Source organism: Tessaracoccus pujii (assembly GCF_054483895.1).
Genome location: NZ_CM137012.1, coordinates 2,768,939 through 2,884,281, shown reverse-complemented (window position 1 = coordinate 2,884,281; position 115,343 = coordinate 2,768,939). Strand labels below are relative to the sequence as shown.

Genomic DNA, 115,343 nt, shown 5'->3' with positions numbered 1-115,343 from the left:
GCGCCCTTCGCTCAACGGGAAGGTCAGGAAGGGCAGGAAGACGTCCGGGCCGACGGGGTGGGCGCGGTACTCGAGTTCCGTGACGACCCCCAGGTCCCAGCCGCCGCCGCGGAGCGCCCAGAACAGCTCCGGGTGCTCGTCGGGGCTCGCATGGACCAGCCGTCCGTCGGCCGTGACCACATGGGCACCGAGGACGTTGTCGCAGCTCAGGCCGTGCTTGCGGCGCATCCATCCGTACCCGCCGGCGAGGGTTAGCCCCGCCACGCCCGTCTCCGACACCACGCCGAGCGGGACCGCGAGACCGTGCACCTGGGTCGCGGCGTCGACATCCCCGATCTGAGCGCCTCCCTCGGCGCGCACAGTCCTGGTGTCAGGGTCGACGGTGACGCCGCGCAGGGGCGCGAGGTCGATCACGAGGCCACCGTCGATCACGGAGAGGCCGGCGACATGATGCCCGCCGCTGCGGACGGACACGCCGAGTCCGTGCGTCCTGGCGAACAGGACCGCCTGCACCACGTCGTCGGGTCCGGCGCACGCGACGACGAGTGCCGGCGACCTGTCGATCGCACCGTTCCATACCTGGCGCGCGGCGTCATATCCGGTATCCGCGGGGGAGGTCACCGTTCCGTGGATCCCGGAGGCGAGCCTGGCCAGTGCCGCCGTGTCCATGCCCGGATTGTGCTCCGAACCCGACCGCGATCCCAGCGTTCGTCGGCCGTGGCGGGCGGAACGTCCGTGACCAGCGGCGATCCATCCGGCTTCGACTCACCGCGCGTCAAAACAGCGCGCCGGGCTAGCACTGAGCGACGAGATTGTATAAGCTTTGTTCAAGGTTACATTCGGGCCTGCCACTCAGAGGAATGAGCTTCATGCGACACAACGATCGACTCCGCCAGATCGTCATCACCGCCGGCGCGGTTTTCATGATCGTCGGCACGCTCTTCGGCATCGGCGTCATCGGGACCCGGGTCGAGGAGAGCGCCGGCGGCAGCCTGTCCGCCACCGCGACCCTCGTGGCCCCGGCCGGCACCGCCTTCTCCATCTGGTCGGTGATCTACACCGGCCTCATCGCCTACGTGATCTGGCAATGGCTGCCGGCCAACACGGCGAGCCGTCTCGCGCGATCGATCGGATGGCCGGCTGCCGCGTCGATGGTGCTCAATGCCTCCTGGCTCCTCGTGACGCAGGTGGGGTGGCTGTGGGCCAGTGTCGCGGTGATCGTGGCGCTGGCTCTCGTGCTCGGGCTGCTGGTCCGGCGCCTCACCGAGATCCCCGCCGACGCCGACGGCGCGGCCACGACGTGGGCCGAGCGCCTCGTCGTCGACGGCACCTTCGGCCTGTACCTCGGCTGGGTCTCGGTGGCCACCGTCGCCAACATCACCGCGACCCTGGTGGACTCGGGCGTGGACCCCGCGCCCCCCGTCTCGGAGTACCTGGCCGTGGCGGCGCTCGCGGTCGCGGCCGCGCTGGGCGGCGTGCTCGCACGGGCGTTCGGCGGGCGGTTCGCGGTCGCCGCGGCCATGGCGTGGGGTCTGGGCTGGATCTCGGTGGGGCGCCTGACCGACGCGCCTGAATCCACCATCACCGGTGTCGCGGCGGCCTTGGCTGCGGCCGCGGTGGTGGCCTCAGCGCTCGCCGTTCGCCTCCGCCACTCGTCCGTGAGCACGACGACGGCGCACGCCCGCGCCTGAGGCCGATCACAGTGGGGGATCCTGGACGAATGACCGTCCAGGATCCCCCACTGCGTTTGGGGTGCAAGAGGTCAGCCCTCGAGCCGTCGCAGATCGGCCACCGCCGGACCCTCGAGGAGGGCGCCGTCGGCGGCGAACCGCGACCCGTGCAGCGGGCAGTCCCACGACCTCTCCGCGTCGTTCCACCGCAGGACGCCACCCAGGTGCGTGCAGACCCCGGACACGCGGCAGGTCACTCCGTCCACCGTCGACACCGCCTCGGGGGAGCCGCTCTCCCCGCGACCGACGACGCCCTTGCCTTCGGCAGGCGACTCGGTCGGTAAAGCGGTGAGCTTGGCCTGGACCCAGTCCTGCGCGAGGGTCGCGGCAACCTTGACGTTTGGCGCGACGGCGCTGATGACCGCTTTGGGCTTGGGCCGCCGCGACCGGAGCGTCTCCGCCCACGGCATCGACCCCTCGAGGATCTGCGCGCTGAGACTCAGCGCCGCCGCGACGCCGTTGGTCATGCCCCACTTGTTGTAGCCCGTGGCGACGAAGATCTTCCCCCCACCGCGGGGCATGGGCCCGACGAACGGCACACGGTCAACAGACCGGTAGTCCTGCGCGGACCAGGCGTGCAGGGGTTCGGCGCCGGGGAAGTTCTCCTGTGCCCACCGTCGCAGGTCCCCGACCGCCTCGGCCTCGGAGTCGGTGCGCCCCACCACGTGCCCGTTCCCGCCCACCATGAGCAGCTCGCCGTCGTCGACCGGGACCGTGCGCAGCGATCTCGACGGGCTGTCCGCACTCAGGTACATCCCCTGCGGGATGTCGCCGGGCACGCGGTAGGTGGTGGCGTAGGAACGCATCGGCGCGAGCTTGGCGAAGTAGCCGCCGCGGTCCAGGATGGGGCTGCCGGTGGCGAGGATGAGCCGGTCTGCGGTGAGCGCGCCGCGCGTGGTGGTGATCGTCACGGTGTCGCCTGAGTCCGCATCGGTGACCCGCGCGTCCTCGACGAGCACGCCACCGTGCGCGGCAAGCTCGGCCAGCAGGACGTCGAGGACCAGCAGCGGGTGGATCTGCACCTGGTCCGCGAGGGCGATGGCTCCGGCCACCTTGAACGGCAGTTCGGTGTCGACGGTCCACTCGGCCTCGAGACCCGCCGTGCGGCAGGCGTCCAGCTCGGCGCGCAGGCCCATGACGGCGGCGTCGCCCGCCACGTAGGTGTAGGCGGTCCTGCGCTGGTACGCCACGCCGCGATCCTCCAGCAGCCGCACCAGCCAGGCCTGCGCCTCGCGGTTGCCCTCGACATAGGCGCGGAGCACGTCGTCGGACTGGTGGGACCTGAGGTCTGAGAGGATCGTGCCCTGCAGCAACGACACCTTCGCGGTGGTGTGTCCGGTGGCGACGGCGCCAACGGATCGCGCCTCGACGACCGCGACACGCTGCCCGGATCTGGCCAGCAGCGCCGCGACGGTGAGTCCCGTGATCCCGGCACCGGCGACGGCGGTGTCCAGGTGGGCGCCCTCAGGGAACGTTCCCGACGGCTCGCTGAGCGAGGGACGGGTGGCGAACCAGACTGACTTCATGGGTTCCATGTCTCATCATGCTCCAACATCCCGGTGGTGTTGAGCGGTCGGCGAGATCCACCTTCTCCCCATGGCCAACGCCGCGTGCTTAGCGGGCGAGCTAGGCGAGCATGCCGGGGAGAGGTCGCGGAACCGGCTCAGGCTGCGAGCAACCTGACCAACACCCGCCGGTAGCCGAACTGAAGCGCCCTCGCCGCCATCGGCTGCAGGAAGCCGGGCAGCCAGGGGAGGTGGACGCTCTGCTCCCATCGCACCAGGCTCCCCGTCGGCGACGGCGTGGCCCGGACCCGGACGTCGCCGCGGATAACGCGACCCTGCTTGCTGATCCGCGCCTCCGCGTCGGGCAGGAAGGACAGCTCCTCGATGCGCATCGGATCGTCGAACCCCACCGGGCCGACGGCGGTGCGCCCCACGAACCGCGACCCCACCCCCAGCTCGCCGGCGGACAGCGCGGGGGTGACTGTGGTGAGTGGGATGAGCCGGCTGTGGGCACGGAGGTCGAGCACTCGCCGGAGCGCCTCCGCCGGAGCGCAATCCGCCGGTACCTCGACGACGAACCAGGCTCTCGCATGCATTCGCCCATGCTATGTCCCTGGCGTTTGGGACCTCCCGGAGTGGGTACGGGGAGAAAAGGAGGGCCCGCCCCGGGCCATTCCACGGGAGGAGAAGAACGATGCATCTCGAGATGCTGCGAACCCATCCGATCACCACCCCGGAGCCCGCGGAGCTCGGAGACCTGCTGGCGGCGCTGTCGGAGTGCGCCCAGGTGTGCGGGTTGTGCGCCGACGCGTGCCTGGCGGAGGACATGGTGGCCGACCTGCGCGGTTGCATCCGGCTGAATCAGGACTGCGCCGACGTGTGCGCGGCGGCCGAGCGCGTGCTGGCCCGTCGTGTCGACCCGGACCCGGCCGTCGTGGATGCCGTCCTGGCGGCCTGCGTCGCCGCGTGTGGGGCGTGTGCCACCGAATGCGAGCGCCACGCGGACATGCATGAGCACTGCCGGATCTGCGCTGAAGCGTGCCGTCGCTGCGAAGACCTGTGCACGGCCTACCGCGGACGGCCCGCCTGATCACGGGGGACCCATGAGCAGGCCGGTCGACCTGACACACGAGCCGCGCGGCCGGATCCTGTCCCCCAGCTGAGGAGCCGGGCGTCTACCGCGGTCGCGGAATCCGGCGTCGCACGTCGGGCACCGTGGCCGGGCCCGGCTCCCACGCCGCGACCCACGGCAGGTCGTCGGCGACGTGCAGGACCCCGTCCTCCAAGCCCGCATAGTGCCCGTCGAGCACGCGGCGGGCCAGGTGACGGTCGCTGCGGTCCGAGTTGTGCCACAGCGCACCGAACAGCGCATCCACCCGCACCCTGGCCTGCTCGCAGAACGCCGCTGCGAGCTCCACGCCCTCGGGGTGGGAATCCCGCTCGGCCGTGGCCCGCACGCAGGAGGCCGACATGGCGAAGAGTTCGGCGCCGATGTCGACGATCCGGCCCAGGTAGGCCTGTCGATGCTCCAACCGGCCCTGCCAGCGCGCCATCCCGGCGAAGATAGCCCGGGCGAGCCGCCTGGCCGCGCGCTCCACGTAGCGGAGATGCTCCGCCAGTGGCCCGTGCTCCCGGTAAGCCCCGGGCACGGTGCCTGCGCCGACCGCCAGCATCGGCAGCCACCTGGCATAGAAGGCCGACGCCCGCGCCAGGGCCTCGGCCCGGGCGCGCGTCGTCGCTTCGGGATCGATGATCTCGCCGGCCACCTCGAGGTGGACGTCGACGGCCTCGCGCGCGATGAGGAGGTGCATGATCTCGCTGGATCCCTCGAAGATCCGGTTGATCCGCACGTCGCGCATGAGCTGCTCGACCTCGGCAGGGCGCTCCCCACGTGCCGCCAGCGACTCGGCCGTCTCGTAGCCGCGGCCGCCGCGGATCTGGACGAGGTCGTCGATGATCCGCCACGCCATCTCGGAGGCGTAGAGCTTGACGAGGGCCGCCTCGATGCGGATGTCGTTGGCGTCGTCGTCGGCCAGCATGCTGGCGAGGTCCAGCGTCGACTCCAAGCCGTAGGTGGTGGCCGCGATGAAGGCGATCCGGGTGGCGATGGCCTCATGGTCCCCCACGCGCCGGCCCCACTGGACGCGCTCCCCCGCCCACCCGCGCGCCACATGCAGCGACCACTTCGCGGCGCCCACGCACATGGCGGGCAGCGACAGCCGGCCGGTGTTGAGGGTGGCCAGGGCGATCTTCAGGCCCTTGCCGACGCTGCCCAGCACGTCGGCCGCGGGGACCCGCACCTGGTGGAACCGGATGAGCGCGTTCTCGATCCCGCGGAGGCCGACGAAGGCGTTGCGTCTCTCGACGGTGATCCCGGGCGAGTCCGCCTCCACGATGAACGCCGTGATGCCGCCCCGGCTGCCCGGGGTGGCCGGGACGCGCGCGAGCACGACGAACAGGCTGGCGATGGTGCCGTTGGTGGCCCACAGCTTCAGCCCGTCGAGGACGTAGTCGTCGCCGTCGGGCGTGGCCGTGGTGGCGAGCCGGGCGGGATCCGATCCGACGTCGGGCTCCGTCAGCAGGAACGCCGACACCTCACCGGCGGCCACGCGCGGGAGGTAGCGCTCCTGCTGGGCGGCGGTGCCGAACATCTTGACGGGTTGCGGGACGCCGATGGACTGGTGGGCCGACAGCGTGGCGGCAACAGCGGGGTTGGCCGAGCCGATCAGCGTGAGCGCCTTGTTGAAGTAGTACTGCGTGAGACCCTGGCCGCCGTGGGACTCGGGGATCTTCATCCCGAAGGCCCCGAGTTCGGCGAGTTCGGCGAAGGTCTCGTCGGGGATCCTCGCCTCGCGTTCGATGCGGGCGCCGTCGATGCGCCGGCACGCGTCCTCGACGCGCGTGAGGTAGCTCTCGCCCTTGGCCCTGGCCGCCGGGCTGGGCGTGGGCCAGGGCTCGATGAGATCCAGTCGCAGTCTGCCGAGGAACAGCTCCTTGCCGAAGCTGGGCTTCGTCCACTCGGTCTGTCGTGCCGCCTCCGCCACTGTGCGGGCCTCGCGTGCGCTGGGACCTTGGGTGGGCGCGGTTGTGGGGTGAGTCGTTGTGCTCATGATGCCCTCCAGGAACGCCTTCCACGATACTCCTGGGCGGTCGCTCCCGCGGCGACTGCTGATGCACCGCCGATGGTTCCGGCGGTCCGCGTGAGAAGAGCTGCCCTTCGCCGACGGAGCCCCGAAAGATCGCCCGGAGAGATTCTTTGCCCAGGTTGGCTTCCCGGGCCCCGGATGTGGGCTGCGTGGTGTTAGAATAGTACGCGTGAGCGATTCGATGCTGGACCTGGGGCAGCGGTACATCGCCGCGCTGTGGGGTGTCGCGGGGTCGTTGGGTTCGGGTGTCGCGGCGGTGGCACGGCTGGGTGGGTTGGTGGAGGTGGTCGCTGAGGCGGAGGCCCAGTTGGCGGGGTTGCGGCTGCACCTGTTGCATGAGGCTAGGGTCTCTGCGGCGGAGGCGGTGGTGGAGGAGGTCCGCCAGTCGGTGCGCAGCACCCCAGCGCAGGCGGCTGCCGCGCTGCGGCTCGCCTCCGATCTGGGGGAACGGTTCGGGTTGATCGGTGCAGCGTTGAACGACGGCGTGGTGTCGCTGGCGCAGGCCGAAGCGATCGTGGGCGGGTTGCGGAAGCTGCCCGAGCACTTGACGCGGGCCCAGCTGATCGAGTGCCAGGAACTGATCCTGGCCCACGTCGACACCCTCGGCCCGGCAGAGCTACGCGTGCTGGCGGCCCGGCTGGTCGAGGTGGTCGGCCCGGACCAGTCGGATGCCGACGACGCGAAACGCCTGGCCCGTGAAGAGGCCGCGGCACGCCGGGATCGGTTCCTGCGTCTGGCGCCGGACTTCCACGGGTCGATGCGGATCACCGGGCAGGTCCCGGTCGCCGACGCGGCCCTCCTGTCGGCGCAGTTGGATGCGTTGATGCCACCGTCGACGGCGTATGAGCACACCGGCGAGGCCCCGGGCAGGGACACCAGACGCGCTGATGCCCTGGTCCTGCTCGTCCAGCACGCGGCAGGCAGCGGCGGGTTACCCAGGCACGGGGTGGACCGGCCCCAGGTCCACATCACCCTCGATCTGGAGACGCTGACCACTGGTCTCGGGACGGTCGCCCTCCTCGACACCGGCGGGGCGGGCGGGGCGGAAGGGCTATCAGCCGCGGAGGCCCGCCGCCTGGCCTGCGACGCCGGGCTGATCCCCATCGTCCTCGGCACGGCATCGCGGCCGCTGGATGTCGGCCGGACCCATCGCCTGTTCACCCCCGCGATCCGTGCGGCGCTGCTGCAGCGGGACCAGGGCTGCGTGTTCCCCGGCTGTACCGCGGCACCGGCCGCCTGCGAGGCGCATCACATTCGTCCGTGGTGGGCCGGCGGCTCGTCGTGCCTAGCCAACGGCGTCTTGCTGTGTCCCTATCATCATCGGCTCGTCGAACCAGACCCCCAGCAATCGACCGAGTCCCAATGGCAGGTCCACCTCGACCCCGCCACCGGGATGCCGTGGTTCACCCCACCAAGACACATCGACCCCGCCCGTCGGCCCAGGCAGCACCAGCGCCACCGGCTGCAGCAACTCGAACCCCACGCCGCGGCACCACCATGCCCCCACGACCCCGGGGCAGACCTCGACGAACTCATCCGCCGCAGCGCCACGATCTGGGCCAACGCCGGCTAGACGAAGCCCTCCGGGCTCCCACCTCCCGTCGCTCGATCACGTGCTCGTGTGCGCGATCGAGCACTACCATCGGGCCCTCACATCGATGAGCGAGCTGATCCGCCGCGACTTCCGCCTCTCCGCGGAGATCCTCACCGCTTTCGGCGAGATCAGCGGGCAGACTGCCATGAAGGCACGAGGGGCCGTCGAAGATCTCCTCGCCCAGGCCCGACGACGACGTGCAAAGGAACCCTCGTGACCCACCGGAACCTCACCCCAGTCCTGCCCGGATTCTGGTCCGACCCCACGGTCTGTCGCACGCCCGACGGCTTTGCCCTGGCACACTCGAGCTTCGAGTACTTCCCGGGCGCGCCCGTGCATCTGAGCCCCGACCTCGTCGACTGGCGCCAGGTCGGCAACGTGATCGACCGCCCCGGGCAGACGGACCTCACCGCCGGCGGCGCGTCGTCGGGCATCTACGGCTCGACGCTGCGCCACCACGACGGCCGCTACTGGTTCATCACCACCAACATGAACCAGGTGCGGGAGGGCCAGTTGCTCTTCACGGCCGAGGAGCCGGCCGGCCCGTGGTCCGACCCGGTCAGGATCCCCGTGGTCGGCATCGACCCGGACATCGCCTGGGACGAGGACGGCACCTGCCTGGTCACGTGGTGCGGCTTCCCCCAGGGCATCCAGCAGGTCACGGTGGACCCGGCCACCGGCGAGGTGCTCGGTGAGCGCCGCCAGCTGTGGAACGGCACCGGCATGCGCAACCCGGAGGGGCCCCACCTCTACAAGGTGGGCGACTGGTGGTACCTGCTCATCGCCGAGGGCGGCACCGACCGCGGCCACAGCGTCAGCGTCGCCCGCGGCCGCTCCGCGATGGGCCCCTTCGAGGGCAACCCCGCCAACCCCGTCCTCACCCACCGCAGCACCGATCACCCGGTGCAGAGCACCGGTCACGCCGACCTCGTCGAGGGGCCCGACGCCCAGTGGTTCGCCGTCTACCACGGCACCCGTCCGCACGGCGGGTTCCCCGAGTTCCACGTCCTCGGCCGCGAGACCTTCCTCAGCCCCGTCGAGTGGGAGGACGGCTGGCCGGTTTTCGCGGACCCCGCCGAGGACTACTCCCCCCGAGACAACCGCGTCGAGGATTCGTTCACGGACGGACTGGACCCACGCTGGGTCTCCCCGTCGGGCGACCTGCGGGGCGTCTCGACGGCGGTCGACGGGCTGACCCTGACCGCCGTCGACGGGGCGCGCCCGCTGATGGTCAGGGTGATGGACCACGACTGGCGGGCCACCGTCGAGGTAGAGGGCAGCGCCCGCCTGCTGCTCTATCTCGACGACGCCCACTGGTACGGCGTGGAGACCTCGGCCGACGAGGTGTCCGCGGTGGCCCAGATCGGACCGGTGCGGCAGGTGCTCGGCTCCTGTCCCCGCCCGGCCACGCCGTCGGTGTCGCTGCGGCTCTCGGCCAGGATCCCCGAGCCGGTGGGAGGATGGCCCGCCAGCCAGCCCGACCTCGTCACGCTGTCCGTCCTCACCGACGACGGCTGGCAGGCCCTCGCAGAGGTAGACGGCCGCTACGTCTCCACCGAGGTGGCGGGCGGGTTCACCGGGCGCATGGTCGGCATCGCCGCCGTCGAGGGAACTTCGAGGTGCCGTCGCTTCACCTATGGCATGGGGTGGTCGGTGTAAAGCGACAGGCTGGCGCGGACGCACGCGACGAGGTCGATGCTGTCGGGGTCCAGAAGCCACTGCGGGTCCAGGCCTTCGCGCAGGCCCGCGATCTGAGCTGCCGCGTCGGGGGCGCCGGCCGAACCGCCTACGTCTACACCGCCCCACCCTTGGCCGCCCCTGAGCCCACGGCGAGCGGCTCGGAGCCGTGCGGGAATCGTTCCTCCAGAACGGTCGCCGCGCCCCTGACGCGTCCGAAGCGCTGCCTGGGGGAACGCCTGCCGCAGGCCCGGGCGTCGACTAATCCTCGGAGGTCCAGCGCACCTCGACGCCGCGCTCGCCTGCCATCCGTTCGATGAGGTGGCTGATCTTCTGGTCGGCATAGCGGTCGTGGGCATCGCGGACCCCCGTCCGCCTGCCGAACAGCGCGTCGGCCTCGTCGAACAGCAACACCGCGCCGTCGCGCTCCGCCGCGTCGAACACCGCGGCAAGGTTCTTCTCCGTCTCCCCGATGTAGCGCGACACGACCTGCCCCAGGTCGACGGTGCGCAGATTCGCCGACGCGGGGTCGGGGCGCGTGAGGATCCGCCCGGCGAGGGCATCACCGACCGGCGGGTCCCCGGCCGCGACCTGGGTCTGCAGACTCAGGCGGTGGACGTCGAACTCGGCGGGCCTCACCGTCGCGACGAAGAGCTCGAGGATCAGGTGACCCGCCTCGACGTCAGCCTGAGTCATCGTCTCACCCAGTCCGCACCGCACGCCGTACGCATGCTCCGGCTTGGCGCCCTGCAACGCGCCCCGGCGCCAGAGGTCGACCAGAAAGTTCTCGACCATCGTCCTCACCCGCACCCACAGGGCTGCGTCATTGCGCTCGAACACGGTGAACCTCAGCCCCGCGGCCACGGAGCCGAGGACGTGGTCGGTGAGGCGACGGACCGAGAGGTACCGCTTCGCCGGTTCGGTGCTCTCCGCGCCGGCGAGGGTGCGGGCACCCCACACCAGCCGGCCGCGACCCGGGAACTGGCGCAGGGCGTTCACGCCGTCCTGGGCGAGCAGGTCGCTCGCCGCGCCGTCGAGGGCTTCGGTGAGTCCGTCGATGCCGTGCAGAGCGACGTTGGCGGGCGCCTTCCACACTCCGCGCTCGGCGTCGGTGCGTGCGATGGCCCCGGCCACGGCGCCCGACGGCGGCACCGCCACCCCGCCCACCACGAGCCACGGATGGTAGGCAGCGGCCCGCTCGCGGTGCGGGCCCGCCTGCTGCACCCCGGACCTGGTTTCGGAGTCGAACGGGCCGGCGGGCAGGTCGAGCAGCATCACGGCGCGGCGTGCCGCGCAGAGCGCGAGTGCGGCGCTCACCTGCGGCTGATGGGCGGCCGTCAGACCGGGAATCGCGAGGACCGTCACATCGCTGTCATCGAGGGCGTGAATGCCCCCCGCGCCGTCGGTGGGGACCAGCTGCTCAGGGGCAGGGCCTGCGGCCCGGACCACGATCGCACTGCTGCCGCCGTTGGCGAAGAACAGGTCGACGGCGTGACCCAGCGGCTGGTCGACGCCCAGGCTCGGCCCGAAGAGGGCGTGATACTCGCCCGGGCTGGTGACCGTGACCGGGGTGTCCACCGGACCGTCGCCGCAGGCCCCGACGAAACCCGTCACCGAGGTGGGCAGCGGCGGAATCGCCGTCGGGGCGGGGATCTCCTCGATGTAGGGCATCGTCTCAACCTCCGGGAGTCGGCGAGGGCGAGGCGGAGCCGACGCTGCCCCGCGCCAGGGCGCAGTCGTTGTCGGTGAGGGTGGGCGCGGCGGTGTCGGTGACCACGATCCCGAACTCCACGTCGGTGCAGGTCGCTCCCGCGATCGCCCCCGTCGAGGTGCCGCCGGCGATGATCGCCGCCCGCTTCGCCCCGGAGACGCGGGCACCCTCGACGATGGGCGCGGCGGACCCATCGATCTGGAGGCCGACCTCGCCCCCGCTGATGGTCGCGTCCAGCAGGGTGGGGCGCGCGGACTCGGCGACGGCGACGCCGATCCCGTTGCCATCGAACGTGGCATCAGTGACCGAGCCGTCGGACTCCCCCAGGAAGCAGAGGCCGCATTCGCCGTTGTCGGTGAACGTCGCGTTGACCACGCTCACCCGGTGGGCGCCGGCGACCGCGAGACCCGCCCACCCGTTGTCGCGGAAGGCGACGTTGGTGGCCTCGAACGTGGTGTGCCGGTTCGCGTCGTCGTCGCCGCCCACCAGCATGACGCCGGCTCCCCCACCGGTCTCGTCGGGCCGACCGCCCGAGAACTCGACGTCGCGAAGAATAACGGTGGCCGCCCCGCCGGCGACGAGCCCGGAGCCGGGGGCGGACGTGTCTCGGGCGACCGTCATCGAGCTGAGTCCGATGGTCTCGGCGGTGGCGACGAGGATCGCGGCTTCGTCGGCGCTGGAGGTCAGGCGGGTCTCGTCGATCCCCTTGCCCTCGAGCATGACCCCGCTGAGCAGGACCAGCGGCTCGGTCAGGTCCCAGGTGCCCTCGCTGAGGAGCAGGGTTGAGCCCGAGGGTGCTTCGGCGAGCGCCTCGGCGAGGTCGTCGTCGGGGTAGAGCGCACGCCGGACGAGTTGCTCGGGGATGCGTCCGTCGAGGCCGGCGACGAGCCGCGCGCGCACCGCCTCCGCCAGCGGCGTCTCTGCGCGGACCTCGTCGATGCTCGCGTCCACGTCGTCGCGCATCTGGGCGGCCTCGCAGTAGCGCTTCTCGACGGCCTCGCGCACCTCCGCGAGGGTGTCCTGGATTGCGTCGGCGTCGGCGTCGGCGCTGGGGGTGGGCGTGGAGGTCGCGACGGGTGACGCGGTGCTCTGCGGACCCGTGGGCTGCTCGTAGGAGTCGACGACGCGCTGGAGGGCGGCGCCGACCATGATGGCGAGGTCGCGGCAGTGGGCGACCGGCCAGACCGACGACGACGCCGACGGGGTGCCCGACGGGGTGGGCGAGGGCTCGGGGGCCGCGGTGCAGGCAATGAGCAGAGCGGACGCGAGGATCGACGTCGCCAGTCCCACTACGGCCTTCATGCGCTCACGCTACACGCAGTGAGGCAGCGGTTCGTCCATCCGCTTTGATGCGTTTGCGATGGTCTCCTGAGAGGAGCGACAGGTGCGACGTCTACTTCTTGCGCGGCTTGGTCGGCGCGGGAGCGGGCTCGGTCGGCGCCGGCTCGACGGGGTCGGTGGGCACAGGATCCGACGGCGCCGGCTCAACCGGGTCGGTGGGCACAGGATCCGACGGCGCCGGCTCAACCGGGTCGGTGGGCACAGGCTCCGTCGGGATCGGCTCAGACGCAGCGGGTTCAGTCAGCGTGGCGGCGGTCGCGCTGAGGGCATCGGGCGGGGTGTATCCGTCGGTGCGGATCCGGACCGAGTCGTAGGAGGCCGACCCCGCATCGACGATCAGGCCCACGCGGCCGTCGGCCAAGGCCGAGTTGTACGAGCGCGAGCGGATGAACTCGCCGTTGAGCACGAGCGACACCGACGCCCCCTTGATCGTCACGAGCATCGTGTAGGGCTGGCCGGCCACCAGGGTGCGGGCGACGACCTCGTCCGCGTACCACTGGCCCTCGGTGACGTGGCCGAACACGATGCGCTGCGCCGCCACGTCGAGGACGATGAACTTGTACTCGTCCATGCTGTAGAAGTCGTAGACGAGGCCGGCCACGGCGCCGGCGCCGAGGGTGAACGTCGCGGTGATCTCGAGGTAGGAGTTGGCCTCAAGCGTGTCGCCGAGGTCCAGAAGCGTCACGGCAGGGGTTGTCGTCGTCCCGGTCGACCCGAGCGAGCCACCCGACGCCGTCCAGGTGCCCTGCTCGACGTCCGCGGCCAGGCCGGCACCGTCGTCGAAGTTCTCGGTGACGTCCAGCGTGATCTGCGGCGGCAGGACAGCCACGGAGATGTTGTCGAACTTGCCGCGCGCCTGGTTGGACCCGACGCCGACGAAGCCCTTGTTCAGGCCCACCGCCACGCCGTCGATGATCCGAGGCGCGAAGGTGTACGTGAACGCCACGGTCCCGCCCAGCAGCACGGTCACGGTGGTGCCGTTGACCGCCACCAGCATGGTGTACCAGGTGTTGTACTTCACGCCGCCCGAGATGGAGCTCTGCACGTCGACGAACCAGCCGGCCGCTGTACGTCGACCCATGACCAGCTTGTTGGTGGACTGGTCGACGCCGGCGAACTTGAAGTCCGTGGGGCTGAAGTAGTCGAAGATGACGTAGGCGTTGGCCTTCCAGCCCGCCGTGGGCTTGGTCAGGAACACCTGTGCGTGGATCTCGTAGTAGATCGGCAGGTACTGGTCGATGTACCACACCGCCACCGCGTCGCCGGAGGTCGACGTCGCGGTCACGTTGAGCGTGCCGCCCTGAGCGACGAAGGTGCCGGAGTCCGCGAAGAACGCCTGGGCGCCGGAGTTGAAGTCGGCCGCGCGGAGGACGTCGCGCTTGCCGCCGGGCACGTTGCCGGGCTGCGGGTCGCGCGGACCACCGGTCTGCTCCTGCCAGAACTCGTCCTGCTGGACGATGAGGCCGATCTCGCCGAACGGCTCGCCGTTGCGGTCCTCAGTCATCGGGCCGGCCAGCTGAGCCACGGTGAAGTCCGCGCCCTGTGCCTCCGAGAGGTCGTAGAGGAAGTCGTAGAGACCCGGGGGCACCTGGCGGCTGACCGTGCCGAGGCCGAACGGCGCGAACGGCACGAGGTAGCTGTTGAACTCGCCCACCCAGTCGATGAGGCGGTCGCCGCCGGTGTTGCCGATGAGGATGTCGAGCCCGGCGCCACCGATGGCGCGATCCTCGTAGGTGGAGTGGGTGTCGGGCTGGTCGTTGAGTCCGCCGTTGGTGGTGAGATCGTCGTCGGCGTTGAGCAGGTCGTTGCCCCAGCCGCCCCACAGGGTGTCGCGGCCGGTGCCGCCGACGAGCCAGTCGTTGCCGTGGTCGCCGAAGATGACGTCGTCGCCGTCGGTGAAGACACCGCCGACTGGGCGCCCGTCGAGGTGCGAGAAGTTGAGGAACCACTCGCCACCGCCGAGCATGATCTTCTTCATCGGCGCGTACTCGTCGTAGAGCGGGAACATGCCGGTGGTCGGGTCGAAGCCGAGGAGGCTCCCGTCGTTGAACGGCACAGTGAAGTCGCTGCGGACGCCGCCCACTCCGTAGCCCTCGACAAGCGCCTCGGCGCCGGAGATGGCGTCGTCGCCGGAGCCGCCGTGGATGAAGTCGTCGTCCCAGCCGCCGAAGATGACGTCGTTGGCGTAGGCGATCGGGTTGAGCGGGTTGCTCCAGGCGCCGTCGGCGGCGAACGGGGTGAGGTCGACGGTCTTGTTGAGCTTGTCCGTCGGGTACAGGATCGCGGTCTGGACCTTGCCCGGCGTGTAGATGGTGCGCTGGGTGGTGGCTGCGATGCCGTTGAGAGGCTCCGCGGTGCCGTTGCGGGCGGTGAAGATGCGGCCGTCGTCGCCGAGGATGCCGTCGATGCCGGTGCCGCCGGAGATCCAGTCGTGTCCCCAGCCGCCGATGAGGTCGTCGTCGCCGGCGTCGCCGAAGATGACGTCGTTGCCGGCGCCGGTGTAGACGGTGTCGTCGCCGGCCTCGCCGTGCACCTCGTCGTCGCCGTAGATGTTGCCGGTGAGCGCCGCGGGCAGGAAGTCCGGACCGCCAGGCGTGTAGTCGAGCAGGTCGACGGCGCGCGGGATCAGGCGCTCGTTGGCGGGGCCGCCGTAGTTGTCGTAGTTGAACGCGAGGTAGCCGGCGCCGGCCGTGCCGTTGATGCCGACGAGCCGGAAGATGTTGCCGTTGTCGCCGACGATGGTGTCCGAGTCGCGGCCGTGACCGGCCGTGTCGTCGTTGCGACCGATGTCGGTGCCCGCGCCACCAAAGATGAAGTCGGCAGCATCGGAGCGCAGGTCGGACGTGATCAGCGAGAAGAGGCTGGAGTTGCCGCCGATGATGTCGTCGCGGCCGAGGTTGCCGAAGATCGTGTCGGCGCCGCCGCCGCCCTCGATGTAGTCGTCGCCGTCGGTGGTTGCCTCGAACGACGGGTTGAGCACCAGAAGGCCGTTGGCGTCGCGGGCCGCGGAGACGTCCTGGCCGCCGGTCAGTGCGGTGTCGATGGAGCCGTCGCCCTGGATGACGTCGTCGCCCAGCTGGCCGAAGATGACGTCGTCATGTGCGCCGCCGGCGATGTAGTCGTTGCCGTAGAGGTTTGTTGCGGTCGTCGAGGTGTGGTCGAGCAGGGTGATCCGGAAGTCGCTCCAGGGGGTCGCCCCGGCGGGGTCGTTCTGCCACGCGCCGGTGATTTGTGCGGTGCCCGCTGCGTTTCCGCCTGCCGTCGAGTAGATCTGCGTGCCGCCCAGGACGCGGAAGCGAGGGTTGGTGTGGTTGCCGAGTGTCGTGCGGCGGTCGAGAAGCACGTTGTCGCCGAAGATGAGGTCGCGACCGTCGCCGCCGTCGATGCGGTCGTTGCCGGTTCCGCCTATGAGGACGTCCTCGCCGCCCAGCCCTCGGATCGTGTCGGCTCCACCGAGGTAGTTGTCGCGGACAGTGACGACGGTGGAGGGACGGATGACGCCGTCGGTGAAGTCGTCCACGCCGCCATTGCCGGACTGCGCCACCAGCACGGGGGTGGCCCCGGAGACGTCGTGCCACTGCACCACGCCGCGGTCGCCGAAGATGACGTCGGCACCCTGGCCGCCGCGCAGATCGTCGTTGCCGTACCCGCCGAAGATGATGAGGGGGAGAGTGGAGGCGGTGCCGACCACGGTGTCGTCGTCGGTCAGGCCCACGGGCAGGATTGCACCGGTGGCAGGCACCTGGAAGGTCTGTGTGGCCGAGCGGGTGACCTCGACCACGACGTGAGCGGCCGAACCGTCGCGCTGGTTGGGCGCGGCGAAGGTGAGGGTGCTGCCGGTCAGCGTGATCTCGTTCGCGGCGAGCAGGCGGCCGTTGACCCACACGCGGTAGCCCACGAGGCCCGCCGTCGTCCCGAGTGCGAACGAGCCGACGCTCTGGACCGTCCACGACGTCAGGTGCAGCGTCACGACGACGGAGTCGCCGGGCACCAGCGAGTCGAACAGGCCGATGAGGGCGAGGCGCGAGCTCACGGTGTAGCGGCTCAGCGGGATGGTGGTGGTGCCGTTGACCACGACCGAGATGACGCGGTCGGCCGCGGCCGGCTCGTCCCCGTCGTCGAGATCCGCGTTCAGGTCGAGGAGGTTATCGAATGCACCCTGCGTGTTGAGGACGAAGAACCCGTCCTGGCCGGCCGTGAGGTTGACGGTGACGTGGTCGTTGCCGAGGCCGGTGTTGAGCCACGTGGTGGTGCGGACGTCGCTGCGCTCATGGGTGCCGTCGATGACGATGCGGTCGTCGAACCCGGAGGTCCAGATCCGGATGCCGTCGGCGAAGTTGCCACCGGTGGTCGCCGCTCGCCACGAGATGCCGGCGGGGGCGAGTCCGACGACGAAGATCTCGCCGGTGAGGGCCAGCGCGGCGTCACGTGCCCGGGCCGCGGCGGCAACGTCGGTGATCAGGACGTTGGTGTCGCCGGCGCCCGCGTCCTCGTCGCTCAGCAGCAGGGTGTGGCGGCCGGCGCCGAGGTCGAGGTTGAGGGTGCCCTCGATGAGGTCGAGGTGTCCGGCCAGGAACTGCGGCTTCTCGGTCAGGCCGACGTCGGCGCGCGAGGAGATGTAGACGCGGTCGTCGCCGATGCCGAACGAGACGTTGGTGATGGGCAGCGTGCCGCGGATGTTGAGCACGTCGTTGCCGGAGCCGAGCTGCAGGTTGAGCGTCTCGAGACCGAGGTAGCGGATGCCCGCGCGGGAATCGGTATCGACGGCGGCCGCCCCGGCGCCGAGCGCCGTGAGCTGGATGGTGACCGGCAGGGTGGTGGACTCGTTGACCTCGCCGCGGAAGCCGATGAGGTAGGTACCGCCGACGAGCCAGACGTACACGCTGGCCGCGCACCGAGTGTCGCCCGTCAGTCCGCAGCTCATCGAGACGCCCTCGTCGGCCCCTGTGGTGGTGGGGTACAGCAGCTTCTGCAGGGCGATCCGGACTGCCTCTGCGGCGGTGCCCACCGCGAAGGTCACCGCACCGATGCCGCTGGCCACGCCGCCCACGACCTGCGACAGCATGATCGTGAAGTGGGTGGCCCCGGCTTGGGGGGTGACGGAGTAGAGGCGGTCGAGCGGGCGGCCCAGCTCGTCGAGGGAGGCGCGCGGGGTCATGTCCAGCCCGGTGACGGTGTCCTGGGTCAGCCAGCCGAGGTTGTGGTTGTCGTCGCCGAAGTCACGCAGGGTGGCCACGTCGGTGCCGACGCCGCCCTCGAGGACCAGCAGCGCGCGCAGCAGGTCGAGAAGGCCCGTCGCGGTGCCGACGATGAAGCGGTCGTTGTCGGGGCGGCCGAGGCCGAGCGCGTCGGGGCCGCCGATGATCCTGGTGTGCCCGTCGACGGTGAGTACCGTGATCGTGTCGTTGCCGAGGCCGGCGTTGATCGTCGTGGTGCCCGCGTGGGTGCTCTCGACGGTGAAGGTGTCGTCGCCGTAGCCGAGCAGGATCTGCAGATCCTCGAAGTCGGAGTAGCGGATGCCGCCGAGCACCGGGCGGCCGGCCAGCGCGTAGTCGGTGGCCATGCCGAGGCCCGTGATGCGGGTGCTGGTCAGCACGCCGGTGTCGTTGGCCGGGGAATCCTCGTTGTGCACGATGAGGGTGTCGACCTGTGCCGACTCGATGGCGCGCCCGGTGCTGGCCGTCACCGGCTGCGGCTCGGTGGACGTCTCGCCCGGCATCGCGATCGGCAGGTAGCCGTCCAGCGAGAGTTGCACCGGCGGATGCGGGTCGTCGCCACCGGAGACGTACAGCGGGCCTTGGATCAGGTGGGTGCGGCGGGCCGAGTCGGCGAACTCCTGCACGAGGCCACCGTCGACGTACGTGTCGTCGATTGCGCGGATCGTGACGGTCTGGGTCTTGAACCAGTTGGTGGGCTTGAACGTGAGAACCAGATTGCCGTCGCCGTCGAGGCTCTGGCCGGAGCCCAGGACGAACTCGAGCTGGATCTCGTAGCAGCCATCGGAGGTGGAGCAGTCGCCGCCGTACGTGTACGAGCGGATGGCCTGGATCGTGACCGTCACATCGGCTGTGGGGGCGGTGCTGAGACGCACGGTGTACTGGCCGGTGGCGCCGAACTGGCTACCGGTGGCGCCCTCGACGAGCCGGATGTCGCCGCCGACGGGCGCGATGACGACGCCCGGGGTGTCGCCGTCGTGCACCAGCACCGTGGCCCTGGGCACGATGGCACCGAGCAGCTCCGCCACGTAGACCTGGCTGACGCCGAGAGTGAAGGTGTCGGATGCCCAGGCGTCGATGACGGTGATGGTCGTGGCCGTGTTGGAGGCGATGGTGCGGTACGTCGCGGTTCCGTTGGCCCCCACGAGCCGCAGGAGCGCCCCGGCCAGGCCGCCGTTGACGGTGGGCAGCGTGACGCCGCTGAGTGTGACGGTGCGGTGGTCGCCGGAGATGGCTGTCACGGTCCCGACGATCTGCGTGCTCGTCGCGGGCGCGGTGTAACCGAGGATGGTGAACGTGTCTCCCGTGCCGGGCGCCACGTCCCATTCGCCCTCGATCTCGATGGTGGTGGCCGTGTTCCGCCAGATGCGCCGGACCTGGCCCGCGCCATCGCCGCTGGTGAGCACGATCAGGTATCCCTTGAGCACGCCGTCGGCCAGGCCGGAGGCGAAGGCGAACTCGTTCGGCACCGCACCCAGGCCCGTCACTGCGCCGGAGATGGCGTCGCCGGAGGTGACGGTTGCGGTGATGGCGGCAACCTGCTGGCCCTCGACGGCGGTGTCGTCCACGGCGCGCACACGGACCGTCTGCGCCGTGTCCCAGTTGGCCGTGGTGAAGGTGAGCGTCAGGGTCTCAGACCAGCCCGAACCGGTGAGCGACAACTGCAGCCCGTCGGGCGCGCTGACCAGGACGGTGACGGTGGCCAGGGGCCGCTGGGTCAGCCGGACCTCGTAGGTGGCGGTGGTGCCGCCGATGCCGCCAGTGGGTTCGACCACGCTGAGCCCACCGTCGGGCTCGACCACGGCCGCCTCGGGAGCGTCGTCGTCGAGCACGCGGACGAAGGTCGTCGCGACGAGGGCGCCGTCGTAGCCACCACCGGTGACGATGGCGTCGATCGGGTGCATGCGCTCGCCCTCGGCCGCCAGATCCTGCGTCGCGCGGACTCTGACCTCCTGCTGCGCGGTCCCTGTGAACGTGAGCGTGATGGACGTCTCCCACGTGCTGCCGTTCCAGAATTCGAGGGCGCGGGAGCGGCTCTGCGACAGCGGGTTCACCGCAGGCCCAACCAGGGTGACCAGGACGTTCGACGTCGGCGTGAAGGCGAGACGCACCAGGAGCACGCCCTCCTCGCCCTCGACAAGCACGAGTTGGCCACCGGCCGGCGCCACCACGACGGTGGGCTCGTCGTTGTCCATGATCTCGGCGGCGATGCCGTCGACGGGGATGCCGGTCCACGCGCTCACGGTGCTCTCCACCGAGTGCCTGATCAGGCCGGTGTGCCCGAGGAGGTCGTCGGCCTGGACAGCCACGCCCTGGCCGCCGATCTCGATCCGGTCGGATCCGAGTCCGCCGTAGATCGACAGCTCGACGGCCGGGTTCGTCGACAGCACGTGGAACACGTCGTCGCCCTCCATGCCGTAGATCGCGACGCGCTCGACATTGACGTAGCGCACCACGCGGCCGGCGCCGTACACACCGTCCGCCGTGATGACGAAGACGTCGTTGAACTCGGTGCCGATGAGGACCACCAGGTCGAAGCCGGAGCCGCCGTCGATGTTGACCGGCGCGTTGGAGGCGTACTGGATGAAGTTGCGGCCCTCGCCGGCGTCGAGCGCCGTGAGTTCTGATTCGTGGACGAAGCTCCGGATGATGAACGTGTCGTCCCCGGCCTCGCCGTAGAGGTTCAGGGTGGCGACGTTGCGGAACACCTCGAACACGTCGTCGCCCGAGCCGCCGTACACGTGCGCGGTGAAGGACACGCCGTTGGTGAGCCAGCCTCGGGTGGAGGCGAAGAAGTGCTCGGTGAAGTAGGCGGGGTCTGCCGTCGCGGATGTCGGGAGGGAGAAGTCGCCGAAGCCCAGGTGCGCCTGCACGGTACCGGGTGTGGGGGCGGTGATCGCATAGCCCGTGTAGAGCTGGCCGAAGCGGAACACGTCGTTGCCGGAGCCACCGGTCACGGTGAGGACCGACGAGGTGTCGTCGAAGGCGAAGGCGTCGTCGCCCGCCAGACCGTCCACGAGCACGCCGCCAGTGATGGTGGCGCCATACGTGACGATCTCGGCGTCGATGAACCAGTTGCCCGAGGCGCGGTTGGACAGCTGCGCGATCATCCCGCGGCGGAACAGGAACGTGTCGTCCAGACTGGACCCGTTGACGGCCAGGACATTGGTGCCGCCGTCTGCCACGTCGATGACGTCGATCCGGCTGTTCCCCACACCGAACAGGTCGATCAGGTAGTTGTCGGAGTTGGCCCCGCCGTCGAGGGTCAGGCGCTGGCCGTTCATCGGATTGCTGCCGACGGGGCCGGGGACTGCGTTGACGAGCAGCCAGTCGTTGCCGGCCTGGCCCTCGATGACGGTGGTGCCGGACAGGGACTCGATGTTGACGCGGTCGTCGCCGGGGCCGGCGTGCACCTTCGTGAGACCGGCGTGGGTGCTGTCGACGTTGAGGACGTCGCTGCCGGAGCCCAGGGTGAGGTCGAGGGTCTCGAACAGCGAGTAGTCCACTCGGCCGTCGGTCATCCGCAGGACGCTGGGCGCCACGGTGGCGGGAAGCAGCGGGTAGCCCGTCACGGGGACGACGGTGAGCGTGTGGCCCCATCCTGCGGTGTCGGCGAGGGTGCCGGTCCACTGGACGGTCCAGCGCCCGCCGGCCTTGGTGACCCGGACGTTGTTCTGGCCGACGAGGTTGCCGAGCAGTTCCTGCATGCGGGCGGCGGAGGTGTCGAAGGCCAGCTGGCCGGTGGTGCCGACACCCGCGACGTTGAGGGCGAAGCGGCCGTCGACGGCGCCGAGGACGCTGACGACCTGGACCAGGCTCGGCTTCGGGGAGCCGCCGGTCATGCCGAGGCCGGAGACGCTGGTGCCGGTGAGGACGCCGATGCGGTCGAGGACGGTGCCGGCGTCGTCGAGGTAGAGGGTGTCGGTGCCGAGGCCGCCGGTGATCGTCAGGGGTGCGGTGATGCCGACCAGGTCGCCGCCGACGCCGGTGAGCGTCGAGGAGATGCGCACGATGTCGTCGTCGTCGCCGGTGTGGACCGTGGTGATGCCGGCCACGCTGCGCACGACGACCAGGTCGGCGCCGTTGCGGGTGGTGAGAGCGGTGCTGCCGGCGTGGGTGCTGTGGATGGTGAAGGTGTCTCCGCCGGAGCCGAGGTCGATGGTGAGGAACTCGACGCCGCTGTAGGTGATGCCGACGGCCATCCCGAGGCCTGTGATCAGCGTGGAGGTCAGGTCGCCGGTGTTGGCCGTGGTGTCGCCGGTGTCGTCGACGGCGAGGAGGTCGTTGCCGGTGATGGCACCGGGGCCGGTGCCGCCGATGACGGTGAGCTTGGCGTCGACGGCGTCGACGGTGCCGCCGGTGTTGGTCCACACGCTGCCCGTGGTGCCCGCGCCGGCCGCGTTCGAGCCGACCGCGATGGTATCGGTGTGCTCGCCGGTGTTGAGGAGGGTCTCCACCTGGAGGGCGCGGATCGCGATCCGGTCGCCGCCGGTGAGCGTGTTGATCTCGACCAGTTCGACGCCGCCGTAGGTGATGGTGCCGATGGTGCTCATGGTGCCGGTGGCGAAGGAAACGCGCCGGATCCGGTTGGCGTGCGTATCGGTGGGCGGGCTGCTGACCACGTCGAGGATGAGGTCGTCGGGCGCGGTGGTCCCCTGAACGACGACGCGGTCGGTGCCGGCGGAGCCCTGGACGTGGACGGCGAGGCCGGTGGAGCCGGTGAGCTCGATGCGGACGAGGTCGTTGCCGAGCCCGGGGTCGAGGAACGCGGTGCGGGTCCACGGGTCTACCTCGTAGGTCAGCGTGCCGACCTTGACGCGGCCGTCGACGTCGCCGACGAGGATGGTGGTGGCGCGGTCGCCGGTCGAGGTGAGCCGCACGAAGGCGAACTGGTCGTCCAGGGCCTCGACGACGGCGCCCGCCGCGAAATCGAGGCCAGCGACGATGCCGACGATGAACACGTCGTCGTAGAGCCCGAAGTCCACGCCCTCGAAGGACTCGACGAGCGTGTTGGTGCCGCCCTCGTCGTCGAAGGTGTCCCGGCCCAGGCCGCCGGTCACGGTGTCGTTGCCGCCGCCGAGGAAGAACACGTCGTCGAACCGCGAGCCGATCAGCACGTCGTTGCCGTCACCGACGGTCCCGACGGTCGAGTCGTCGTCGCCGTCGAGGATGAGCGCCAGCTGGTCGACGGTCACGGCGGAGGCGTCGATGGTGTCGTTGCCGGCCATGCCGCGGACGACGAGCCGGTCGCCCTGAGAGCGCACGCCACCGGCGATGTAGACGGTGTAGCCGATAGAGCCGGCCAGCGTCACGGTGGTGCGGGTGCCGGTGGAGACGCCCACGTGCGTGCCGAGGGTGAAGCTGTCGGCACCGGTGGAGCCGAGCACGTTGACGACGTCGAGGCCGCCGCCACCGAGCTGGAGTTCGATGCTGGTGAGGCCGGAGCTGTTGCCGTTGATGTTGTTGAGCGTGATGACGTCGGATCCGGCGGATGCGTCGAGGCTCAGGCGCTCGATGTCGAAGGACTCCTTGGTGGTGCCACCGAGCGTGTGGCGGAGCAGGTTCGTCGACGGGTTGGTGATGGTGTAGGTGTCGCTGCCGTCGGTGAGGAGCAGCTCCAGGGTGTCGGTGCCGTCGCCGCCGACGATCGGGCGGGTCTCGGGGCTGGCGAAGATCGCGTGGGTGGCGCGGATGAGGTCGTCGCCGGCGCCGCCGTCGTAGAGCGCGGCCGGGCCTTGCAGGGTGTCGTTGCCGCCGTCGCCGTACAGCTTGGCGTTGGGCGTGTTTCCGGTGAGGGTGTCGTTGTTCGCGCCGCCGTAGAACCGGACAGTGCCTGTGCCTGTCTGGGTGATGATGTCATCGCCACCGCCGCCGTCGACCACTGCGGATGCGAAGTTCGTCACCGTGAGGCGGTCCGCGCCGTCGCCGCCGCAGAGGATGCTGCCGGCGAAGGTCGACGGGTTGGTGGCGCACAACGCCGAGTCGCTGGACGGTGTGCCCGATGGCAGTGCCGCGGCCGGGGAGCCGGCGAGGACGATCGTGTCGTTGTCCGCTCCGCCGTCGAGCAGCACCGGGATCTTGACGCTCGCGTCCACGGTCACCGAGTCGACTCCACTGCCGAAGTAGCCGTAGACGCGGGCCACGTGCAGGTACGTCCTGGTGTAGCCGAAGGCGGTGATCTGGATGGTGGCGCGCCCGTTGCCGTCCAGGTTGCCGAGCTGCTCGATGAGGACGGTCTCGTTCTCCACCGTTCCGGAGACGTTGCGGGCCTGCCGCTGAGGCAGCGCGCCGACGTTGAGGTACAGCTGGGTGTCGCTGGCCTCCCAGGCGCGCAGGTTGCGGTAGGTACCGGAGGTGTCCGGGTCGGCCAGATAGTCGGTCCGTCCGTTGCTGGCCAGGTAGGGCGTGACGGGGAACCGGACGGTGCCGATGGTGAACGTGTCGCTGCGCGAGTACCACGAGCCGAGGACCTTGAACCGCACCGTGATGCGGAACTTCAGCGGCACGTCGCCGTTGATGTCGGCTTCGCGGGAGTCGGCACTGACCGACAACTCGAGGCCCACACCGAGGCTGATCTCGAAGATCTTGAAGTCGAAGTACACCTCGACGCTCGCCGAGCCGCCGATGAACAGCGTGTAGTAGGTGATTCCCCACGCGTCCTGGTGCTTGAGGAAGGAGACCTCCAGCGAGAAGCTGCCGCGGATGCCCATGAAGCTGCCACCCAGTTGCATCCGACCGGAGAGCTTGAGGCTGAAATCGCCCTCGGAGCTCAGGAAGATCGACCCGCTGAGGTTGAAGCCGAAGAAGTCGAGGCTGGCATAGGCGTTGAGGTACCACGAGCCTTCCTGGAAGGTGCACGGCACGTTCTCCACGCAGGGCCGCGGGCGGCCCACCTCGATGGTGAAGCCCGCGTTGAAGCTGAACAACTTGAGCAGGGTGACGGATCCGGTCATCTCCAGCTTGAAGCCCTGCTCGACTCCCTCTCGAACCTCACCCGTGGTGTTGAGCGACAGCGTTCCAGACGCGCTCAGGCTGAAGACGAACGCGTCCGCCGAGGCGCTGACGGACACGCGCATGACCACGCCGTCGCTGTAGATGCCCGCGATGCCGTTGGCGGAGAACTTCAAGCCGGCCAGGTCGAACGCGACGCCGAAGGCCATGACGAAGGAGCCGCCGCCGAGGCGGATCTCGGCGAAGCCGCTGCCCTTGGCGAAGCCGAGGAAGTTGATGGACCCCTCGATCCGCAGCTTGAGGCCCGGCTTGACGGTGGTCGACCCGAGGACGGCGTCGGCACCGGTGGTGTTGAGTTCCAGCAGCGCGGACGCGGCGAACCCGAGGTCGATGGAGGCGCCGAAGTTCGAGTTCAGCGAGATGTCGATCCGCGCGACCAGGCCCTTCGAGGTGATGGAGAAGCCGGAGTCGACGATGGACAGGGTGCCGAGGATGGGCAGCGTGGCGCTGCCGTTGACCACCAGCGTGATGCCACCCGAGCTGAGCGTGAAGACGACGTGCCCGAAGATGTCGAGGGCGTTGCTGATGACGACCGAACCGTACATCTCGATGCGGAAGCCCGCGACGACGCCGAGCGTCTCGTTGGCGACCACGAGGTTGCCGCCCACGCGCTTGAACCCGCCGAACACCTGGCGCCCGCCGACGTTGGCGGTCTCCAGCTCGTAGGTCTGGATCGTCTGCTGCGTGGCGAAGCTGTTGATCTCAAGAAGGAACTGGCCGTTGAGGCTGACGCCCGGAATGGAGTTGGCGCCGAGCGTGAGCTGCACGCGGCCGACGATCCCCGTGCGCGGGCCGATGTAGACCGCGAGATAGAGGCTGCCCGTGAGAGCGCCGAGGTACTGGATGGTGGTGCCGACCGCGCCCTCGATCTGGATGAACGCGCCCTCGGCGTTGACGCCCGCGGTGAGCTTGATCATGCCGGTCAGGGTGAGGATGCCGCCGATGGTGAGTTCGGCCTCGACGATCGCGGTGATGTACACGCTCGGGAGCGCGCCTGGAATGGGCTGGCCGTCGAGTCCGGGCGCCGACGCCGGGATGATGAACGTGGGCGACTGGCCGGGCAGCAGCAGCGGCAGGAACGCCGTCGGCACCGTGAACGACTGCTCAGCCATGGTGGTGTTGAAGATCACCGAGACCGAGCCCCTGGCGGAGAACAGCGTGCCGACGTCGGGCAGGCCGATGCCGACGCCGCTCGAGACCTTGATGCTGCCCGCAACGCCGAAGAACGGGAGGCCGTTGCGCGTGCCGGCGACGAGGATGAGCACGCCGGTGACCGAGCCGTACTCGAGGCGGGCGGATCCGGAGCCGAACGACAGCGTGCCGGTGAGGAAGATGTCCATCCGCGGGTTCGAGCCCATGGAGATGTTGAGGTAGACGCCGCCCTGGACCCGCATCAGCTCGGTGCCGCCGGGCTTGAGGACCAGCTGGCCGACGATCTGGAAGCCGAAGCTGAACGGCTGCAGCACGAAGGTGTCGGTGAGGTCGCTGCCGCCGGGGCCAACGCCCTTGAGGGTCAGGGTCTCGGTCTTGACCTCGTTGGTGAGGTTCATCCGCAGCTGCGCCGACCCGCCGAGGAACAGGCCGTACTTCTCCAGGCCGGAGAAGTTGGTCTCGATGCTGGCCACGCCCCAGAGCTGCGGGATCGGATGCATCGGGTTGGTGGTTGAGGTGCCGATCACGAGCACGAAGCGGCCGGCGGTGGCGCCGATGGTGCCGAGACCGTAGACCGAGATCTGGCCCTGGAACGTGAGGATGAACGACTTGCGGTTGAAGTCGATCTCCAGCACGACCTCGGCGGTGATGTGCAGCAGCGGCTCGGGCAGGAGTTCGGCGGCCTGCAGCAGGATGCCGCCGGACAGCTCGATGAAGAACGACTGCCCCTGCTCGATGACCTTGATGGTTTGCGCGGAGCCCTCGGCCAGGTTGCCCGCGGAATCGGCCCAGGCACCGGCGTGCAGCGTGACGGTCAGGGTGCCGGCGGCCATGGTGCCGGTCTTGGTGTACGAGTAGTAGGCCAGGCCGCTGCCGTTGGCGTTGTCGGCGCCGAACCAGACGTCGACGAAGGTGAGGCCGGTGAGGCCCGCGCCGCTGAGCGTCAGGTCGTTGGAGCCCAGCGTCGAGGTGTTGACGGTGGTGCCGAAGGTCGGGGCGAGGCGGACCGACACCCAGAATCGCGGCAGGATGACGGCGGCGGTGAGGTTCGACTCGGGCGTGGGCGCCGTGTGGTCGGCGGCGGCGTACAGCGTGCCCTGCGCGCTGCTCCACGAGCCGTCGATGAACGTGATGGCGAGGTCGCCCGACGTGTGGCCGAAGAAGAAGTAGCGGAACGTGTTGCCGCCCAGCCACATGGCCGCGCCGATGACGGTGAGTTCCTTGCCGCCGGCGGTGATGGTGACCTCGGCGTCGGCGTCGGTGATCGTGGCGCGGTCGACGGCGACGGTGCCGGGGAAGTTTGCGAAGGTGATGTCCACCCAGCCGCGACCTTCGAGGTCCTTGGCGTCCACGACGGAGCCGGCTCCGGGGTTGGCGGGAGCCGAGGTGGGAGCGGCCAGGATGAGTTCTTCGGTCTCGGCGGCGTTGAGGTTGCCGCCCAGGTCGGCGAAGCGCCCGGCGAGGAACGTCACGGTGTACTTGCCGAGGCCGAGGGTCGCGGTGAAGCTGTAGCGGTACACGTCGGACGTGCCGACGCGGACGGGGGCGCCGAGGGCGATGAGGGTGCCGTCGGGTGCGCGGAACTCGAGCTCGTCGCCATTGATGGTGGTGTGGTCGATTCCGAAGCCGGAGGTGCCGGCGAAGCGGATCTCGAGGTACTTGAGGGTGTTGAGGCGGTCGCGGCCGATTGTGGCACCGTTGACCGGCTGGGTGGTCTCGCCGGACTCGACCTCGACGGTCTCAGGATTGTCGACGATGGGCACGGTGCGCACGACGTCGGCGGTCGCGCCGACCACCCGGAAGGTCTGCTGCGTGGTGGTGCCGGCGGGTGGGCTGCGTCCGGAGCCGTCCTCGACGTTGGCCAGCTGGAAGGTGATGATGACCTGGCCCGCGACGAAGGTGCCCTCGAACATGTAGCGCCAGGTGTTTCCGCCCAGGTCCGCCGCGTAGAGGTACGTGAGGCCTGCACCCGATCCCGCACCGCTGATGGTGAAGTCGTTCGACCCGATCGTGCCGGCCGAGATGGCGTACGGCAGCTTGGTGGTCGGGTTGATCGGCGGGAGGTAGGTGACGTCGAGGTAGGTCTGGGTGCGGCTGCGGACCACGGCGGTTCCGGTGCCGGTGCCGAAGGTCACGTCGGCGGGCACTCCGACCTGCGTGCCGGTGGCGGGTGCCGCAGCCGTGGAGGCGGACTCGGCGCCGCCCGCGGCCACGAGGGTCCAGCCGCCACTGGTGGCGGCGCGGACGACGACGGCGTCGCTGGCGAGCAACGTGGTCCCGAGCGTGTAGCGGACCCAGACCACCCCGTCGATCGTGCCGAGGTAGGTCGCGCCGGTGATCGTGACGAGCGTGCCGTTGACCGTGACGGTGATGTCGTCGGTGCCGATGCTGGTGAGCTTGATGGTCATGCCGGTCGGCGGCGTGAGCGGAACGTCGACGAAGTTGCGGGTCTCGCCGACGATCGACGTCGTGAGCAGACCTGCCGCGGTGGCGGCCAGGACCGGCATACCCATGGCGGTGAGGCTCACCGAGACGGGTCCCCCGGCAAGGGTGGGATCGTCGCGGAAAACGTGGACGGGGACGGTGAGCGTCAGCCCGCTCAGCCCGATCGTCCCGCTCGGGTCGACGACGACCGTCCATCCCGACGGCGCGGTGAAGGTGAGGCTCGCCAGGAAGGCGGCGCTGCGGATGGTGTCGGCGTCGTAGGAGTACCCGGTCGGCGCCGTGGGGAGGGTGAAGCTCAGGGTCTGGGACTTGGCACCCTGCCCGGCGGTCATGCTGACGGACCCACCGGACAGCGCTACGGTCGCGGCGCGGTAGCCCCAGCTGTCGGCGATCGGCAGCAGCGACACGGCGAAGCCGGTATCGAAGGCGCCGGTCAGCCAGTAGCGGAAGCGCAGCACGCCCGAGGGAAGGCCGTCGGTGAGCTGCACCGTGGGCCGCGACAGGTCGAGCTGGATGGTGCCGAGGCCGCCGCCGAACAGGTCGAACTCGGGCGCGAGGTCGAGGATGGTGGCGACGTCGAGCGAGACGCCCGACCCGGGCTCGGTGTAGTCGACGTCGATGAACGTGCGAGGCGCGACGGTGATCACCTGACCGGCCTGCGAGCCGGCGGTGACCGTCCCGGTGTAGCTCACCTGCGCGGCGGTGAGCGCCGCCGTCAGCGCGCCCGAGCCCACCGTCGTCACGGTGACGGGGATGCGGAACTCGCCGGGCACGTCGGTGGCCGTGATGGCGGCCGCGGTGTTGCGGGTGAGGACCCAGCCCGTGCCGCCGAAGCTGAAGCCGTTGAGGCGCGAGATGACCGAGTCGGGGTCGACGGTGAAGCCGACGGGCACGCCCGCCTGGCCGCCGGTCGGGAACCGCACTGCCACGCTGCCCGCGCCGGTCTCATCAGGGGCGTCGGTGACGGTCAGGGCGGTGGTGAGGGTGAGGATGAAGGACCAGGAGCCGGGGAGGAAGGTGACGGTCACGTCGCCCGTGGCCGCGAACCGGCCGGTCAGCCAGTAGCGGTAGGTCATCGTCGTCGACGTGCTGCCGGTGAGGGACGGGGCCTGTCCGGCATCGGGGCGGGCCGTGCCGACCCCGGCGCCGCCGAGCGTGAACTCGGGCGCGAGGTCGGTGATGGAGGCGGGGTCGATGGTGAACAGGGCGGGCTTGGTGAACGTGATGTCGATCCAGCCGCGGCCGTTGAGCACGTTGATGTCGATGGCCGCGCTCGGCGTCGGGTTGGCGAGGGTGGCCGTGGTGCCGACGACCGCGAATGTCAGCGTGGTGAGCGCGTTGCCCGCGCCGGTAGTGGTGCCGGAGGGGGTGGTGACGTCGGCGTTGCGGACGGTGCCGGCCGCGAACGTGAGGGTCCAGGTGCCGAGGGCGAGGTCGGCGGAGCCGATGTCGTAGCGGAAGCGGGTGATGCCGCCTGCCTGCACGGCCGCGAGGCGCAGGGCGTCGTCAGTCATGCCGGCCCTGGCCAGGATGTTGAGCCGGGTGCCGTCGGGCCGGGTGGCGTAGGCGCCCGTGGCGTCGAGCTGCAGCGGGACGAACGCGATGCCGTCGGCGGTGGTGACCGAGACGATGGCCGTGGGCACGACGGTGACGGTGCGGCCGGGGAGGGTGAAGGTCGTCGTGCCGTCGAGGATCCTGGCCGCGTTGAGGGATGCGCCTGGCGGTGGGGTGTAGACGACGTCGACGGACTTGGTGCCGGCCTGGTTGATGACGGAGTGCTGGACCGTGCCGCCGCTCACCGACGGCGCGCCGAGCGTGACGGTGGGCGCGGTGGCGGTGGCGACGGGGTCGGGCAGGGTGGCGACGTCGAACGTGACCTCCTGGCCGGAGGAGTTGCGGAAGCCCATCTTGAGCTTGCCGTAGAGCGTCAGCAGGCGCACCTGGTCCGGGATGTCGGCGAGGAACAGGATGACGACGCTGCCGGTGGCCACCTTGGACAGGTCGGCGTAGAGGCGGCCGCTGATGGAGATGTTGTCCGCGGCGAAGTTGAGCTTGCCGATGACGAGGAACTTGCCGTCGGTGGAGATCTTGACGGTCACCTGCCCGTTGAACACGGCCTGGGAGGTGTAGATGGAGTAGATCTTGGCCGAGCCGGTGATCACCATGGGCGAGGTGAACGCGGCCGCGAACCCGCTCTTGCTCGGATCAGCAGCGAGGGCCTTGGCCTGGTTCGCCACCTGGGTCTGGAGGTTGGCCAGCCACTGGTCGGCAGTGAGCACGGTGGGAAGCTGGAAGGCCGACGAGCGCAGCGCGAACGGGTCCTCGATCGACGGGAGGGTGGTGAAGAACTCGACGCCGCCATAGAAGTCGTTGATGGACAGGCCGGAGTTCGGCTCGAGCAGGATGCCGCCGGGCACGTTCGCGGAGATCGCGACCGCCAGCGGGCCGAGCTCGGACAGGCCGAGGCGGATGCCGAAGCCCGCCAGGCCGGCGATGGAGATGCTGCCCTCGAGGCCGAAGTAGAAGATGCGCTGGGCCACCGCGGTGGTGGTGTCGAACACACCGATGATGTTGTGCGTGGCGTCGAGCTTGAGGATGCCGCCCACCAGGCTGGCCGACACGTCGCCGCCGAACATCTTGCCCTTGACGCTGACGGCCAGGGCGTCGAGGCCGATGATCGGGAACTTGCCCTCGGCGAGCAGCGACGGCTGGATCCGGATGCCCTGGATGGCGCCGGTGACCTGCACGCCGGGCAGGCCCTGGATGCCGGTGACGCTGGCCGAGAGGATGAGCACGAAGTCGGCCGGGCGGCGCTCGACGTCGTCCCAGGTGATGCCGATCGCGTCGATCCTCACGGGCAGGAACGACGGCCACTTGAAGCTCTCACCGGTGGCCGAGCCGATGGAGATGAACACGCCGAACCCGGGGAGGGCGTCGAAGGACCCGTTGCCGAGGATGGCGAAGTTGCGGCCCTCGCCGCTGAGCTGCAGGGAGCCGATGGTCACCTTGGCGCCCACGGAGCCGAAGCTGGCCATGATCTGGGTTCCGGTGGCGCCGGTGTCGAGGCGGAAGTCGCGGGCGGTCAGGGTCACGTAGGTGCCGAGGCGGATCTCGAGCGTGTCGACGGTGAGCTGGAAGCTGTCCACCACTCCGTTGGTGAAGCTCAGTGCGATCCGGAACGCCTCGTCGTCGGGCGTGCCGTCCTGGCGCTTGTCGTCGGCGGTGTTGCGGTCGGTGAGCGTGGCACCGAAGGACTTGCCGGGGAACAGCTTCGCGCCACCGGTGGCGATGTAGATGATGCCGGTGAAGCCGGCCTTGCCGTCGGTGGTGGGCACGCCCGCCACCGGGAAGCGGACGTCGAGGCCGGAGATGCCGATGCGGATGTCGTCGAGTTCGAGGATGCCGCCGAAGGTGATCTTCTTGTCCGCCGACGTGGGCGTGACGGCGTTGCCGTCGGGGATGGCGGGCAGCCCGTAGGCAAGCTCGGCGGTGCCGAGGCGGAAGCCGTTGCCGAAGATGGTGAGGCCGGGGATCTGACCGGCGGTGAGGGTGGCGTCGTTGTTGCGGCTGATGTTGGACTTCAGCGCCGGGTCATAGGGGCGCAGGGTGCCGGTGACGCCGAAGCTCGGGAACGTGATGGTGGCGGTGTTGATCCGGATGATCTCCTGGGTGGCGTCGGCCTTCGGGTCGTAGCCGAACCGGATGCCGGTGGCCTGCAGCCGCGCGACCTTCGGGATCTGCGCGTCGAGGGAGGCGATCTGGATGTTCCACTTGCCGGTGGGGGCGATGTCGACGGTTCCGCCGAGCAGCCCGAACACGTCGACGGCGATCTCGAAGGAGCCGAGCAGGCCGAGCAGGTCGACTGTGACGCCGGACTGCGTCTGGGCGGCGGTCTGCTGTCCCGGGGTGGCCGGGTCGCCGCCGAAGGCGAGCGAGGCGCGCTGGACGCCGAGGGTGACGGAGAGAACCAGTTTGCTGTTGGAGAAGCCGAATCCGCCGAGGCCCACCGTCGGGCCCTGCAGGGTCAGCGGCCCCATGGTCATCGGCCCATCGGTGGTCTTCTCGCCGATCGGGGCGGTGCTCAGGGTCAGCGCGAGGGTCTGCACCTGGTTGTAGACGTAGGTGCCGCCGTCGATGCTGCGGGACCGGCCCTCGAGCATCTGGATGGTGACGGTGCCGGCGCCGGAGAAGAGGCCCAGGGTGTTGGTGGGGGTCTTGTCCTTGAGGAAGTAGCGGAAGGTGACCGAGGTCGCGCCGGGAGTCCCGCCGGCGATCAGGACGGGTGCCCCGAGGACGTCGGGGGTGGTGCCGCTGGTGTACTTGAGGTCGCCGACGGGGCCGGTGATCGTGAACGGTGCGAGGCTGGAGTTGCCGAGGAAGTCCTTGTCGATGGGGAGAACCTTGTCCGTCGCGTCCTTCGCCACGGAGGTGTAGGTGACGTCGAGGTAGCCCTGCGCGTTGAGCTGCTGCACGCTGATGGTGGCGGCGGGCAGCGACGCGATCGGGCCGGGCTTGGTCTGAGTCCCGGTGGCCTGGAACGTGTAGAACTGTTCGACGGAGCCCAGCAGGCTGCCGATCTCGGCGAACGGGCTGGTCGCGGCCTCGGCGATGACGCGGCCCGCGATGAACCGGACACTGACCACGGAGGTTCCGCCGGGCAGGGTGAGGGAGTAGGTCCACCTGTTGAGCCCCGCCGCCACGGGCGTGCTGAGGACGAGCGGGGTGGTGCTGCCGCTGACCAGGACCTCGAGCTCGTCGCCGTTGACCGACGACGTCCTGATGCGGCCCGACGACGTGGTGTACTGCACGGTCAGCGCGGTGACACCGGAGGCGACGGTCCCGCGGACCGGGGTGACGAGGTTGCCGGTGACCAGGACGGGGATGGCGGCGGTCGGCGCGGCGATGGGCGCGGTCGGGAACAGCTTGAAGTCGGTGACGGTGAAGCGACCCAGCTGGAACCCGGTCAGCGGGGAGATGGTGAACGTGGCGGAGCCGGCGAGGCTGACGATGTTGGTGGTGTCGATCCGCACCGTGACCACGGCGTTGAGCAGCGCGAGGTCCAGCGTGCCGTTGGGCTGGCGGCTGATCCGCAGGGCGCCGGACAGGGTCACCATGTTGGCTGCGGTGATCTGCACGCCGGTGGCGAGCAGGTTGAATGCTCCGGCCTCGAGGTTGCCCGTGAGGCTGCCCAGCGTGCCGGGGTTCAGCGCGTTGGTGGAGGTGTTGACCTCGAAGGTGACGGTGCCGCTGATGCCGAGGCCGTCGAGGCCCAGCAGGCCGATGGTGCCGGTGGCGCGCATCGCCCACCCTCCGGCGTCGCGCAGGAACACGATGGAGGCGTTCTTGATCAGCAGGCCGATCGCGTCCGGATTGACGACGCCGTTGCGCCGGAGCGGGCCGGAGCCGATGAAGATCTCGAGGCCGGTGCCGGAGAACGAATTGCCGTCGATGACGAACTGGCCGGCGCGGATCTCGAGGACGTTGCCGAAGGTGACCTCGATGTCCTGGGCGATGAAGGCGAACGTCTGCGCGGCGGTGGCCTTGACGGTCAGCGTCTCGTCGCCCACCACGATGGACTGGTCGACGTTGGCGCCGGTGGTGTTGAAGATGAAGCCCACGGACCCGCCTGCGGTGACGCCGCCGCCGGCGGCCTGGGCCGTGCCCATGATGAGTCCCGCGACGCCGCCGGTGGTGGTCATCGAGACGGGCGTGCCGGAGTCGACGTCCACGTTGGGCGGGAAGATGACGATGAAGCCGGAGCCGGAGACGATGCCCGGGTTGTTGGCCGCGGAGATGCCGCCGATGTCCTGGGTCTCGCCGATGCTCACATTGGCCAACGCGATCCGGGAGATGGCGGTGGGTCCCTCGCCGAGGCGTTCGAAGGCGAAATCGGCGGTGATGAAGAACACCTGGTCGGCCGTGGGGGCGGGGTTGTCCTGGACGACGAATTCGACGGTGATGCCGGTGGCGGCGACCCGGAGGTACGGGCCCTTGGGCAGCGCCAGCACCTTGACGTTCGGCTGAAGGGCCACCCGGTTGCCGAGGGCGGTCCAGGTGACGAGGTAGCCACCGGTTGCCGCCGACACGCCCACCGGGCTCATCCCGGGCAGCGCGTTGAGCGCGTTCTGGACGGTGAGCGCAGTGGCACCGACCGCGAGCGCCGCGGTGATCTCGGTGCTCTGGATCATGCCGTCGAGGTTGACGTCGTAGGCGAGCGTGAAGGTGCCCGACGGGGCCTGCACGAGCACCTTCTGCTGCTCGGCGACGATGCCGCTGCCTTGGAGCTCGGTGGTCACGACGACGCCGCTGAACTGGAAGATCTCGTTCACGGCCGCGGGCTGACCGTCGACCTTGATGGTGTTGAGCTGCAGGTTCAGGGTGGCCGTGATGCGCAGCGGCAGGCCCTGGAGGGCCACGCTGCCGCTGACCTCGCCGGCGATGCCGGTCGGCGTGATGAGGAACGCGCCGTGGCCGCCGCTGAGCCGCAGGCCGATGTCGTCGATGCGGCCGCCCTCGGGGTCGATCCCGTTGGTGCCGGCGTCGCCCAGGAAGAGGTCGACCTCGGTGAACGCGATCCGCACGATCCGCGACCCGGTGGCGGTGGTGCGCTGCTCGAACAGCGCAACGCCCTTGATGCTCTGGCCGAGGATGGTGATCTGCGCGGGCGTGCCGGTGAGCCCCGCCTGGATGAGCAGCGAGGCGGGCGCCAGGACTCGGCCGTCCACGATGCGCTGAGTGAGGGTGTTGTTGACCTGGATGGCGATGGCAGTGCTGACGGTCACGTCGGGCGCGACGGCCGGGTTCACCACGACGGTCGCGATGAGCGCGCCGTAGATGCCGGCCCGGTCGATCACCAGGACGCTGTCGAGCACTGTGGCCCGCACGAACCACTGGGTGCCGTCGCCAAGCTCAAGCGTCGTGTTCTCCATCCGCAGCTCGAGGCGGCCGGTGGCGGTGTCCTTCTGCACGGAGACGTTGCCGACCAGGCGCTGGCCCATGACCTCGACCGTGATGTTGCGGCCGGCGACGAGGAACCCGGGCTTGACGGTGACGGTGTCGATGACCTTGTCGGTGGTGGTGAGCGTGTTGATCCGGACCTCGAGCGTGCCGGAGAACGTGACGCCCGGGATGAAGAGGTCGACGGTGGCCTGGATCCGGCCGGCGATGCCGCCGATGCCCGCGGGGTCGGCGGCCTTGCTGATGATGTCGAAGGCGCCGGAGCCGTCGCGCACGACGACGATGTCGCGGTCCGGGGTGCCGATGCGCAGGCTGACGTTGGCGAAACGGATCTTCTGCGTGGTGGCGTTGTTCGCGGTGGTGGCGAGGTCGCCGTCGCCGGACGTGGTGATCTGCTCGTAGGAGACGTCGGCCGTGAGCCGCTGGCCCTGGATGGTGAGGTCCAGGCCGGTGACGCTGACCTTGAGGTACGGCCCCGCGGGCAGGGTGAGCTTGAGGGTCTCCCCCGCCACCTGGAAGGTCTCGTCCACCGCGACACCGACGAGCTTGGTCGCGACGATGCGGCGGATGTCGCTGATGGCGACCGCGACCGTGACGCCGAGGGCGGCGATGCCGGTGCCCAGCCGCACGTCGGCCGTGGCGGAGATGGCGCCGGCCATGCCCTCTGGCGTGATGAGCAGCAGCGCGGTGCCGCCCGTGACGGAGAGCCCGACGAAGTCGGTGGAGCTGGTGCCGGCCGCGCCGACGAAGAGGCTGACGTTGGTGGCGGCGATGCGGAGAACTGCAACGTCGTCCGTGGTCCCGAGGGCGCGGTCGGGGCCGGCTCCGGTGGCCTGCTCGAACTGGAACGTGCCGCTGATCGACTGGCCGAGGACGGTGATGCCGCCGGAGATGGTGACCCGGACGAACCGGCCGGCGGGCAGGTTGACGGTGGGCAGGCCGGAGCCGCTGAGCGCGACCGGTGCCGGTGTGGTGTTGATCTGGACGCTGAACGTGAGGCCGGACGCCGGGAGGCTGATCAGGCCCGGGGGCAGGTTGGTGAGGGTGACACTCGGGATGGTGATGTCCAGGGCCATGCCGGCGGACGTCAGCAGGAACACGCCGCTGGCCCCGGTGAGCGAGACGCCACGGTCGTCGCCGGTCGCGGTGGTGCCCCGGTCGTCGCCCAGGAACAGGGAGACGCCAGTGGCGGTCACCTTGACGACGCGTGTGGCCCCGGTGCCGCTCTGGGCGAACGTGAAGCTGCCGGTGAGCCGCTGTCCGGCGACGACAAGGGTCAACGGCGCCGTGGTGCTGACCTCGATCTTCGAGGCGGCGGTGTCGATGACGAGCTTCATCGGGGCGGTGAGCGCCACGCCCGGCACGTTGAGCGAGACCGTTCCCGTGATGCCGGCCGCCGTCGTCGCCATGCTTGCCGGCGCCACCGGGGAGGTGGTGGCCGGGGTGAGGTTGATGGTGCCGGCGCCACCGGTGAGGGTGAGCACGCCGTCGCCCAGGCTGAGGTTGATGCTGGCCAGCACGATGCGGGTCTTGTAGACGGTGCCGTCGAGGTAGCGCTCGAAGGAGATGTCGCCGCTCAGGCTCTGCCCGGCGATGGCGAGCGTGATGCCGGTGCCGCCGACGCGGACGTAGGGTCCGGCCTTGAGGTCGAGCGCGGCGGTGCGGCCCCCCACGGTGACGCTTTCCGTCACCCGCACCGCCGCATTGTTCATCTGAAGGAAGAAGGCACCCGATACGGTCACGCCGGCGGGCAGCAGTGCGCCGAGGTCCAGGGTCCCGGCGAGGCTCATGGCCATGCCGTCGGGGGTGATGACGATGAGGCCGTCGACGCCGGTGAGGATGGCGGGATCGGTGCCCAGCTGTACTCGGCCGCCGGCGACCGCGACGACGGTGCGGGTCAGGCCTGCCGACGTCGTCGCCTGCTGGAAGGCGAGGGACGCGGTCAGCGTGATGTTGCCCAGTTGCAGGGCGATGTTGTCGCCCGCGATCCGGAGGTAGGGGCCGGCCTGGAGGCGGGTGCCGTCGGCGAGCGTGACGGCCTGCGTGGCGCGGTTGATCTCGAACGTCAGCCCGGTGGTGGCCAGGGAGAATCCGGTGCCGAGCGCGATGGGACCGCCGACGATGGTGAGCTTGCCCGCGAGGCCGGCCGGGCCGATGAGCAGGGCGCCGTTGAACGTGAGCGTCCCGATCGGCGCGCCGAAGTTCGCGTTCATGCCGGTCACGGCGACGTTGATGACCCGGGCGCCGCCCACCGTCGCGCTCGTGAAGAGCAGGGTGCCGCCGGTCAGTTCGAAGCCGCCGACCGCGAGCCTGGTGAGTGTCACGGTGACTGACAGGCTGCTGGTGGCCGCGGCGAGCGTGATGGTGAAGCCACCGGTGAGCTCGACGCCGGGGACGGTCAGGGCGGCGGTTCCGGTGATGGATCCGGTGACACCGGTCGCGTCGATGGTGAAGAACCCGGCGCTGATGGTGAAGACGGCGAACTCCCGCGTGCCGTCGCCGAACGCGGCGCGCGCGTTGGCGAGGGTGATCCTCGTGGTGGCGCCGCTGCCGGTCCCCTGCTGGGTGAAGGTGAAGTCGCCGGTGATGCGCTGGCCGGCGATCTCCAGGGCCACGCCGGTGCCCTCGATCCGCATGAACGGGCCGAGCGGCAGGTCGAGGACGACGGTGGTGCCGTCGAGGATCACGGTCTGGTTCACGGCCGCGCCGGAGTTGACGGCGATGGAGAACGTGCCGGTGAACTGGACGGGGCTGGTCGGCGGGAGCAGGAAGGTGACCGTGCCGCGGACGCGGCCCGCGACGCCGGCGGCGCCGATGACGAACATGGCCGAGCCGTCGGTGAGCTTGACGCCGGCCGTCGAGGTGCCGAGCGTGAGGGTCAGGGCGGAGGCCGCGATGATGGCGGTGCTGGAGGGCTGGGTTCCCGCGGGGGCTCCGGCGGGGACGGGGCCGAGGATCTGGGTGAAGAGGAAGACGCCGCTGAGCTGCTGCACCCCGATGGTCAGGACCGCGGGCGTGGTGAGCGTGCCGACCTGCACCCGCACGGAGCCGGCGGGGAGGGTGAGGCCCTGGATGGTGCGCGCGGTGGCGGTGGTGTTGATCTGCAGGCCGATGGCGCCCGTGAGCTGGAACGCGTCGCCCGCGTTGAGGGTGAGCTGCGCCACGAGGACGGTGGCGACGCCGGCCGGGGTCAGTTCGAGTTCGCCGCTGGCGACGGTGGCCAGGACGACGCCGTCGCCGAGGTTGAGCGTCAGCGGGTTACCGCCCTCGCGTGCTGAGGTGCCGAACTTCAGGCGCAGGCCGCCGCCGGTGAGGGTCTCGAACGCGAACGATCCGGTGAGGCGCTGCCCGGCGATGCCGAGCGTGAGGTCGCCGACGACGAGGATCATCGGGGCACCGGTCGCACCCTCGGCCACCGTGACCGTGTCGAGGCCGATGGGGAGCGCCTGCTCGGTGAGGGTCTCGTTGTAGAGGACCTGGACGGTGCCGCTGAGGGTCAGCCCCGGGAAGCCGATGAGGGACACGGTGCCGGCGATCGCGACGACGCGGCTGCTGCCGCTGCCCTTGATGGAGCCGCTGACGCCCGTCATGAGGAGGCCCTTGGCCAGCGGGTTGAGGGTGGTGCCGTCGGGCATGAAGCCTGGGCCCTGGCCGACGAAGACGGTGAGGCTGCTGACCGTGACGAGCCCACCCGCGGAGTCGAACGCGAAGGTGCCGGAGACCTCGACGAAGTCGCCGATCTTCACCGCGCCGGACACCTGGGCGAACACGTAGGGCGTGGTGCCGACGGCGACCTGGCCGGCCGTGAAGACGATCGGGATGTCCACGCCGCCGACCGTGACGGTCTGGTCGATGAGTTCGGTGGTGCCGTTGTAGCGCACGGTGACCTGCGCGTCGGCCGACAGTCCGCCGCCGCCGGCGGAGATCCGCCCGCTGAAGAGGCCCGCGATGCCGCCGGTCAGCAGCAGGAATGCGCCCTGGCCCTCGGTGACGGAGAAGCCGCCGCCGGACTGCGTGAGCGCCACGCTCACGCCGGTGAACGCGATCGTGGTGACCGTGCTGGTGACCAGCCCCACCTTGGAGGTGCTGCGGGCGATGAGGAAGTTGCCGCGGAAGGAGGGGCCGCCGGTCACAGCGAGCTGGCCGTCGATGATCTCGACGTGCAGGAACGCTCCGGCGGGGACGTCGATGCCGAGGTCTGGGCGGCGGACCGCGACCGGGCTGGTGTTGACGGCGAACCGGACCTGACCGGACACGGTGATGCCGGGGATGGTGAAGACGCCGGTGATGTTGCCGCTGAAGGATCCCGCGACGCCTTGGGCGGTGACGAGGAGCGCGCCGTCCCAGTTGTGCGAGGTGGTGACGTTGACGAACGTGCCGAGGGCGAGCGTCAGGTTGTCGACGACCAGGGACACGTCGCCAGTGGCGGTGCGGCGGATGCTCACGGACGTGGCGCCGAGGCTCTGCTCGGCGATGACCAGGGTGGCGGTGGTCACGTCGACGGCCAGCGTGCCCAGTGCCGAGTTCACCGCGACCGCGACGGTTCCGCCGAGCGTCACGCCGGGGATGGCGACGGTGACCGTGGCCGACAGCGAGCCTACGATGCCCGCAGCGGTCATGATGAGGGTGCCGGTGACGGCGGTGGCGCGGACGACCGGCGAGCCGGCCGGGCCGAACGCGAGTTCGCCGTTGCTGACTGCCACGCTCAGCGTGCTGCCGCTCTGGGTGACGAGGATGTCCGCGGCGAGGCTCTGGCCGGCGATCACGATGCTGAGGCCGATGCCCGCGAACCGAAGGTAGCTGCCGGTGGCTGCGGGGAGGTCGACGGTGACGCTCCCGGTGCCGACCCGCATGGTCTCGGTGACCTTGAGCCCGGTCGTGTTGATCTCGAGGGCCAGCGCGCCGGAGATCGCGACCCCCGCGACACCGGTCAGCGCGACCGTGCCGGAGACGCGGCCGGCCAGGCCGCCACCGGTGGGCAGGACGAAGAGGGCAGTGCCGGCGGTCAGCGCCAGGCGCGCGGTGCCGGCTCCGATGGAGAGCTCGGCGTTCGCCACCGCGATGCGCGTGACCGTGGTGTCGTCGGTGGTGCCGAGGAGCTTGTCGGCCCCGGCCGCGGTGGCGCGCTCGAACGCGACGTCGCCGCGCAGGCTCTGGCCGAGGATGTCTAGCGTGATGCCCGTGCCGGACAGCCGGACGTACGGCCCGGCCTCGACGTCGATGGAGACCGTTCCTGCGCCGACGGCCAAGGTCTCGGTGACGCGGGCGGTGGTGGTGTTGATGAGGAGATCGAGGGTGCCGCCGAAGCTGAACGGGGTGCTGACCGCGCCGATGGTGACGGTGAGCGCGCCTGCGATGCCGCCGCTCGTCACGATGAACAGGCCCGTCCCGCCGGTGGCCGACAGCGGGCCGAGGGTCAGCTGGGCATTGGCGATGCCGACCCGCGTGACCACGGCGCCGGCCGCGGTGGTGCGGCGCTCGAGCGTGACGTCGGCGATCAGGCTCTGCCCGAGCACGGAGATCGTGAGGTTCTGGCCGCCGAGGCGGAGCAGACCGGCGGGCAGCGATGCCCAGCCGGCGACGCTCTTGGCTGTGCCGGTGGTGTTGAAGGCGATGGTCACGGTGCCGGTGATGGACACGCCGGTCACCGCGACGGTGACGCCGACGGCGATCGCGCCGTAGCTGCCGACCGTGTCGAGGACGATGGTGGCCACGTCGCCCGTCTCGCCAGCCGCGGGCTGCGCGAGCGTGACGAGCGGGGTGCCGCCGCCGAGCACGACGCGGGCGTTGCGGACGGTCAGCCGGGTCTCGGTTCCGCTCTTCTGGACGACGACGTCGGCGGTGATCGTCTGACCCGCGATGGTCAGCGACACGGCGGTGCCCGCGACGCGGAGGTATCCGGTGGTTCCGCCCTCGGGGAGGACGAGAGGCGTCGTCACTCCGCCGATCACGAACCGCTCGTTGACCGCGGTGGTGGCGGTGTTGAACTCGACGGCGACGCCGCCGGACAGGCTGACCTGGGGGACGTTGACCGTGATGTCGCCGGAGATCCGGCCGGCGAACCCAGCCGAGCTGAGCACCAGCAGGGCGGTGCCGTCAGTGAGAGACACGATGCCGGCGATGGTCAGGGCGACGTCACTGGCGGCGATCCGCAGCATCTTCCGGTTGGTGTCCGGGGTCCCGCCTGCCGTCAGCGGTGTCACGCTCTCAATGGCGAAGTTGCCGCTCACCGAGTACTCGGAAAGGACAGTCAGGGTCAGGTTTGTCCCCTCGAACCGCAGGTACGGCCCGGCGGCAACGTCGAGGGTGCGCGTCTGGGTCCCGACGACCACCGACGCTGTGACCCGGGCGGCGGTGGTGTTGATGGTGAGCATGAGGCCGGCGCTCAGCTGGGCATCCGGCCCGAGCGTCGCGACGACCGTGCCGCTGATGCTGGCAGCGACGCCGGCGTCGGTGAGCACGAGAAGGCCGGAGCCCAGGGTGAGGCGCACGCCGCGGTCGTCGGAATCAGCGCCGACGGTGGTGCCGTCGTAGCCGAGGAACATGGCCACGTTGTTCAGACCGATGATCGTGGTGGGCACGCCGCCGGAGGTGAGGCGCTCCAGCGCGATGTCGGCCTGGATGCTCTGGCCGGCGATGGTGAGGGAGGCGCCGATGGCGGCGACGCGCAGGTACGGGCCGGCCGGGAGCGTCGTCGAGCCGATGACTACCTGAGTGGCGGACGTGTTGACGGCGATGGAGGCGCTCGGCACCGTGAGCCCGGCGCTGGGGACGCTGAGGCTGGCGCTGAGGGTGCCGGCGATGCCGGTAGGCCGGATGACGAGCCCACCGGTGATGGCGCCGAGGGTGACGGCGTCGCCGAGAGCGATGGCGCCGCCCGTCACGCCGAGGGTGATGTCGTCGGGGGTCCGGCCGAAGGAGAAGGTGCCCGTGAGGGTCTGGCCGCCGAACGCGAGCGCGGCGCCGGAGACGACGAACTCCTTGACCGTGGCGTTGGTGGTGAACAGGACGGCCACGCCGGGGTTGGTGCTGCCGGGGATCTCGATGGTCGTATTGACCGCCTGGCCGGTGGTGTTGACCCGCACGCTGGTGGTGCCGGTGACCGTGACCCCGGCGACGCCGATGAGGCGGACGGTGCCCGTGGCGACCAGCGCGTGGCCGGCGCCGAACTCGATCAGGCCGAGGGTGGCGTCGGTGAGCAGCACGCCGACCGCGAGCGGGTTGATGCCGCCGTCGGGGGTGTACGCCGGTCCGCGGCCGAGGAAGATGGTGAGGCCGGTCGCGGCGAGCACGCGGGCGGGGAGGCCGTTGATATCGGAGTCGGTGTAGGTGAAGTCGCCCTCGATGGTGACGAAGTCGCCGATGGTCGCGGTGACGTTGGTCGCGGTGATGGTGAACAGCGGGGCGCTCGCAGAGGTGGCCGCCTTGATCTTGACCACGACGTCGGTGCCGCCGACGTCGACGACGGTGTCGATGGCGGTGGTGAGGGTGTTCACCTGGAGCAGGACGGACCCGCTGACGCTGACGCCGCTGCTGCTGGCCGCCGCCTTGCCGGAGACGAAGCCCGCGAAGCCGCCGGTGCGGAGGATGAGGACTCCCTGGCCGTCGACGAGGGAGGCGGTGGTGCTGGTGCCGAGGTAGCCGGTCACGCCCGTGACCGCGATGACGGTCTCGGTGGCGGTCCGGGTGACCGCGAACGACCCGGTGATGCGCCCGGCGGTGCCGACGGTGACCTCGATGCCGGTGATGACGACGCGGAGGTACGGACCGACGGGAAGCGTGCCCTGAGGCGTCGGGGTGGTGTTGACCTGGACGCTGAACGCCATGGTGCCGCCGAAGGTGATCCCCGGGATGGTGGGGAGCGTGACCGAGGCGGTGAGGGTGCCGGCGACGCCGTCGGGCAGCAGACTGAGGGAGCCGTTGACGCTGGAGATCGTGACGGGGCCGAGGGTAGCGCCGCCGCCGGCGATCTCGACGGTGAGCGTGGTGGGGGTGCGGGTGACCCAGATGCTGCCGCCGGTGATGCTGACGCCGGCGAACGTGGCCGCCAGGGTCGCGGCGCCGACGCGCACGGTCGCGGGTGCGATGGTGTCATGGGCAATCGTGTCGGTGTTGAACTGGACCGTGACCGCCGCGGTGATCGCCAGGCCCGGAATGGTGACCGTCGGCGTGCCGCTGACGCTGCCCCAGAGGCCGGTGGCGTTGGCGGTGAGGTTGATGGTGACGCCGGTCAGGGTGACGGCGCCGTCGCCGAAGCTGGCCGAGGCGCCGGTGACTTCGATGGTGGTGTCGGTCGCGCGGGTGATCGTCACGGTGCCGGTGACGCGCTGCCCGAGGACGTCGATGACGACGTTGGCGCCGTGCAGCCGCAGGTAGGCAGCGCCGCCAGGGAGGACGAGGCTCTGGTCGGTGCCACCGACGGCGATGGTGGTGTCGACCGAGGAGCCCGTGGTGTTGATCTGGACGGTGAGGGCTCCGGTCAGGGAGATGTTCGGCATCGCGACGGCGACGGTGCCGGTCAGGCTGGCGGCGAAGCCCGAGGCGGTGACCAGCAGCACGCCGGACCCACCGCTGACGCTCACGGCCACAAGGCCGACGGAGGCGCCGGAGACGCCGACGCGCAGGATGATGGCGCCCGCGGCGTCGACGCCGCGCTCGACGGCCACGGTCGCGGTCAGCTCGAGGGTGCCGACGGTGAGCCTCGCGCCGGCCTGGACCCGCAGGTACGGCCCGGCGGGCAGGTCGCCGACGGCCGCCGCGCCGGTGTTGACCGCGAGGCTCAGCGCGCCGGTGAAGGCGAGGCCGGGGACGACTGACGTCAGGGTGCCGACGGTGAGGCGGCCCGCGGTGCCGGCCGCGGTGAGGACGAGGTCGCCCGCGATGGCGCCGGCGGACAGCAGCGTCGTCGTGCCGGCCATGATGGTGAGCGTGCCGCCGGAGGCCTGGATGCGGGTGGTGGTGACGCCGTCGACGGTGGCGCGCGCGAACTCGAAGACGGTGAACGACACCGACTGCCCGGCCAGTGTCAGCGCGACCGGCGAGCCGGTGATCTTGACGTACCCGGCGCCGGCCGTGCTGAGGCCGAGGCTCAGGCTGCCGCTGAACGCGAGTCCGGGGAGCGCGATGGTGAGGGTGCCGGTGAGCGAGGCGGTGAGGGTGTTGGCGGCGTCGTCGAAGGTCAGGGTGTTGGTGGTGCCCGTCCCGGTGAACGTGGCGAGCGTGCCGCCGCCGGCCGAGAAGACCATGCCGAGGTTCGTGACGCTGACTGTGAAGCCGCCGCTGGTCTTGGTGAACGCGAGGTCCGCGGTGAGTTGCTGGCCGAGCACCGCGACCGTGAGGCCGACGCCGCTGAACCGGAGGTACGCGGTGGTCCCGGTGGCGATCTCGTCGGGGGAGGTGAAGGTGATGGCCACGCTGCCGGAGCCGTCGGCGAAGACGACGGTCTCGTTGACGGCGGCCTGGAACGTGTTGATGCGGACGGCGAAGGCGCCGCTGACCGCGACCCCCGGGAAGCCGGTCAGCGCGACGGCGCCGCGGGCGTCGAGCGCGTAGGTGGTACCGGTCGGGGTGACCTGGACGACGAGGCCGACGACGGCGGCGCTGACGGTGAGGCCGCCGTCGAGGTCGAGGCTGAGGTTGCGGGCGGCGAGCGCGATGCGGACGTTGCCGCCGCCGAACGTGACGGTGCCGGCGATGCTGGCGTCGATGTAGCCGGCCGCGACGATCGTGGCGGTGATGGTGCCGCTGACCTGGGTGCCGAGGAGCAGGGTGCCGGACCCGCCGCTGATGGTGACGCTCTGGGCGGAGCCGCCGATGCTGGCCGTCGCGGCCAGGCCGCTGACGACGAGGCTGAACGCGTCGCCCTGGCGGGTGAGGGTCGCGGTGCCGGTGAGGACGACCGAGCCGACGGTGACGGCGACGGTGGCCTGGACCGAGAGTCCGGCGACACCGTCGTAGCTGACGGTGACGGCGGAGAGGGTGACGCCGGTGGAGCCGCCGACGGTGACGCTCGGGACCGACAGCGACAGCGCGATGTCGCCGTTGTCGTCGAACGAGGTGACCGTGAGGCTGCCGCCGCCGGTGAACGTCAGCTGCGCGGGGCCGGTACCGATGCTGCCGCCGACGCCGGTCGCGGTGACGGTGACGTTGGAGCCGGACTGGCTGATGGTCGCCGTCGTGGCGGTGAAGGTGGCGACGGTGGTCGCGCCCGACCGCACCGTGACGGTGAGGCCGGTGATGGTCAGGGTGAGGACACCGGCGCCGAGGGCGTCGTCGGTCAGCACGTAGCTGCCGGCAAGCACGGCGCCCGCGGTGATCCGCCAGGAGCCGACGGTGAGGTCGAGGGCCAGCGCGCCGGTGAGCGAGACGGAGCCGTTGTAGAGGCCTGCGGCGGTCCCGGCGGTCGGGATCGCGAAGGACAGCAGCACGTTGGTCAGGGAGACCGCGTCGCCCAAGGTGAGGTCGCCGAGCGGATGGTTGGTGACGCCGGTGGTGACGTACTGCGTGACGATGGCCACGACGTAGTCGTAGATGGTGGCCAGCGGTGAGCCGGCGACGTAGTCGGAGAAGTGCGGCAGCGCGGCGGTCAGGGTCCCGGTGGCGGGGTCCGACGTGGTCGCGATCGCCTGCAGCGAGCCGTCGGGCGCCACGTACCAGATGCGGGCGTCCGTATCGTCGACGACGACGGTGAGGACCGGCGCGATCCGGAAGGTGGTGATCTCGGCGCCGGTGCGGGCGTCGACGGCCCGCAAGTCGTAGATCAGCGAAGCGGTGCGGAGTCCGGCGACGACGTCGTCGCGCGGGGTGATGGTGATCCAGGCGTCGGCGGGGAGCGAGCCGGGGGCGAAGGTGAGGGTCGCGGCGCCTGCGGTGAGGCTGCCACCCAGGGCTGCGGTGACGAGGACCGCGCCGGCCGGGGGAACGACGGTGGTGCTGGGGACCGGAGCTGCCGTGGGCTGCTCGACGGTGGCGGTGAAGGTGACGAGGTGGACTGCGGTGCCGGGGACGGCGGGGATGCTGGTGGTTGACGTGTGCGCCCCTGCGGGGGGTCCGCGGCCCGCGTAGACGGTGAGGTCGCCGTCGGTGTGCATCGGCGCGAGGACCGTGGCGTCGGCGGCGAAGCGGGCGAGGGTGAGGGCGAACGCGGAACCGGTGGCGGCCTTGTCCGTACCGGTGACGGTCGCCGACGCGCTCCCCGCGGTGACCGCGGCCAGGCTGATGTGGCCGTCGGCAGCGAGCGGTGCGCCGAGCGGGACCAGCGTGGTGACGCGCGTGGTGAGGACGGTGGCCGCGAAGGAGTTCACCGGGACGGCGCCGACGGCGACGGCGAGTCCGGCGGCCGCGGCGGCCGGGCTGCCGGCGAGGGCCAGAGCGTCGGAGAGGGTCGGGACGGACACGGCGACGGGGACCGGGCGGGCTGTGGCCCGCGCGACGGACCCGTCGAACGAGAGGATGTCGATCGAGCCGGCTGCGGTGACGGGGCTCAGGACCCGGGCGTCGACGCGGTGGGTGCCGAGGAGCAGGGCCATGGCGTCGGCCGTCGCGGTGGCGGTCACGAGTTGGCGCGCCGAGACGGCCACGTCGCCGGCCGCACTCAGCGGGGCTCCCGAGCTGAGCCGCGACGAGGTGTCGGCGTTGGACACCAGTAGGGCCAGCGCGGTGGCGCCGAGGCCGGAGGCGGTCCGCGTCTCGGTGGTAGTGGCCGCGACCGTCACGTCCAGGGCGCCCGCGACGGTGGTGCCGTCGACGGATGCGGTGGTGGTGGAGTCGGCCAGCAGCACCGCGACACCCGAGCGCGCGCCACCGTCGGCGGTGATGGTGCTGACGTCGGTGGCCGAGGAGGTGACCGAGAGGCTCCCGCCGGTGAGGGTCATCGTGCCGCCGGTGACAGCGGCCTCCGTGAGGCTGCGCAGGATGCCGACAGCGACGGCACCCGTCTGCGGGGCGACGCGGCCGAGGGCGGCGATCTGCGCGGCGCTCAGTCCGGCGGCGGCGAGTGTCGCGGCAGTGGGCGTCCCGGAGGCGCCGAGGCTGAGGGTGCCGGTGGCGCTGGCGTCGACGGTGACGCCGCCGGACTCGACGGCGCCACCCGCGAGCCAGGCGCTGGTGGTGCGGTTCACCCGGCCGGCGGCCGCCGTGGCGGATCCGGCGAGGGCGGAGGTGTTGCGTGCCTGCACGATGAGCTGCGCGAGGGTCTGGACGGACCCCCCGTCGATCCCGGCACGGGCTGAGCTGGTAGCCGACAACAGCGCCGCGTCGAGCGGGCGTGCCGTGCCGTCGGTCGTGGCGGAGACGGCGCGAGCGTCGGAAGCGGCGGACAGCGTCACGTCGCCGTCGGCCAGGAGGCGGGAATCGCGGACCAGGACGGCGGCCGACGACGTGGCCGCGGCGCCGCCGAGGGCCCGGGCCTGCGCCTCGAGGGTGATGGCCCCGCCGGCCAGCGTGGCGCCGGTGACCTGCACGGACGCCGAGGCGCCGGTGTCGCGCTCGTCGAACGCGGTCAGCGTGATGCCGCCGGAGCGGCCCGCCGAACGGGTGTCGACGGTGGTGCCCGAGGCGACGGTGATGTGGCGTGCCCGGATGGTGAGCTCGGCGCCGGTGTCGGTCAGCCGGATCTCGCCCGTGAGCCGGACCGAGCCGTCGCCTGCGTCGAGGATCGCGGCGAGCTGCGGTGCCACGAACGCCAGGGTGGTGCGCAGCCCGGAGAGCAGGAGCCCGGCGAGCCGGGACGAGTCCGAGCTCAGCGTCAGGGGCGCTCCCGAGCCGACGACCGTCAGCGTGCCGGCGGAGCCGTCGACCACGAGATCGAGGACGGCGTCGGTGCGGGCGTTGAAGCCGGTCAGGTCGACGGTGAGGTCCGCGGCATCGGCGGCGGTGACCACGACGGTGGCGAGCCCGGCGGCCGGGAGCACGAGCTCGGTACCACCCGGGGAGGTGAAGACCAACTGCGCGGTCGCGGCGTCGTAGCTCAGGGTCCCACCGGCCACCGAGCCCTGCAGGGTGGCCGTGGTGCCGTCGACCAGCCAGGTGGCGACGGTCGTCGCGGTGCTCTGATCGGCGGTGCTCGGATCGGCTGCCGTGGTGGTGAAGGCCGGGGCTTCGTCGTCGATCGAGGTGGCCGCGAAGCTGACGACGGCGTCACCGGCGGGCGCCTCGGCGCCGGCCTGCTCGGCCACGGGCTCGTCGACCACGATCTCGCCCGCTTCCGCAGTGGCGTCCGTCCCGACCTCGGTGGGGTCGTCCGACGGAGCACCGGGCTCGGGGTCGAGTGCCGCGGCCGGGTCGGTCGCGTCGGCGGGGACTGTTGCGGTGGCGGGGTCGGTGGCCGTATCGGCGGACTCGAGATCGGCGACGGCGGAGTCTGCTACCGGCGCCGAGGCCACCGACTCGTCACTCGGCGCGTCGACGACGACGGCCTCGGTGGTCGCCTCGTCGGTCAGCGCCGGGTTGTCGGTGGTCGCGGTGTCACCGGCGGGTTCGGGTGCCGGGGCCGGCTCGGGAGCGGGCTCGGGTGCCGGGGCCGGCTCAGGAGCGGGCTCGGGTGCCGGGGCGGGCTCAGGCTCGGGGGCCGGCTCGGGCTGCGGCAGGAGGCCGGCGCTCACGCCGTGGCTCTCGCCCGGCTCGAGGGTGTCGTCCATCAGACCGGAGCCGTGCCCGAGACCCAGCGCGTGGCCGACCTCGTGCCGGACCACCGTCGCCAGGCTCATCCGCGACCAACCCCAGCCGGCGGCATCCGTGTCGATGACGATCGAGCTGCCGGAGGCGGAGCCGAGGCCCAGACCAGACAGGTCACCGACCGACGCCGCGATGCCGGAGGTGTCCGCGCCCACGGCCTGCCAGTCCGCCTTCGCGGCCGACAGCGCGGCGGCGAGGTCGCCAGAGCTCAGGGACTCCGCGACGGGCTCGTCGGGGAGGCTGGACGCGGACATGCCCTCAGCGTCGTCGTCGGCCGGCTCGGAGGAGCTGGGCTCGGGCGTCGGTGAGGGCGACGGGGTGGGGGTCGGGATGACGGAGGGCTGAGGGCTGGGCACGGGGGCCGGGGCTGGCCTCGGGACCGTTACCTGGACATTGTCGTCGCCGGAGACGCTGGCCTGGGAGCCGTCGGCCATTGGGCACGAGATCGAGGCCGGCTGACCGTTCGTGCCGCCCACCGTGGTGCACTGGCTGGTGGACAACGCCTTGGCCAGTGCGGCCAACGCCTCCCGGAGCTTTGCGTCGGCTTCAGCCTTCGCGGCCTCGACCTTCGAGACGGCTTGAGCCTGCGCCTGGACCTCCCGCTGCTGTTGAACGACCCGCTGCTGGACCTGCTGCTGAGCCTTGACCTGGCGGATCTGTCGCGCCTGCTCGACGCGTCTGGCCTTGTCGGCCGCAGCTTGAAGTTCTGCGAGCGCCTCGTCGATGCGCGCTCTGGCCTCGTCGGCGGGAAGTACCACCACCGTCGTGGAGTCCGGTAGCCGCAGGACGCGGACGACGGTCCGGGTGGCCGGATCATCGGTGAGCGGAGGCCGATCGTCGGCGTCGGGAACAGCCGGTTCGGCGACAGGTGCGGGTTCCGGGGGTGTCGCCGCCGCCTGCTGCGGCAGGAAGACCGACAGCCCCAGGAGAAGCGCGAGGGCGGTGACGAGTCCGATGACGCGCTGGCCCACTGTGGGAGCTCCGGGCGGTCTGGGGACGTCGCCGGGGTCGCGACCCACGGCTGGCTCGCGGCGGCCACCCGAGCGGGTGGCCGATGCCGGCGACTGCGCGTCCATGGGCCCCCCCTCCGCTGGTGCGTACGAGTCCTGGGCGAACGAGCTTGACGCTAGGGCCGCTCCTGAGAAGTCACAAGGGTCACTTTCAGGCACCCCGGCTGACGGCCGCGCCGACGCCTTGGGTAAGCTTTGAGGGTCTATGCCTCGACAGCCTCCCGACTAGGTATGGGGCCGCCTTTTCTTCTCATGGGTGGCCTGGCGGGAGGGCCCGTCGGGCCCCCTCCGACGGACTGAGAAGAAGCCCGTCATGTTGCCCCAGGGAACAAACTCGTCTCAGCGGCACGGCGAGTAGGTTCGTCCCAACTCGATGAAAGGGTCGACCATGCGCGAGACGCACCTCCGTCAGGGGCGGCAGACGGTCAAGCTGGGTCTGATCAAGGCGATCCACGACCTGTTCCCGGATGAACGATTGAAGACGTCGTACTCCATCCTGGAGGGCGTCTTCTGCAACCTGGTGGGATCGGCGCTCTCCACTCGCGAGGTGCACCAGATCGGCGTGCGGCTCAAGGAGTGGGCCTTCGACCCGTCGAGCAGCATCGCCTTCCTGGGTCGTGACGGTGGCTACCACGTCTACCAGGTGGGCGACGTGGTGGCCCGTGTCGTGTACCCCGCGCTTCCGCAGCCGAGTCAGGTGGAACCCTTCGAGGTGATCCCCTTCGCGCAGGGTTTCATCGTGGACTTCGGTGACGTCGACAAGGGCGACGGCGCGCCTCTCATTCCGCCGACCCGCTTGTCATCCGCCTATTCGGAGAGCCAGGAATGGCTCGACCGCGTCGATGTCGAGGTGGTCGCGGACGTCAACGCCTACATCAGGGCCGGGCGTCCGTGGAAGCTCATCAGCATCGCCGAGGCGTTGCACGAGAAGCAGCTCGCGGACATCGCAGACGTGATCCTGGCCCAGCGACGGGCGCTGCGCGTCCTTGCCATCTCGGGGCCGTCGTCGTCCGGGAAGACCACGACCACGCAGCGCCTTGCCACCCAGCTGGAGGTCAACGGCTTCAAGCCCGTGGCGCTGTCGCTAGACAACTACTTCGTCAACCGGGAAAGGACCCCCGTCGACGAGGACGGCCGGTACGACTTCGAGAGCCTCGACGCGCTCGACCTGCCCCTCCTCACCCACCAGATCCAAAAGCTGGTGGCGGGCCACGCCGTGGCGGTACCCCGCTTCGACTTCGTGACGGGACGCCGGTTGCCAGTGACGACCCCGCTGCACGTGGGGCCGGCCGAGATCCTGGTCATCGAGGGGATCCACGCCCTCAACCCGAGGCTGGTGGAGGGCATTCACCGCAGCGCCGTGTTCAAGGTCTACGTCAGCGCCCTGGGCGGACTCAACATCGACCTGATGAACCGGGTGCCGACCACCGAGGTCCGGCTGCTGCGCCGCATGGTCCGCGACCACGAGCACCGCGGCATCTCGCCGGAGGTCACCGTCGACCAATGGGACAGCGTGCGGCGCGGCGAGTACGCCTCCGTGTTCCACTTCCAGGAGGACGCCGACGTGATGTTCAACTCGAGCATGATGTACGAGCTGAACGCGCTGCGACCCTTCGCTGAGGAGGCACTGGGGACCATCCCGGACTCCAGTCCTCACGTCGACACCCGCGACCGTCTCCTGAACCTGCTCACCTTCTTCGAGCCCATCGCCACGGAACGCGTCCCGTTCAACTCGATCCTGCGCGAGTTCATCGGCGGCAGCATCTACGACGCCCCCTGAGTGGTCTCCCGCTCCTGAGGGCCGCCCCCGCCGAAGCGGAGGCGGCCCTCAGGAGACGAGGTCAGCGGATGCCCTGGAACCCGAACGTGAACACCAGCTCCTGGCACTGGGGCAGGCGGTACTCGGGGTGGGTCATGGAGCCCCATGAGTCGTCGCCCCCCACGCCGCGACGCATGAGCGCCGGGCGCAGCACCGTCTTCTGGATCGGTGGCAGGTCCACGGGGTGCGCCGCGTTCTCGATCTCGAACGGGGTCCACGGCAGGGCCGAGAACTCCATGGGCTCGTCGACCGAGTCGAACCGGAGCCCGGCGCCGTGGACGTCGGTCACGGTCGCCCAGCGGACGCCGGTGTGGCTGCCAGATTCCTGCGGCCTGATGTAGGGGGTGAGCTGCTCGGACACGTCCGCCGACCACACCCCGAGGCGTGCCCCCGCGCGACGATCCACGTAGCTCTCCTCCGGGCCCTCGCCGTACCAGCTGAGCCGGTTGAGCTCGGGATCCGTGACCAGCATGAGCCCGAACTCCGGCATGTCGGTCAACCCGTCGCCCGGCCGCACCGTGAGTGTCACCTCCACGCGACCCTCGCCGTCGACCCGGTAGACCACGTCGCACTCCCCTGCCGGGCTGCTGGGCAGCTCGTAGGTGTAGCGGATCACGACGGCGTCCTCCACGACCTCCGCCGAGGGACCGGCTTCACTGGCCTCGGCGTACCGGCTTGCCAGGGCCCATTGACCGTCGCGGAACGGCATGTTCCAGCCGCGCTCGTTGGAGGTGGGCGCGTGCCAGAAGTTGGGCTTCGGGATGGCGCGCAACAGCTCCCGGCCACCGTCCGAGCTCAACCCGTACCGGTAGGAGACCAACCCGCCGTACAGCTTGGAGAACAGCGCGGTGAAGTGCCGGCCGCGCACGCCGAAGTTGTGGATGCCGTCGATCAACTGCGGCGCGCTCCGCGGCGACAACGCCGCCGAGGCCCCCGCGACCGTGAACACCGCCTGCTCCCACGACACCTCGTGCCCCACCGGGGCCCAGGATGCGGCGTGGCGGAGCCGGAACGACACGTCGACGGTGTACTCGCCGGCGGCCTCGGGCAGGTCGAAGGGCAGCGGGAAGTTGCCGGTGTCACCGGGATCCACATCCGTCTCGACGACGCCCTCGGCCAGCCCGCGACCCTCGCGCCGCAGCGTCACCACGCACTTGTACACCGACGTGCCGGTGAACAGGTGCCGGTTCTCCACCTCGAAGGAATCGCCGGAGATCTCGATGACGAGGCCCTGGTAGAGCTTCTTCACCTCCTGCATCTTGGGCGTGGGGGTGTAATCGGCGAAGAGGATGCCGTTGCCGCTGAACTCCGCGTCGTGCGGGGCCTCGCCGCAGTCGCCGCCGTAGCCGAAGTACTCCGTGCCGTGCCGGTCCGTGAGCCGGATCGCCTGGTCCGAGAAGTCCCAGATGAAGCCGCCCTGGTAGAGCGGCTCGCGGTAGGCCAGGTCGATGTACTTGTCGACGGCGCCGAACGAGTTGCCCATCGTGTGCGCGTACTCGCACAGGATGTAGGGCTTGTCCCGGTTGGTGCTGAGGAACTCCTCGATGGCGGCCGCCGGGGTGTACATGGTGCTGACCACGTCCGTGGTCTCCGGGTAGCGAGGGTCCCAGTGGACGCCCTCGTAATGCACCGGGCGGGTGTCCAGCGAGCGGAAGTGGTCCGCCACGTCGCGCAGGTTGGTGCCGCCGAAGCTCTCGTTGCCGCAGGACCACATGACGATCGAGGCGTGGTTCTTGTCCCGCTCGAGCATGTTGGAGGCGCGGTCCAGCAGGACGTCGCGCCACTCGGGCAGGTCTCCCGGCACCGCCTGCTCCAACGTGACGCGCCCCCGGACCACCGCGTCCCACATGCCGTGGGACTCGAGGTTCATCTCGTCGATGACGTACAGCCCGTACTCGTCGGTGAGCTCGTACAGGAACGAGTTGTTCGGGTAGTGGCTGGTGCGCACCGCGTTGATGTTGTGGGCCTTCATCAGGCGGATGTCCGCCTCGGTCTGCTCGCGGCTCATCACCCGGCCCTCGAGCCCGAACTCGTGCCGGTTGACGCCGTTGAACACCACGCGGCGGCCGTTGATCTTCAACAACCCGTCCTCGATGCCGAAGCGGCGGATGCCAACCCGCTGAGGGATCACCTCGACGACGGCGCCGCCCGTGTCCAGCACCTCGACGGTGAGGTCATAGAGGTGCGGGTCCTCCGCGCTCCACAGGCGGGGCTGCTCGACGGCGACCGTCAGGACCCCGTCGTCGGCCGTGGTCAGCGCGCCGACCCCGCCCAGGCGGGCCCGCACGGAGCCCTCCCCCTGCAGCGACACGGCGACCCGCACCACCGCCGACGCGAGGTCGTCGGCCACATCCGTGGTGATTCGCAGGTCCTCTGCGTGCACGGCCGGCCGGCGGTAGAGCATGACGTCGCGGAAGATCCCGGAGAACCGGTAGAAGTCCTGGTCCTCGATCCAGGCGGCACCGCTCCACTTGTACACCTGCGCCGACAGCTTGTTCTCGCCGTCGACGAGGTACTGCGTGAGGTCGAACTCCGACGGCGTGAACGCGTCCCCCCCGTAGCCCACGTAGTGGCCGTTGAGCCACACCGCGATGGTGGACTCCGCTCCCTTGAACGACACGCTCAGGCGCTCGCCGTCGGCCAGCGGGTGGTCGAGGGTGAAGTGGGTGACGTAGCTGCCCACAGGGTTGAACTTCTGCGGGATCTGGCCCGGCCAGATGTCCTCGAGCCCGTCCCACGGGTGCTGGACGTTGGCGTACTGGGGGCGGTCGTAGCCCTGCAGCTGAATGTGGCCGGGGACCCGGATGTCGTCCCAGGCGTCGGTGTCGTAGTCCGACGCCTCGAATCCCTCCGGGGTGAGCGACAGGTTCTTGGCGTAGTGGAACTTCCACACGCCGTTGAGGCACTTCTCGAAACTACTGGTCCCCGACGCGGCCTCCGCCGGTCCCGCGAACCAGCGATGGTCCGAGTGTGCGGGGAGCCGGTTCTCGGCGAAGTAGGTGGGGTCGGCGATTCTGCTGCGATCGAACGTCATTTGATAGCTCCTGTGATGCCCTCGGCGAAGGCGCGCTGCAGCACGAGGAAGATCACCATCGTGGGCAGGGACGCCAACAGGACGGCGAGCATCAGCACTCCGTAGTCGGTCACGTAGCCGGCGCGCAGGTTCGAGATGAGCATCGGCATGGTCTGGAAGTTGTTGTTGACAAGGATCACCTTCGGCCACAGGAAGTTGTTCCACGCGGTCATGAAGGTGATGACGGCCGCGGCCGCCAGGGTGGACTTCATCGTCGGGATGAAGATGCGGAAGAAGATGCTCAACTCGCGCAACCCGTCGATCCTGGCCGCCTCGATGATCTCGTGCGGGAAGGACCGGGACGCCTGACGGAACAGGAGGACCAGGAACGGGGTCGCGATCGCGGGCAGGATCACCGCGCCCACCGAGTTGATCATCCCGAAGTCCGCGAACATCCGGAACAGGGGGATCATGGTCGCGGCGAAGGGAATCATCATGGCCAGCAGGAGCACGCCCATGAGCAGGTCCTTGCCCTTGGAATGGAAGACCTCGAAGCCGTAGCCCGCGATGGAGCACACGAAGAGAGCGAGCACCGTGGTGCCGACGGCGTTGACGGTGGAGTACCACATGGCCGAGGCCACGTCCTGCTGCGCCACCAACGAGGAGAAGTTGTCGAAGAGGGCCGTGCCGGGCAGCATCCGGGAGTTGAGGACGTCCTGGCTGGTGTTGGTGGCCGAGACCACCATGAAGTAGAGCGGGAAGATCGACACGATGGCCGAGACCGCAAGGAACAGGTATGCCGGGACCTTGCGCAGCTGGGTCTTAGTCACGCTTGTCACCCACCTTCATCTGGATGAATGCCAGGACCGCCACCATGATGAGGATCACGTAGGACAGTGCGGCTCCGTAGCCGAAATTGGGGTTGCGCTGGAACGAGACCTCGAACAGGTAGTGCGACATCGTCATCGATGTGTACGCCGGGCCGCCCTGCGTCAGGTTCCAGGACTCGTCGAACAGCTGGATGGTGCCGTTGGTCGACAGGATCGCGGTGAGCAGGATCATGGGCTTGAGCTGCGGGACGGTGACGTACCAGAAGGTCTGGAACGAGCTGGCGCCGTCGATCTTGGCGGCCTCGAGCGACGAGTAGTCGATGTTCTGCAGCGCGGCAAGGTAGAACACCATGTTGTAGCCCGTCCAGCGCCACAGCAGGCCCAGGATGATGACGAACCGCGCGGTGCCGGTCTGGCCCAGCCAGTTGACGGGCGAATCAACGAAGTTGAGCCCCATCAGCATGTCGTTGACCAGGCCGTCGTTGGCGAACATGGTCCGGAACACCAGCGAGTAGGACACGAGCGACACCGCGCACGGCAGGAAGATCGCGGTGCGCCAGAGGCCCTTGAATCGCAGGTTCTTGTCGTTGAGCAGGTTGGCCAGGACCAGCGCGATGACCAACATGATCGGCACCTGGATGATCAGGTAGATGAACGTGTTCTGGACGGTGAGCTTGAAGATCTCGTCGCTGAAGAGCCTCTCGTAGTTGAAGTAGAGAGGGTCCGCGAAGTCCACCCGGGTGCCTCGGCCCGTCTTCAGGGACAGGATCAGGGCTTGAAGCATGGGGTAGAAGTTCATCCAGAGGATGAGGACGGCGGCTGGAAGCAGGAAGATCCAGCCGGTGAGGTTGCGTTGCGCCTCGATGCCGAAGCGACGCCGATTCCTGGACGGTTGTCCGTCCAGGGCATCGAGTGGCGCGGCCTTGCGGACCGCCACCCGGGAGCTTTGACTCATGTTCGATCACACCACCTTTCGCGCGGGTGGGGGCCGGCACGCCGGCCCCCACCACGCTGACTAGTCAGGAAATCACTGCATCGCGAATTCGACGGCCTTCTGGGCCTCTTCGAGCGCGGTGTCGATGTCGGTGCCACCGATGATCTTGGTGACCGCGGCGCTCACGGAGTCACGGCCCTCGTAGTAGTAGACACCCGTGTTGTTGCTGGGCACCTCTGCCGAGTACTCCAGGACCTTCGTGAAGATGGGCTCGCCGCCGAAGAATTCCTGCGGCTCGCCGTACACGTCGCTGTCCGCAGCCGGCAGCCAGTTGGCCAGTGCGCCGGACGAGGGGAGGATCGTGTCGTACAGCTCGCTCGAGCCGGCGAAGGTCTTGGCCAGGAAGTCCGCAGCCAGCTCCTTGTCGGCATTGGCGCTGATGGCCCAGGAGGACCCGCCGTTGGCCGTGTAGTGGGTGGCGCCGTCGATGTTGTCGAGCTTGGGCAGGTTGGTGATGCCCCACTTGCCGCTCTGGTCCGCGGCGGACTGGATGGAACCGAGGATCCACACGCCCTGCATGACTCCTGCCACGTTGGAGTTCACGAAGGTGCCGATGAACTCATCCCACGAGTTGACCTCGACGAAGACACCGGAGTCCACCAGGGCCTTGTACGTCTCGATCGACTCGATGAGGGCCTCGTTGCCGACGATGGTGGGCTTGCCCTCATCGTCGAACAGGCTGGCGTCCGCGCTCTGCAGCATCATCATGATCAGGTCCGCCGAGCCGGCCATGCCGGAGGCGAGCGGCTTTCCGGTCTTGGCCAGGACATCCTCACCCTTGGTGATGAACTCGCTCCACGTGATGTCGGTGAAGTCATCGAGGGTGTAGCCGGCCTCCTCGAGGACGTCGGTGCGCAGCGCGCTGATGGCGGTGCCGTTGTCGAACGGCACGCCGTAGTTGACGTCGTCGACGGTGGAGTAGGCCACCACGCCCTCCGGGAACTCGGAGAAGTCGATGTCCGCGTCCTCGAAGTCAGCGAACAGGTCCGGGTAGTTGATGACGTTCTTCTGGAACGCGTTGTTCTGCATCAGGAAGATGTCCGGCAGTTCGCCGGTCTCCTGCGACTGCGCCAAGGTGGTGAGCTTGGTCTGCAGGTCATCCCAGGGGGTCTCGATGACCTCGACCTCCACGTCGGGATTCTCCTCCTGGTAGATCTTCGCGGCCTCGTTCATCGCATAGATGTTGAAGGCAGGGTCCCAGGTCCAGACGGTCAGCTTGCCGTCGCCCTCAGGGGCCTCCGAGCCTGTGTTGCCTGAGCCGCAGGCGGTGAGAGCCAGCGGCACCACGACGGCCATGGCCGCGAGCTTCTTCCACGATTTCATGTGACTTCCTTAGTCCGTTGTGGCCGACACCGTTGTGTGACCAGTGGGCATCCCGCCGGCGTTGGCAAGAATGTTTACGTAAACGTATCACGCGCGCGATCATCGCGCCACCGACCGACCATAACGGTCCGATAACATTCCGCGGGGCCTTTTGTTGGCAATCGCTCACTCCTGGTGACGTCAACATTGGAGGCCAGCTAGACTCCGGCCCATGGGTACCGTCTCGGGTCGAGGACGACGCAAGACCGGCCCGTCCATCGAGGACGTGGCGCGGCTGGCTGGCGTCTCCGCCCAGACGGTCTCCCGAGTCTCCACCGGCGCGGATCCGGTCCGTCCGGAGACGAAGGCCAAGGTGCTGGCGGCCATGGCCCAGCTCGGTTACACACCTAACCGGGCGGCCAGGGCGCTGCGCAACGGCTCCTTCGGGACCATCGGCCTGCTCGCCCACCGCTACGAGCGGACGGGAGAGGTGCTCACCACCGGCGCGGTGGTGCGGGCCGCCGACGACGAGGGCTACACGGTGACGCTCCTGAGCATCGAGACGGAGTCCGCGGAAGCCCAGGACTGGGAGAGCGCCGCCCGCCGGATCTCGAACCAGGCCATCGACGGGCTGGTCATCATCCGCGCGGAGGAGGCCACCCCGGAGACCCTCACGTTGCCCGCGGGCATGCCGGTTGCTGTGTCGGACTCGCGTCTGGTCGGACACTATCCGGCCGTCATGGGCGACCAGTTGCAGGGCTCCCGGGACGCCACCCGCCACCTCCTCCAGCTGGGTCACCGGACCGTCCACCACCTGGCCGGCCCCGAGGATTCAGAGCCCGCGCTCATGCGCCGTGGGGCATGGCAACGCACCCTGGAGTCGGCTGGTCGGCCAACTCCCGAGCCCTGGATCGGCGACTGGACTCCCCGTTCGGGCTACGAGCTCGGGCACAGGATCGCAGCAGACCCGGATGTCACGGCGGTGTTCGTGGCCAACGACGAGATGGCGTTCGGGCTGCTACGCGCCCTCCACGAGGCGGGGCGGCGGGTCCCCGAGGACGTGTCGGTGGTGGGCTTCGACGCGATCGCGCTGAGCGAATTCTCCTACCCACCGCTGACGACGGTGCGGCACGACTTCCAGCGGATCGGACGCGAGTTGGTGAAGCTGGTAGTGGCGCAGATCCGCTCTCGCGGCGTCTCGATGGCGCGGCATGACCGGGTGATCGTGCCCACAGAGTTGCTCATCCGCGGCACCACGGGCCCACCGCCGGGCTGACCACGTCGTCCGCCCCGCCCCCATCCGGGCACGACACGCCGACGGAAGCACACCCGGAGGCCCCAGGTGGCGCCGAGGGGGGACTTTGCCGCACTTTCGTGCACGGAGAAACGGCCCCGACGCGTGGGCCAGCGGCCCGCGTTCCATGGAGCGCTAGGCTCGTCAACGTCTGGAGTGGCCGACCACGGCCCCGAGCTCCGGCGGAACTGTTGGGACAGAGATGACGAATGAAACCCCCCGCGAGGCGCGCCTGGCCGTGCTGATCGACGCCGACAACGCGCGCGCGCAGCACATCGATCAACTGCTCGTGGAAGTGGCGAAGTACGGCCGGGCCTCCGTCCGGCGCGCCTACGGCGACTGGACCTCAACCCAGCTGACGTCGTGGAAGACCGAGTTGCTGCAGCACTCCATCCAGCCCATCCAGCAGTTCAGCTACACCACGGGCAAGAACGCCACCGACAGCTCGCTCATCATCGATGCCATGGATCTCCTCCACGCGGGCAACCTCGACGGTTTCTGCCTGGTCTCCAGCGACAGCGACTTCACCCGGCTGGCAGCCCGAATCCGCGAGGACGGCCGCCTGGTCTACGGGTTCGGGGAGCGCAAGACGCCGAAGCCCTTCGTCGCCGCCTGCGACACCTTCATCTACGTCGAGAACCTGACGACGGTGGCGCCGTCCGTCAAGCCGGCGACGGTCACCGCCCACAAGCTGACCACCGACGCGTTCCTGGACAAGCTACTGGCGGAGGCCGTCGACGCCGCCGCCGGCGACGACAACTGGGCCAACCTCGGCGTGGTGGGCAGCAACCTATCGCGCCTCGCGTCGGACTTCGACTCACGCACGTGGGGCTTCGCCAAGCTGAAGGACCTGTTCGCCGCGCACCCCGGGTACGTGACCCAGTCAAAGCCGAACGAGGTTCTGGTCCAGCCCAAATAGGCAGGTGGCCCATACGGCCGACGGCGGCGTCAGGGAGTAGGGCCCCAGGGGTTGCCCGGTTCCTGGCCCTGGACGACTGGGCCGTTCGGGTAGAGCTCATCCCGCGGGTGCTGGTGAGGCGTCGGCTGCCCCGCCGAGGGGGTTCCCGCGGACCACTGGCCGTACTGCGTTCCGACAGCGCCACCCGCCGGGGCTGGTGGCTGAGTGGTCCAGGCTTCGGCCGGAGTGATGACCGGCTGAGGCGTCCGGGCACGGTTCCAGAGCAGCAACAACCCGATGACCACGCCCGCCGCCACCAACAGCCCGGCCCCGATCCATGGCAACAGCGCGAGCACAGGGTTCGGCTCCCTGCTGGTGGCCCTGAGGCCCTCGTCGGAGGCCAGGTCCATCGCGTTGGTCCAGGTCACAGTGGTGCCATCGACGGTGCTCGAGCCGTTGTGGGAAGTGACTTCGGCCGGGAATTCCACCGCGACCCTGAAGTCCGTGAACAAGGCCGCCGTCATCTGGGCGTCATCGGTTGAGCCGTCACCGAGCTCAGACATGGCCATCGTGAACGTGTACTGCCCGTCCTCGTGGACGATGCTGAGATCCGGGCCAGCGTCGGCCAACTCCGCCAGAGGCACCCCCTTCATCTCGTGGATGCAGCCGATGAAGCCGTCCTCGTTGTAGGGCGTGACGGTGCGTCCCGCCTCCACCACGGGGGCGCACTCCTCGCCGATCGAGTCCGCGTACTCGTCCTGCATGGCGATCAACATGGTCATGTCAACCGTGCTGCCGGAGATCTGGATGTCCGTGTCGAACTTGATGCATCCGCTCATCAACAGAAGTAGCGGAAGAAGTACCAGCGCAGGTGCGCGCCCCCCAGGTGATGTCATGGTTCCGACGTTAGACCCGGCCCCGGACCATTCGCCCAGGCCTTTCGGGTTATCCCCAGGATCAATCCGGAAGAGTCGTGGCGGCTGCCTCCCCGTCCCACCAGTGGAGCATCCGCGTCGCGTAGAAGGTCAGCCAGGGCGACGGTTGACCCTTCGGCACGTCGATCTCGAACCACACCTGCCCCTTGTAGCGCCCTCCCTGGAGCCAGCGTCCGTCGTCCTTGCGCGCCGCCCTGACCACCTCGACCGCTTCGGCGGCGCGTGGGTCCGGTGACACCCCGTCGTACACCGAGGCCTGGCGGAGATAGTCGAGCACGTTGAGGACGCTGTAGACCCAGCGCAGCGGGTACGCGAGGTAACCCACCCAGTCCCCCACCCGTTCGCCGGTGCTCAGCCGGTACATCAGCCGCCGCTCGAGCAGGTACTCATGCGCGCGCTGCCTGGCTGCCTTGAGCGCGTCGTGCCCACCCACGGCCCGCTCGTACCACAGCATGCCGCGCAACGAATTGAGCGTGGAATGGAACGACGACCGCCCCGACCCCTCCACCCACTCACAGTTCCATCCCCCGTCGTCCAACTGATGCTCGAGGAACCACTCGGCCAGACCGCTGACGTCCGCGCCCAGCCATGCGCCGTTGGCAAGGGTGAACGCGTTGATGCAACAGTCGACCTCACCGCCCCAGTAGGGAAGGTCGTCGTATTCCCACCGGCTGTTGGCGGCCAGCTTCTCGGCCGTCCCCGCCAGCGCGGAGGCATCCAGGCCCCACTCGCGCAGGGTGTTCAGCGTCCAGGTGGTGGCGGTGTAGGGCTGGCCCTCGTCGTCGTCGTCGTGGTTCACCGCCCGCGGATCGGCCCGCGTCGGGAAGTAGGCGCCACCGGCCCACTGGCCGTCGTCGTCCTGGAGCGCGAGGAGCCGCGCGGCCATCCCGGTGCCGGCCATCTGCGCGCGGGTTGCCTGCCAGACGTCCTCGGGCTCCCCGACGAGGTCGCGCTGCACCTGCCAGCGCAGAGCAGGGTCGGTGTCGAGCAGCCAGCCGATGAGTTCCGAGTCGTGCCTCATGGCACAGAGCCTAGGCGCCCCTCCCGGGCACGACACGCCGTCGAGTACAAACCTCGACGACGAGGACCGCCACGAGCGGGCACTCCTGCGGCGTGTCGTGCCCGGGGGGAGGCGACGCGAGAGTCGCCGAAAGACGGGCAAGCCGCTCCTCAGCCGGCCGTGGCACGGCACCGACCCCGCAGGATGGGCCCGGCTCCTCAGCACTCGGGCGTGCCGCAAGAATGGGGCCATGCAGATCTTCACCCAGACTGTCGGACACGACGCCCCCCTCACCTGCTACGTCCAGGAGCCCAGCGCCGAGCTCGCCACCGCCGCGACACGACCCGCCGTCCTCGTCCTCCCGGGCGGCGGCTACTTCATGACGTCGGATCGCGAGGCCGAGCCCGTGGCGCTGGCCTACCTCGCCGAGGGGTTCAACGCGTTCGTGCTCCGCTACGCCGTGGGCGCCGAGTCGCCGTTCGATATGTCGTTCGACGACGCTAAGGCCGCGCTGGGCTGGATCCGGGAGCACGCGGCCGAGTTGCACATCGACCCGGCGAAGGTTGCAGTCGTCGGGTTCTCCGCCGGCGGGCACCTCGCGGCGAGCCTCGCGACGGCGGCTGAGGAGAAGCCCGACGCGCTGGTGGCCGGCTACCCGGTGACGCTCGAGGAGTTCGGCCCGCCGGTGGGCAAGGAACTCCTCGACGTGCCCAGCCACGTCTCCTCGCAGACCCCGCCGACGTTCCTGTTCAGCACCAGCGACGACACCGTCGTACCCATTCGCAACTCCATCGCCTTCCTGGCCGCTCTGGCCGAGCACGGGGTACCGTTCGAGTCGCACATCTACCTGCTCGGGCCCCACGGGCTGAGCCTCGCGAAGCCGCTGACTGCCAGCGGACAAGGACCGATGGTGGAGCCGTCGGTCGCGGGATGGTTGCCTGACTCCGTGCGCTTCCTTCGCACCGTCTTCGGGGACTTCGCAGTGGAGGGCGAGGCCGAGTCCTTCCAGACGCTGCTAAACCGCCGTCGCGTCAGCCTGGGCATGCCTCTCGGACGTCTCGTGGCCGACGAGCGCGCAGCAGACGCGCTCCGCCGGCACGCCCCCGCCCTGGCCGCCGCCATGGAGACCGATCCGTTCGTCGGCTCGGCGTCGATCCGGCAGGCCCTCGGGTACCGCCCGGGTGTGGTCTCGAGCGAAGCCCTGGCGGAGTTGGAACGCGAACTCACCGAGCTCGGCTGACCGCGATGGACATCTCGCGGGTGATCCGGAACTGCGCCCCGCCATGCGTCGACTGCGGGGCATGGATCTCGAGAGCCCGCTCGTCTCGGTGGACTACCGCCTCGCCCCGCGACACCCCTTCCCCCCGGAGGGGGCTCCCCTCCCCCGGGGCGGCGCGACCCCGTGGCCGCGCACCCGCGCCCGAGAGAAGATGAGCTGCGATCCCCTCCGGTCCGACTCATGGCGGGCGGCGATGAACCGAGCAGTACGATGTGCCCCCATGGAGACCACCCAACCGACCAGCTCCGTCTACGTGCCGGCCAGCCAACGGGTCGACGACGTCGAGCGGTGCCGCGCCCTGCTGGCAGAGGTCGGTGCGGCGCTGTGGATCACGGGCGGCGATGGGTCCCCGTCGGCGACCCTGCTGCCCACCACCTGGGACGCCGACCGGCTCGTCGCCCACGCGTCGGCGCACAACGCCCAATTCGACCTACCTCTCGGCTCGCGCGTCCCCTGCCGGGTCGTGATCCAGGGCGCGCACGCCTATGTCAGCCCCCGCTGGTACCCGAGCATCCAGCCCGTTGAGCACGGCGGCGCGGCGCGCGGCCGTGCGGAGGGCAGGGCCGTCGGCACATGGGACTACGAGCAGGTGCAGATCGCCGGCTGGCTCACCACCCACCGCGACCCGGACCGCCTCCGCGACGAGGTCATGCGCCAGGCTGAGGCGCTCGACGCCGCCCGGCTGTCTGACACCCCCCACTCCCCCGACGCCCACCGCGGGCCCTGGTCCGACGACGAGGCGCCGGCCGACTACATGGCCGCGATGCTGCAGAGCATCATCGGGGTCGAGCTGGAGATCACCGAGGTGGTGGGGCGGTTCAAGCTGTCGCGCAACCGGACTGACGCAGACCGGGCGGGCGTCGTCGACGGCCTGCGGGAGCGGGGGCGTGACCGCGACCTGAGGGTAGCCGACGCCGTCGCGTCCGTGGACCCACTGCCGCCCGGCTAGGAGCCGGCTACCCGCCGACCTTGTTGCGTCGGGCAACAAGTCGGGGCGGGAAACCCACGGCCGGGCTCCGAAACCGCCTGCAGCGTGCCGCTGGCAAGCACCCCGGCATCGGCGCCGGCCCCCGTCGTCCGGGTCGGAAATGGGAGGTCCGGCCCCTCATTTGCAGCGGCCCCGAGGGATACATTCGGACCAGGCTTCGGACAGCGGGGAGAGCGCCATGGCATCGAACGATCATCCTGTCACCATCGGGAGACGGGCGTGGCAGCGCTCCCTCGCAGTTCTCGCTCTCGTCCTACCCCTGGCCATGGTGCCCGGCGCGGCGACGGCTCAACCGGCGGCGCCGTCGGCCAAAGCCACCTATACCGTGCAGTTCCGCGACGGCGTCGACGCGCGCGCCGAGGCCGCGACCGGCGCAGGGCGGGGTCTGGGCGTGAGCCGGGTCCTCACGAACGTGTACCCCGGCATGATCGCGACGATGAACGAGGCGCAGGCGGCGGCCCTGACCAGAAACCCGAACGTCGTCCTCGTGGAGAAGGATCAGGTGGTGACCGCCAGCGTCACCCAGACCGACGCCACCTGGGGCCTCGATCGCATCGACCAGCGGGACAGGCCGCTCTCGACGTCCTACACCTTCAACTCCACCGGCGACGGGGTCACGGCGTATGTCATCGACACCGGCGTTCTGGCCACCCACATCGACTTCGGTACTCGTGTCCAGGGCGGCTTCGACGCGGTCGACGGCGACGGCGACCCGACCGACTGCAACGGTCACGGCACCCACGTCGCCGGCACGGTCGGCGGCACCACCTACGGGGTCGCCAAGGACGTGGCGATCGTCCCGGTCCGCGTCCTGAACTGCTCCGGCTCGGGGACCACGAGCGGGGTCATCGCCGGGCTCGACTGGGTGGTGGGCAACCACGCGAACCAGAGGGCAGTCGCGAACATGAGCCTCGGCGGCGCCAAGTCCACCGCGATGGACGCCGCTGTGGGGCGCTTGATCTCCGACGGCGTGACCGTCGTGGTGGCGGCCGGCAACAGCAACAGGGACGCCTGCAATTTCTCGCCCGCCAGGGTGAAGGCCGCGATCACGGTGGCCGCCTCGACGATCACCGACGCCCGGGCCTCATACTCCAACTACGGCTCCTGTGTCGACCTGTTCGCCCCTGGGTCGGCCATCACCTCCGCGTGGATCGGCGCGTCGAACTCCGCCACGGCCACCATCTCGGGCACCTCCATGGCCACCCCGCACGTCGCGGGCGCGGTGGCGCGCCTGCTCCAACGGGAAGCCCTGGCACCGTCCGCAGCGGGCGCCGCCATCACCGACAGCGCGACGAGAGACGTGATCTCGCATGTCGGGCGGAACACCCCCAACAGGCTGCTCTACGCCGACCCGGCCTTCTGACAGTGCCGGTGAGGTGACGTAGAGCACCAGATTCAGGCCCCGATCGCAGCGTGGGATCTTGGACGGTCATTCGTCCGGGATCCCACACTGCGATCGGCTCGCTCCACAGCCTCGTCAGGGAGCGGGATTCCTGACGCTTCCCCGACAAGAGTGGAGCGTGCACGCACGTAAAGACCCGTCCCCAGACCTGCTCCGACTCGCCGCGGCCCAGGAAGGGGTCCTCTCAAGCTCTCAACTCAGCGCACTGAAGGCCCCGCCGGGGGCATCGAAGCGCTGGCGGACGGGGTGGGTGACGATGGCATCCGGGCTGTATTGCCTGACACCTCCCAGCTGGGCGAGCTGGTGCTGGGCAGGACTCGTCAGGGCTGGGGAGGGATCGGTCATCAGTGGGCTGGCCGCTGCCCACCTCGACGGGCTGGTCACCAAGGCTCCCGAGCAGATCACCGTGTGGCACACCAGGAGCTTCCCCATCGACTCACTCAACGACCCATCGGTGCGGGTGGTGTTCCGCCGGGGTCACAGGAAGGGCAGCGGGGACCCGACCCACACGGACCCGACCAACGCGATCCTGGATGCCGCGGCGGAGGCCGACGAGGATTCTCTCGTGGCGCTGGTCGCCAAGGCATTGGCGGAGGAGAAGGTCACCTCGGAGGAAGTACTCGAGGGGGTTGCCGCCCGGACTCGGTTGCGGAACAGGAGGCTCCTCAGGGTCCTGTGCGCCGAGGGATCCAAGGGAGTCGAATCGGTCCTGGAATGGCGATTCCTCACCGAGATCATCCGCGCCCACGACCTGCCCGAACCGGTCCGGCAGGAACGGGTCATCGTTGGCACCCGCTCCGACAACGTCTGGAACGAGTACGCACTCGTGGTGGAACTGGACGGCCGCCTCGGCCACGAGCAGGCATTCCGCGACATGCAGCGCGACAATCGCCTCGCCTTCGAGGGCTACATGACGCTGCGATACGGATGGCACGACGTCACCACGCGGCCCTGCGAGGCCGCGTCGCAACTCGCCCGGGCACTTCAGGGCAGGGGCTGGAGCGGCATCCGCCGACGGTGCCCGAGGTGTCGGCTGGCGGGTGTCTCGTGAGTGTGGGATCCCGGACGAAAGACCGTCCGGGATCCCACACTGAAACTCGACCCGTCAGCGTTCGCCCCGGAACGGCCGCGACAGCATCGCGAACCTCAGCACACGCCCGGCCACGGCTTGGATCTCCCCGCGACCAATCCCGTCGGGCTTAGCCAACGATCTCGACAACGAGCGATCCTTCCCGCGGCGCATACCGTCGACCGTGGACCCCGGCATCAGCACGTCCACTCCGGCCCGCACCCGGTACGCAGAGTCCCACAGGCCTGGAAAGTGGGGGTCGCGAGAGTGCTGCATCCACCAGTCCGTCATCACCATGCCCTCGTACCCCCATTGCCCCCGCAGGATGGTGGTGACCAGCTCATAGTGGTAATGCGCCCACACGCCGTTGATCTTGTTGTACGAGGTCATGATGGTCTGCGGCTGCGCCTCCTTCACCACCATCTCGAATCCCTTGAGGTAGATCTCCCGCAGGGCGCGCTCGGAGACGCGCGAGTCGTTGTGGCTGCGGTTGGTCTCCTGGTTGTTCGCAGCGAAGTGCTTGGGGCACGCCGCGACCCCCTGGGACTGCACGCCGCCCACCACAGCCACCGCCATCCGCCCCGTCACCAGTGGGTCTTCGGAGAAGTACTCGAAGTTGCGGCCACAGAGAGGGTCGCGGTGGATGTTCATCCCTGGGCTGAGGAGCACGTCGGACCCCTTCGCCAGCATCTCGCGCCCATGCTCGGCTGCGAGTTCCCTCACCAGCGCCGGGTCCCACGTGGACGCCAGTGTCGTGCCGGACGGCAGCAGCGACGCGTAGGCGCTCAACCGGATGCCCGACGGTCCGTCTGTGCAGGTCACCGCGGGCACCCCCTTCGCCCGCAGCGAGTCCAGAGTCCCGCCGAACACCCCCGCGTTGCCGGGCGCGCCGAGCGGGCTGTTCATCCGCCCATGTCCACGCGTCAGCGCTTCGAGTTCCTCGTCGCTGAGCTGCGCGACGAACTCCTCCATCGTCCTTCCCCCGGCCGCCACCTCGCCCAACGCGATGCCCCGATCCCCGGTCACGGGAACCTCCGCGGGCAGCCCGTCGAGGATGCGACGGCGCAGGTCGACGGTGCGTACCGGCACGTCCTCCCACCCAACCGTCGCCGCCCCGCCGGTGCGCTGCACGGCCATCCGGCGGAACGCGGCGGCCGGGTCGACGGCGCACGCCTCCTCCAGTTGCTCCACGACGCACAGTTCCGGCACCTCGACGACGCCAACAGGCTCCGCGCCGCGCACGTCTGCACCTATATATATGGTGTACGAACCCGGTTCCAGCACCCAGGCCGAGCGGTGGCCGGTGGCCCCGCCGTCGTCGAAGCTCGCCAGCGCGGTCACCGGGACGGACAATCCGAGGCGTTCGCCGGCGCCTGGAGCCAGCACTGCGGTCTTCGCGAACGCCACCAGTGCCCGGGCCGGCTTGCCCAGCGCGCCGTCGGGAGCCTCGACGTACAGCTGCACCACCTCCCGTCCTGCGTGGTTGCCGACGTTGCGGACCTCGACGGAGACCCGGACCACGTCGTCGGCCGTGAACTCGGCCGCACCTAGCTCGAACGTGGAGTACGACAGGCCGAACCCGAACGGGAACTGCACCGCCTCCCGGGCGAACGTCTCGAAGTAGCGGTAGCCGACGAAGACGTCCTCGGCGTAGACATTGTGGTCGCGGTGGCCGAAGTTGCCGGCGGAGGGATAGTCCTCGTAGCGGCGGGCGATGGTGTCGGTGAGACGCCCGGACGGCGACACCCGTCCCGTGAGCACGTCTGTCAGCGCGCGGCTACCCTCCATGCCGCCCTGCCAGGCGAGAATCAGGCCGGCGAGCCGGCTGCCGTAGTCGTCGGCCCAGGCCAGGTCCATCACGTTGCCGGTGTTGACGACCACGACCACCCGCTCGAAGCGGGCGACGACGGCGTCGAGCATGGCGCGCTCCGCGTCGGTGAGGTAGTATGAGCCCTTCTCCAGGACGCTTTCCCTGTCTTCGCCGGCCGCCCGCCCGACCACTACAAGGGCGACACCAGCCGTGTGCGCCGCACGCGACACGAGCCCCGGGTCCAGCGGCATCTCGTCGAAGTGTCGCGGCCAGTGGCCCCAGTACCCCTCGTCCGGCGGGTTGACCTCCGACCAGGACGCGTAGGTGGTGGCGAGCTCGCCGTTCACCGCGACGCCCGCCTCCCGCAGCGCCTCCATCAGTGAGATCCGGTACGGCGGCTTCACGTCGCCACCTGAGCCGTAGCCGACGGTGAACCAGTCGCACTGCACGCGGCCGAACACCGCGACCTCCACTTCCCCGGCCAGCGGCAGCACCGCGCCCTCGTTGCGCAGCAGCACCACGCCGTCGGCGGCCGCTCGGCGCGACAACTCGACGAGGCGGGGGGCGACCCCACGGTCCATGTTGACCAGGGCGGCCGACTGCTGTGACAGGCCGTTGAATACGCGCTGCATCGCGCGGTGATAGAGGCGCCAGAGTTGCTGTGGCATGCGGGGTCCTCGGAGGGCTCGGTGAGTGGTGGTCCGTGGATGGTAGACCGTCCGTAAATCACCACTCTGTGGAGACCCCATCCTAGGCGAAGCGCTTCGACGACGCCAGGGCCCCCGACACAGCCTCGTCATCCACCGGATGTCCTGATTTGACCCCGAGGGCCCATCCGCACACGTCCGCGCGACACTAGGAGGCATGAACGCCCTCGAAATCCTCCTCGACGCCACCTCCCGCCCTCTCGAAGCGATGGCGGACTTCCGCGGCTGCCTCACCCCGGAGACCCTCAACCAACATCCGGGGGGGCATCCCAACTCCATCGCATGGCTGCTCTGGCACAGCGGCCGAGAGATCGACGTGCAGCTGACCCACCTGTCCTGCCGCGAGGAGGTATGGACCAGCGACGGCTTCCGTGACCGGTTCGCCCTCGGCGCGGTGGGCGACGGCGTGGGCTACGGTCACTCGGACGACGAGGCCCGCGCCATCGTCGTCGACGATGGCGGCCTGCTGGTGGAGTACGTGACCGCCACGGTCGAGGCGCTCCAGGACTACATCCGCTCCCTCGACGAGGCCGCCCTCGACGATGTGGTGGACCGCCACTGGACTCCCCATGTGACCCGTGGCGTGCGGCTGGTGAGCATCATCGACGACGCCACGCAACACATCGCCCAGGCCGCCTACGTGTGCGGGATGCCGTTCCCGGGTCGCTGACCGGGCGCACCTGCACGCCGACTGAAGGGGCGTAGCCTATGTGCGCTGGATCAGCGAAAGGACCGGCGATGAAGGCCGTTGTGGTCTACGAATCCCTGTGGGGAAACACGGCGTCGGTGGCGCGCGCGGTCGCGGAGGGTCTGGGCGAAGGGGCCCAGGCGCTACCGGCCGCCGAGGTGGGGCCGGAGGTGGTGACCGACGCTGACCTGATCGTGGCCGGGGGGCCCGTCTTCGCGTTCCATCTCTCGTCCGAGCGGACGCGCGGCGACATCAGCACCAGCACGCCCGCCGCGGACCCCGCACCCGACCTGAGCGGGATGTCCATCCGAGCCTGGATGGACGCTTTGCCCACGGGGTCGGCGAGGTTCGCTGCGTTCGACACGGAAGTCCGTGGCCCCTTCGGCAAGGGCGCGCCTACCATCGCGAAGGAGCTTGCGGCGAAGGGCTACCGCAGCGTCGCCAAGCCCGAGGGATTCATCGTCCAGGGCAAGTACGGCCCGCTGAAGGACGGCGAGCTGGAGCGCGCCCGACGGTGGGGCCAGAGCCTGCGCGACGTCATCCCCGGCTGACCCCACCGTCGCGGTCCCCAGCTACGTGACCCTGCTCCGCCCCGCACCGGGCACGACACGCCGTCGAACTTCCCCTCCCAGCGCCCATGGCGGGTCGAGGCACGCGTTCGGCTGACATTCGTGCCGCTGGGCGCGAAGCCAGGCACCAGCCCTACATGGCAGCCGGCCCGTCGGCGCCTGCGCCAGTGCTCGAAGCCTGTCCCATAGGGCTGGCGAACCTCAGCGCTGCAGGCTCCCCCTGTGAACTCACGCTTCCGAGACCTCGAGACCGCTAAGCGACAGCTCCGGCGGTGACAGCGGCGGCGATCTCCCACTGGCGGATCAGGAACGACTCCTCGTCGAGACGCTTCCGCCGCAGCCACCCCGTCACCTCGCTGTTGCACTTGCTGGTGTTGCAGCTGCGGCAGGCGGGCACGACGTTGTCGAGGGTGTAGCGGCCGCCGCGGGAGATCGGCAGCACGCAGTCCTTCTGCAGCGGCACGTCGACGGCGCCGCAGTAGGCGCACCCTCCCCAGGCTGCACAGATCGCACCCCACTGCGCCGCGGTCAGGTCCTGGATCTGGCTGCCCAACCGCCGCTGCCGACGACGGGCGGACCGCTGCTTCCTCGTCCGCGCCGCTGTCATGCCAGCAGGCTATTGCCCAACCCTCGCGTTCGGCCGCAATCCCGCTCCAAAGGCGCGATGTGTCGGACCTGCCCGGTGTGAGGAGCGCAGTGACGACGAGCCTCGCGGCACCGTCGGGAACTGTGGGGCCGCGCAGCAGCACATGAACTTGAATGATCAAATAGCGCGGCTACCCTTGGGACGACAGCCCGCCAGCCCGAGGAGCACCATGTCCATCGTCATCACCGCCGCCACCGGTCAGCTCGGGAACCTCGTCGTACAGAGCCTGCTCGCCCGCGGGGTCCGGGCCGACGACATCGTCGCCACCGGGCGAGCCCTCGACCGTCTCGCGGCGCTCCGCTCCCAAGGCGTCCGCACCGCCGTCCTCGACTACAACAACCCCGCCGACGGCGTCATCAACGAAGGCGACACAGTGCTGCTGATCTCCGGCAGCGAGGTGGGCCAGCGGATCGCCCAGCACGGCAACGTCATCGCGGCGGCGAAGGCCGCGGGCGCGGCCCGGATCGTGTACACGAGCGTGGTCGGAGCGGACAGCACCAGCCTGCTCGTCGCGCCCGAGCACGTGGCCACCGAGCAGCTCCTGCGGGACAGCGGCCTCACCTATACGTTCCTGCGCAACGGCTGGTACCACGAGAACTACCAGCCCACGCTAGAGCAGGCCCGCCAGGCCGGAGTCGTCGTCAGCAGCGCGGGCAACGGACTGGTGTCTAGCGCTTCCCGCGCGGACTACGCCGAGGCCGCCGCCGCCGCGCTGATCGGCGACGGGCAGGACAACGCCGTCTACGAGCTCGGCGGAGATACCGCCTGGACCATGCGGGACCTCGTGAACACCTTCGCCGAGGTCCTCGGCCAGCCCGTCTCCCTCAAGGAGGTCAACATCGACGAGCACGCCAGCATCCTCCGCGAGGCCGGGCTCGACGACGGCACCATCGGGTTCATCACCACGCTGGACACGAACACCGCCGACGACACCCTCCTCGTCACCACCGGGGACCTGTCGCGCCTGATCGGACGGCCCACCACGCCCATCGACGACGCGGTCCGTTCCTGGGCGCGCGGTATCGCCTGAGGCTCATTCACTCGCCGTCGGCGAGGAGAGGACTCCAGGCCGCCTTCGCGGATGAATCAAGGTGCCGAGTGCACACCCCCTGTGCTCGCCTCTGAGCCGGGGGCAAGCTCCTCGCGCATTGGGTGGAGGTTCTGATGGCGACTACGCCACCAGAACCTCCACCCAAGCGAGACCCCGGTGCGGCACACCTACTGCAACATCTTTGGGGTACGTAATGACAGCGGGCGGCACGACCCTGCCCGCTGGCAGACTGCCCAGTCACACCCGCAGGACGATCAGCGCGAGCGCAACGCTCCAAGCGGGCAACAAGAAGCAACCACACCGCCCGGAGCGCCGGGCCGCCTAGGCTCGAGAAAGCTGCCACTCCAGAGAAGGATTCCCATGACCGATCGACTCAAAGCCCTCAGCGACGCCGGTGTCTCCATCTGGCTCGACGACCTCTCCCGCGACCGCCTCACCTCCGGCAACCTCGCCGAACTGATCGAGACCAAGTCGGTGGTCGGCGTGACGACCAACCCGACGATCTTCGCCTCGGCCCTCAGCGACGGCGACTCCTACGCCGAGCAGCTCCAGGGCCTCACCGACGTCGACGAGGCGATCGAGCTCGCCACCACCACCGACGTCCGCGACGCCGCGGACCTCCTCAAGCCCATCTACGACCGCACCGGTGGCTTCGACGGCCGCGTCTCGATCGAGGTCTCGCCGGAACTCGCGCACGACACCGACGCCACCGTCGCCGCGGCCCAGAAGCTCTACGACATCGTCGGCCGGGAGAACCTCCTGGTGAAGATCCCCGCCACCAAGGCCGGCATCCCGGCGATCGCAGAGGTCATCGGCCGCGGCATCTCGGTCAACGTCACCCTCATCTTCAACGAGGACCGGTACCGCGAGGTCATGGATGCCTACCTGACCGGCCTGGAGACCGCCGACGCCGCGGGCCGCGACCTCGCCACGATCCACTCCGTCGCCTCCTTCTTCATCTCGCGTGTGGACGCCGAGATCGACGCCCGCCTCACCAAGCTGGGCAAGGAGGACCTCAAGGGCAAGGCAGCCATCGCCAACGCGCAGGTCGCGCTGGGCGCGTTCGACGAGGTGTTCGGCTCGGAGCGCTTCGCCGCCCTCAAGGCCAAGGGCGCCAACCCGCAGCGCCCCCTCTGGGCGTCGACCGGTACGAAGGACCCCTCCTACCCCGACACCCTCTACGTCTCTGATCTGGTGGCAGGCAACATCGTCAACACCATGCCCGAGAAGACGCTCAACGCGTTCGCGGACCACGGCGACGTCGGCACCCCCATGGAGGGCACCGCGGACCAGGGTCGCGCGGTCCTGAAGGAGATCGCCGAGGCCGGCGTCGACCTCGACGACGCGTTCCAGGTCCTCGAGGACGAGGGCGTCGAGAAGTTCATCGTCAGCTGGAAGGAGCTCCAGGAGACGGTGAGGCGCGCCCTCGCCTGACGGACTCCAGGCTCGGGCACCCGGGGACGTTCGCGCTGTGATGCTGCGGTGTCGACAACATCGTGACCGGCGCCCAGGTCGGGACCTACAGCGGCATGATCGCGACGGCTGAACCCGGGCTCACGCTTCAGTGCCTTGGCTTGCCTGCTGCAAGGCGCAGGCCACCACCTCCGCGAGGTCCAAGCCGTAGGAAGGCCCACCGTGTGCGCGGTAGGCGGCCACTCGGGCAGAACCGCGCTCAAGGAGCCGGGCGCCGCCGGCGTTGTTGCCGCGGGCGACGTGGGTCAGGCCGACACAGATCTGGGCGAGTCCCTGCCACAGATCGCGCTCTTCGTCAGGGCCGGCCTTCCAGCGGGCCTCGAGGACCTCATGCGCGGCGAATGGCCGACCCTCCGCAACCAGGCTCCTGGCCAGCTCCACCGACTCCACCGGAGGCAAGGGCTCCTCCGACACCGGCTCAACGCCCGTGGCCCCATAAGGCAGGGGCCGGCCGAGCGCGTCGCGCGGGCGCGCCTGGCGGGGGCGACCCGCGGCGTCCCGGTCGCGGATCATCTCAGGATCCTTCCGGAACATCCCACTCCAAGCCCGACTCTCATGCTGCCCATGCTACGAGGACGTCACAGCGAGGCTGGGCACTTGTCGTGCCTCGCGTCCGAGGAGAGGGCTCCGCCGAGGGAGCTGGGTCACTGACCCGCGCCGTCCAGCTCGACGGCATCACCGACGTGGACGCGACCCGCCTTGGTCACCACGGCGTCCACCCCGAACATCACCCCGTTTCGTTCGCGACGATAGGCCGCCAGCGCCCGCAGCGCGTCGGTGCGCCGCAGCCCGGTGTCGGGGTCCAGGTCGATCACAGGACAGCGCGCGACGGCGCCGCGCACCTCGATCGCGGCCTCGCCGAGGCCCAGTCGTCGACCGATCCAGGCGTCCTCGAGATGCGGTGCATCGGTGTCGACGGTGAACGTCGCGCGCAGTTGCGCGTCGAGCACGCGGATACCGAGCCGGCGGGAGAGCTCGTCGAGCGAGCCGGTGGTGACCAGGCTGACACTGGCGCCATAGACGACCTCGCCCCTGGTTGAGCGGGCGAGCACCACGTCGCAGCCCAGGTGCGCGGACAACGCCGCCGCCCAGGGCCCCTCGACGATCCCGAGCTCCACGCGACGGCCCCAATAGTCCAGCGTGCGGGTCTCTTCAGAGAGTGCCGGGATGCCCTCAACCGTGGCGCCGGGCAGCGTCACGGTCAGCACGCCGGCATCCCACGTGGCCTGGGTCTGCATGAGGGTCGGGTTCTCGACGGTGCGGAGAACCCGCTCGCGCGCCAGATCGACCAGACAGAACGCCCGGTCGCCGACCGGCCCGTCCAGGGCCAGGTCGACATAGGGCCGGCCCAGGTGGCGAGCCCCCTTCAGCGACGTGAATCCAATCCGTGAGACGTGCACGCCACCACTGTCGCACGAGGCGGGTCACGCCTGACATGTTGGGTGGCGAGCAAGCAGCGCCCAGCAGTGGCGCCCGAGCCGCTGAGCCGAGTCCCGAGCGAGCGCCGAGGCTGACGGGGTTCGGATGGTCGCCGCGCTTCAAGTGGGCGCCCCCGGTCGACGGCGAGTGGTGGAGACGCGGGGCCGCGGCGTCGCCGCCTGGCATGAACTGCATGAGGATCTGTGTGACGTCGATCGGCACGGGGACGCCGGCCGTGTGGAGGGCGCGGGAGCAAACTCCGCGGAACCGTGACGCCAGTGGGGGTCACCCCGCATCTCCCTGAGCGGGGACACCGGCAATGGCGCCCGGTCTCCGCGCGGACCTCGCCCCTGAGGTACCTCGTACCAACTGGTCCACGTGCCGAATCCGGGCGCGCTCCACGCCGCCGCTGCCGCTGGTCGGAGGTCAGAACGTGGTGGCATCGACGACGTGCATGGTCGCTCCTTGCTCAACGGGACAGTGCGGGGCGGTGCCGCGGCGGTCCGACCAGTCAGCGAGGACTGGTCACACCCCGACGGTAACCCCGACGCCGATTGCGCGGCCCGGATGGATCAACTCACCGGGCGCGGCGTCTTGGTCCGCGTGGCGAGATTGCAGTTACATCAAGGAGGTGCTGACCCATTTCAAGGGTCGAATCGTCTCCTGGGACGTCGTGAACGAGGCCTTCGTCGACGGCCTCGACAGCTTCGATCCCGCCACCCAGAACTGGGAAGACTTCCTGCGCGGCAACCCCACCGACTACAGCTACTCCGGGTGGTACAACGCCTACACCACCGACATGGATGTGGAGGCGGGCGAGCGCCCCGGCGACTTCATCTATGACGCCTTCGTCTTCGCCCGCAAGTACGGCCCCGAGGCCAAGCTCGAGTACAACGACTTCAACGTCTTCCAGTCCGAGGGCAAGGCCAGGGCCATCCTGGCCATGGCGACGGAGCTCAACGGGCGCTACGCCGCCGAGTATCCCGACGACCCGCGTCAGCTGATCAAGGGCATCGGCCTGCAGTCGCACAACTACATCAACCAGACGCCGGCCTTCGCCTGCGCCGACCTGACCCGCCTGCCCGGGCTGGTCGACGCGGATGCCGCGGAATGGCAGCCGGGTGCCTGCTCCGACCACGCATCTGTGGAACGCTCACTGCAGCTGATCACCGAGGCCGGCTTCACCGCCAGCGTGAGCGAGCTGGATCTGCAGGTGTGGGAGGCGTGGAACGCCGAGCCGCAGGGCGAGCGGGGCACCTACTACGACCTGGACGACCCGGCGGCGGCGGAGCTCTTCCACAAGGAGGGCTTCACAGGCCATCGACGCGGCGGAGGCTCTCGACCTGCGCGGCACGGTGTACACGGGCAAGACCCTCGGTGCGCTCAAGGGCGCCCTCGGGCGGGCCACCGCGGTCGTCCAGGCCGAGCAGAGCCAGGCTGCGGTCAACGAGGCTAGTGAGGAGCTCGTCGAGGCAACGGCCGGGCTCGAACTGAAGTAGTCCCACGCCCTCAAGCGCCCGCGGTGATCGCCGCGGGCGCTTCTGGCCGGGTCGCGGAAGCGACGGCGCGGCTAGCCAGATGGCATGGGCGGACCGCCCTCCTCGTGCCAGCCGGTGAGCCCGCCGGACTGCGTCAGACCCTGTCGATAGACTCCGACCAGCCAGATCAGCAGAGCCAGGGCACCCGTCACCGGGCGGTGCCCGCCGACTCACCGGACGCAGACGTCGCGGATCAGCTCATGGACTGGCCGGCACCGGACCGCCGGGCGCACCGGAGACAAAGACGGGGGACACCATGGCAACGTTCGCGAAGAAGCTGGTCATTCCGACGCTGGCGGTAGTGGTCGTGGTGGCGGTGGCCGTCGCGGCCTTCGCCGCGGGACAGCTCACGCCCAAGCTGTTCGCGCTGGGCAGCGGGTCCACATCGACGGACACGCGCGTCATCCAGTCCATCACCCGCGAGGAGCAGGTGGTGCTCCTCAGCCTGGGCATCCAGGGCATCACCGAGAAGACCGAGAGGATGACCTTCCTCGGCGTGGACGTGCCGGGGAGCAGCAGGGCGTCGTTCGTGCAGTACTCCTTCAACGCCAAGCTGGGCATCGATGGGCGCGACGTGCGGATCGTCCCCACCGGGGAGAAGAAGTATCGGATCTCCATCCCCGAGTACATTTTCATCGGCCACAGCAACGAGGACTTCCGGCTGGTGGCGGAGAACAACGGCGCGCTGAGCTTCATCACGCCGGAGAACGACCCGGTGGAGATGATCAACAGCATCCTCAGCGAGGACACGCAGGCGGAGTACATCGCCAACAACGAGGAGATCCTGCGAGAGCAGGCGATCATGTTCTACTCCGGCATCATCACTGGCATCGACCCTGAGATCGACATCACTTACGACTTCCGCCAGTGACCCCACGCCCGTCGCAGTGACAGCAGCGATGACGGGTACCTGCGGGTGATGGTCGGCGACTCGTGCCGTCGGTCGGCCGGGGTGGGACGACGCTATCAAGGCCGGCGTGGAAGGAGGAGCCTAAGTCTCGTGAGCCGCACATGACCGAAGACGCCGGGCCGCGAGTCGGCACCCCTCTACGACCCTCATGGGACGCTGCTCAGGCTCGCCAAGAACACCGCCGCCTGACCTTACGTCGCAGGGCGCCGACGCAGCCTCCAAGAAGCCCCGTCCGCTGAGGGTCGTTGTGAGTGGGGGATCTTGGATGAAAGACCATCCAAGATCCCCCACTTACATCGGGCCTTGGCGGAGGCGGCCACGGAGTGGCCGTTCGACCTCTTCCCACGCGGCCCCAACCCGGCAATAATCGCAGCAACAAGGGGGTACGCCATGCGGCTTGCACGACCCACCGAGCCGGCGGTCCTGGCCGCGGCCAAGGGCCGGCTCACCGAGGAAACCCGGCGCTCCTGGCAGGAGAAGCGGTCCCGCGGGCCTGAGATCGATCCCGTCCTGCACGACCCCGAGATCCTGAATTCGTTGCTCGGCATGACGAACGGCGCCTGCGCCTACTGCGAGCGCCCCCTCGAGGCTCACGGTCCCGACGCCGCAGTCGTCACCCACTACCGCCCCACCTGGGGCGCGGTCGGCAGCGCCGGCGACGTCGACCTCCAGGCCTACTGGTGGCTCACCTACGAGTGGGACAACCTCTACCCGGCCTGCGCGGACTGCGTCCGCTCCCGCGGCACGCGCTTCCCCGTCTCAGGCGAGCGCGCCACTCCGACAGGCGGCCTCGACGAAGAGCAGCCCCTTCTCCTCGACCCCCTCACCGACGACCCCGACGAGCACCTCCGTTACCAACCCGACGGCACCATCACCGCCCTCACCGAACGCGGCCGGATCACCACCGACATCCTCGCCCTCAACCGCGACTTCCTGATCAAGGCACGCCTGACCGCCCTGGCCGGCGCCCCGCACGACCCCTCGTTCCCCACGCTGCGAAGACAGCTTGCAGCAGAGCGGCCTTCCGAGTCGGCGCCACCCGCTCCCCCGCAGCCGCCGCGACCCTCCGGCCCAGACCTCCCGCCCATGTCCGGCGCCGAGCCGGGCGCGCCCGCCTACGACCTCACCAGCAACATGGCCGGCGCCCAGCGCGGCAACTACTACCAGGCCACCCAGTGGGTCGAGCGCGTTGTCATCCACAACTTCCGCCCCATCCGCGACCTCGAGATCGACCTGGCAAGATCCACCAGCGAGCGCGGGCCCTGGACGGTCCTCCTCGGCGAAAACGGCTGCGGCAAGAGCTCCGTCCTGCACGCCATCGCACTCACCATGATGGGAGGCGAGCAGCGCCGGGCACTCGGCATCGACGCCCGGAAGTTCCTCCGCGACGGCGCCCGCAAGGGGCTGGTCGAGGTCTACCTCTCCGGGCGGCCGGATCCCCTGCGCCTCGAATGGGCCAAGGGCGAGCACGAGTTCACCGGCCCCGAACCGGTGGCCGCGCTGATGCTCGGCTACGGCGCCACCCGCCTGCTGCCGCGCACGCCGTCGCCGCACGACGACAACCGGGTGGTGCGCGTCGACAACCTCTTCGACCCCGTCGCCCCCCTCACCGACCCCACCTCGTGGCTGCTCTCCCTCGACGACGACACCTTCGACGACGTGGCCAACGGCATCCACGAGATGCTCGCCCTGGACCAGGACGCCGAGCTGCTCCGCGATGACGACCAGGTGCTGCTCAAACAGGGCCGCACCCGCTCCGACATCGTCACTCTGAGCGACGGCTACCAGTCGATGGTGGTGATGGCCTGCGACATCCTTCGCTCCACCATGCGGCTCTGGACGCAGTCGGCGTTGGCCGAGGGGATCGTGCTGATCGACGAGATCGGCGCCCACCTCCACCCTCGGTGGCGGCTAAGGATCGTCACCGCCATGCGCAACCTGATGCCACGCATCCAATTCATCGTCACCACCCACGACCCGCTCTGCCTGCGCGGCATCGTCGACGGCGAGGTGGTGGTGATGCGCCGCAACAGCGAGGGCGACGTCATCTCGCTGTCGGACCTGCCGCCCGTCACCGGCATGCGGATCGACCAGCTGCTCACCTCCGAGCACTTCGGCCTGGGCAGCACCGACGACCCCGAGGTGGCCGAGCTGTGGGAGAGCTACTACCGCCTGATGGCCCTCAAGCACCCCACCGGCGACCAGACGGGGCGCCTGGAGCGGGTCCGCGCCCGCCTCGACGAGCTGGAGCAGTTCGGCACCACCGAGCGCGAGCGGCTGCTGCTCACCTCTGCGGCGGACTACATCGCCCAGCGCCGCGAGACCGGCGACACCGTCGCCCCCAGCAGCAAGGAGATGACCGCAAAGCTCTCCGAGCTATGGGGCAGATACCTACCCGGGAGCTCGTGATGCGACGGGTGCCGCGGCCCAAGGAGCCGCCCAGCCTGGCCGAGGCGAAGACGCTGACAGAACGCCGGGCCGCCCTCGACTTCTACGCCGCCTGGGACGGCGCGGCCAAGTACGACGGCTACAAGGCCTACAAGAATCCCGACATCCGTGCCGCGCTGGAGCAGGCGTTCGGCGGCAAGTGCGCCTACTGCGAGACCTTCTACGCCGCGACCCAGCCCGTCGCCATCGAGCACTACCGGCCCAAGGGCGAGGTGACCATCGACGGCAAGCGCGTCCCGCCCGGCTACTACTGGCTCGCCAGCGAGTGGACCAACCTGCTGCCGTCGTGCACCGACTGCAACAGCCCCCGTAAACAGGACCTGCCCGACGAGTCCCGCACGGCAGGGAAGGCCAATGCGTTCCCGCTCGCCTCGGAGACCACCCGCGCCACGGCGCCCGGGCTGGAGAAGAGCGAGAAACGGTTGCTCCTGCACCCCTACCTCGACCATCCGGAGAAGCACCTCGAGTTCGTCTGGGGCACGGGCACCATCGACGACGGCTGGGTCCGGCCCCGGCGGGGCAGCGCCAAAGGGGCCGCGACCATCGCGGTGTGCGCGCTCCAGCGTCGAGGGCTCCGCGCCGCCCGCCGCGACCGGCTGCTGGACCTCATCGCCCACCTGGAGTCCGTTGTGGAGGCGCAGAACAACGCGGTGCGCCACCCGGATGACGCGGACCTGCTCGCCCAGCTGGAGCGGCGGCTGGCCGAGGTCAGCCGCTTCGTCGCCGACCACGCCCCCTACAGCGCCATGTGCCGCCAAGTGGTGGCGAGCTACCACGAGAAACTCTTCGGACCCCAGGAGTGACCATGCCCACATCCCCGATCAACCCCTACGCCTCCCCGTCGCTGACCTGCGACATCGTCATGAAGGGCGGCATCACCAGTGGTGTCGTCTATCCCCGGGCGGTCGCCGAGCTGGCGAAGACCTACCGGCTGAGCCAGGTCGGCGGGGCGTCCGCGGGCGCGATCGCTGCGGCGGCAGCGGCCGCGGCCGAGCTCGGGCGACACTCCGGCGGGTTCGAGGAGCTTGACGCGATGCCCCAGGAGTTGGCCGCCATCGGGCCCGGCGGGAAGTCGACGCTGGCGTCGTTCTTCCAGCCGACGAAGACCGCCGCCCCGCTGTTCCGGCTGCTGTTCGCGGTGGCGGAGGCCGAAGGGGGGAAGGCCGGCGCACTGGTGGGCGGGCTGCTGAAGAGCTTCTGGAAGGAGGCCCTCGTCGGCTCCCTGCTTGGCCTGGTGATCGTGGTGCTGAGCGCGCTGGGCGACGGTGTCGCGGCAGTCGCGGGCATCGTCGGCGGGCTGGTGTTGCTGCTCCTCGGGGTGGCGGCGGGGGCCCTGTTCGGCGCGCTGCGGACGTTCGGTCGCGTCGCGGAGGACGGCTTCGGCATGTGCACGGGGATGGAGGGCGACGGCGCGGCGGGCGCGACGCCGCTCACGCCCTGGCTGTACGAGAAGATCCAGTCGCTGGCGGGCCGCAAGGACGGGGAGCCGTTGACGTTCGGCGACCTCCGTCGCGCCGGGGTCACGCTGCGCATGATGACCACGAACCTCACCCGCCACCAGCCGATGGCGATGCCGTGGACCACCGAGGAGTTCTACTTCGACCCCGACGAGATGCGCCGGCTGTTCCCCGAGGACGTGGTGACGTGGATGGAGACCCACCCGCCGTCGACCAACCCGGGGTTCGACACCCAACTCCGGCGTGCCCAGGCGGGCAGGCTCCGCCCTTGGCCGTCGGCCGACGACCTGCCGGTGATCGTCGCCACCCGAATGTCGCTGAGCTTCCCCGCCCTGATCTCGGCGGTGAAGCTCTGGTCCATCGACTTCAGCCAGCCGTCGAACTGGCAGGCGGGCGACGCCGTCACCGCGTGGCGGAAGGCGAACCCGGGCGGCACCGTCGAGCAGGCTCTGGCGGCCGTCCCCTCGCCGACGTTCTCACCCCTCTGGTTCACCGACGGCGGCCTCTGCGCCAACCTGCCGGTGCACTTCTTCGACTCCCCGCTGCCGAAGCACCCGACGTTCGCGTTCAACCTCGGGCCGTTCCCGGCGGGGCGGGAGAAGTCGAAGGACGAGGCGGAGAACAGCTACCTGCCCACCGGCAACGCTGGGGGGCTGCAGCGGCCGTGGTTCCCGCTGCCGACGTCGGGGATCGGCGCATGGGGGTCGTTCGGGCTGCTCATGGTGCACACGGCCCGCGAGTGGGTGGACGCGGCGCAGATGGTGATGCCCGGATACCGCGACCGGATCGTCACCGTGCACCAGGACCACTCCGAGGGGGGAATGAACCTGTCGATGCCCGAGCACGTGGTGACCGGCCTCGCGGAGCGGGGGAAGTGGGGCGCGGTGAAGCTCGTGGACGCGTTCGCCGGCGATCAACCGGGTGTCGTGCCCGCGCGCGGCTGGGACAACCACCGCTGGATCCGGTTCCGCACCGCGGCGTCGGGGCTGGCGGGATGGCTGGGGGCGTGGGAGCGCAGCTACCGCGACCTGACCTCGGGCGGGACCCCGTACCCGGACCTCGCCGGTCCGGCCGCCGACGCACCGCTGCCGTCGTACCAGCTCGGCAAGGCCGAGCGGGAGGCCCTCAACGAGCGCACCGGCGAACTGCTGACCCTCGCCACGGACTGGAGCGACGACGAGCGGGTCCCCGCAGCCCCCAGGCCCGCACCTCGCCTGCGCCTGGTGCCGGACGACGGCACCGCTGCCGGTCTCGATGCCACCGTCGACAGGCCGGCGCCCCCCGTCGTCTGAGGGTCGCCGACGCCTGGCCGAGGTGCTGGAACCATTCCCCCGCCTCCACACCACCGGCCCGCGTGAGCTCCACGGGCGCGCGAGAATGGACCTCCACGCCCGTGCAGCACCCACCTGAAGGACCGCCGTGACCCGGAACACCTCCCTCGATCCGTCAGGGCGACTGATCAGCTCTGCCCGCATCTCGACGCTGGCGCCCGACGAGGTGTTCGTGTTCGGGTCCAACTCCAACGGCGCGCACGGCGGCGGCGCGGCCCGTTTCGCGATGGACCGGTTCGGCGCGGTCTGGGGTCAGGGGCACGGGATGCAGGGGCGGAGCTTCGCCGTCGACTCCATGAGCGGGCTCACCGTGCTCGCCGACGAGGTGGCCAGGTTCCTTCAGTACGCCCTCGCGCATCCGGAGCGGGTGTTCCTGGTCACGGAGATCGGCTGCGGCATCGCGGGGTACACGCCGGCGCAGGTGGCGCCGCTGTTCGCCGACGCCCCGGCCAACGTCGCGCTGCCGGCGTCGTTCCTCGAGCGGCTCCCCGCCCGAGTTGCGGGGGTTTCGACGCGCGCTGAGGCGCTGCGCGGCCCGGCACGACACAGCTCACCGGCCCTGGCGTTGGGCACGCCTCATGTCGACAGGGCGGCGGGCGTCGTCGTCGCCTCGGCTGCCGGGGACGCGCTGGGGTCGGCCTACGAGTTCGGGCCGAGCCTCGACGACGACGTCACGCCGGCCTTCGGCCCCGGCGTCTTCGGGCACGCGCCCGGCGAGTGGACCGACGACACGTCGATGGCCGTACCCATCCTCGAGGCCATCGCCCGGGGTGACTCCCTCCGCGACCCCGCCACCCTCGCCGGGATAGCCAGGCGGTGGTGGGACTGGTCGAAGGACGCGCGCGATGTCGGCGCCCAGACCCGCGCGGCCCTCGCCGGGATCGCGGCTCTCGGCGGATCCCCCATCACGGAGGACTACATGCGCCGGCACGCCCGGGCTCTCCACGAACAGAGCGGCCGCAGCGGCGGCAACGGCTCGCTCATGCGCACCGGCCCGGTCGCACTCGGTTACCTGGCGCCGGGACGCGAGCCCGCCCTGGTCGAGGCCGCCGGGCGCGTCGCGCAGTTGACGCACTGGGAGGACGACAACGTGGACGCCGTCGTCCTGTGGTCGCTGGCCATCCGGCACGGCGTCCTCACCGGCGGACTCGACGTTCGCGCCGGCCTGTCCTGGGTGCCCGAGGACCGCCGCGACCGCTGGGCCGGCCTGATCGACGACGCCGTCGCACCCGGGACGCACCCACGCGCCTTCCGGGCAGGCAACGGATGGGTGGTACGCGCATTCCAGGCGGCGCTCTCCGCCGTCGCCGGCGCCACCGACCTCCCCGACGCCCTCAACCGCGCCGTCCGCGGCGGCGGGGACACCGACACCGTAGCTGCCATCGCCGGATCTCTCGCCGGAGCGCTGTGGGGCGCATCGGCGGTGCCGCTCGGCTGGCAGCAGGAGCTGCACGGCTGGCAGCAGGAGCTGCACGGCTGGCCCGGCTACACCGTCGACGACCTCACCCGCCTCGCCGTCGCAGCAGCCGGCCACGGCGGCTGAGAGTTGGCCCCGTCGCGATCCATCCCTCAGCTCACGCATGGCACGATGGGCGCGTGAGCGCCCCGACCCGATACGACGTGGCCGTGGCCGGGTTGGGCCCGGCCGGCCGGGCGCTGGCGTCGAAGTGCGCTGCGACCGGGATGAGGGTCCTCGCCATCGATCCGCGGCCCGGCGCGGAGTGGGCCCCGACCTACGGGATCTGGGGCGACGAGCTGGGGTCGCTGCCGGAGTCCGTGGTGCGCTCCCGGATGGTCGGGCCCGAGCTGCGGGCGCACGGCGCCTACCCCTTGCCGCGTGACTACCTCGTCCTCGACAACGCGGCCCTCCAGGCATCACTCCCGCTCGACGGGGCGTCCGTCCGTCAGGGCCGCCTGACCGACGGGCAGGTCGCGGCCCTGCGCTCGGAGGCGCGGGTGGTGGTCGACGCCCGGGGCGCCCGTCCCGACGGCGTGCTGCCTGGGGATACGGCGCCCGCTCAGACGGCGTACGGCATCGTCGTGTCCGCCGACGACGCAGTGCCGGCCCTCCAGGGCGCGCCGGCACTGCTGATGGACTGGCGCACCGACTGGTCGGCGGAGGCCGAGCCGTCGGGGACGCCGACCTTCCTCTACGCGATCCCGCTCGGCGAAGGGCGGGTGCTGCTCGAGGAGACGTGCCTGGCCGCGGCGCCGGGGCTGCCGATCGACGAACTCAAGGCCCGCCTGCGGCGTCGGCTCCGGGCGCGCGGGGTCGCGGAGTCCGCCGTCGATCATCCGCTGGAGCGGGAGGTTGTCCGCATCCCGATGCGGGGTCGGGGTCGCCGTGTCCCGTCGGGGGTGCTGGCCGTGGGGACGGCGGGTCGCGGGGGAAACGTCGTGACGGGATATTCGGTGGCGCACTCGTTGGCCCGTGCCGGGACGCTGGCGGACGAGCTGGCCGCCGGCGCGGCGCCGAGGGATGCGGACCCCGCCGGGCCCGCCGACGTGTTCCGCGAGATGGGTCTGCGGGCATTGCTGCGCCTGGATGTCGCGGGGACGCTGGGACTGTTCGACGCGTTCGGGCGGCTGCCCGCGGCGTCGCAGCGGGCGTTCATGTCGCGCGACTCGGCGGCGGCGGGCTTGGCGGCCGCAATGTGGGGGATGTTCGTGCGGATGTCGCCGAGGGACAGGGGCCGGCTGGTCGCGGCCACGCTGGGCCCGACGCGCGGCCGCGCGGCGGCGTCGTCAGAGCGGTGAAGTCCTCGTGCGTCTCGGGCGTCCCGGGTCTCCTGATGAATCCAGCTCTGTGGGTGCGTTCTTCGCCTCCGTTCGCAGGTCCGCGCAACACTGGGGTCATGAACATCGAAGAGTGGTGGCCCAGGCTGCGGGCCGAGACGCGCGACTGGCTGATCGCGAACAACGGCGACGTCGTGCCGTCGGCCGTTGTCGAGGAGATCATCCGAGCGGGCGGCGACGCCACCTCCGACGCCTGGCGGGCCGGCGAGAGCGGCGCGGACGGGTTCTACCTGGCCGACGAGGTGGTGGACTGGATCGAGGAGGTCGCCAACGGGGAGACGCCTGCCCCGCGACGGTGACCCGGCCGCAGTTGCGGTAATCATTCCTCCAGACAGGAAGTCGGCGCCGATTCAGCCCTGAGACTCTGTCTGGAGGAACAATTTCCGCTCGGCGCCATCGTGAGCAGGTACGAAGCCGCGTTGCTCACTCAGCGACGACGGGGCCGCCCGCCGCGCTGGGGTGGCCGCGACCCCCTCGCCGGGACCCCGCCCTTCCGTGGCCTCTCCGCCGGCTTCGCAGGCTTCGGCTCGTCGCCGCGCTCCGCAGCGGTCCTCGAGCTGTTGGGGGTCCGGCCGCGCACGATCCCGATGAACTCGTCGATCCACTCGTTGCCGTTGTCCGTCCGCCAGGCGAGGGCCACCGTCGTGGGAGGGGCGTCGACGACCGGGCGGTACACCATGTCGCGGCGGCTCCCAGAGCGGGCCACCGACATCGGCACGCGCAGCACCGCGGCGGAGAAGCTGGCCAGTTCGATGCTGTCCGGGGCGGCGTCGTGAATGACCCGCACGTCCGCCAGATCGACCGAGGACACCTCGTCGAGGACCGTCAGCTCGTGTTCTTTCGACAACCACACCACCGGCACCTCCTCATAGAGGGGGATGGCGTGGAGGCCGTCGGGGTTGAGCGGGAGGCGGACGAAGCACAGGTCGACGTCGCCGTCGAGGAGCGCTCGGCGCTGGTCGGCCTGCTCGATCTCGAGCACGGCCAGCGGCACCCGGCGGAACCGCTCCTCCCAGATGCGCCGCCACTTGGTCAGAGTCACCCCCGGCACGAATCCCACGCGCAGGCCGGCGACGTCGGGGCGCGAGGATGTGGTCACGCGCGCAGGCTACCCCACGGGGCTAGGCTGCGGGCATGAGCCAAACGATGAAGCCGGCCACCGCGGCCGCCAAGCTCGGCATCTATCTGCCGGCGGCGCCCGAGGAGTTCCAGAACACTCCGATCAGCCGCGACGATCTGGACGAGCTCCGAGCCGACCCTCCCGCCTGGCTCGTCGACCTTCGCCGCAACGGCCCCTTCCCCCGCGACGTCGTGGCCCAGAAGCTGGGCATCTCGCGCTCAGGCCTGGCCCGCGCCGGAGTGAGCGACGCGATGACCTCGGACGAGATCGGCGCCCTGCTCGCCGACCCGCCGGAATGGTTGATCAGTGAGCGGGAGACCCACCGTAAGGTCCTCGACGAGCAGGCCCGCGAGCAGGCACCCGCCCCCAAGCCGAAGCCGAAGACGAAGCCCAGATCGGCTGCCCCGAAGACGCGAGGGCGCTGGCGCTGACCTCCCCCAACGTCGACCCTTCCGTCACGCTCACGGTAGAGGCTCTGGCGGAGCCCCGACACTGGAGTGGCCCGGTCCCCCCAAGACCCGGGCCACTCCAGCTGTCACGTCACGGGTTCACCAGGACGGTGCTCCCCGCGTCGAGGTCGAGGGAGACCGGCGAGGAGGCGGCGAAGACACCGGGCCCCGTCACGATCACCTGGTCGTCGGCGTCCGCCTCGCAGTCGACGGCGACCAGCGCGAACTGCTGGTTGCCCACGGTCTCTCCGTCGAGGGTGTAGCTGGACTTGCCGTTGAAGGCGGCCATGGCACAGGACTCGCCTGACACCCTCCTGGTGGAGAACGTGAGCCCGCCCAGCGCGTTGCCCTTCAGCACCGCCGTGTGTGAGCCTGCGGAGTCCTCCCATGTGCGGACCAGCATCAGGCCCCCCTGGACGGTGGTGCCCTTCTTGTTCAGCTTGGCGCCAAAGGTGACGTTGCCGGGGCTTCCGTCCGCCCAGGTGAACGCTGCGGAACCCTCCGCGGAGCCCTTGGCCGTGGGGTCGTAGATCGCCAGGCCCGCGTAGCCGGCGCCCGCAAAGTCTCCGCCAAGGCCCTCGGTCGTCGCGACCGCCGAGTACACGTCGTGCGGCAGGTCGACGTCCGGGTTCGAGCACACGTACGCGGCCGAGCCGCCGTCGGACCTGCGCTGACAGTCCAAGGTCTCCGTGGCCCTGGTGACCAGGCCGGTGAGTTCCACGCGCAGGTCGGCGTCGTTGGCGAGGTCCGACGGTGATCGGCTGCCCACCTTCATGGTGACGGGCCCGGTGTAGTTGCCGTCGCCGGACCAGGCGATCGCCGGGGCGGCGCCCACGAACACCACAAGGTCGGCCGGGGTGACCGTCCACTGGCCCTGCACCGTTGCCACCTCGAAGTTCGCAGGGTCTTCGGTGCCGTACCGCATCTGGGGAGTCACGACACCATTCCCAGCGCTCACGCCCACCGTCGCCGGGTTGTTGACGCACGCCAGGGAGCCGGTGAAGGCCCCGGTCACGGCGCAGTCCCCCACGTCATGCGCCACGCCGTCGAACTGCCCCGAGTAGCTCCCGGCCGTCATCGTGACCGGCGCCGGAGCGATGGTGAACTCCACCGAACTGCTGCTCGCGGTGTGGTTGGCGTCTCCCGGCCAGCTTCCGGACACCGTGGCGGTGCCGGCGTCGACGTTGTCGCGGTAGGTCAGCGCGACATTCGCCGGTTCCATCCCCGCCGCGGTCACCGTGCCGGTGCAGGGTTCGATCGGCGATCCCGTGTACGTGGGATCGACGGTGGGGCACAGGATCGAGACGGCGGTCGACCCCGGGACGACGGTGAAGTTCGACGACGCGCTGCTGGGGTAGTGGTTACGGTCCCCGTCGTACTGGGCCGTCGCCCGTGCGGTGCCGAGCTGGACGTTGCCGGTGTAGGTGACGGTCAGCTCCTCGGTCATGCCGACGCCCTCCGCCTGTGCGCTGCACGGTTCCAGCGGCGAGCCCGTGTACCCGACGGAGGTCGGGCACACGATCGTGACCGTGGACCCCGCGCGGTTGATGCTGAACGTCTGCGTCCCGGTGCTGCCGGTGTGGTTGCGGCCGCCGTCCCACGTCGCCGTGGCGCTCGCGGTGTTGATGCCGGCGTCGATGTTGTTCTCGAAGACGATCTGCACCGGCTCTCGCAGGCCACCCACGCCGAGGGCGTAAGCGTCGAAGCAGCCTGACACGGGGTCACCCGTGTACCCCACCGATCCGTAGCAGCTCATCCCGATCCTTGAGGTTGCCTTGTCGATGGTGAAAGTCTTCCTGACCGTGCTCCCGGTGTGGTTGGCGTCACCGGCCCAGGTGGCCTCCGCCGTCGCAGTGCCCGCGTTGACGTTGTCGGTGTAGGTGATCGTCGGCAGAACCCAGTCGGTCAGCCCTGCGGCGGTGGCCCGGCAGGGAGTCCTGGCCGTGCCCGAGTAGACCGCGTCATTGCACGTGAGGGTCACCGTCGACGCGGCCTTGCCGATCACGAACGGCACGGTCCGCGAGCTGCCGCCTGGCTCTGTGGCGGTGATCGAGTAGCTGCCCGCCGCGGTCAGGAAGGGAATGAAGAAGGAGCACGACGACGCCGAGCACGGGGACACCACAGCGCCCGGGATGGTGGTCGTCAGCGTCGGCGTCTGCGTGAAGTTCGCATGGCTCACGACGACGCTGGTGGCGCTGATGGAGTAGGTCGCGCCGGCAGGCGACGCGGTGATCGTCGGCTTCACCCGGTACCCGACCACCAGATCCCTGCTGCCGCCTTCGGCCGGAGTGTAGAAGCCACCTCCCAGGACGAGGGACTCATACTCCACACCGAGGCAGTTGATGGGCTGCTTCGGCCTGTAGTAGAAGTACGTGTCCGGTTGGACCACGATGGTCATCGGCAACGTGACATCGAGCCGCTCGCGGAACACCCCCGCCGGGTCGTAGAAGTTGATCCTCTCCAGCACCGCCGGACAACTTCCCGTCCCGGTGGCGCTCAGATTCACGTACGCCTCCGGCTCACCCGCCGCGACCGCCCGGCCGGGCAGGGCCAACACCTGCACGGCCAGCGCGACGGCCATGAGCACCGCCACCCAGACCCTCGATCGGCCGCGCCCCCCCGTCACGCGTCCCGAATGGCTGTCGAAGCGGAACCCACGCATCACGATCCTCCTCAGGATGGTCAAGGACAGGCACGGACGTCCGATTCCGCGCCGCCTGCTCTCACCTTGGCGAAGGAGTAGGGGCCGGACCATGGGGCTAGGTCGCCTATCACCGCGACCGGCACCGAAGCCGCGACATTCGGGTCTACTGTGAGCGCGACGAACGGGAGACGACGTGACTCAGAGCCCGCACCGACCGCGCGACCCCAGACCACAGCTGGTGGACGCGCTCAGCACGGCGCTTCTCGCCTCCGTGATCGCCGCGGCCTCCGCGGCGTTCCTGGAGGGTGTGTTGATGCTGGCGCTCCCGAACGCCTTCTGGCCCACGCTCGCCTACCCCGCGAGCGTCGTGGTCTACGTGGTGGCCGGCGCGATCGCATGGCGACGGCGACCCGGGTCGCTGCTGGGCGCCCTGATCATGCTGGGAGGGTTGGCGCTGTTCGTGGCGGGATTCGCCAGCATCGAGATTCCCGCACTGTCGCTCGTCGGTGGGCTGGCAGGCACCTGGATCCTCGCCGTCGTGGTGCACCTGATGCTGGCGTTCCCGAGTGGTCGGCTCCGCCACTGGTTCCCGCGCGCGATCGTCACCGCCGCGTACGTCAACTCCGTGGTCCTTCAGGTGCCCAAGGTGCTGCTTGCCCCTGAGCAGGGCCAGGTGTGGGGGTGGGTCCAGTCGGCTCTCGGCACCGTCGTGATGGTCTCGCTCTCCGGCGTGCTTCTGTTCAGCCTCCGCCGCACCACTCCCGAGAAGCGACGCACCCTCATTCCGCTGTACGCCTACGGCATGGCCGTTGCGGCGCTGATCCCCACGTCGTCGCTTCTCCTCCGGGAGATCCTCGGCATGCCGCCCACCCAGGTGTGGGGGATCCAGATGGCGGCCATCGCAGGCGTCCCCCTCGCGTTCCTCGCCGCCTCCGTGCTGGGCAGCTTCGCCCCGACGGCGGAGGCCGAGGCCATCGCCGCCTGGCTCGGCTCGGGCCCGGGGCGGCCGCCGGTGCGCGAAGCTCTGGCCAAGGCGTTGGCCGACCCCAGCGTGGGCGTGGCCTACTGGGTGCCAGAGCGTGCCGAGTTCGTCGACTCCGAGGGCCTGCCCGTCGACGTGCCGCCCCCTGGATCCCCCGGGAGCGACGCCGCCCGTGTCCACGTGAACGGAGAGTTGGTGGGCGCTATCGTCTTCGACCCGGACACCACCCCCGGCCGCGCCGCGCAGGAGGCGGCGAGCGTCGTCGCCCTGGCCATCGAGGGCGAGCGCCTCACCGCCGCGCTGCGAGCCAGCCAGGCGTCGCTGCAGCGCTCGCGGGTGCGGTTGGTGGAGGCGGCCGACGCCGTGCGGGGCGCGATCGCGCGGGACCTGCACGACGGCCTGCAGGTGCGGCTCGTTCTCCTCGGCGTCGAGGCGCAGCGGCTGGCGATGGCCACCGCCGCGATCCCCGTCGCGGCTGGGGTCAGCGCGGAGGCGACCCGCCTGCGGGAGGGGATCGACGAGGCGGCCGGCGACCTGCGTCGCCTGGCACGGCAGGTCATGCCCTCGGCCCTGGAGGAGCGTGGCCTTGCCCTCGCCGTCGAGGACCTCACCGACCGGATGCCCATACCCACCGCGTTCGACCCGAACTCAGTGCCCGACCACATCTCCCCCGCGTGCTCCCTGACCGCCTACTTCGCGGTGGCAGAAGGGTTGAGCAACGCCGTGAAACACGGCCGGGCCACGTCTGCGGCCGTCAGCTTCGAGGTGGAGGGTCGCAACCTCGTGGTTGAGGTGTCCGACGACGGCGCCGGCGGCGCCTCCCTCCGTCCAGGGTCCGGGATCGGCGGACTGCGGGACCGGGTCGACGCGGTCGGCGGGTGGTTGAGCGTCATCAGTCCCGAAGGTATGGGAACCAGATTGAGGGTGGTGGTGCCATGCGCATCGTGATCGCGGAGGATGAGGCCCTGCTGCGGCAGGGGCTCACGCTGGTCCTCGAGGACGGCGGGTGGGAGGTCGTGGCGCGCGTCGGTGACGCCGACGCCCTGCTGGACGCTGTCGTCGACTACGGGCCGGACCTGGTGCTCACCGACATCCGGATGCCACCGTCATTCACCGACGAGGGGCTCCAGGCCGCGCTGCGGATCCGCCGGGAGTGGCCGGACACCGCGGTGGTGGTGTTGTCGCAGTACGTGCAGCGCCGCTATGCCATCGAGCTGCTGAACGGCGACGGCGGGGGCATCGGTTACCTGCTGAAGCAGCGCATCGCCGACATCGAGACGTTCCTCGGCGACCTCGCCAGGGTCGCGGCGGGCGGCACGGCGCTGGATCCCGAGGTGGTCAGCCTGATGCTCAGCCGGGCAGAACACACGGGCGGGGCGGTCGTGCGCCTGACCAGACGCCAGCGCGAGGTGTTGGCGCTGATGGCCGAGGGCCGTTCGAACACGGCGATCGCCGCGAGCCTGGTCCTCACGGAGAAGGCCGTGGTGCAGCACACGTCGCACGTCTACGACGCGCTGGGCATCCCCGTCACCACCGACGACCACCGCCGCGTGCTGGCGGTCATTCGCTATCTCGAAGGCCTGGCCGGGTAGACGGGTCGGGATCCTCGACTGTCGCGGGTTCCGGCCCGGCAGGTGCCGGGGTCGCGGTGGGGGCCGGTGCCGCCGCGCCGGCGCGGCGCCGTCGGAGCAGGGCACGGATGGGGAAGAACAGGATCAGCGCCGCCAACCACAACGGGGCCGACGCGATGAGCACCGTGAGCGTCACGGTGACCAGTTGGGCAGCGCCACGCACACCGTCGGTGATGGCCTCGACAAAGCCCCACGACTCCCCCGTGGGCCGCACCACCGCGGTGGGCTCGGTGAGCTCGATGGTCACCGTGGCCATCGCCGCCTGGCGCTCCAGGTACGTCACCTGCGCGTCCAGGGATTCGATCTCGCCGCGCACCCGCCCCAGCTCGGTCTCGATGGCGAGCATCTCCGTGACGTTCTTGGCGGCGTCGAAGAACTCCCGCAGACGCACCTCCTGGGCGCGCATGTTCGCCAGGCGGGCGGACAGGTCCACGTGCTCCTGCGTCACGTCGGTTGTCGCCTCGGACTGGTACTTCACCGTGCCGATCCTGGCCACCTCGTCGAGGAACTCCTCGTAGGACGCCGACGGCACCCGCACGGTGACCCACCCGCGGAGCGCGGCGCCGTCGCCGACGAGCGAGCCGTTCTTGTCGTAGTGGTAGATCCATTCACCGGTGTCGGTGGCCACCTGCATGTCGGTGATGCTGCCGTCGTGGGTGCGGGCGAGGTCGCGGATCTCGGTCACCGCGTCGGAGGTGCTCTCCACCTCGAGGCGAAGCACCTTGGAGCGGATCACGAGTCTGTCCGCCTCGTCGCCGCCGGTGTCCTCCTCGCCGCCCTTCTCGGGCATGCCCCCGTCGGCTTCGACGGCCGGCGCGGGCTCGACGCCCGGCTGCTCCTCCGAGCTGCCGGACCCGGAGCAGGCCGCGAGCCAGACCGTCATGAGCAGCATGACGACGACGGCCACCGCTCTCCGCAACCACGTGTTGAGCCTCATCGTGCCTCCTCGCAGGACGTGAGCCGGGCCGAGCCGACGGGTCCGCGCGGGCTGCGTGCCGACGCCGGGGCGAGTCTCCTCGGTACACCGAGATTACACCCGGGGTCCTCGCGTCACATGTGCCGTGCACCGCCGCGCGCCCTCGGGTGCGAGGAGGGACCCCCGAGGGCCAACGTGCAGGGGACGGCGGCTTCCGCGCGAGCCGCGACGGTGGCGACAGACTGGGCCACCAGTGTCGCGGCTCCCCCGTCGCCTACCCCCGGGGGTATAGTCTGGAGGCCTCGCAGTATCTACCCGGGAGCGCATCATGATCGAATTCTTGTCGTCCACCGCCGGCCGCATCACCCGCGCCGCCGTGGGGGTTGTCCTGTTGGTCCTCGCCTTCGTCGTGGGCGGCGTGTGGGGTTGGGTCCTGGGGGTCTTGGGCGTGGTCTTCGTCGCCGTCGGCGCCCTCGACGTGTGCCTGCTCGCTCCCCTGTTCGGGAAGCCGTTCCGAGGGGCGGACGTCCGCGCCTCCCTGCGCTGACCGCCGACCTCGTGCCGGAGTGTGAGCCGGACACGGCCTTCCTGGGGGGTTGAGCCGGACACGGCTTCCGACAGCGCGCGTTGAGCCGGACACGGCCTCCGACAGCGCGCGTTGAGCCGGACACGGCCTCCGACGACGTGCGTTGAGCCTGAGATCGACCTCGTGAGAATGGCAGCGTTGCCACCGGCCGCTTCTGAGGTTGAGCCTCGGATCCGGCTCATCCTCCCGAAGTGAGAGCCGTGTCCGGCTCAACCCACCCCCGCGAGAGCCGTGTCCGGCTCAACCCACCACCGCCCCAGGAGGTGCGGCACTTATTCCCTCGTTCAGCAGTCAGCGAAAGACTGGCCTCGCGCACGCTCAGGGGCCATCTCACCACGGGCGCGCGCGTTGACTGCGCCGGTGGGCGCGCCTAGCTTCAGCATCACCCGCTCACCAGGAGACCCCCCATGGCCCACCGCAGCACCCGACTGTCGCGGCGGACGGCTGCCGCCGTCGGCCTGCTGACCGTCACCGGGATGCTCAGCGGGTGCGCCAGCACGGCCGCCGCCGAGGACACCGTCGTCATCGGCTACTTCGCCAACGTCACGCACGCCCCGGCTCTGATCGCCGACGGCACCGGGCTGTTCGACACTCGGCTGGCAGCGGTCGGCGCCACAGCCACCACGCAGTCGTTCCGCGCTGGACCCGAGGCTCTCCAGGCCGTCCTCGCGGGCTCCGTCGACGTGGCCTACATCGGACCCAACCCCACCGTCACGGCCTACCTGCAGTCGCGCGGCGAGGCCGTTCGTGTCATCGCCGGCTCCACCTCCGGCGGCGCTGCGCTCGTCGTCCGGACGGGCATCGACTCCGTCGACGACCTGCGCGGCGCGAACCTGGCCAGCCCTCAACTGGGCAACACGCAGGACATCGCGCTGCGGTACTGGCTCGGCACCCAGGGCTTGACCGCTGGGGAGGACGGTGGCGGCGACGTGCACGTCCTCCCCCAGCCAAACTCCGCGGCGGTGCAGTCCTTCGCTTCCGGCGAGATCGACGGCGCCTGGGTGCCCGAGCCCTTCGTCGCGCGCCTCGTGGAGGCCGGCGGGGTGGTGCTGGTCGACGAGCGCGACCTGTGGCCGGACGCCCGCTTCGTCTCCACCAACGTCGTCGCGAGCCCTGAGTTCCTCGAGCAGCGGCCCGACCTGGCGCGGGCGGTCGTCGACGCGCACCTCGACGCGCTGAGCCTCATCGACGAGGATCCGGAGGCGGCCCGCGCCGCCGCCGCGGCGCAGCTCCAGGCCCTCACCGGGCAGCAGATGGATCCCGCGACACTCGAGTCCGCCTGGCGCACCCTGGAATTCATCGCCGATCCCCTGGCCGAGACCCTCCGCGCCTCGGCGGACCACGCGGACGCGGTCGGGCTCCTCCCTGACAAGCCGAACGACGGCTTCGCGCGCCTCTGGGATCTCACGGTCCTCAACGAGGCTCTCGTGGCTCGTGGCCAGGCCGAGGTGGCCCAGTGACCGCGACCACTGCCGCGACGGGCGGCCTGCGACTGCGCGGGGTCTCGAAGTCGTTCGGCCAGGGGGACCAGAAGGTGACGGCGCTGGGGAACCTGGACCTCGACGTCGAACCGGGCGAGTTCGTCGCCGTCGTGGGCGGCTCCGGCTGTGGGAAGTCGACCATGCTCACGCTCGCCGCCGGGCTGGAGACCCCCACGTCGGGCACCATCGACGCCGGGGGCAAGGTGGCGTTGATGTTCCAGGAGAGCACGCTCCTGCCCTGGCTCACCGCAGCCGGCAACGTCGAACTCGCCCTGCAGCTCCGCGGCATCGAGAAGGGCGAACGCAGCGCTCTCGCGCGGCAACTCCTCGCCAAGGTCCGCCTCGGACGGCACGTCGACAAGCGCCCCCACGAGATGAGCGGCGGCATGCGGCAGCGGGTCGCGCTCGCCCGGGTGCTGGCTCAGGACGCCGCGGTCGTGCTCATGGACGAACCCCTCGGCGCGCTCGACGCGATGACGCGCGACCAGATGCACGACCTCATCGAGGACGTCTGGCTCGACGCCGGCTTCAGCGTGGTGTTCGTCACCCACAATGTGCGGGAGGCGGTGCGACTGTCGGATCGGACCATCCTGATGGGGTCGCGGCCGGGGCGGATCATCCACGAGCAGCGCATCCAGGTCCCCCGTCCCAGGGCCATGGACTCGGCAGCGTGCGTAGCGCTCGCCGCGGACCTCACCCAACGCCTGCGCGAGGAGGTGGCCCGCCATGACGAGGCCGACTACTTCGAGATCTGACTCCCGGGCCGACGACCCGCTCGAGGCCGTCGACGACGCGGCCGTCGAGGCCCCGACGGCCCCCGGGGGTGCCCCCCGCTGGCGGCGCGCCCTGCCCATCCTTCTCGCCGTCGCGATCTTCCTCCTGCTCTGGCAGCTACTGGTCTGGACCGGATGGAAGCCCGACTACCTGCTCCCCGGCCCGGCCGTCGTGCTGGGCGAGCTCGGGCGGCTGGCCGCGGAGCCCTCGTTCTGGCTGGCGCTCGGCCGCACCCTCACCCGCGCTGTGGTGGGGTTCGCGTTGGCGGCGGCCATCGGCACCGCGATCGGCCTGGCGACTGCGCGGTCGCGGCTGCTGCGCTCCGCCATCGGGTCGCTGGTCACGGGGCTGCAGACCATGCCGTCGGTGGTGTGGTTTCCGCTCGCGATCCTGCTGATGGGGCTCGGCGAGCAGGCCATCATGTTCGTCGTCGTGCTCGGCGCCGCGCCCAGCATCGCCAACGGAGTCCTCACCGGCGTGGACCAGGTGCCGCCGGCCTACCACAAGCTGGGCGACGTCCTAGGCGCCCACGGCTGGACCCTGTACCGGCACATCATCATCCCGGCGGCCCTGCCGTCGTATGTGGCGGGGTTGAGCCAGGGCTGGGCGTTCGCCTGGCGCTCGCTCATGGCGGGCGAGCTGCTCGTCGTCATCCCGGGCGCGATCGCGCTCGGCAACCGGCTGTCCTTCGCCCAGGAGTTCGGCGACGCGGCCGGGCTGATGGCCTACATGATCGTGATCCTGATCGTCGGGATGCTGGCGGACACGGCTTTCACCGCGATGTCGCGGCGGATCCGCCGACGCCGCGGGCTGGCCACCCCGGCCGAGACGCGCACCTGAGCCCGCTCGACCCGGTCCGCTGCGACGAGATGCGGGGCCCTTGGCGCGATCAGGCGGCGACCAGAGACGTGACCGGAAGCGAGTCGTAGCCCCTCGTCGCGTTGTTGATCTTGCGCCGACCCTCTCCCACCTCGAAGCTCCTCACCCGTCGGACGAGGGCGTCGAGCACCGCGTGCGCCTCCAGCCGCGCCAGGCCCTGCCCCGCGCAGGTGTGCGGCCCGTAGCCGAAGGACAGGTGATCGATCGGGTTCCTTCGCACCTGGAACGTGTCGGGGTTGTCGTAGTGCCGCGGGTCGCGGTTGCCCGATCCGAACAGGAGCGCCAGCCGCGCATCCTTCGGAACGAGGGTCCCGTCGATCACGACGTCGGAGCGCACCAGACGCGAGAACGCGTGCGGCGGGGCCTCGATCCGCAGCACCTCGTTGAACGCCGACGGCACGAGGGAGGGGTCCGCCCGCAGGATCTCGAACTGGTCCGGGTTGCGGGCCAGGTGATAGATCGCGTTGCCGATCGACGACACGGTCGTGTCCATGCCCGCGGCCACGTACTGGTGGATGATCTTGGGCGCCGCACCGGCAGGGATGGCGCCGCGCCCGGCCGCATCGAAGATCGCGCGGCCCATGGATCCTGGCGCGAGATCGTCGGCCGTGACGCCTGAGGCCCATCCGAACAGCTCCCCCGCGACAGGGAAGTTCTCGGCCGTGCGCTGGTTCATGGGGCCGAGGACGTTGAACGCCGCCTCGCCCCAGCGCAGGATGTTGTCGCGCGGTTCGCCGGAGATCCCGATGAGGTCGGCCACGACGAGCCGCGGGAGAGCGCGGGCCAGGTCGTCCACCGCGTCGAAGGAGCCGCGCTCGACGAGCTCAGCGACCATGGTGTCGGCCTTCTCGTCGATCTCGGCCTTCATGCCGCGGAGCGCGCGAGGCGCGAGGTTTTCCGTCAGTGCTGCGCGGAGAGGTGCGTGGTCCGGCGGGTCGGTGGTGAGCGACGTGCCCTTCAGGATGTCGTTCATCGTGTCGTTGAAGGCGAACTTCGCGGAGGAGAAGACCTCATGGTTGGCCAACGCGTCGCGGATCTCGGCGTAGCGGGTGAAGGCGTACACGTCGTTCTTGGGGAGGTAGACGACGGCAGCCCGTTCACGGAGCGCGGCGAAGGTCGGGTAGGGATCGAGCAGGATCTCGTCGGAGAAGAGATCGACGTCCGACGTCGCGAGCTCTCGCAGGGTCGACTGGTCCACGGTCATGGTCTGACACCTCACTGGGTCACGGGGGCGACTGGTTCTGTCCAGTGAACGGGAGCGCTGGCCATGCGGCAAGACGCCGTTTGGCATACCGATCATGCACAGCGCGCATGTCCCGCGTGCGACCAGGCGTCACCGGACCGAGGCGACGGCGTCGAACAGCACATCGCGCAGCCAGGCCGTGAAGGTCTGGTCGCTGAGCCACGGGTTCCACACGAGGTCGATCCCCAGGCCACGGATCGGGAACGGGAATTCCTCGATCCTCAGGTCGAAGTACCTCTGCAGCGCCGTGGCCACGCGGAACCGGTGGACCGCGACTCCTCCGGTGTTGGCCACGAGGCCCGGAATCATCATGTTGTCGGTGACGCGGTGCCGGACCGTGTAGGCCACCCGATGCTGGTCCAGGACCTCGTAGGGGCGGGCCCGATCCTGCAACACGCCGGAGGCGACATGGGGCAGCCCCGCGAGGAGTTCCACGGCGGTGGCGTCCCTGGGAGCGCCGGCGTGGGTGATGACCACCCAGCGATCGTCGTAGAGCCGCTCGCGTGGCAGTCGTGTGGGGAGCCCCTCGGACAGCAATGCGACGTCGGCGCCCTGCTCGGAGAACACGGCGCCGGACGTGGGATCGGTGGTCTCCAGCAGCAGTCCCGCCAGCGGGGCCCGCTCGGCGAGCAGCCGGGCGAGGGCGCCGCCCATGAAGAAGGCGGTGCTCGTCGTCAGGGCCACGGTGATGACCCGCCTGGTGGTCCCTGGGTCGAAGTTGGCCCCCTGCACGAGGCGGGCAGTCGAGTGAAGAACGCGCTCGAGGGGCTCCAGCGCCTCCGAGGCCATCGGGGTCAGCCGCATGCCCTTTCCGTCCCGGACGAGCAACTCGTCGCCCAGGAGGCGACGCAGCCGGCGGAGCGCGTGGCTCATCGCCGGTTGCGACAACCCCACCTTCTCCGCGGCCCGTGTCACCGAGCGCTCCTCGAGGAGGGCCAACAGGGGAACCAGCAGGTTGAGGTTGATGGACGCCAACCGGGCCAGGTCGGCGTCCATCGCGGGCCTGGGCTGCACCGTCATCATGGCTCCCGTCAGGAGATATTCACGCCACGCATGGTGGCCGTGACAAGAATCTACTTGGTGGAGGGGGCGTCGGTCTCCGACACTCGTGGGAGACCCGGACGCAGCGGCGCGTCCGAGAGACCTTGGGAGTACAGATGAGGATCACCGTCGATCGTGAGAAGTGCGAGGGGCACGGCCTGTGCGAGGAGGCCGCGCCGTCGCTGATGCACCTGGACGACGAGGGCGAACTGGTCATCGACGTCGAGACAGTTGCCGATCAAGCCGACATCGACGCGGCCCTGGCCGCCGTCCGCGTCTGCCCCGTCGCCGCGTTGCGGATCGCGTGAGCGGTGCGGGCCTGCGCCGAATCGTCGTCGTCGGCTACGGAATCGCGGGCCTGACCGCGGCCGACCAGCTACGCTCCTCCGGGTTCGACGGCGAACTCACCGTCGTGGGCGAGGAGCGCCACCACCCGTACAGCCGCCCGGCGTTGTCGAAGGCCGCCCTCGTGGAGGACGGCGAGATGACCGCCCACGAACTGCCGGCGCCCAGGCACGACGCGGCCGAGCGGCTGGGGATCGCGGCGACGAGCGTCGACGCCGGGCGGCGCATCGTCGGGCTCGCCGACGGATCTGAGCTTCCCTACGACCGGTTGGTCATCGCCTCCGGGTCGAGGGCGGGCCGCCTGGCGGACCGTTGGCCCGTCGCCGACGGCGTCCAGGAACTCGTCGTGCGGACCGTCGAGGACGCGCGGGTGCTGCGCGAACGGGTGGCGTCGAAGCCGTCGGTCGTGGTGGTCGGAGGCGGCCCGCTCGGCATGGAACTCGCTTCGGCCTGCCTCGCCTCGGGCTGCGGCGTCACGCTCGTCGCGCAGGATCGCCCGATGACGCGCCTGCTCGGCGAGTACCTCTCGCAGGTCTTCGTCCGCGCCGCCCAGGCACGCGGCCTGACCGTGGCGGCGTCGCCGGCGGTTCGGGTACACGCCGGCGACGGGGGGCGCCCGACGGTGACTCTTGCCGACGGGACGTCGGTGACGGCAGACCTGCTCGTGTCCGCGGTCGGGGACGTGCCCAACCTCGAGTGGCTCGTCGGCTCGGGGCTGTTGGCCGGGGGCGCGCTCGTCGTCGACACGCGCGGGAGGGTGCGCCCGGACATCGTGGCCGCCGGTGACGTGGCGTCCTTCCCCACGCCGCAGGGCATCCGCCGCATCCCGTTGTGGACTAGCGCCATCGAGCAGGCGAAGGTCGCGGCGGTGGCGGCGCTCCGGGACGATGACGCCCCGGAGCTGGCATTCCAGCCCTACTTCTGGACGGATCAGTTCGGTCTGAGCCTCAAGGCCGTCGGCGCCACCCCGGTCACCGGCCGACCCGAGATCCTCGACGGTGCCCCGCACGAGGGCTCCGGGCTCCTTCGATGGGGCAACGTCGACGGATCCGTCACCGCTGCGGCGCTCAACTACCGCATTCCCGTGCCTAGGCTGCGGAGGTTGGCGGCTCCCTCGACCGTGGGCTGGGGCCCCAACAGTGCGTCCGTCGGCTGAGACTCAGCCGGCGGAACCGCCGCCGAGTTCACGCTGGACCCTCTCCAGCATGCGGCGGTTGATGTTGTCGGCGTCCTCGTGCCAGCCGAAGACGCACACCGACACCACGCCGTCGAAGCCGATGTCCCGCAGGGTCGAGAAGACGGTGTCGAAGGGCACCTCGCCCTTGCCGATCTCAGCGTGCTGGTGCACCCGGGCATCCACCCCAGGCGGGTTGACGATGTAGCGGTTACCGTCGTTGGCCCGGTGGTTCAGCGCGTCCGCGACGTGCACTTCCCGCAGCTTGGGCGCCGAGTCGCGGATCATCCGCTCCACGTCACCCTTGCCGTCGGACAGGTGGAAGGCGTGCGGGCAGCAGAACTCGTAGCCGATCCATGGCAGGTTCACCCCGCGGATGAGGCTCATGGCATCGTCATGCAGCTCGGCGAAGTCGTACGGGTGGGCCTCCATGTTGAGCCGGATGCCGTACTGCTCGAACACCGGCGCGAGCTCCTCGACGGAGCGGTACCACTGGGCCTCGCATTCGCGGTAGGTGTTCGGGTTGCCGGAGAACTCCGAGGTGATCTCGCGCACGTCGATCTGGTCGGCGAGCTCGAGGAGCCGGCGCCAGTTGCGCACGTGGGCCTGGCGCTCGGTCTCATCGGTGCTGGACCAGTTGAACACCGGGTTGAGCGTGCGTACCTTGACGCCCGACTCCTTCTGGGCCCTGTTCAGCCCGGCGACGAAGTCGTCGTCGGCCTTCGGGTAGCGGTGCCAGAAGTGGAACTCGGCGTTGGGCGAGAGCTCCACGTACTTGAAGCCCAGCTCGGCGGCCTTGTGCAGGGTGTCGGCCGTCGACATGGACGCGTAGTACATGTTGGGGTCAAGGGCGATGTCGACCATGGGATTTGTCCGTTCGTGAAGTGGGTGGTCAGGCGTAGAAGTCGGGCTTAGCGATCATCTGCACGGCCACCTCGTCGCCGCCGTTGTCGAGCGACGCGAGCGCGGCCTCCACGACGGCCACGGCCGCGTAGCCGTCCCACGCCGTCGAGCCGGTGTGCTCGTCGCGCTCGACGGCGCGGATCCACTGAGCCACTTCGGCGTTGAAGGCGTCGTGGAAGCGGTCGATGTGGCTGCGGCAGATCGGATTGCGGTTGCCCGCCATGTCGCGGATGTAGGTCTGCTCCTGGTCGCCCAGGCGGATGGTCCCGGTCTCCATCACCACCTCGCACTCGATGGAGTAGCCCCACTGCAGGTTGACGTTGACCTCGTCGTCGATCCGGACGCCGGATTCGGTGTAGGCGACCAGCACCAGCGGGTCCTGCAGGTGCGGGAACCGGTGGCTGGTGGCCCGCGGGGTGTCGATCCGGATCCGGACGATCTCCTCGCCGAGGAGGTAGCGGCAGATGTCGATCTCGTGCGAGGCGGTGTCGTCGATCATGTTGCGGGTGGTGTAGTTCTCGGGCACGCTCGGGTTGCGGTGCCGGCAGTGCACGAGCGTCGGGTAGCCGTGCTCGCCCGCCTCGACGGCGGCGCGCATCTGCTGGTACCCCTTGTCGAAACGGCGCATGTAGCCGACGGTGATCAGCTTTCTGCCGGCCTTCTGCTCAGCCTCGAGCACGGCGAGCGCGTCCGCCGTGGTGGTGACCATCGGCTTCTCGCACAGCACGTACTTGCCGGCCTCGATCGCCGCCAACAGGTCGGGGGCGTGCACCTTCCCGAAGGTGGCGATGAGGACCGCGTCCACACCCTCGTCGGCGATGAGCTCCGCGCCGGTCGCGTAGGTCCGAGCACCGATGGGCCCGGCCACCGCACGGGCCACGTCGACGTCCACGTCCGCAACCGCGACGACCTTGCCGCCGGCGAGCTCGCGCTCGATCCGCTCGACGTGTGCGCGGCCCATTCCTCCGGCCCCGATGAGTCCGATCCGTACAGTCATGGTCCATTCCCTTTCGATGTGCGGGGCGGGGCCGCCGCTCCGGCGAGCCCCGCCACCGTCGTGGCTACCTACTTCTTCTTGCTGAAGATGACGTCCACCGCGACCGCGAGGATCAGGATGGCGCCGTTGAACATGCCCTGGTAGTACGGGTTGACGCCCATGAGGACGAGGCCGCTCTGCAGGGCCGCCAGGATCAACACACCGACCATGGTGCGCGGGATGGAGCCGAAGCCGCCGCTGAGCTTCGTCCCACCGATGACGACGGCGGCGATCGACTGCAGCTCGGCGGCGGGCAGCGCCACCGGGGAAGCGGTGCCGAGTCGCGACGTCAGCATGACGCCCGCGAAGCCACCCACCACGGCAGCGACGACGTAGGCGGAGGCCAGGACGTTCTTGGACTTGATGCCGGCCAGGCGGGCCGCCTCCGCGTTGCCGCCGACGGCGTAGATGTGGCCACCCCACCGGGTGTAGGCCAGGGCGATGTGCGTCACGACGGCGAGGCCGCCGAACCACCAGATGATGCCGGGGAGCCCGAAGAGTTGCCACTGCACGAGCCCGATCAGCCAGTCCGGCAGGTTGATCACCGAGCCTCCGTTGTTCAGCAGCAGCGCCACGGACGTGAGGATGGTGAACATACCGAGGGTGACCACGAACGGGTTCACCTTTGCCCTGGAGATCAGGACGCCGTTGACCAGGCCGATCAGGGCGGTGGCCGCCACGCCCAGAAGCAGGGCGATGGGCCCCAGGCCCGAGGTCAACGCCACCACCATGCCCGCGACGACGGCGGTCTTGGCGATGCCGATGTCGAAGCCGCCGGTCAGCATGACCACCGTCTGGCCCAGGGCCAGCACGCCGATGACGGACGCGCTGATCAGGATGTTGCGGATGTTGGCCTGGCTCATGAACTCGGGCCTCGAGATTGAGAACACCACCAGGAGGATGGCGAAGAAGAACAGAAGTCCGTTGCGCCTCATGACGGGGCCCACCCAGGCCCAGCGATCCTGCTTCTTGACCGCGGCCGGTGCCGGCGCAACCGCCGTTGACGTAGTAGTGCTCATGATGCTGCCTCTTCAGTGTTGGTGCGGATGCGTGCGTGCAGGACTGCTTCCTCGCTGGCGTCCTTGCTCTCCATGTCGGCGACCACCTCGCCGTCGGCGAAGACCATCACGCGATGGCTCATCCCTTGGAGCTCGGCGTGGTCCGCCGACACCAGGATTACGGCCATGCCGGTCTCGGCCAGAGCGACGATCTGGTCGTAGATCTCGCGGCGGGCGCCGACGTCGACGCCGAGCGTCGGCTCATCGAGGATGAGGAGCTTGGGCCTGACGGCCGCCCAGCGGGCCAGCAACGCCTTCTGCTGGTTGCCGCCGGAGAGTTCGGCGATCACCTTGTTCGGCGACGACGTGCGCACATCGAACTGCTTGATCAACTCGAGGCCGAGCTTGCGCTCGCGCCCGGGGAACAGGAAGCCCGCCGTGGCGAGATCGTCGGACTTGACGACGGTGGCGTTGCGCCACACCGGCAGGATGGGAAAGAGCCCGTCCGTGGCGCGGTCGCCGCTGACGTAGCCGATACCCGCCCGGACGGCCTGGTCCGGATGCCCCAACTGCAGCGGTTTTCCGTCCAGCTCGACGCTGCCTGTCCCCCGATCCGCCCCGAACACGATGCGGGCGAAGTTGCGCTGCCCGGCACCGATGGCGCCTGTGAGGGCGATGATCTGGCCGGCCCGGAGGGTCATGGAGACGTTGCGCGCCAACTTGCCGCTCACGTTCTCCGCCTTGAGGACCACCCGCTCGGTGACGGTGGGCAGGGCGGGGAACAGGTCTCCCATCTGCCGCCCCACGAGCAGCGGAATGATCTTGGCGGGCACCGAGTCGTCGTGGTCCAGCCCGCCGACGTTCCGGCCGTCGCGCAACACTTCCACGCGGTCACAGATCCGAGGGATCTCGTCGAGCCGATGGCTCACGTAGAGCACCGGGATGCCGGTGGCCTTGAGCGTGCCGATCAGGTCGAACAGCTCGTCGACCTCATCAGGGTTCAGCGCGGCAGTCGGCTCGTCGAGGATGATCAGCGTGTCGGCCTCGGCGGCCGCCCGCACGATCTCGACGCGCTGCTTCTGCGCCACGCTGAGATCGTCGACCAGGGTGGTGAGCGGCAGCTGGATGCCGAACCGCTCGGTCACCTCCTTGGCCTTGGCCAGGATGGCCTTCTGGCGGATCCAGAACGGGAGCCACGACACGCCGGGCTCCCGGCCCATCATCAGGTTCTGGGCGACGGTGAGGTTGTTGGCCAGCGAGCTGTGCTGGTGCACCGTCGCGATGCCGCGCTTGAGCGCGTCGATCGGCTCGGTGAAGCGCACCTTCTCGCCGCGGACCTTGAGTTCACCGCCCTCCGGGATGTAGACGCCGGCCAGCACCTTGATCAGGGTGGACTTACCGGCGCCGTTCTCGCCGAGGAGACCGACGACCTCCCCCGCGTGCAGCGTGAGGTCCACGCCGTCGAGGGCACGGAAGCCGGCGAAAATCTTGGTAATCCCGCGCGCTTCGATGCGGGGAAGGTCGACGGTCATCAGATCACCAGTCCCCGGGGTTGTCTGCCGCGTTCTCCTTGGTGATGATCAGCGCGTCGACCACAACGGTCGGGCGGTCACCGGAGTCGTCGACCTCGATCTCCTCACCTCGGACCAGCGCGGCGAGCGTGCGCACCGAGGTGGCGCCGTCATCGTTGCCAGAGACCTTCACGGTGCCGAACATCTTGCCTGAGGCAACCGCCTCGGTGCCCTCGAGGGAGCCGCCGATGCCGATCACTCCGATCTCATCCTCCAGGCCCTGTTCCGCCAGCACGGTGGCCATGGCCAGCGCCTCGGGGTCGGTCTGGGCGAGCAGGAAGCTGATGTCGGAGTCGATCTGCAGCATGGTCTGGGTGACGTCGGCAGCCTTGACCGGATCGAAGTCGTTGGTCTCCTCCATCACGATCTCGATGTTCGGGGAGTCGGCGATCTTGTCCTTGAGGCCGGCGGAGCGGTTAACCTGCGGGGTGGCGCCCAGAGTGCCCACCTGAAGCCCGACACGGCAGGGATCGATGTCCTTGCAGGCCTCGATCAGCAGGTCGCCCTGGAATCCGCCCATCTGGTAGTCGTTGAAGCCGGTGTGCACGATCGGGTTCGCGCCGTCGACGCCGCCGTACTCCATGTCCAGGGTGCGGTTGGAGGTGATCATGATGATCCCGGCGTCATTGGCGGCCTGGACCGTGGGCTGGTTGCCGGTGGGGTCCACCGACGCCACCGCGATGCCCTGGACGCCGCTGACGATCAGGGTGTTGACCTGGTCGTTCATGGTCTGGGCATCGTTCTTGGCGTCGGTGATCGTGAGCTCGACGCCCAGCCGCTCGGCTTCGGCCTCGGCGCCCTTGATCCAGCCGGTCCAGAAGGTCTGGTTACCGGCGGGAAGCGCGATGCCCAGCTTGATGGTGTCGCCGCCGGCGTCGCCGGAGGCGGAGCCGGAGGTGGCGGGGTCGGCCGTGCCGCTGCAGGCAGCGAGCGCGACCACGCTGAGGGCGGCAATCGTGGTTGTCAATATCTTCCGCATGTTGAATCTCCTTCGTTGGGGACGTGCGCGGTGGTGGGACTGGCGCCAGGTCTGGCGGGTCCCACGCTCGTCGGGGGTGGGGTCCCCCGACGAGCAGGTGGGGTGTTGTCTGGAGCCGTCACTCACCGTCGAGTGGGGCCCGATGGGTGCGCGTCAGGCCTTGAACGCGGCCCAGGCGTCGGTGAGGACCTTGGCGGCCACTTCGAGGCCCTCGATCCGGCCGAGCTCGGTGTCCTCGTGCTCGATGTTGAGGCACATGTCGGGGTCCACCTCGTGGAGCACGCGGATGAACTCGGTCCAGTAGGCGGTGTCGTGGCCCTTGCCCAGGGCGACGAAGTCCCAGGAGGAGTCCTTCGGCCACTCGTTGGCCCACTCGTCGCCGCCGAGGTTGACCCGAGCCTCGTCCGCGCCCATGCGGCGGAAGCCGTTGTCCAGGACGCCGTTGAGCTTGGCGTTCTCGGTGTTGATGCGGATGTCCTTGGCCGCGGCATGGAAGATCAGCGGGCCGAGCTCGCGCACCACGGCTACCGGATCGGCCTGCTGCCAGAACAGGTGCGAGGCGTCCATCTCGACTCCGACGTGTGTGGCGCCGGTGAGCTCCACGAGCTTACGGATGTCGCGGGCGTTGAACACGATGTTCTGCGGGTGCAGCTCGAGAGCCACCTTGACGCCGTGGTCCTTGGCCAGCTGGTCGATGTCGCTCCAAAACGCGGCGGCGATTTCCCACTGGTAGTCCAGGACGTCGAGCGCGGCGGAGTTCCAGGCGTTCACGATCCAGTTGGGGAACTTGGCGCCGGGCTCACCGCCGGGCAGGCCCGACATGGTGACGACCCGGTTCTGTCCCAGCGCTGCGGCCGCGCGGATGGACCGGCGGATGTCCTCGGCGTGCTTCTCGCCGATCTCGCGGTTGGGATGCAGGGGGTTGCCGTTGCAATTGAGGCCGGCGATCTCGACGCCGCTGCCCTCGAAGCGGGCCAGGTAGGCCTTGGCCGCGGCGGGATCGGCGGCGATCTCGTCGATGTTCTGGATGTGGGTGGGGGGCAGGAAGCCGCCCGAGTTGATCTCGATTCCGTTGAGGCCGAGACCCGCGATCACCTTGAGCGCGTCCTCAAGGGGGCGGTCGTGCAGGACCGCGTTGTAGACACCGAGCTTCACAGGTTCACCGTCTTTCCGTTGTTGGCAGCCGACTCAGCGACCGCGGCGAGAATTTCCATGTTGTGGACGCCTTCGTCGAAGGAGGCGTTGCGGGGGAGGGAATCGGCCTCGGGGATGCCGGCGACCTCTTCCAGGAAGGCGCGGGCCTGGAAGGCGAAGCCCTCGTTCTGGCCGAAGCCCACACCCGAGACGTCGATGGCCATGCCGCCGGCAACGTAGGGGTGATCCGAGCCGAGATTGACGGTGCGGTAGCCGTTCTTGCCGGGCTCGTCGTCGTGCAGGTAGAGGCGCACCTGCGACGGGGTGTCCTGGTGGAAACTGGCGGCGCCGTTCTCGCAGAAGACTTCGAAGTTGAGGCCGTTGGGGTAGCCTGCCGCCACGCGGGAGACCTCCAGGCTGCCCCGGACCTCGCCGAAGAGCGCGGTGTAGGTGGCGTAGTCGTCGTTCTCGACGGGCTCCTTGACATCGGAGACCGCGGCCAGGCCGTGGCCGACAACCGCACCCAGCGGAACGGGGCGCTCCTTGACAGCGGTGACGAAGGCGCCGCCGGCGACGGAGCGGATGTCGTCGCCGACGAGGAACTCGGAGAGGTACGTCAGGTGGCTGCCGACGTCGGCGAGCGCGCCGGAGCCCATCGGGCCCTTGTAGCGCCAGCTGATCGGGCCGTTGGGGTTGCAGCCGTAGTCGCACCAGTAGCGGCCGGAGTAGTGGAGGACCTTGCCGAGCGTGCCGTCCTCGATCCAGTTCTTGATGGCGGCGATGCCGGGCTGGCGGCGGAAGGTCAGGCCGATGCGGGCGAGCGACGAGGCCTCGCGGGCCAGGCGCGCCATCTCGCGGGCGGACTCCAGGGTGTCGGCGAGGGGCTTCTCGCACAGCACGTGCTTGCCGGCCTCGAGCAGGCCCTTGACCACCTCGAGGTGCAGGCTGTTGGCGATGACGACGCTGACCACCTGAATGGTCGGATCCTCGGCGATGGCGCGCCAGTCCGTGTCGCTTCTCTCGTAGCCGTACCGCTTCGCCGTGGCCTCGCCGACGGCGGCGTTCACGTCGCCGATCGACACGTAGCGAAGTTCGGGCAGCGTGGGCTGGTAGAGGGTCGGTGCCACACGGTAGGCGGCGGCGTGGGACTTGCCAGCCATACCCGCCCCGATCACGGCGATGCCGATGCTCATTCATCCTCCTTGATGTATGCTTGGAGCGTTCCAAGTAGGATCACTGTAGACGCATGGAAAATGTTCTGTCAATAGGGGTCCGGCTAGACTTTCGGACAGCCTGAAGGAGACTCCTGTGAGCCCCACGCCCCGCCCGACGCGGCCGACGATCTACGACGTCGCCCGCGAGGCCGGCGTGTCCAAGTCGCTGGTGTCGCTCGTGCTCAACGACTCAGACCTGGTGGCCGCGGCCAAGCGCACAGCCGTCCTGGAGGCCATCGACAAGCTCGGTTACCGCCGTAGCCGCGCCGCCGCCAATCTCGCGAGCAAGCGGACCAAGACGGTGGGCCTCATCATCGACGACTTCCAGAACCCCTGGTTCGTCGAGGTGCTGCGCGGGCTCCGTGCCGCGCTGGGCCCGGAGGGGATGCACGTCGCCATCCGCGAGCAGCACGAGGTGGGCGGCGCTCTGGTCAACGCCGTCGACGGCTTCCTCGACAACCAGGTCGACGCGCTGGTCATCGCTGCGGAACCGGGCCGCCAGCTCCCGGATCTGGGGATCCCGACCGTCGTCGAGGGGACGCGTCTGCACGACGTCACCGGCGCGGACCACGTGGTCAGCGATCAGGAGCTGGGGGTGCGTCTCCTCATGCAGCACCTGCATTCACTAGGGCATGAACGCATCGGGCACGTCACCGGCCAGGGTGGCGCCGCCGCCAAGCGTCGCGAGGCGTACCTGGAGTTCATGGGCTCCATCGGGCAGGAACCGCGCGTGGCGGGCCAGCCCAACCCCACCAACGAGGACGGCGGGTACGCGGGCACCGTCGAGCTGCTGCGTCGCCACCCGGACGTCACCGCCGTCTTCGCGGCCAACGACACCATGGCCCTCGGCGCGCGTGCCGCGCTCCGCGAGGTGGGTCGCGAGGTGCCTGCCGACGCCGCGCTGATCGGCTACGACAACTCCCAGTTCGCGCGCAGCCGCTTCCTCGACCTCACCACCGTCGACAACCGCGGCTTCGACGTCGGCGTGGCGTGTGGGGAACTCATCCTGCGCCGGCTGGCGGATCCGGAGGCTTCCGTCCAGTCGGTGGTCATCCCCAGCCGCCTCGTGGTGCGATCGTCGTCCGTGACGGTCCCCCGCCCCTCGGCTCCCTGAGGCGCGCCGGCGAGCCCGACCGTCTACCTGGCGAGGTCGGCATCGCCAAGCGACCGCCACCGTCTCGAAGGGTTGGGGACCCTGGTGAGCACAGCCTTCATCGCTGACACAGTGCCTGACAAACATCTCCTTGCAACTTGGAGCGCTCCATACTACCATCGAAATGTCAGTACATCCAGCTTCACCGGAGAGGCGATCCCATGGGCGTCGCAGCCAGCCAGGCGGTCCCCCACCCCCCACACGTGCCCGTCCTCCTGGACCGGGCGAGCTCGGTCCCGCTGTACCAGCAGCTCTACGACCAGCTGGCCGCCGCGATCCTCGACGGCCGGCTGATGCCGGGGGAACGCTTCGAGCAGGAGCTGTCGCTGGCTGAGCGCCTCGGGCTGTCCCGGCTGACCATCCGCCGCACCATGGCCGAACTGGTCAACCACGGCCTGCTCGTCCGGGGGCGGGGACTCGGCACCGTCGTGGCCCACCGGAGCCTCGAGCGGCGCGGCGGGCTCTCCAGCCTCCACGGCGACCTCATTGCCGCGGGACGCACGCCATCCACCCGCCTGCTGGTCATGGAGTACCCCGTCCTCGACGAACGAGCCGCCCATCAGCTTCGCGCCGGGACAAAGACCCCACTGCTCCACCTCGAGAGACTGCGTTTCGTCGACGGCGCGCCACTGGCCATCCTGCGGAACTGGCTGCCGCCGTCGGGTTCGGCGGTGAGGTTCTCGGACCTGGAATTGCACGGGCTCTACCCGACGCTTCGCCGGCACGGGATCAATCCCCAGCTCGCCAGCCAGACGATCGGGTCGCGACGCGCCACCCCCGGCGAGCGCGAACTGCTCAAGCTCGGCACTTCGGACCCCGTGCTCACCATGACCCGGCTCAGTTTCGACGAGGTGGGCCGGCCCGTCGAGCTCGGCGAGCACACCTACCGCGCGGACCGCTACGAGTTCGACCTCACCGTCCGCGCCGGACAGGACGGCGCCCTGCGAGCCGACACCCTGCCTCACTAGACCTTGGGCACTGTCACCGTCCACGCGCGACAACGGGCCGCCGGCCTCATGCCGGCGACCCGTGTCTGTGAGGGGGTGGGGTCAGAGCGCCAGACCCAGCCCAGACAGCAGGCGGTTCAGCAGGGCACTGATACCGTTCAGCGCGCCGCCACCGTTGTTGTCGAGCAGACCAGCGACCGCACACACAAGGTTGCCCAGGAGGTTCCCTGCGCCCGTCACCCCCGTGATGTCGAGCTCCACCTCGTTGAGATCGACAACCAGGCCGAGCACGTCAAGGTGAAGGGGCCCGAGGTCCAGGTCGAGCACGGTGCACGCGTCGTTGGCCTCCAGACCGACAATGTCAGCCACGAAGCCGGCGCTGCCGTCGGGGATGCCCTCGCCGGTGATGGTGCCCGACAACTGGAGCACGTCGCCGACGCGCTCGACGGCCAGATCGGAGATGGTTCCGCTAAAAGCGCCGACGGTGCGGATGGTTCCGTCAACCTGAAGTAGGTCCTGTGCAGGGGCATTCGGGGACCCGACCGGCGGGGCTGCGTAGGCGACGGTGGCCAAGGCGGGAGCGCCGATCAGCGCGCCCGACAAGGCGCCTGCGATCACGATCGAGCTGAGGCGCTTCTTGATTGAGGCGTTCATGGATGAGTCCTTTCCTAGATGCGGATCGTCACCTCTGAATTACCCACAAGAGTTTGGTACTAAACATCGCCCCCTCCCCCGGGCGGATGTGATCCCTCATGCGGGGCGCCGCGAGAGGCATGTCCCGCGGTCCAGGTGCGCACGCCGAGCCGTAGGACGGCCTCCCCCAGTGACAGGCCCGGCAATCAGTGTCAGAAGTCAAGGGGATCGGCGCCAGTTGATTCATGGCGGTCCGCCGTGAGCCGCTGCAGAGTAGCGTCGGCACCACACAGCCTGGGATGGGTGAGATGTCAGACCTTGTCGCCGTCATCGGCTTCGTAGCCTGTGCCACCGCGATCTTCGTCGCCGGGGGTCGGCTGTCGCGCTACGGCGACCGCATCGCGGACCTCAGTGGCTGGGGCAGCGCGTGGGTGGGCCTCATCCTCATGGCGTCGGTGACGTCCCTGCCCGAACTCATCGTCGGTGTCAGCTCCTCGGCCCTCGTCGGCTCGGCGGACCTCGCCGTGGGCGATGTGCTCGGCAGCTGCGCGATCAACCTTCTCATCCTGGCCAGCCTCGACATCTTCGTCCCGTCCCGCCGACGACTCTTCGCCGTCGCCTCCCCCTCGCATGTGCTGGCAGCAGCGCTGGGCATCGTGCTGCTCGCCACCGTGGGGATCGGCCTCCTGACCGGGGACTCACTGGCGCTCACCCCATGGATCGGCCTCTCATCGCTGGTGTTCCTGGGGCTCTACCTGGGCTCGGTCCGCCTCATCTTCCGCCACGCAAGGGGCATCCCCCCCGACCCCAGCGTGCAGCCGCCACTGGACGAGACCCTGGGCCCGCGCGACGCCGCGACCGCCGGCCTCAGCCTCCGCCAGGTGGTCGCCCGGTACGCGTGGTTCGCCGGCATCGTCGTGGTGGCGGCCGTCCTTCTGCCGCCGGCTGCCGAGGTGATCGCGCGGATGTCCGGGCTCGAGGAGTCCTACGTCGGCACCGTGTTCCTCGCGTTGTCGACGTCGCTGCCGGAGTTGGCCGTGTCGCTCGCCGCCATCCGGATGGGTGCCATCGACCTGGCAGTGGGCAACATCCTGGGCTCCAACCTGTTCAACATCCTCATCCTGGCCATCGACGACGTGGCCTACACCGACGGACTCCTCCTCGCCGATGCCTCCCCCAGCCATCTCTTCACGGTGATGACCACCATCGCGATGTCGGCGATCGCGATCATCGGGCTCACCAACCCGCCCTCCCGCGGCAAAAGGTTCCTCCTGGCAGGAGACGCGGCCCTCATGCTCGTGGTCTACGCGGGCAACGCGGTCATGCTGGTCACGCTCCAGCCGCAGTAGGCCTGCCGCGCGCCGGCTTCCCGGCGGCGATTGCTCCTCTCGGGAGCAGCGCCCCGATGCCCTGTCTGGGATGCACCGATGTGTCTCTGGGTTCCGGCCTCAGGCGAGTGAGCCGGCGCGGGCCCGCACCTTCCGGCTCGCCTCTGCCAGCCGCCAGATCAACGGGGTGAAGATCAGCTGCATGGCCAGGTGCATCTTCCCGCCCGGAACGACGATGCTGTTGGCGCGGGACATGAAGGACCCGTCGATCATCGACAGCAGGTAGGGAAAATCGATGCCGCGGGGATCCGCGAACCGAATCACCACCATCGACTCGTCCAGCGTCGGGATCCACCCCGCGATGAAGGGGTTCGACGTGTCCACCACCGGGACCCGCTGGAAGTTGATGTGGGTGTTGGAGAACTGCGGGCAGATGAAGTGCACGTAGTCGGGCATCCGGCGCAGGATGGTGTCGGTGACCGCCTCCGTCGAGTAGCCGCGCTTGCTGCGGTCGCGGTGCAGCTTCTGGATCCACTCGAGGTTGATGATCGGCACCACCCCGATGCGCAGGTCGACGTGCCTGGCGACGTCGACGGTGTCCGTGCGGACGGCGCCGTGCAGCCCCTCGTAATAGAGGAGGTCCGTGCCCCCAGGGAGGTCGCGCCACGGGGTGAAGGTGCCGGGCGCCTGCCCGTACAGGCGGGCCTCGTCGTCGTCGTGGACGTACTGGCGGACCTTACCGGCGCCGGTTCGGCCATACTCCGCGAACAACTCCTCCAGTTCGGCGAAGAGGTTCGCCTCCGGCCCGAAATGACTGGGTGCGCTCTCGCCGGCCTCGGCGTACACCTTCTTCATCTCCTCCCTGTCGTAGCGGTGGAAGGAGTCACCATGGACGACGGACGACGTGATCGACTCCCGGGCAAAGATCTGCGCGAAGGTCTCGGTGACGGTGGTCGTCCCGGCTCCCGAGGAGCCCGTGATGGCGACGATGGGATATCTCTCGGACACGTCCGCTCCTAAGGCTCGATGAACAACGTGCGGTTGTGAAACAGCGGATACGACGCCCCTTCGTCAAGGCCCTGCTCGTGTTCGGCGAAGTACCTCTCCACGCGGGCCACTTCGCCTGCCTCGCCCAGGAAGATGGGGAGGCGTTGGGTCAGCGAGGTGGGCACCACGTCCAGAATCCGCTGCGTTGCCGTCGTGGCCGCCCCGCCGGCCTGTTCCGCCAGGAATGCCAGGGGCGCCGCGTTGTGCATCAGCGGCATGCCCCACAAGCCGGTGCGACGTCCGGTATCGGGCACCATGAACAGGCCTCCGTTGACCAGAATTCGGAACGCACCGATGACCGCGGACGCGTTCCAACGCATCCTGAAGTCGCGGCCGCGCGGACCATCGGCTCCACGGAGGCACTCGTCCACGTAGCGCTTGGTGGGCGCCGGCCAGTGCCGGGCATCCGAGGGGTTGATCGCGAAGCTGTCCGACAGACCCGGGATCGTCATCCGCGCGTCGGTCAGCACGAAGTTGCCGACGTCGCGGTCCAGCGTGAAGCGGTCCGCTCCCCTGCCCGTGGTGAGGACCAGGACTGTGCTGGGGCCGTAGAGCCCGATGCCGGCGGCCATCTGTCGGGATCCTGGCTGCAGGAAGTCGCTCTCGGCACACGCACCGACGCCCTCCGGACGCTCCAGGATGGAGAAGGCGAGACCCACGGTCTGGTTCTCGCAGAGGTTCACCGATCCGTGCAGCGCCTCGAACAGCAGCAGATACCGGCCGCGCGGTGAGCCCGAGATCGGGTGGATGCTGGGGTCTCCCGCGATGGACACGGCGGCCAACTGCTCGATCCCCGCCACCTGCTCGAGCAGGATCCGGGTGGCGAGGCGACGCAGGCCCCGGTGGAGCGCCCCGTGCTCGCCCTGGCCCTGCTGAGCGAGGGCGCCCAAGGCCAACTGGCCCCGGCTCACCATGGCGGCGGTGAGCTTCACCGACACCGCTATCGCGCTGAGGATGTGGGCATGGCCGTCGTCGCCCGAGTCGTGGAGATCAAGGAGGTACTGGGTGAACGTCCGTGGCGCCATGTCGGTCTCCTCAGGACCTGGGAGTCACCGGGTGCCGACGCCGAGGGCACGGCGCCATCCGGGGTAGAGGAGATCCGCGTCGGCCGGGAATGACTCGAACGCCCGGGCGAACTCGCGATGATCGACCGCCCACTCGATCGGATCGGCACCTGCCGCCCAGCACTCGTGCGCCTGCCGCAGCGACCTGCCCCCGGCGCCGGCGCCGTCGAGGTGCCCGTACGCGCCGCCCCCGGCGGTGTTGATGACGTTGGCGTGGCCGAGGTTTTCGAAGAAGC

At 69.9% G+C, this 115,343-nt stretch carries 69 protein-coding genes (2 of these 69 running past the window's edge); 36 read left to right on the top strand and 33 right to left on the bottom strand.

Annotation, left to right across the window (positions count from 1 at the left end; translation table 11 throughout):
• Positions 1–669, bottom strand: partial view of an FAD-binding oxidoreductase gene (locus ACX1D0_RS13500; RefSeq protein ID WP_459018517.1) — the 5' end (the start) only. The gene continues 702 nt to the left of window position 1, outside the view; the window shows 669 of its 1,371 coding nt (coding positions 1–669); its start codon is at positions 667–669; its stop codon lies off the left edge, out of view.
• A gap of 200 nt (positions 670–869) precedes the next feature.
• Here ACX1D0_RS13500 and ACX1D0_RS13495 point away from each other — a divergent pair, with 200 nt between their 5' ends.
• Positions 870–1,691: a TspO-related membrane protein gene (locus tag ACX1D0_RS13495; RefSeq protein WP_459018516.1), complete on the top strand. Its 822-nt coding sequence runs from the start codon at positions 870–872 to the stop codon at positions 1,689–1,691.
• 71 nt (positions 1,692–1,762) lie between these two features.
• On the opposite strand, the gene ACX1D0_RS13490 is transcribed toward ACX1D0_RS13495, so the two are convergent.
• Together ACX1D0_RS13490 and ACX1D0_RS13485 are read right to left on the bottom strand one after the other, a co-directional pair.
• Positions 1,763–3,256, bottom strand: a complete 1,494-nt coding sequence (locus tag ACX1D0_RS13490; protein WP_459018515.1) for an FAD-dependent oxidoreductase — start codon at positions 3,254–3,256, stop codon at positions 1,763–1,765.
• 137 nt (positions 3,257–3,393) lie between these two features.
• Positions 3,394–3,831 (bottom strand): SRPBCC family protein, encoded by a 438-nt coding sequence (locus ACX1D0_RS13485; protein WP_459018514.1) that lies wholly within the window; start codon positions 3,829–3,831, stop codon positions 3,394–3,396.
• A gap of 98 nt (positions 3,832–3,929) precedes the next feature.
• On the opposite strand from ACX1D0_RS13485, the gene ACX1D0_RS13480 reads away from it, so the two are divergent.
• Positions 3,930–4,325, top strand: coding sequence for a four-helix bundle copper-binding protein (locus tag ACX1D0_RS13480; RefSeq protein WP_459018513.1), 396 nt, complete (start codon positions 3,930–3,932; stop codon positions 4,323–4,325).
• A gap of 85 nt (positions 4,326–4,410) precedes the next feature.
• Here ACX1D0_RS13480 and ACX1D0_RS13475 read toward each other — a convergent pair whose 3' ends face one another.
• Positions 4,411–6,345 (bottom strand): acyl-CoA dehydrogenase family protein, encoded by a 1,935-nt coding sequence (locus ACX1D0_RS13475; protein WP_459018512.1) that lies wholly within the window; start codon positions 6,343–6,345, stop codon positions 4,411–4,413.
• Between the two features lie 205 nt (positions 6,346–6,550).
• Here ACX1D0_RS13475 and ACX1D0_RS13470 point away from each other — a divergent pair, with 205 nt between their 5' ends.
• From ACX1D0_RS13470 to ACX1D0_RS13460, 3 genes are all read left to right on the top strand, one after another.
• Positions 6,551–7,954, top strand: coding sequence for an HNH endonuclease signature motif containing protein (locus ACX1D0_RS13470; RefSeq protein WP_459018511.1), 1,404 nt, complete (start codon positions 6,551–6,553; stop codon positions 7,952–7,954).
• Between the two features lie 85 nt (positions 7,955–8,039).
• The gene (locus ACX1D0_RS13465; protein WP_459018510.1) at positions 8,040–8,192 is read left to right on the top strand and encodes a hypothetical protein; all 153 of its coding nucleotides are present in this window, start codon (positions 8,040–8,042) and stop codon (positions 8,190–8,192) included.
• The gene (locus ACX1D0_RS13460) at positions 8,189–9,634 is read left to right on the top strand and encodes a glycoside hydrolase family 43 protein (RefSeq protein ID WP_459018509.1); all 1,446 of its coding nucleotides are present in this window, start codon (positions 8,189–8,191) and stop codon (positions 9,632–9,634) included. The genes ACX1D0_RS13465 and ACX1D0_RS13460 overlap by 4 nt, the downstream gene beginning before the upstream one ends.
• A 279-nt stretch (positions 9,635–9,913) precedes the next feature.
• On the opposite strand, the gene ACX1D0_RS13455 is transcribed toward ACX1D0_RS13460, so the two are convergent.
• From ACX1D0_RS13455 to ACX1D0_RS13445, 3 genes are all read right to left on the bottom strand, one after another.
• Positions 9,914–11,323, bottom strand: coding sequence for a phage tail sheath family protein (locus tag ACX1D0_RS13455; protein ID WP_459018508.1), 1,410 nt, complete (start codon positions 11,321–11,323; stop codon positions 9,914–9,916).
• Positions 11,324–11,327: 4 nt separating this feature from the next.
• On the bottom strand, positions 11,328–12,665 hold the full coding sequence (locus tag ACX1D0_RS13450; protein WP_459018507.1) for a right-handed parallel beta-helix repeat-containing protein: 1,338 nt from the start codon (positions 12,663–12,665) through the stop codon (positions 11,328–11,330).
• Positions 12,666–12,756: 91 nt separating this feature from the next.
• Positions 12,757–50,235, bottom strand: coding sequence for a hypothetical protein (locus ACX1D0_RS13445; protein WP_459018506.1), 37,479 nt, complete (start codon positions 50,233–50,235; stop codon positions 12,757–12,759).
• A 322-nt stretch (positions 50,236–50,557) separates the two neighbouring features.
• On the opposite strand from ACX1D0_RS13445, the gene ACX1D0_RS13440 reads away from it, so the two are divergent.
• Positions 50,558–51,949 (top strand): uridine kinase family protein, encoded by a 1,392-nt coding sequence (locus ACX1D0_RS13440; protein ID WP_459018505.1) that lies wholly within the window; start codon positions 50,558–50,560, stop codon positions 51,947–51,949.
• A gap of 61 nt (positions 51,950–52,010) precedes the next feature.
• Here the strand turns inward: ACX1D0_RS13440 and lacZ are convergent, their stop codons facing one another.
• The 4 genes from lacZ to ACX1D0_RS13420 form a co-directional block, all read right to left on the bottom strand.
• The gene (lacZ, locus tag ACX1D0_RS13435; protein WP_459018504.1) at positions 52,011–55,022 is read right to left on the bottom strand and encodes a beta-galactosidase, LacZ type; all 3,012 of its coding nucleotides are present in this window, start codon (positions 55,020–55,022) and stop codon (positions 52,011–52,013) included.
• Complete coding sequence (locus ACX1D0_RS13430) at positions 55,019–55,831, bottom strand: carbohydrate ABC transporter permease (protein WP_459018503.1); 813 nt, start codon at positions 55,829–55,831, stop codon at positions 55,019–55,021. Before ACX1D0_RS13430 ends, lacZ begins: the two co-directional genes overlap by 4 nt.
• Positions 55,824–56,786, bottom strand: a complete 963-nt coding sequence (locus ACX1D0_RS13425; RefSeq protein ID WP_459018502.1) for a carbohydrate ABC transporter permease — start codon at positions 56,784–56,786, stop codon at positions 55,824–55,826. The genes ACX1D0_RS13430 and ACX1D0_RS13425 overlap by 8 nt, the downstream gene beginning before the upstream one ends.
• Before the next feature lie 72 nt (positions 56,787–56,858).
• Complete coding sequence (locus ACX1D0_RS13420) at positions 56,859–58,148, bottom strand: ABC transporter substrate-binding protein (RefSeq protein WP_459018501.1); 1,290 nt, start codon at positions 58,146–58,148, stop codon at positions 56,859–56,861.
• Between the two features lie 211 nt (positions 58,149–58,359).
• Here ACX1D0_RS13420 and ACX1D0_RS13415 point away from each other — a divergent pair, with 211 nt between their 5' ends.
• On the top strand, positions 58,360–59,403 hold the full coding sequence (locus ACX1D0_RS13415) for a LacI family DNA-binding transcriptional regulator (RefSeq protein ID WP_459018500.1): 1,044 nt from the start codon (positions 58,360–58,362) through the stop codon (positions 59,401–59,403).
• Between the two features lie 220 nt (positions 59,404–59,623).
• The gene (locus ACX1D0_RS13410; RefSeq protein ID WP_459018499.1) at positions 59,624–60,340 is read left to right on the top strand and encodes an NYN domain-containing protein; all 717 of its coding nucleotides are present in this window, start codon (positions 59,624–59,626) and stop codon (positions 60,338–60,340) included.
• 29 nt (positions 60,341–60,369) lie between these two features.
• On the opposite strand, the gene ACX1D0_RS13405 is transcribed toward ACX1D0_RS13410, so the two are convergent.
• Complete coding sequence (locus ACX1D0_RS13405) at positions 60,370–61,158, bottom strand: LppM family (lipo)protein (RefSeq protein WP_459018498.1); 789 nt, start codon at positions 61,156–61,158, stop codon at positions 60,370–60,372.
• Positions 61,159–61,276: 118 nt separating this feature from the next.
• Positions 61,277–62,275 carry a squalene cyclase gene (locus tag ACX1D0_RS13400; protein ID WP_459018497.1) on the bottom strand — a complete coding sequence of 333 codons (999 nt, stop codon included), beginning with the start codon at positions 62,273–62,275 and terminating at the stop codon, positions 61,277–61,279.
• Between the two features lie 229 nt (positions 62,276–62,504).
• On the opposite strand from ACX1D0_RS13400, the gene ACX1D0_RS13395 reads away from it, so the two are divergent.
• From ACX1D0_RS13395 to ACX1D0_RS13380, 4 genes are all read left to right on the top strand, one after another.
• The gene (locus ACX1D0_RS13395; RefSeq protein WP_459018496.1) at positions 62,505–63,494 is read left to right on the top strand and encodes an alpha/beta hydrolase; all 990 of its coding nucleotides are present in this window, start codon (positions 62,505–62,507) and stop codon (positions 63,492–63,494) included.
• A 259-nt stretch (positions 63,495–63,753) separates the two neighbouring features.
• Positions 63,754–64,482: an FMN-binding negative transcriptional regulator gene (locus ACX1D0_RS13390; RefSeq protein ID WP_459018495.1), complete on the top strand. Its 729-nt coding sequence runs from the start codon at positions 63,754–63,756 to the stop codon at positions 64,480–64,482.
• A gap of 217 nt (positions 64,483–64,699) precedes the next feature.
• Positions 64,700–65,884 (top strand): S8 family peptidase, encoded by a 1,185-nt coding sequence (locus tag ACX1D0_RS13385; protein WP_459018494.1) that lies wholly within the window; start codon positions 64,700–64,702, stop codon positions 65,882–65,884.
• Between the two features lie 295 nt (positions 65,885–66,179).
• Positions 66,180–66,974 carry a DUF559 domain-containing protein gene (locus ACX1D0_RS13380; protein WP_459018493.1) on the top strand — a complete coding sequence of 265 codons (795 nt, stop codon included), beginning with the start codon at positions 66,180–66,182 and terminating at the stop codon, positions 66,972–66,974.
• A 54-nt stretch (positions 66,975–67,028) separates the two neighbouring features.
• Here ACX1D0_RS13380 and ACX1D0_RS13375 read toward each other — a convergent pair whose 3' ends face one another.
• On the bottom strand, positions 67,029–69,470 hold the full coding sequence (locus tag ACX1D0_RS13375) for a glycoside hydrolase family 3 protein (protein WP_459018492.1): 2,442 nt from the start codon (positions 69,468–69,470) through the stop codon (positions 67,029–67,031).
• Positions 69,471–69,666: 196 nt separating this feature from the next.
• On the opposite strand from ACX1D0_RS13375, the gene ACX1D0_RS13370 reads away from it, so the two are divergent.
• Positions 69,667–70,179 carry a mycothiol transferase gene (locus ACX1D0_RS13370; protein ID WP_459018491.1) on the top strand — a complete coding sequence of 171 codons (513 nt, stop codon included), beginning with the start codon at positions 69,667–69,669 and terminating at the stop codon, positions 70,177–70,179.
• A 68-nt stretch (positions 70,180–70,247) separates the two neighbouring features.
• Positions 70,248–70,748, top strand: coding sequence for a flavodoxin family protein (locus ACX1D0_RS13365; protein WP_459018490.1), 501 nt, complete (start codon positions 70,248–70,250; stop codon positions 70,746–70,748).
• A gap of 271 nt (positions 70,749–71,019) precedes the next feature.
• Here the strand turns inward: ACX1D0_RS13365 and ACX1D0_RS13360 are convergent, their stop codons facing one another.
• A complete protein-coding gene (locus ACX1D0_RS13360; protein ID WP_459018489.1) occupies positions 71,020–71,373 on the bottom strand; it encodes an HNH endonuclease in 354 nt (117 codons plus the stop codon).
• A gap of 208 nt (positions 71,374–71,581) precedes the next feature.
• Between ACX1D0_RS13360 and ACX1D0_RS13355 the strand changes: the two genes are divergently transcribed.
• Both ACX1D0_RS13355 and tal read left to right on the top strand, forming a co-directional pair.
• Positions 71,582–72,442, top strand: a complete 861-nt coding sequence (locus tag ACX1D0_RS13355; protein ID WP_459018488.1) for an NAD(P)H-binding protein — start codon at positions 71,582–71,584, stop codon at positions 72,440–72,442.
• 381 nt (positions 72,443–72,823) lie between these two features.
• Complete coding sequence (tal, locus tag ACX1D0_RS13350) at positions 72,824–73,897, top strand: transaldolase (RefSeq protein ID WP_459018487.1); 1,074 nt, start codon at positions 72,824–72,826, stop codon at positions 73,895–73,897.
• 120 nt (positions 73,898–74,017) lie between these two features.
• Here the strand turns inward: tal and ACX1D0_RS13345 are convergent, their stop codons facing one another.
• Together ACX1D0_RS13345 and ACX1D0_RS13340 are read right to left on the bottom strand one after the other, a co-directional pair.
• A complete protein-coding gene (locus ACX1D0_RS13345; protein ID WP_459018486.1) occupies positions 74,018–74,470 on the bottom strand; it encodes a DUF309 domain-containing protein in 453 nt (150 codons plus the stop codon).
• Between the two features lie 110 nt (positions 74,471–74,580).
• Complete coding sequence (locus ACX1D0_RS13340; RefSeq protein ID WP_459018485.1) at positions 74,581–75,336, bottom strand: MOSC domain-containing protein; 756 nt, start codon at positions 75,334–75,336, stop codon at positions 74,581–74,583.
• Between the two features lie 338 nt (positions 75,337–75,674).
• On the opposite strand from ACX1D0_RS13340, the gene ACX1D0_RS13335 reads away from it, so the two are divergent.
• The 8 genes from ACX1D0_RS13335 (at position 75,675) to ACX1D0_RS13300 (ending at position 86,134) form a co-directional block, all read left to right on the top strand.
• The gene (locus ACX1D0_RS13335; protein WP_459018484.1) at positions 75,675–76,811 is read left to right on the top strand and encodes an endo-1,4-beta-xylanase; all 1,137 of its coding nucleotides are present in this window, start codon (positions 75,675–75,677) and stop codon (positions 76,809–76,811) included.
• A gap of 338 nt (positions 76,812–77,149) precedes the next feature.
• On the top strand, positions 77,150–77,764 hold the full coding sequence (locus ACX1D0_RS13330; RefSeq protein WP_459018483.1) for a hypothetical protein: 615 nt from the start codon (positions 77,150–77,152) through the stop codon (positions 77,762–77,764).
• Between the two features lie 429 nt (positions 77,765–78,193).
• Positions 78,194–80,212: an AAA family ATPase gene (locus ACX1D0_RS13325; protein WP_459018482.1), complete on the top strand. Its 2,019-nt coding sequence runs from the start codon at positions 78,194–78,196 to the stop codon at positions 80,210–80,212.
• Complete coding sequence (locus tag ACX1D0_RS13320; protein ID WP_459018481.1) at positions 80,212–81,054, top strand: HNH endonuclease family protein; 843 nt, start codon at positions 80,212–80,214, stop codon at positions 81,052–81,054. The genes ACX1D0_RS13325 and ACX1D0_RS13320 overlap by 1 nt, the downstream gene beginning before the upstream one ends.
• A gap of 2 nt (positions 81,055–81,056) precedes the next feature.
• Positions 81,057–83,000, top strand: coding sequence for a hypothetical protein (locus ACX1D0_RS13315; protein ID WP_459018480.1), 1,944 nt, complete (start codon positions 81,057–81,059; stop codon positions 82,998–83,000).
• Positions 83,001–83,127: 127 nt separating this feature from the next.
• Positions 83,128–84,582, top strand: coding sequence for an A1S_2505 family phage non-structural protein (locus ACX1D0_RS13310; protein WP_459018479.1), 1,455 nt, complete (start codon positions 83,128–83,130; stop codon positions 84,580–84,582).
• A gap of 53 nt (positions 84,583–84,635) precedes the next feature.
• Entirely contained in the window at positions 84,636–85,796 is a 1,161-nt protein-coding gene (locus ACX1D0_RS13305; RefSeq protein ID WP_459018478.1) for a lycopene cyclase family protein, read from the top strand.
• 98 nt (positions 85,797–85,894) lie between these two features.
• Positions 85,895–86,134 (top strand): hypothetical protein, encoded by a 240-nt coding sequence (locus tag ACX1D0_RS13300; RefSeq protein ID WP_459018477.1) that lies wholly within the window; start codon positions 85,895–85,897, stop codon positions 86,132–86,134.
• A gap of 128 nt (positions 86,135–86,262) precedes the next feature.
• On the opposite strand, the gene ACX1D0_RS13295 is transcribed toward ACX1D0_RS13300, so the two are convergent.
• Entirely contained in the window at positions 86,263–86,934 is a 672-nt protein-coding gene (locus ACX1D0_RS13295) for a LysR substrate-binding domain-containing protein (protein WP_459018476.1), read from the bottom strand.
• 35 nt (positions 86,935–86,969) lie between these two features.
• Here ACX1D0_RS13295 and ACX1D0_RS13290 point away from each other — a divergent pair, with 35 nt between their 5' ends.
• Complete coding sequence (locus ACX1D0_RS13290; RefSeq protein ID WP_459018475.1) at positions 86,970–87,386, top strand: DUF5997 family protein; 417 nt, start codon at positions 86,970–86,972, stop codon at positions 87,384–87,386.
• Positions 87,387–87,495: 109 nt separating this feature from the next.
• Here ACX1D0_RS13290 and ACX1D0_RS13285 read toward each other — a convergent pair whose 3' ends face one another.
• Positions 87,496–90,066, bottom strand: a complete 2,571-nt coding sequence (locus ACX1D0_RS13285) for a hypothetical protein (RefSeq protein WP_459018474.1) — start codon at positions 90,064–90,066, stop codon at positions 87,496–87,498.
• A 220-nt stretch (positions 90,067–90,286) separates the two neighbouring features.
• Between ACX1D0_RS13285 and ACX1D0_RS13280 the strand changes: the two genes are divergently transcribed.
• On the top strand, positions 90,287–91,978 hold the full coding sequence (locus tag ACX1D0_RS13280) for a sensor histidine kinase (RefSeq protein WP_459018473.1): 1,692 nt from the start codon (positions 90,287–90,289) through the stop codon (positions 91,976–91,978).
• Complete coding sequence (locus ACX1D0_RS13275) at positions 91,966–92,622, top strand: response regulator (protein WP_459018472.1); 657 nt, start codon at positions 91,966–91,968, stop codon at positions 92,620–92,622. Before ACX1D0_RS13280 ends, ACX1D0_RS13275 begins: the two co-directional genes overlap by 13 nt.
• Here ACX1D0_RS13275 and ACX1D0_RS13270 read toward each other — a convergent pair.
• Positions 92,591–93,598, bottom strand: coding sequence for a DUF4349 domain-containing protein (locus ACX1D0_RS13270; RefSeq protein ID WP_459018471.1), 1,008 nt, complete (start codon positions 93,596–93,598; stop codon positions 92,591–92,593). The genes ACX1D0_RS13275 and ACX1D0_RS13270 overlap by 32 nt on opposite strands.
• A 307-nt stretch (positions 93,599–93,905) precedes the next feature.
• Between ACX1D0_RS13270 and ACX1D0_RS13265 the strand changes: the two genes are divergently transcribed.
• From ACX1D0_RS13265 to ACX1D0_RS13250, 4 genes are all read left to right on the top strand, one after another.
• On the top strand, positions 93,906–94,124 hold the full coding sequence (locus ACX1D0_RS13265) for a YgaP-like transmembrane domain (protein WP_459018470.1): 219 nt from the start codon (positions 93,906–93,908) through the stop codon (positions 94,122–94,124).
• 446 nt (positions 94,125–94,570) lie between these two features.
• Positions 94,571–95,623 (top strand): ABC transporter substrate-binding protein, encoded by a 1,053-nt coding sequence (locus tag ACX1D0_RS13260; RefSeq protein WP_459018469.1) that lies wholly within the window; start codon positions 94,571–94,573, stop codon positions 95,621–95,623.
• The gene (locus ACX1D0_RS13255; RefSeq protein WP_459018468.1) at positions 95,620–96,399 is read left to right on the top strand and encodes an ABC transporter ATP-binding protein; all 780 of its coding nucleotides are present in this window, start codon (positions 95,620–95,622) and stop codon (positions 96,397–96,399) included. Before ACX1D0_RS13260 ends, ACX1D0_RS13255 begins: the two co-directional genes overlap by 4 nt.
• Positions 96,371–97,258 carry an ABC transporter permease gene (locus ACX1D0_RS13250; protein ID WP_459018467.1) on the top strand — a complete coding sequence of 296 codons (888 nt, stop codon included), beginning with the start codon at positions 96,371–96,373 and terminating at the stop codon, positions 97,256–97,258. The genes ACX1D0_RS13255 and ACX1D0_RS13250 overlap by 29 nt, the downstream gene beginning before the upstream one ends.
• Positions 97,259–97,307: 49 nt before the next feature.
• On the opposite strand, the gene ACX1D0_RS13245 is transcribed toward ACX1D0_RS13250, so the two are convergent.
• Both ACX1D0_RS13245 and ACX1D0_RS13240 read right to left on the bottom strand, forming a co-directional pair.
• Positions 97,308–98,501 (bottom strand): cytochrome P450, encoded by a 1,194-nt coding sequence (locus ACX1D0_RS13245; protein ID WP_459018466.1) that lies wholly within the window; start codon positions 98,499–98,501, stop codon positions 97,308–97,310.
• 129 nt (positions 98,502–98,630) lie between these two features.
• Positions 98,631–99,563, bottom strand: coding sequence for a LysR family transcriptional regulator (locus tag ACX1D0_RS13240; RefSeq protein ID WP_459018465.1), 933 nt, complete (start codon positions 99,561–99,563; stop codon positions 98,631–98,633).
• Between the two features lie 134 nt (positions 99,564–99,697).
• Here ACX1D0_RS13240 and ACX1D0_RS13235 point away from each other — a divergent pair, with 134 nt between their 5' ends.
• Both ACX1D0_RS13235 and ACX1D0_RS13230 read left to right on the top strand, forming a co-directional pair.
• Positions 99,698–99,889, top strand: a complete 192-nt coding sequence (locus tag ACX1D0_RS13235) for a ferredoxin (RefSeq protein WP_459018464.1) — start codon at positions 99,698–99,700, stop codon at positions 99,887–99,889.
• On the top strand, positions 99,886–101,082 hold the full coding sequence (locus ACX1D0_RS13230; RefSeq protein WP_459018463.1) for an NAD(P)/FAD-dependent oxidoreductase: 1,197 nt from the start codon (positions 99,886–99,888) through the stop codon (positions 101,080–101,082). Before ACX1D0_RS13235 ends, ACX1D0_RS13230 begins: the two co-directional genes overlap by 4 nt.
• A 3-nt stretch (positions 101,083–101,085) precedes the next feature.
• On the opposite strand, the gene ACX1D0_RS13225 is transcribed toward ACX1D0_RS13230, so the two are convergent.
• The 7 genes from ACX1D0_RS13225 to ACX1D0_RS13195 all read right to left on the bottom strand — a co-directional run bounded on the left by ACX1D0_RS13225 (position 101,086) and on the right by ACX1D0_RS13195 (position 108,914).
• Entirely contained in the window at positions 101,086–101,964 is an 879-nt protein-coding gene (locus tag ACX1D0_RS13225; protein WP_459018462.1) for a sugar phosphate isomerase/epimerase family protein, read from the bottom strand.
• Positions 101,965–101,992: 28 nt separating this feature from the next.
• Positions 101,993–103,000: a Gfo/Idh/MocA family protein gene (locus ACX1D0_RS13220; RefSeq protein WP_459018461.1), complete on the bottom strand. Its 1,008-nt coding sequence runs from the start codon at positions 102,998–103,000 to the stop codon at positions 101,993–101,995.
• A 68-nt stretch (positions 103,001–103,068) separates the two neighbouring features.
• The gene (locus ACX1D0_RS13215) at positions 103,069–104,058 is read right to left on the bottom strand and encodes an ABC transporter permease (RefSeq protein WP_459018460.1); all 990 of its coding nucleotides are present in this window, start codon (positions 104,056–104,058) and stop codon (positions 103,069–103,071) included.
• On the bottom strand, positions 104,055–105,569 hold the full coding sequence (locus ACX1D0_RS13210) for a sugar ABC transporter ATP-binding protein (protein ID WP_459018459.1): 1,515 nt from the start codon (positions 105,567–105,569) through the stop codon (positions 104,055–104,057). Before ACX1D0_RS13210 ends, ACX1D0_RS13215 begins: the two co-directional genes overlap by 4 nt.
• A gap of 4 nt (positions 105,570–105,573) precedes the next feature.
• On the bottom strand, positions 105,574–106,587 hold the full coding sequence (locus tag ACX1D0_RS13205) for a sugar ABC transporter substrate-binding protein (protein ID WP_459018458.1): 1,014 nt from the start codon (positions 106,585–106,587) through the stop codon (positions 105,574–105,576).
• A 153-nt stretch (positions 106,588–106,740) separates the two neighbouring features.
• On the bottom strand, positions 106,741–107,742 hold the full coding sequence (locus ACX1D0_RS13200; protein ID WP_459018457.1) for a sugar phosphate isomerase/epimerase family protein: 1,002 nt from the start codon (positions 107,740–107,742) through the stop codon (positions 106,741–106,743).
• The gene (locus ACX1D0_RS13195) at positions 107,739–108,914 is read right to left on the bottom strand and encodes a Gfo/Idh/MocA family protein (RefSeq protein WP_459018456.1); all 1,176 of its coding nucleotides are present in this window, start codon (positions 108,912–108,914) and stop codon (positions 107,739–107,741) included. The genes ACX1D0_RS13200 and ACX1D0_RS13195 overlap by 4 nt, the downstream gene beginning before the upstream one ends.
• Positions 108,915–109,029: 115 nt before the next feature.
• Here ACX1D0_RS13195 and ACX1D0_RS13190 point away from each other — a divergent pair, with 115 nt between their 5' ends.
• On the top strand, positions 109,030–110,049 hold the full coding sequence (locus ACX1D0_RS13190) for a LacI family DNA-binding transcriptional regulator (protein ID WP_459018455.1): 1,020 nt from the start codon (positions 109,030–109,032) through the stop codon (positions 110,047–110,049).
• Between the two features lie 200 nt (positions 110,050–110,249).
• Positions 110,250–111,056, top strand: a complete 807-nt coding sequence (locus ACX1D0_RS13185; protein ID WP_459018454.1) for a GntR family transcriptional regulator — start codon at positions 110,250–110,252, stop codon at positions 111,054–111,056.
• A gap of 81 nt (positions 111,057–111,137) precedes the next feature.
• Here the strand turns inward: ACX1D0_RS13185 and ACX1D0_RS13180 are convergent, their stop codons facing one another.
• Positions 111,138–111,689 (bottom strand): hypothetical protein, encoded by a 552-nt coding sequence (locus tag ACX1D0_RS13180; RefSeq protein WP_459018453.1) that lies wholly within the window; start codon positions 111,687–111,689, stop codon positions 111,138–111,140.
• 287 nt (positions 111,690–111,976) lie between these two features.
• On the opposite strand from ACX1D0_RS13180, the gene ACX1D0_RS13175 reads away from it, so the two are divergent.
• Positions 111,977–113,017: a sodium:calcium antiporter gene (locus ACX1D0_RS13175; protein ID WP_459018452.1), complete on the top strand. Its 1,041-nt coding sequence runs from the start codon at positions 111,977–111,979 to the stop codon at positions 113,015–113,017.
• A 99-nt stretch (positions 113,018–113,116) separates the two neighbouring features.
• Here ACX1D0_RS13175 and ACX1D0_RS13170 read toward each other — a convergent pair whose 3' ends face one another.
• The 3 genes in view from ACX1D0_RS13170 to ACX1D0_RS13160 are tightly spaced (at most 24 nt apart) and all read right to left on the bottom strand, a layout consistent with a single transcriptional unit that may run on beyond the window.
• Entirely contained in the window at positions 113,117–114,004 is an 888-nt protein-coding gene (locus tag ACX1D0_RS13170; RefSeq protein ID WP_459018451.1) for a phosphoribulokinase, read from the bottom strand.
• Between the two features lie 8 nt (positions 114,005–114,012).
• Entirely contained in the window at positions 114,013–115,068 is a 1,056-nt protein-coding gene (locus ACX1D0_RS13165; protein WP_459018450.1) for a class 1 fructose-bisphosphatase, read from the bottom strand.
• A 24-nt stretch (positions 115,069–115,092) separates the two neighbouring features.
• Positions 115,093–115,343, bottom strand: the end of a protein-coding gene (locus ACX1D0_RS13160; protein WP_459018449.1) for a ribulose-bisphosphate carboxylase. 1,129 nt of this gene lie beyond the right edge of the window; the window shows 251 of its 1,380 coding nt (coding positions 1,130–1,380); the start codon falls outside the window, past its right edge; it ends in the stop codon at positions 115,093–115,095.

Excerpts from the sequence above, each read along its gene's own strand:
- ACX1D0_RS13185 (WP_459018454.1), top strand. The coding sequence starts at position 110,250 with ATGGGCGTCGCAGCCAGCCAGGCGGTCCCCCACCCCCCACACGTGCCC.
- ACX1D0_RS13235 (WP_459018464.1), top strand. The coding sequence starts at position 99,698 with ATGAGGATCACCGTCGATCGTGAGAAGTGCGAGGGGCACGGCCTGTGC.
- ACX1D0_RS13480 (WP_459018513.1), top strand. The coding sequence starts at position 3,930 with ATGCATCTCGAGATGCTGCGAACCCATCCGATCACCACCCCGGAGCCC.
- ACX1D0_RS13260 (WP_459018469.1), top strand. The coding sequence starts at position 94,571 with ATGGCCCACCGCAGCACCCGACTGTCGCGGCGGACGGCTGCCGCCGTC.
- ACX1D0_RS13270 (WP_459018471.1), bottom strand. The coding sequence starts at position 93,598 with ATGAGGCTCAACACGTGGTTGCGGAGAGCGGTGGCCGTCGTCGTCATG.
- ACX1D0_RS13370 (WP_459018491.1), top strand. The coding sequence starts at position 69,667 with ATGAACGCCCTCGAAATCCTCCTCGACGCCACCTCCCGCCCTCTCGAA.
- ACX1D0_RS13380 (WP_459018493.1), top strand. The coding sequence starts at position 66,180 with ATGGCATCCGGGCTGTATTGCCTGACACCTCCCAGCTGGGCGAGCTGG.
- ACX1D0_RS13355 (WP_459018488.1), top strand. The coding sequence starts at position 71,582 with ATGTCCATCGTCATCACCGCCGCCACCGGTCAGCTCGGGAACCTCGTC.
- ACX1D0_RS13495 (WP_459018516.1), top strand. The coding sequence starts at position 870 with ATGCGACACAACGATCGACTCCGCCAGATCGTCATCACCGCCGGCGCG.
- ACX1D0_RS13455 (WP_459018508.1), bottom strand. The coding sequence starts at position 11,323 with ATGCCCTACATCGAGGAGATCCCCGCCCCGACGGCGATTCCGCCGCTG.
- ACX1D0_RS13425 (WP_459018502.1), bottom strand. The coding sequence starts at position 56,786 with ATGAGTCAAAGCTCCCGGGTGGCGGTCCGCAAGGCCGCGCCACTCGAT.
- ACX1D0_RS13440 (WP_459018505.1), top strand. The coding sequence starts at position 50,558 with ATGCGCGAGACGCACCTCCGTCAGGGGCGGCAGACGGTCAAGCTGGGT.
- ACX1D0_RS13490 (WP_459018515.1), bottom strand. The coding sequence starts at position 3,256 with ATGAAGTCAGTCTGGTTCGCCACCCGTCCCTCGCTCAGCGAGCCGTCG.
- ACX1D0_RS13420 (WP_459018501.1), bottom strand. The coding sequence starts at position 58,148 with ATGAAATCGTGGAAGAAGCTCGCGGCCATGGCCGTCGTGGTGCCGCTG.
- ACX1D0_RS13240 (WP_459018465.1), bottom strand. The coding sequence starts at position 99,563 with ATGATGACGGTGCAGCCCAGGCCCGCGATGGACGCCGACCTGGCCCGG.
- ACX1D0_RS13195 (WP_459018456.1), bottom strand. The coding sequence starts at position 108,914 with ATGAGCATCGGCATCGCCGTGATCGGGGCGGGTATGGCTGGCAAGTCC.
- ACX1D0_RS13265 (WP_459018470.1), top strand. The coding sequence starts at position 93,906 with ATGATCGAATTCTTGTCGTCCACCGCCGGCCGCATCACCCGCGCCGCC.
- ACX1D0_RS13485 (WP_459018514.1), bottom strand. The coding sequence starts at position 3,831 with ATGCATGCGAGAGCCTGGTTCGTCGTCGAGGTACCGGCGGATTGCGCT.
- ACX1D0_RS13385 (WP_459018494.1), top strand. The coding sequence starts at position 64,700 with ATGGCATCGAACGATCATCCTGTCACCATCGGGAGACGGGCGTGGCAG.
- ACX1D0_RS13445 (WP_459018506.1), bottom strand. The coding sequence starts at position 50,235 with ATGGACGCGCAGTCGCCGGCATCGGCCACCCGCTCGGGTGGCCGCCGC.
- ACX1D0_RS13275 (WP_459018472.1), top strand. The coding sequence starts at position 91,966 with ATGCGCATCGTGATCGCGGAGGATGAGGCCCTGCTGCGGCAGGGGCTC.
- ACX1D0_RS13285 (WP_459018474.1), bottom strand. The coding sequence starts at position 90,066 with ATGCGTGGGTTCCGCTTCGACAGCCATTCGGGACGCGTGACGGGGGGG.
- ACX1D0_RS13345 (WP_459018486.1), bottom strand. The coding sequence starts at position 74,470 with ATGTTCCGGAAGGATCCTGAGATGATCCGCGACCGGGACGCCGCGGGT.
- ACX1D0_RS13405 (WP_459018498.1), bottom strand. The coding sequence starts at position 61,158 with ATGAGCGGATGCATCAAGTTCGACACGGACATCCAGATCTCCGGCAGC.
- ACX1D0_RS13360 (WP_459018489.1), bottom strand. The coding sequence starts at position 71,373 with ATGACAGCGGCGCGGACGAGGAAGCAGCGGTCCGCCCGTCGTCGGCAG.
- lacZ (WP_459018504.1), bottom strand. The coding sequence starts at position 55,022 with ATGACGTTCGATCGCAGCAGAATCGCCGACCCCACCTACTTCGCCGAG.
- ACX1D0_RS13475 (WP_459018512.1), bottom strand. The coding sequence starts at position 6,345 with ATGAGCACAACGACTCACCCCACAACCGCGCCCACCCAAGGTCCCAGC.
- ACX1D0_RS13210 (WP_459018459.1), bottom strand. The coding sequence starts at position 105,569 with ATGACCGTCGACCTTCCCCGCATCGAAGCGCGCGGGATTACCAAGATT.
- ACX1D0_RS13245 (WP_459018466.1), bottom strand. The coding sequence starts at position 98,501 with ATGACCGTGGACCAGTCGACCCTGCGAGAGCTCGCGACGTCGGACGTC.
- ACX1D0_RS13315 (WP_459018480.1), top strand. The coding sequence starts at position 81,057 with ATGCCCACATCCCCGATCAACCCCTACGCCTCCCCGTCGCTGACCTGC.
- ACX1D0_RS13165 (WP_459018450.1), bottom strand. The coding sequence starts at position 115,068 with ATGGCGCCACGGACGTTCACCCAGTACCTCCTTGATCTCCACGACTCG.
- tal (WP_459018487.1), top strand. The coding sequence starts at position 72,824 with ATGACCGATCGACTCAAAGCCCTCAGCGACGCCGGTGTCTCCATCTGG.
- ACX1D0_RS13395 (WP_459018496.1), top strand. The coding sequence starts at position 62,505 with ATGCAGATCTTCACCCAGACTGTCGGACACGACGCCCCCCTCACCTGC.
- ACX1D0_RS13300 (WP_459018477.1), top strand. The coding sequence starts at position 85,895 with ATGAACATCGAAGAGTGGTGGCCCAGGCTGCGGGCCGAGACGCGCGAC.
- ACX1D0_RS13330 (WP_459018483.1), top strand. The coding sequence starts at position 77,150 with ATGGCAACGTTCGCGAAGAAGCTGGTCATTCCGACGCTGGCGGTAGTG.
- ACX1D0_RS13205 (WP_459018458.1), bottom strand. The coding sequence starts at position 106,587 with ATGCGGAAGATATTGACAACCACGATTGCCGCCCTCAGCGTGGTCGCG.
- ACX1D0_RS13290 (WP_459018475.1), top strand. The coding sequence starts at position 86,970 with ATGAGCCAAACGATGAAGCCGGCCACCGCGGCCGCCAAGCTCGGCATC.
- ACX1D0_RS13225 (WP_459018462.1), bottom strand. The coding sequence starts at position 101,964 with ATGGTCGACATCGCCCTTGACCCCAACATGTACTACGCGTCCATGTCG.
- ACX1D0_RS13465 (WP_459018510.1), top strand. The coding sequence starts at position 8,040 with ATGAGCGAGCTGATCCGCCGCGACTTCCGCCTCTCCGCGGAGATCCTC.
- ACX1D0_RS13250 (WP_459018467.1), top strand. The coding sequence starts at position 96,371 with ATGACGAGGCCGACTACTTCGAGATCTGACTCCCGGGCCGACGACCCG.
- ACX1D0_RS13320 (WP_459018481.1), top strand. The coding sequence starts at position 80,212 with ATGCGACGGGTGCCGCGGCCCAAGGAGCCGCCCAGCCTGGCCGAGGCG.
- ACX1D0_RS13180 (WP_459018453.1), bottom strand. The coding sequence starts at position 111,689 with ATGAACGCCTCAATCAAGAAGCGCCTCAGCTCGATCGTGATCGCAGGC.
- ACX1D0_RS13215 (WP_459018460.1), bottom strand. The coding sequence starts at position 104,058 with ATGAGCACTACTACGTCAACGGCGGTTGCGCCGGCACCGGCCGCGGTC.
- ACX1D0_RS13325 (WP_459018482.1), top strand. The coding sequence starts at position 78,194 with ATGCGGCTTGCACGACCCACCGAGCCGGCGGTCCTGGCCGCGGCCAAG.
- ACX1D0_RS13400 (WP_459018497.1), bottom strand. The coding sequence starts at position 62,275 with ATGAGGCACGACTCGGAACTCATCGGCTGGCTGCTCGACACCGACCCT.
- ACX1D0_RS13365 (WP_459018490.1), top strand. The coding sequence starts at position 70,248 with ATGAAGGCCGTTGTGGTCTACGAATCCCTGTGGGGAAACACGGCGTCG.
- ACX1D0_RS13410 (WP_459018499.1), top strand. The coding sequence starts at position 59,624 with ATGACGAATGAAACCCCCCGCGAGGCGCGCCTGGCCGTGCTGATCGAC.
- ACX1D0_RS13335 (WP_459018484.1), top strand. The coding sequence starts at position 75,675 with ATGGCGCCCGGTCTCCGCGCGGACCTCGCCCCTGAGGTACCTCGTACC.
- ACX1D0_RS13390 (WP_459018495.1), top strand. The coding sequence starts at position 63,754 with ATGGAGACCACCCAACCGACCAGCTCCGTCTACGTGCCGGCCAGCCAA.
- ACX1D0_RS13450 (WP_459018507.1), bottom strand. The coding sequence starts at position 12,665 with ATGAAGGCCGTAGTGGGACTGGCGACGTCGATCCTCGCGTCCGCTCTG.
- ACX1D0_RS13175 (WP_459018452.1), top strand. The coding sequence starts at position 111,977 with ATGTCAGACCTTGTCGCCGTCATCGGCTTCGTAGCCTGTGCCACCGCG.
- ACX1D0_RS13220 (WP_459018461.1), bottom strand. The coding sequence starts at position 103,000 with ATGACTGTACGGATCGGACTCATCGGGGCCGGAGGAATGGGCCGCGCA.
- ACX1D0_RS13375 (WP_459018492.1), bottom strand. The coding sequence starts at position 69,470 with ATGCCACAGCAACTCTGGCGCCTCTATCACCGCGCGATGCAGCGCGTA.
- ACX1D0_RS13415 (WP_459018500.1), top strand. The coding sequence starts at position 58,360 with ATGGGTACCGTCTCGGGTCGAGGACGACGCAAGACCGGCCCGTCCATC.